Raw genomic sequence first — 109211 nt, 5'->3', positions numbered from 1 at the left:
CGGCGACCTGGCTGCCCTCGACGAGGTCTCCGCTCCTGAGCGCGACCTGTTCGGTGCCGGCCGCGCCGACGGTCACCGGAATACGCCGCAGTGAGCCGCTTGCGGTGCGCGCCCACACCCCGCTGCGGGCCGCGGCATCCGGCTGCGTGCCGGAGGGCTGGAAGCGCAACGCGGCAAGCGGCACTTTCAGCACGTCGTCCTGCCGCTCGATCACGATCTTCACCAGGGCGGTCATGCCGGGCAGCAACGCGCCGTCGAGATTGGAGGTCGCCAGGACGACGGTGTAGGTCACGACGTGCTGCTGGTTCTGCGGTGCCTTGCGGACCTGCCGCACCACCGCCTCGAAGCGGCGGTCCGGGTAGGCATCCACCGTGAAATGGGCGCGCTGGTCGGGGGCGATGCGCCCGATATCGGCTTCGTCGACCTGCGCGTGGATTTCCATATCCTCGAGCCGGTGCGCAACCACGAACGTGGTGCGCGATTCCAGTCCGACCGCGAGCGTCTGGCCCTCGTTGACGAACCTGCCGACGACGACGCCATCGATCGGCGAGCGGATCACGGTGCGGTCGAGATCGGCCTGGGCCGCAGCGAGAACGGCCGCCTTCTCCGGCACGGCCATTCGCGCCTGCTGCAATTCCGCCTCGATCCGGCGGATATCGGCCTGCGCGCCGTCGACTGAGTAGGCGTTCAGGGACATGAGGACTTCGGCCTCGCGCTCTTGGGCAAGCCTCGCGGTGAACTCCGTCTGGGCGTCATCCACCGCCGTGATCGCCACGACGTTTTGTGACTGTAGAGCCAGTTTGCGCTGCAAGGTCTTCTGCGCCGACGCCTTGACCGCCTGCGCGCTGTCGAGCTTGGCCACGAGGACGTCTCTGCTGCCCTTGGCGTTCTGCAGATCGATCCTGGCGCGGTCGAGCTTGGCCCGCTCGATGTCGACAAAGGAGTTCGCCACCGCCACCGCCGCCCTGGCTTCGTCGACCTTGGCCGCAAAGCTGCGCGGATCGATCAGGGCGAGCGGCTGATCCTTGGTGACAGTGTCGTTGAAATCGACATAGACCCGGGCGAGCTGCCCGGACAGCTGGGAACCTACCTCGATCGTCTTGACCGGCTGCAGGGCGCCGGTGACGGTGATGGTTTGCTCGATGCTGCCGCGCTGGATTGAGGCATAGCGGAACACGGGCGCATCCGATCCGAAGCTCCGTGCTTCCGACCCGGCCGGTTTGAGCAGCCGCTGGGTCGATTCATAGGCGCGGGCCGCCTTCTGCGCGGCGGCCCCGGCCGCGTCGCCGATCACGGCCGGTCCCGCGGCGTAGACCACGGCGAGGCCACATGCAGTTCCGAGCAAGGCAATAACTGGCACAAATCGCATATCAAAAACCCGCCCCTTGAAATGGCATCGTTGGCGGCACGGACAAAGATCGCGCTATGGTTGTAAATCTACCAAAACGCAGTCGATCGTCAGTGTGTCGCCGCTGCAGGGGCGACGGTCGGGTGCGCTTGATGATCCAGAAGTAAAGTCCGCGGGTGCTATCTTTCGTGACTTGCCGGACATGCATACGAAGCGTATCGATATGATGCGCGCGGTATCGAACTCGACAAGCTGACTGAACGTCCCGTCTGCTCTGGCCGAAGCGGCCAGCGTCTGGCGTTCAAGTCGGCACGTGGGTGGCGACGCCATGACGCAGTCGGCGATACCGAAGTTCCGACGCCTGGTCGTCGCATTCCCGATATCGCGGCTCGCTGTGATGCCGCAGTTCGCGAGGGCGAGTCCCCGCAATCACGAAACCCGATATGTGAACACCTTCACTCGTCTTGAACGGGTGTTGGGCCTAAGACGTCGAAGCGGCGGACCGGAGCGACTCGCTCGATCCCCGCGAATTCATCCAAGCACCTTGATCTCGCTTGCAAGAAGAATGGATGGCTCGTTGCTTGATCATCGAGCCCCAAGCCGGGGAGCCCGTCGCCATGAGTTCAGGTCAAGCCACAGTTTATATCATTGACGACGAAATCCAGATTCGAACCGCGATAGGAAGTCTCTGCGAGGAGACCGGGCATCAGGTAAAATTGTTTGCATCGACGAGCGAGTTCGTCGCGGACAGTATTTCCGGCGGGCCTTCATGCCTCGTGCTCGACGTCCGCTTTCCCGGCACGGCGCCGACCGGCCTCGAGCTTCAGCGCCGGCTCGCCGAGACGGGCGTGCTCATCCCGATCGTCTTCATCAGCGGCCATTCCGATGTCCGCGTCTCGGTCGAGGCCATGAAGCGCGGCGCAGTCGAGTTTCTTCCAAAACCCTTTCGCGAGCAGGAGATCCTCGACGCGATCAGGCACGGCATTGAGCGCGACCGCAGGCGGCTCGAGCGCGAAGATAGCGTGCGCGAAGCTCGCCAGCGCGTCGAAACGCTGACGGCGAGGGAGCGCGAGATCATGCTGTTGATGGCCGAAGGTCTCGTCGCCAAGCAGATCGCGGCGAGGCTCGGGGTGAGCGAAGTGACGGCCAAGGTCCATCGCACCAGGATGATGCGAAAGCTGGAGCTTCGCTCGCCGATCGAGGTGGTGCGGTTGGTCGACAGCATGGGACGCGAAGAAGAGACGACACGAACCGGCGCAGGACAACCGCACAGCTAGTGCCGCGGGCACCAAGACACCACGCAACGTCTAGTCCGTACCGATTAGCATGAACTGCAGTCTGTCGCACGCAGCACGATCGGTTCAAAGTCTGTCCTGCGATGTCGGCCTCCTCCAAGACGGCATCCGAACCCAGTCAGACATCTTAGCCAGAAAGGATATTCCATGCGCAAATTGTTTCTTGCTTCCGTTGCCGTGCTCGCCCTGTCCTCCGCCGCGCAGGCCGCCAACACCTCGACCACCGTGCAAGTGGGCGTCGTGAACGGTTCCAGCGTCTCGCAGCAGGGCCTCACCAACGACAGCTCGTCGACCAGCCAGCTCGGCATCATCAACAGCGCGACCACGATGCAGGGCACCAGCGCGGCCTCGCTCAACAACGGCAGCACGGTCAACCAGATCGGCGTGCAGAACACGGCGGCCACGGGCCAGGTGGCGTTCGGCAACAACGGCAGCGCGATCACCCAGAACTCGTTCGGGCCCGCTCCGCTTCAGAACAACGCCGCTGCCGTCGGACAGCTCAGCGTGTTCGGCGTCAACGGCAGCACCGTCTCGCAGACGGCGCACTAAGCCAGCCCCGTTTGGCCGGACGCGTCAATTGCGGCGCGTCCGCGCCATCCTTGAAAGCACCGCCTCGGGCCGGACGATCCGGTGAGAGGTTGTCCGCCGATTTTCGCGGAGGAAATGTCATGCATCAAAAATATCTCATTGCCACGATCGTCACGTTCTGCTTGCTGACCGGCGTCGATGCCCAAGCCGGCAACTCGGCCAGCGTGCTGCAATTCGGCGCCACCAACAACTCCTTCATCTCGCAGAGTGGCGGCACCAACAACAGCGCCACCACGATGCAATTCGGCGCCACCAATACTGCGACCACGTTGCAGACGGGCTCGCTCCTCACCGTCAACACCTCGGTGATCGGGCAGGGCGGCACCACCGCGACGGCGTCCAACACCGCGTTACTCGGCCAGGCCGGTGGCTCCAATTCGAGCCTGATCGGTCAGATCGGTGCGAACAACGCGGCGGCCGTCGGACAGCTCGGAATCCTGAACGGCTCGACGATTTTGCAGCAGACTCCGTGATCGCAAATCCATTTTCAGTCGCGAGGCATGTCATGAGACATTTTTCCGGCGCCGCCTGTGGCGCATTCCTCACCTTGTGTTGCATGGGCGCCGGATCGGCCGGTGCGCAGACCGCCGACATCAAGACCATCGTGTCGCTCGGCGGCCCGCCGGTCGTGCTGAACCAGAGCAGCCAGCTCAACATGGCCGGCGTGTTCATGATCGGCGGCAGCACCAGCGCGACCGTCACTCAAAACGGCACGAACAACGCGACCGGAATCCTGCAATTCGGCGGGACGACGTCGGCATCGATCGGGCAGGCGGGCGTGAACAATGTCGCGTTTGTCGGCCAGGCCGGCCAGTCCACCAGCAGTTTCCTGTCCCAGTTCGGTGCGTTCAACTCGGCGACTATCGTCCAGAATAGCCATTGAGCCGGGCGCGACCTCTCCGTCGTCAGAAATGTAATGGGGCAAGGCGATGAAACGCGGTAGACTGCTCCTGGCATTGGCGGCATTGCTCGCCGCCGTCAGCGTCGCGTCCGAGGCCTCCGCCGGATCCGTCCAGCGCGGCGTGACGAACCGGAATGTGAGCATCGAAACGGTCGTGCAGTTCGGCAACAATGTTCAGCCGGTCACGATCGAGGAGAATAGCCGCATCAATATCGCGCGCGTCATCCAGATTGGTGGCACGGGAACGGTCGATGCGACGATCATCCAGAACGGCACGCGAAATTATGTCGATGTGATCCAGGTGGGTGGCATAACCAACGTGGCGATCGGTCAGTCGGGCGTGAGCAACATTGCCGATATCACTCAGGTCGGCAATTCCACCAACGCCCTCCTGCTCCAGATCGGAGACATGAACACGGGAACGGTGCGGCAATTCGGGCGCTTCAACTGGCTGTCGATATTTCAGTTCAGCCGGTGATCGTGAAGGTGAGGTGCAACATGAGGTTCATCGTACTTGCAGCAGGGACGATCATCATGATGGCAACGACAACCGGGCCGGCGGGAGCCGGCGAGTCAGGTGACGGCCACACCACAATAGTTCAGGACGAGAATGGCACGTCCGCCATCACGCAGAGCGGCGATCCGGCACAGGCCGAGGTCAAGATCGAGAAGGAGCCCGGGCGCACCACGGTCTATCGCCGCAGCGGTGGCAACACCGCCATCGTGTCGCAGGGCACCGGAAATCCGCAGGACATGCTGGACTGGCTGCGCAAGCAGCAGGGCCGCTGACGCACGAAGGCCCGTGCGCCGGCCCGAGCGCGTTCCATGGACCGAGTGCCTGGAATAGCCCGAATCCCGGGCGTCTTGCCGCAGCTTGTTCCCCGTTAATCCCGTGCCTTAACCAATAATTAATTATAGGTTTGCGGGTGGGCGACAGCCCGGCCTAGCGTGTCGTGGGGAGCCGCTATCCGCGAAGCCAAACGAGTTGGTGCGTATCATGATGTCCAGATCATTTGGGGCGTTGCTCGCCTCGCTCAGCGCAGCCGCGCTGCTCCTTGCCCCCGGCGACAGTTTTGCTCGACCCGGCGGCGCCGTCGCACATGCCGCCACGCCTTCCGGTCCGGCGGCGCGTCCGCCGATTGCGCCGGGCGCCAGGTTCCGTGGCCGCAACACGCCCTGGGTTTACTGGCCTGGCGGCGGCGGGTTCTACTATGACAATGCAGGCTACGGTCAGCCTTTCGCCGAGACCGCACAACCCGTCTCCAGCGACGTGCGCTACACCTATACGTATGACGTTCCCTGGGATTGGACGCATCGCTTCCCGCCGAACGTGGTGCCGTCGGACCGGCCCTATGTACCGAGCTGTCCGACGGAGCAGGTGACCGTGCCCGGCCGCGGCGGCGGCGAGCACACCGTCAACATCATGCGCTGCTACTGAGCAGCGCGTTCGGCTCAGCTAGCCCAGCTCAAAACTGGTCACGCCGAAGACGCGGTCGATCCGCATCGGCGCGATCGGCCCTGTGTACATCCGCGCCGTCTCGAACACCGGCTTCAGCCCAAGTGATTCTGCGAGTGCAATCGCCTCGCGATTGATGGCGGGGACGTCGAGGGAGATTTCGCCGCCGTTTGTGCTCGCCAGCAGGACCTGCACGATCGCGTCCGCCGCGGCGCGGTCGTCGGCGACGAGCGGGCCGATCTTGCGGCCGGTCCGGCACGGCCGGATCACGCCCCATGCGACGAGCTTGCCGTCGCGCAGCAGCGCGCGGCCGACATGTCCTGATGTGCCAACCCAGGCACGCAGGAAGGCGCTGCGCGGAGCCGGGAACACCATCGCATCGTCGGCTTCAACGCGCGCGAACGGGATCGTGTCGAGCGCAACCACATCGGCGGGCGGTTTCGATGGTGCGGCGACGATGCCGCCATAGCGGACATTGGCGTAAGCGAGCTGGAAGCCGGACTTTTTGTAATTGTCCTGCTGCGCCACGACACCATCGAGGCCGATCACGCGAGCGCCCGCATGCGCGATCGCCGCGTTCCAGATGCGCAGGCCGTGGCCTCTGTCGCGAAAATCCGATCTCACGATGTAGAAGCCGAGAAATGCGAAGCGATCGTCGTAGTTGACGCAGGAGACGGTCGCGACCGGCTCGCCGTCGATCTCGCCGACGAAGAAGCCCGTCGCGTCGGGGATCGCGAAACAGTTCGCATCGGCGAGGCCCGGATTCCAGCCCTCGGCCGCGGCCCAATCGACGGCGATGGCGATCTCCTCGGGACGCAAATTGCGGATCTGCAAATCGCTCATCTTTCAAGTCGCTTTCGACGGTGGACCTTCCGGCCGGTCCGGCGGTAGAAGGCCCATGACAGGCCGGGCGCGCGGCTCGCCCCACGATATCACAGAGGATGATCGGTCATGGCAGCAGAGATGGCAGCAGAGAAGGTCGCACTCGTGACCGCCGGCGGCAGCGGCATGGGGGCAGGGGCTGCGCGCCGGCTCGCAGCCGACGGCTTTCGCGTCGCCATCCTGTCCTCCTCCGGCAAGGGCGAGGCGCTGGCAACCGAGCTCGGCGGATTGGGGGTCACCGGTTCCAACAAGTCGAACGACGATCTGAAGCGGCTTGTCGACGGGGCGATGTCCCAATGGGGACGCATCGACGTGCTCGTCAACAGCGCGGGCCATGGGCCCCGGGCGCCGATCACGGAGATCACCGACGAGCAATGGCACACCGGCCTCGACACCTATCTGCTCAACGTGATTCGTCCGACCCGGCTGGTGACGCCTTTGATGCAGGCGCAGAAGGGCGGCGTCATCATCAACATCTCGACCGCCTGGGCATTCGAGCCGAGCGCGATGTTTCCGACCTCTGCGGTGTTCCGCGCCGGCCTTGCCGCCTTCACCAAGATCTTCACCGATACCCATGCCGCCGACAACATCCGCATGAACAATGTGCTGCCGGGCTGGATCGACAGCCTGCCGCAGACAGATGCACGCCGCGACAGCGTGCCGATGCAGCGCTACGGCAAGGTGGAGGAGATCGCCGCGACGATCTCGTTCCTGGCGTCCGACGGCGCGGCCTACATCACCGGCCAGAACATCCGCGTCGACGGTGGATTGACCCGTTCGGTTTGAGGAGCGGGGATTCGAATCGCATTTCGCGCGCTTGTCGTGATGCGACACGGGCGTGCGTCGCGCGCCACGGGGGAGGGATGATGCGTGGCCTCTCGGTCACACCAGTCACGCGTTCGCGTGCCGCACGTGCCGCCCAACGTCACAGTCCCTATGAACTTCGCCGCAGCCCAAGACGGCGAGGGACCGGCAGCCTATGCCCGATCTGCGCCGGACGCCTTCCGCCCGCGCGCATTCGAAACGCGAGATCAATCGCGTGAGGCAAGGAGACTGGAATGAAGAAGTTTTTGCTGGCGGTTGCCGCGGTTGTCTTGGGCTCCGCATCCGTGCAGGCGGCCGACCTCGCGGCGCGCTACACCAAGGCGCCGATGATGGCGACGGCCTACAACTGGACCGGCTTCTATGTCGGCGGCAACGTCGGTGGTGCGTGGGGCAGCTCCGATCCGAGCACATCGACCGTGTTCGATCCCGCCGCCTATTTCGCGAGCTCCAGTGTCTCCGCGATTGCGGCAGTCGGCGCCCAGCGGGTCAACAGCTCCAGCGTCACCGGCGGCTTCACCGCCGGCTACAACTGGCAGGTCAACAACGCCGTGCTCGGCCTCGAAGGCGACATCAACTATTTCGGCTTCAAGGGCCGTGCGACGGGCTCGGCGCTCTATCCCTGCTGCGCGCCGGATACCTTCACCGTCAGTTCATCAGTCTCAGCCGATTGGCTCGCGACCATTCGCGGCCGCATCGGCTTCCTCGCGGCTCCGACCTGGCTGCTCTACGCCACCGGCGGTGCTGCGATCGCCGAGGTGAAGGGCAATTTCAACTTCACCGACACGTTCGCCGCGGCGACGGAGTCGGCCGCGATCCGCGATACGCGGGTGGGCTGGACCGCAGGCGTCGGCACCGAATATGCCGTCGGCGGCGGCTGGTCACTCAAGGCCGAATATCTCTACGTCGATCTCGGACGCAGCAGCGTGACCAGCACCAATCTGTTGGGCGGCGCATTTCCGACCAACGTCTTCACCCATTCGGTCGATCTCAAATCGAACATCGCCCGCGTCGGCGTGAACTACAAGTTCGGCGGACCCGTCGTCGCCAGGTACTGAGCTTCATCCCGTTCCTGATCTGGCGTGGAAAGCCCCGGTTCAGCCGGGGCTTTCTGTTTTCGTAAGGCGGGTTCAGTGCGATGCCACCAGGTGCGCCAACGCCGGCAGGATCTTGTACCGCGCGATCTCGTGGGGATATTCGCCCCGATTGGCCAGCAACACGATGCCGATCCGCTGCGCCGGCACGAGGCCGATATAGCCGGAGGCGTTGTTGAGCCCGCCCGGCTTGTCGACGACGGTGACGCCTGGAAGGCGCACCGTCTCCCAGGCCATTCCCTGTCCGAACTTCTCGTCGACGCGGAAAATCTCGTGCTGCGTCATCCGCAATGCCTCGCGCAAATGCGGGTCGACCGGCCGCCCATCGACGCAGGCCGCAACGAAGGTCGCGAGATCCCGCGGCGAGGAAAACATCTGGCCGGTGCCGGGGAATTCAAAATAGCTCTGCTGGTTGCCGATGGGGCCGATCGCCATGCCCTGATCCGAATAGCCCTGCACCGCGCGCTGCATCCAGGCCTCGCCCATGACGGCACGGCTGTCTTCGCCGCGTTCGGGTACGGAGGTCGCATTCATGCCGATCGGCTTGAGGATGCGTTGCTCGAACAGGGTCGAGATCGGAGCGCCGTAACGGCGCTCGAGCACGAGCTGAAGCAGCACGTAGCCGGCGTGGCTGTAGACGCGCTGCTTGCCCGGCACTTCGCCGGCCTGCGGTCGCCAGCTGTTGAACATGTCGATGAGCTGCGCGCGCGAAAACGTGTCGCTAGGCCACGGCGGATGGTCGGTCGGCAGCAGCATTCCTGAGGTGTGCGAGACGAGTTCGCCGACGGTGACGCGGCGGATATAGTCGCCGGTGAGTTCGGGGAGGTGTTCCACCAGACGATCGTCGAGCCGCAGCTCGCCGCGGAGGGTGCCGAGCGCGACCAGCGTCGCCTCGAACGGCTTGCGCAGGGAGCCGAGGTTGAACAGCGTGTCCGGCGTGACCGGCCTTCGCGTGGCGTCGTCGGCAAAGCCGTAGTTGAAGAACTCGACATGGCTGCCGGCATAGAGCGCAACGGCGAGACCGCCCGGCTGGTCCGGCGTGACGGTCGGCGAGAGCTCGTTCGCGACGATGTCGCGCATTTGCGCGATCATGTCGGAATCCGCGGCGGCGCCGCGCGGCCAGGCAAGCGCGAGTGGAACGAGCGCCGCTCGGGCGAGCGTCCGTCGGGTGAGATACGATGAGGTGACAACAGACGGCACGGCTCTGATGAATTATGCTTGTGCGCCCCCAGTTATCTTTTAGCGGGGAGGGCCCGATGCCCCAATTCACAATTGCGCGTTGTGGGTTCCGCTCGTCGGTTCGCGACTTCGTAGCCCGGATGGAGCGAAGCGCAATCCGGGACCCCCGTAGCTTGTGGCAAAGAACCCCGGATTACGCTGCGCTCCATCCGGGCTACGGCGTTCCGAAGTTTAACTTAGCCAATCGGCTAACAATTCTTGACGCCCGTCATCCGACGTATATAGTTAGCTTCATGGCTAACCAATTATCCCGGCTCGATCAGCTTTTCGCGGCCCTTGCCGATCCCACCCGGCGGGCGATCGTGATGCGGCTGTGCGCCGGCGAGGCGTCGGTCGGTGAGCTTGCCGATCCCTTCGAGATGGCGCTGCCGAGCTTCATGAAACACATCCACGTCCTGGAGACGAGCGGGCTCGTCCTGTCGGAGAAATCCGGCCGCGTGCGCACCTGCCGCCTCAGTCCTGACGCACTCCTCACTGCGGAGGACTGGTTCCAGCACCAGCGTGCGATCTGGGAGGCGCGGCTCGATCGCTTCGAAACCTATGTGATGAAACTGAAGAAAGAGAGGGCGGCTGCCAAGCGGCCGTCCAGGACAAGTAACAAGACGACCGGCAAGACAACTAAACGGAAAGGTTCCTGACGATGACGAATTCAGCCAATCCCGCCCTGTCGCAATGGTCGCTCGAGCGCGAGATCGTGATGTCGCGCGTAATCGACGCGCCGCGCGATCTGGTGTTCGAAGCGTGGTCCGACCCGAAGCACCTGCCGCAATGGTTCGGCCCGAAAGGTTTCAAGCTCGAGACCTTCGAGATCGACGTGCGCGTCGGCGGCGTCTGGCGCTTCAACATGATCGGCCCGGACGGCACGGTCTACCCGAACCGCATGCGCTTCCGCCGCATCGAGCGGCCGTCGCTGATGGAGATGGATCACGGCACCGACCAGGACGAGGATTCCGGAATGTTCCGTTTCACCGTCACCTTTGCCGAGCAGAGCAACGGCAAGACGGTTCTGATGATGCGGCAGCTGGCGTCGAGCACAACGCAGCGCGACGGCATGATCAGCTTCGGCGCTGTCGAATACGGCTACCAGACGCTCGACAAGCTCGCGGCGTATGTGAGTGGGATGAAGAGATAGGGCGAGCAGCCACTTCCTCCCTCATGCCGAGGAGGCCGCAGAGCGGCCGCCTCGAAGCACGGGGACCACCGGTGAGGCCTTCATCTTTCAGGGCGCGCGTTCGACGCCCCTCGGGATGAGGGGCGCTTCAGTCCTTCGCCTCGTCCGTGACGATGTCGCCGAGCTTTTGCCAGCGCTGGCCGTCGAACTGCACCATCTGGAACTGCTTGTTGACGCGGTAGTCGGTCGGCGTCGTTGTCACCGAGATGCCCGGCAGCGTCAGGTCGAGGGTGATGTTGTTCAGGCTGGCGGCCTGGCGCATCACGTTCTCGCGCGTAAGATCGTCGCCGCATTGCTTCAGCACCTGCACCAGCAGCTGCGCGGTGATATAGCCGTAGACGTTCAGGTTCGAATCCTTGTCACCCTCCGGGTAGTACTTGGCCATGAAGGCGAGATATCGCTTCATGCCGGGATCCTCCTTCCATTCGGGATCAGCTGAATCCTTGACATAACCGACGCTGACGACGCCCTTGGCGTTGTCGAGTCCGGAGGGTTTCAGCACGGCGCTGACCGAGGAGGCGTTGATGTCGATGATGTGCAGCGGCTTCCAGCCGATCTCGGCCACCTTCTTGATCGCCTGCGCGGCCTGTTTCGGCGTCGTGGCGCTGAACAGCACGTCGGCACCCGCATCCTTCAACCGCAGGATCTGCGAGTCGATAGTCGGCTCGGTGATCTCGTAGGACGTCTCGGCGACGATCATCTTCGCCTTGTCGCCGAGACCTGCCTTGAAGCCGGCAAGGTAATCCTTGCCGAGATCGTCGTTCTGATAGAGCACGCCGATTCTGGCGTTCGGATAATTCTTCAGAAGATATTGCGCGTAGATCCGGCCCTCGACGAGGTAGGAGGGGTTGAAGCCCATGGTCCAGGGGAAGTTCTTCGGATCGGTGAAACGCGCCGCGCCGGTTGCCGCGAAGAGCTGCGGGACCTTCTTGGCGTTGAGATATTTTTGCACGGCGACATTCGGCGCCGTGCCGATGATCTGGAAGGTCAGCAGCACCTCGTCGCTCTCGACCAGCTTGCGGGTCTGCTCAACCGTCTTCGGAGGCGAATAGGCGTCGTCATACTGGATCAGATTGACCTTGCGGCCGTTGACGCCGCCCTGATCGTTGATCATCGTCATGTAGGCGGCCTGGGTCTTGCCGATGACGGCATAGGCCGAGGCCGGCCCGCTGAGCGGGACGGTCTGACCGACCTTGATCTCGGTGTCGGAAGCGCCGGGATCGTATTTCTTCTGCGCCTGTGCAGCCGGGATTGACAGCGTGAGAACGATCGCGGCTGCCCCGACACGTCTGAGAAACATGCTTTTCATTTCCATTCCCTGTTCGTGACCATCACTCGCCCTTGAGGCCGGCCTCGCGAATGAGCCTGGTCCATTTCTGCGTCTCGTTGTCGATGAACTGGCCGAACTCGGCCGCGGTGCCGGCGCGCACTTCGAGGCCCTGGGCGGTCAGCTTGTCCTTGATCGTCGGCTCGGCCAGCGCGCGCAACACTTCGGCCTGCAGCTTGTCGACGATGGCGCGCGGCGTCGTCGAAGGCGCCATGAAGCCGTACCAGCCGGCGGCTGCCACGTTGGGAAAACCCTGCTCACGCAGGGTCGGCGCCTGCGGATAGAGCGCGCTGCGTTCGGCGGAAGCGACGCCGAGAACAATGAACTTGCCGCTCTGGATGTAGGGCAGTGCGGTCGGCAGTGCCGTCAGCGTGGCATCGACGCGGCCGGCGAGCAGCTCGGTGTAGGACGCCGCATCGCCACGGAAGGGAATGTTGAGCCCTTTGACGCCGGCATCCCTGAACAGGAGTTCGCCGGCAAGATGCGGCTGCGAGCCGGCGCCGGGCGAGGCGAAGGTCAGGCCATCCGGCTTCGATTTGCCGTAGGCGATCAATTCGGGGAGCGTCTTGAACGGCGCGTCCGCGCTGATGATCAGGAACAGCGGCGCGATCACCGCCATCGCGACCGGCTGCAGATCCTTGCGCTCATAGGTCAGCTTGCCGAACAGCGCCTCGGCGGTGGCGTAGGGGGCCGCGACATAGAGCAGGGTGTAGCCGTCGCCCGGCGCATGCGCGACCGTATCGTTGGCGATGCGGGTGCCGGCGCCCGGCTTGTTCTCGACGATGAACTGCTGGTGCAGGTTGCGGCCGAACTCTTCGGCCAGCAGCCGCAGCGAGATGTCGTTGGAGCCGCCGGGCCCGTAAGGCGAAATCAGCCGCACCATGCGCGACGGCCAGGCGTCCTCAGCGCGTGCGGAGAATGGAAATCCGGATAGCGAAAGGGCGAGGGTGCCCAAAAATGTTCGCCGTGTGACGGTCATGATGGCCTCCCGGTGGCGGAGCGCCGATTGTCTTGTTCATCGCCTGGCGCTCTTCTTGTTTTGCTTTTGTGTTTCGGTCGCCGGCGCCGCGCCAACCATGGCGCGGATGCTGTCGGCAAGGGCGGCAATGCGCGGGCCGATCTCGCCCTCGAGCTGGCCGGGCTGGAGCCGGAATGCGGGAATGCCGCAATTGATCGAAAAGGCCTGCTTCGCCTCATGCGTATGAAACAGCGGCGCGGCGACGGCATGGATCGAGGCGATGTACTCGCCGAAGCACGTGCAGAAGCCGCGGCTGGCGCATTGTGCGAGGCCGGCGCGGTAGGTCTCGCGGAAGGCCGACCACAGCTCGGTGTCTTCGCTTGCAATGCGCTCTTCGAGCAGCGCGGCATCGGCCTGCGGCAAGGTCGCCGCCGCGGCACGGCCCATCGCCGTCATCACCACGGAAATGGGCATGCCGATGTCGGGGACGTGCGGGCCGACGTCGCCGGAGCGCGCGGTCTCGACATAGATCATGGAGGTCGCATCGAGCAGGCCGATCGAAACCGTGCCGCGCACGCTTTGCGCCAGCTCCTGCATCATGGGACGCGCGACCTGGCGGAACTGCATGTCGGCGAGCAGCGGATGCGCCATGCGAAGTGCGCGCGCGCCGACGCGATATTTGGCGCGTTCGGAATCGTAGCGGAGGTAGCCGAGCTCGGCCAGCGTATGCGTCAGCCGCGCCACCGTCGGGCGCGGAATCCCGGTCAGCGTCGACAGCTCCATGTTGCCGAGCTGCGTTGCCCCCGCCTTGAACGCTTCCAGCACCACGAGCCCTTTTGCCAGCGTCGTCGCGAACGCGGCGTCATCGACGCTGTCCGCCAGCACGGCGGCGGCGGACGAGGAGGAGCGGATCGGTTTGGACGCGGTTCTGGCCATGCAGGATTAATGAACCCGGTCTCGCCCGTTGTCCAATAGATTCATAAATTGTGCTTTTGTGTCCACTATACGGACGAGCGGCAGCTGTGCCGACAGGGACAAAATCTGCGCGAAGAGTTCCGCCACACACAGATTTTCGTCGTGATTCCGTGGCTTGTTGTGACAGGATTATTACGACTGAATGTCATATCGATTACATCGGAGCGATTCATGTTGCAGTGGCAGGCGCGGACAAATCCCCTCGCGTGGTGGTGGGGGTCCCTGACACTGGTCAGTGCTGCCAACATTCTCGTCTGGTTCATGCTGTACCGCGAGTTCTACCCGACGCCTTCAGGCAGCATCAGTGGCGGCTCTGATATCGGGCTGATGTTCGTGCTCTGCGCCGGCTATGTTTTCGGCTGCGCCTTCCGCTCGTTCCTGCCCCGCGCCGACGTGCAGCGCATCTGCCTGTTCGACACCTGGCTCTCCAGCGTCTTCGTCGGCCGCACGGTCGCGACCGCGGCCGAACTGTGCTTCGCCGCGCAATGGGCGGTCATCCTGCATCAACTCGGGACCATGACAGGCGCCGAGACGGTTGTGAACATCGCGTGGGTGATCGTGCCCATCATCATCATCGCGGAGTGCTTCTCCTGGTATGCGGTGGTGACGACCAACTTCCTCTTCAACGCGATCGAGAACTCGCTGTGGGCGGTGACATTCTTCCTCGCGGGCATCGCGCTGTGCCGGCTGATGCCGGAATTCCAGGGACCGGTGCGTTGGGCGCTGATTGCCGGCATCGTCGGCATCGCCTGCTTCCTGGCCTTCCTCGTCACCGTCGACGTGCCGATGTATCTCAGCCGCTGGCGGGCAGGGCATGAAGAGGGCAACCGATTGCTCGGCTTCCTCGAAGGCCTGCATGACGTCTCGACGCGCTGGGTCGTGACCCATGACATCGCGCACTGGAAGGGCGAGCTGACCTGGATGTTCCTGTATTTCACCGCCGCCGTGTGGTCGAGCCTCGCGCTCTGTGCGCTCTACGCGATGGACGGCTATCTCACGCGCTATCTCGCGTGAGCGATCAGGCCTCGCCGAGATCGACCTCCGTCAAGATGCCTTGGCGCAGCGCCAGCCGGACCAGCTCGATGTCGGAGCCGACGCCGAGCTTGTCCTTGATCATGGAATGCAGGTTCGCCACCGTCTTCGGGCTGACATGGAGCGTCTCGGCGATCTCCTCTGTCGTGTTCTCGGCGAGCAGCAGCCGCAGCACCTCGAACTCGCGCGGCGTGAGGACGTCGGCGGCAGAGCTTTCCCCGGCGAGCCGGCTCAGCGCGAGCTCATGGTCGATGTCGGGGCTGATCGCGATCTTGCCGGCGAGCACGTCCATCACGGCGCGCACCAGCGTCTCCGGCGGACTGGTCTTGGTGACGTAGCCCCTGGCGCCGGCGCGGATCGCCTGCACGGCAAAGCCGGCATTCTCGTGCATGGTGAAGACGAGGATCCTGGCGCCCTTGTCCCATTGCCTGATGCGCCTGACCGCCTCGATGCCGCCGATGCCGGGCATGCTCAGATCCATGATGACGAGGTCGGGCGCCTCCGATTTGTAGAGACGGTAGGCCTCCGCGCCATCGGCGGCTTCGGCGATGACGCGAAGTCCCGGCTGCTTCTGCAGCACGGAGCGATAACCCTCGCGGACGACGGAATGGTCGTCGACCAGCAGGATGGTCGCGTCGGCCGTGCTCATGCGGCATGCTCCAGCGGCGGCCGATCAGCGGCTGCGAGCGGAATGACCACGCGCAGTGCGGAGCCGCCATTCGGCTTGGCCTCGAAGCTCAACTGGCCGCGCAAGGCCGCGACGCGCTCGCGCATGCCAAGCAGGCCCATTCCGGATTTCGCGACGGAATCGGTCGCGCGTCCGTCATCGTCGATCGCAAGCGCGACCTCGCTGGCCCCCATCGTCAGTTCCAGGCTGACCCGCGTGGCGACGGCATGCTTGGCAGCGTTGGTTAGCGCCTCCTGCACGATCCGGTAGATGCTGGCACTGATCGTGGCCGGCAGGCTCTCGAATGCGCCGTCGAACCGGATCGAGAAGCGCGTCTCGCCGCGGCTGCGCCCGTTCCAGCCCGCGACGAGGCCTTCGAGGCTGGCGACGAGCCCGAGCTCCTCGACATCCGGCGGCCGCAGCCGGAACAGTGTGCCGCGCAACGTCTCCATCATGCCGGTTGCGGTCCGCGCGATGCCGTCGCATTCGCCAAGCAGGGAAGGGCAGTCCTGTGCGGCGGTCTGGCGCGCGGAGGAGGCGAGCGCGCGGATGGCGGCGAGCGACTGGCCGAACTCGTCATGCAGCTCGCGCGCGAGATGGCGGCGCTCCTCGTCCTGGAGCGCGATCAGCTTTCGCGTCAGCTCGCTGCGTTCGGCAAGCGCGGTCTCGAGGCTTTCGGCGAGATGGTTGAAGCCGTCGCGGATCGCGGAGAGCTCGGCAAGGTCGAACGGCGGCAGCCGCGTGGTGAGGTCGTTGGCGGCAATCCGCTCGAGGCCGGTGCGGATCATGCGGGTGGGGCGTAGCGCGCGTGCCAGCGCAGCGTAGACCAGCGCGCAGAGCAGCGGCAGCGCGATCGCCAGCGCGAGCATCAAGCGGCCGGCCTCGTGCCAGGCCTCCGCCGTCTGCACGGCGGGTTCGACCGAGACCACGGTATCGCCAAGCTTCGCTCCGCGCACGATCACAGGCCGCGCCGCTTCGCGTCCGGGGTCGAACAGGCTGCGATAGAAGGCCGTGAAGACTTGCGGCGGCGGGTTCGCCGGGGCGGGCGCGCCGCTGCAGAAGCGCTGGAGGATGTCGCCGCTGATGCTGCGGAACGCCAGGCACAGGCCGGGCGTCATCACATAAGCCGAAACGGGGTCCAGGTTGGGAAAGTCCGAGCGCGGGCTGGCGACCCATTGGATCTTGCCCTGTTGCAGCTCCAGCGTCTTGGCCACGATGGCGGCGATATCGTCGAGGCGCGCATGCGCCGCGCGGTCGGCCGTAATCAGGAAATAAGCGGAGATGGCGGCGAAGCAGGCGGCCGATATCACGGCCACGCGCAACGTCAGACGGACTTTGAGATCGAACCTCGGGCGGTTCCACATCGGCGGGCACCTGGTGCGAACGGGTTTGTCGCGGCCCCATTAGACGGCAGAACGTATCCGGCGCAAAGCCGCCAGGCACTAGTGCGGTGCACCGTCGTGAAAATTTCCCGGCCGTCGCCGGGACCGGCGCCGCTGCATGGCCTGATTCCGCCGTCCAGATTGCGGGTCGCTCCGTCATGCGAGGCCCGCTCATGCACCTGCGCCGGTTGATCCTCTCTGCTTGTCTCCTCCTCGTCCTCCCGGCGTCTTATGCGCCGTCCAGCGCCGAGACGGCCATCGGCGTCGCCATGGACGACTTCAGTTATACCGATACGTCGGCTGAGCCGGCCAACCAGACCGCCGCTCACGAGCGACGGCTGTCGACCTTCATGTCCGCGCTCCGGCAGGACATCGGCGGGGACCGGCGCTACCGGCTCGTGCCGTCGGCCCAGGACGGCGCGGCGTTCAAGGTGATCGGCGGCATCCAGAAGACGAGCACGCTGGTACAATGGGCCAAGGTCGCCGTGATCGACGTCGGCGCCAGGAAGGTCGTGATGGACAAGCTCTACACCTTCCGCGGCGACAATGATGAATCCTGGGAGCGCGCCGAGATCTTCGTGTCCCGCGAGATCATGGCCGCACTCGGCACGCCCGCGCCGATCGCTCTGGCGGTGTTCGAATTCGAGCTCGACGACAACACCGCCGCGCCGGCCGCCGGTCTCGCGGCCGCGGATGCATCCTATCTGGCCGAAGTGACCGGCAGCGTCCGCGACGCCCTCGGCCGATCCGGCCGCTACCGCCTCGTCGATGTCGGCAGCGCAAACGAACAGGCGGTGAAGGCGCGCGCTTTGCGCGACTGCGGCGGCTGCGAGGCGGCGATTGCGCAAGCGCTCGGTGCGGATCAGTCGCTCGTCGGCGTGGTGCGGCGGGTCAGCCGCACCGAATACACGCTCGGCTTTCAGGTGCGCGATGCCAGGACCGGCGCGGTGCTGGCACGCGGCGACAGCGGCCTGCGCCTGGGCGCCGACTATTCGTGGAAACGGGGCGCGGTGCGGCTGGTCAGTGATCGCATGATCGAGAACCAGCTGCAGCAATAGGCCCCAGGCGCGGCCTCAGAACGTCAGCTGCACCTTCATCGACTGCGAGCGGTCGCTGGCGAGCTCGAACGCTGCGACCGCATTCTCGAACGGCATGGTCGCCGTGATCAGCGGCTTCACGTCGATCAGCCCTTCGCCCATCAGCCGCACCGCCAGCTCGAATTCGGGATCGAAGCGGAAGGTGCCGCGCAGTTGCAATTCCTTGGCGACGATGGAGTTGATCGGCAGCGTCATCTCGCCGCCGAGGCCGAGCTGCACCAGCGTGGCACCGGGCCTGAGCACGTCGAGTGCGGTGCGGAGCGCGGCCTGGTTGCCGGAGGCCTCGAACAGCGTGTCGAACACACCCTTGCCGGTGCGCCACGGATCGAGCGCCGTGGCGTCGGCCGCGACATTGATGGCGTGAGTGGCGCCGAGCTTCCTGGCAACTGCAAGCGGCGCCTCCGCGACATCGGTGACCACGATCTCGGCCGCGCCGCCGAAGCGCGAGACCAGGATCATCAGCGCGCCGATCGGGCCGCAGCCGGTGATAAGCACGCGCTTGCCGAGCAGGGGCCCGGCCTGCTTGCCGGCATGCAGGCACACCGCGAGCGGCTCGGCGACCGCGGCTTCCGCCAGCGACAGCTTGTCGGCGATCGGCACGGCCTGCGCCGCATCGATCGTGACGAACTCGCGAAAACCGCCCTGCACATGGGGAAAGCGCATCGCGCTGCCGAGGAAGCGCATGTCGAGGCACTGGTTGCGCATGCCTTCCTGGCAATGCAGGCACTGGCCGCACGGCTTGCTCGGATTGACCGCGACGCGGGTGCCCGGCTTCACGTTCGCGACGCCGTCACCGACGGCTGCGACCACGCCGGCGATCTCGTGCCCCAGCGCCATTGGTTGCTGGATGCGCACGACGCCGAAGCCGCCGTGATGATAGTAGTGCAGATCGGACCCGCAGATGCCGCCGTTCGCGATCTTGACGCGGACTTCACCCGGACCGGGCGCGGCATCCGGATAGCTATCGATCCGTAGATCTTTCGGTGCGTGAATGACGACGGCGCGCATGGTTGGCTCCCTCAGCGTTTCGCGGCTCACATCGCAGCGATCATGCCGCCATCGACATAGATGATCTGGCCATTGACATAGGTGGAGGCATCCGACGCCAGGAAGATCGCGGCGCCCACCAGCTCGTCCGGTCGGCCCCAGCGCTTGGAGGGAACGCGGCCCATCAGCCAGTTGTTGAAGTCGGTGTTGTTGACCAGCGCCTCGTTCATGTCGGTCAGCATATAGCCGGGGCCGATCGCGTTGGCCTGGATGCCATGCTGGGCCCATTCCACCGCCATCGAGCGGGTCAGGTTCTTGATGCCGCCCTTGGCGGCGGTGTAGGGCGCAATCGTGGGACGCGCGAGCTCGCTGCCGAGCGAGCCGATATTGATGATCTTGCCGTGCTTGCGCGGGATCATGCGCTTGGCCGCCTCGCGACCGATCACGAAGGCGCTGGTGAGGTTGGTCTCGATCACCTTGCGCCACTCGTCGGTGGTGAACTCCACCAGCGGCTTGCGGTGCTGGATGCCGGCATTGTTGACGAGGATGTCGACCGCGATGCCCCTCTTGTCGAAGTCGTTGAAGGCGGCGACGATCGCAGGCTCGTCGGTGACGTTGAAAGCCGCGCCTTCGGCCTGGTGGCCGGCGGCGCGAAACTCGGCGACGGCCTGCTCGACGCGCTTGGGATCGACGCCGTTGATGATCAGCTTGGCGCCGGCCTTGGCCATGCCCTCGGCAATGGCGCGGCCGAGGCCGCGGGAGGAGCCGGTCACGAGCGCGGTGCGGCCGGAAAGGTCGAACAGGGCGGTGCTCATCTCAAAAATATCCTCAGACGTTGGAACGGCGCACGGTCAGATCGGAGCGGTCGAATACGGCGGGCAGAAGGTCGACGCCGAGGCCGGGGCCTTCCATCGGATAGACAAAACCGTCCTTGATCGTGGGCATGGTGGTGACGAGCTCATTGTACCAGCCCTTGTAGAACGCGCGCACCGATTCCTGGATCAGCGTGTTGGGCTGGCTGAACGACATGTGGATGGCGGCGATGAAGCCGATCGGGCCGATGCAGTCGTGTGGTGCGAAGGGCCGGTGATAGGTCTCGGCCATCGCCGCGATCTTGCGGCCCTCGGTGAGGCCGCCGGTCCAGCACAGATCAGCCATCACCACATGCATGGCGTCGCGGTCGAGCATGTCCTTGTAGGGGAAGCGCGAGCCCAGCGTCTCGCTGGCGCAGACCCAGACGTCGGTGCAGCGGGCATATTCGGCCAGAGCCTGCGGCGAGTTCATCCGGATCGGGTCTTCGTACCAGGTCGGCTTGTAGGGCTCGAGCGCGCGCGCGATCTGTTTTGCGGTCGGCAGGTTCCAGAGCGAATGAAGCTCGACCATGATCTCCATCTTGTCGCCGACCGCTTTGCGGATCTTCTCGAACGGCTCGATTGCCTGCTTCATCTGCGCGGCGGAGATGTAGAGACCCTTGTTCTCCTGTGCCGCCGGATCGAACGGCCAGATCTTCATGGCGGAGATGCCGCTCTCCAGCAGGTTTTCGGCGAGCGCACCGGCGTGGTTCATGAAGCCGTCGAGGTCTTCGTAGGGGCCCTTGGAACCACCGAGATTCCAATTCGCGACCGGGCTGATATTGGTGGAGCGGACATATTGGGTGCCGGCGCAGGTGTTGTAGATGCGCTGCTTGTCGCGGCAGAGCCCGCCGAGCATCTGGTGGACCGGCTGATTGCAGACCTTGCCGAACAGATCCCATAGCGCGATGTCGATTGCCGAAGCCGCGCGATATTCGACGCCGGTGGACGATTGCGCCATCGGCAGGTTCAGCATGTCGCGATGGATCGCCTCGATGTGGAGCGGATTGCGGCCGAGCAGGCGGCCGGCGAAGGTGTCGTGGATCTGGGCCTCGACTGCGCCGGCGCCGTAGAAGGTTTCACCGAGTCCGATCATGCCCGTGTCGGTGTGGACGCGCACCCAGATGACGTTGGAGAATTCTTCGGTGCGCAGCGTCTCGATCGACGTGATCTTCACGGCAATACTCCTCCCATCACAGGCGCCTCGCGCCCGTCGTCTCATTTCGCACTGCAACATGTTGCAGATCGCGCGGAAGTCTTACCTCTGCTTGTAATATATCACAACATGTTTTAAGGCTGCGACAAATAGGGCGCCATTCAGCAACGAGAGCGCGGGCCGACGGGAGAGAACGACATGGCAAAGCGCAAGCGCGCGCTCGAGGTGGTGAGAAACGAGGACGATGGCGAGGGCAAGCCCTCCCGACGCAACCGTCTCAACTTCTTCGAGCTCGCCTACCAGAAGATCGAAGAGCTGCTCGTCCATTGCGAGCTCAAGCCCGGACAATTCATGACGATGCTTGAATTGCAGCACATCACCGGCTTCGGCCGCACGCCGGTTCATCACGCCGTCAATCGTCTCTCCGCCGATACCCTCATCATCATCCGTCCGCGCCACGGCCTGCACATTGCGCCGATCGATCTCGCGCGTGAGCGCATGCTGCTGGCCTTGCGCCGCGACATGGAGCGCTTCGTCGTCCGGCTCGCGGCCGATCGCGCCAGCCTCTCGCATCGCAATCAGGCGCTGCACATCGAGCGCCTGTTGCGCGAACGCCGCGCCACCCTGACCCTCGACGAATTCAACAGCATCGACCGCCGCATCGACGCGCTGGTGCTGGAAGCAGCCGGCGAGCCCTTCCTGGTGCACACGCTGCGGCCGTTGCACACGCTGTACCGCCGCATCGGCTACATCCACCACCGCTTCATGCCGGGACAGGCCGAGCTGTCAGGCACGATCGATCGCCACCTCGCCATTCTCATTGCGGTCGCCGGCCGTCATGTCGAGGACGCCGTGAAGGCGAGCGATGCACTGATCGACTACATGGATGAGATGTTCACGGGCATGGAGGCGGGGATCGACCCGCGCCTGCTCGATTGCAGCATCGAGCCGCTGCTTGGCGCTTAAAAAGTACCTGGCGCGCAAAGAGTTTTGAAGAGAGGACCAGACATGTCGACGATGGCGATGCCACAACCAACCGCGAGCGAAGCTGCGGTCCGCTACCTCATCACGAACTACAGTCCCAAGGGTAACAAGGTCGGCTGGCTGATGATGGCCTCGATCCTGGTGGAGGCCTGGGACCTCTATTCGATCGCTTTCGTGCTGATCTTCATCAAGGAGCAGTTTAATCCCGATCCGCTGATGCTGGGCCTTGCCGCGGCGGGCACGCAGGGCGGCGCCCTCGTCGGTGCGCTGCTCGGTGGCTGGCTGTCCGACAAGATCGGCCGCCGCGTGATGTTCCTGGTCACGATGGTGATGTTCATCGTGCTGGCGCTGGCGCAGGCCTTCGTGCCCAACGTGACCTGGCTGATCGTGATCCGCTTCCTGCTCGGCATTCCGCTCGGTTCGGACATCTCGACCGGCTACACCTACATCATGGAATCCATGGCCAAGGGTGAGCGTGAGGTCATGGGCAACCGCTGGCAGTTCATGTTCGCCGTCGGTGAAGTGCTCACGATCGGCGTCATCGTGATCTTCCTGCTGCTCGACATCAATCACGAGACGCTGTGGCGCGTGACGCTTGGCCTCGGCGCGCTGCCGGCGCTGATCATCCTGATCATGCGTCACGACGTGCCGGAGACGGCGGTGTGGCTGGTTCAGAAGGGACGTTACCGCGAGGCCAAGAAGGTCGCGCGCGAGATGTTCAACGACGATCTCGCCATGTTGCCGGACCAGGACGTGGTCGTGCCGAAAGTCTCTACCAGCGCCTTCATCGCCGATCTCAGGAAGGATCCGATCCGTTGGCGCGCCACGATCTACGGTTGGATCGCCTGCTTCGTGCAAGCCAGCGAGTTCTCGACCTTCGCGTTCTACCTGCCGGTGCTGTTCGTCATGGTCGGTGTGTCCAGCATTCTCGGCATCAATCTGGTGACGATGGCGCTGTTCTCCTTCGCCGCCGTGTCGGGCTGGGTCGGTCCGCTGCTGACGCCGAAGATCGGCCACCGCGGCATCTCGATCGCGGGCTTCTCGATCGTGTTCGTCTCGCTGCTGGTCGCGGCTTTCGCGCTCTACACCGACAACAAGATCCTGCTGCCGTTCGCGGCGGCCGCGATGCTGTGGGGCCATTATTGGGACGCCTCGAACTGCATGACGATCCCGACCATGGTCGCCAAGCCGAAATATCGCGGCACCGCCAGCGGCTTCGCCTACATGTTCGTGAAGCTGCCGTCGTTCCTGGCGATCTTCCTGTTCCCGACGGTGTTCGCTGCGATCGGGCAGGCGAATGCCACGCTGATGGTCGCGATCTTCCCGCTGATCGGGCTGCTCGCCGCGATCTTCATCCTGCCGGAAGTCTACGGCTACGAGAACGACTGACGATGCGTGACCCGGTCGCGGCCCGCGATGGCCGCGATCGGGCTTTTCCCGTGGACGCGCCCGCGCGAACGGCTACGGGCTCAGGAAGATGGAATCGATCCCGGCGCCATGGCTGAGCAGGCCGATCGCCTGAAGCTGTGCGCTGTGCAGGTCGACCTCCACGATCGCGAACAGGGTCAGCAGCACCACGACCGAAAAGACCAATAGCGGGTGGGATGTTTCGCCCCGGCCCTGGTCCGCTGTGGTGAAGCCTTGAAACGTACGGCGCAGGGAGAAGCTCTGCGGCAATGCCTTCGACTGGATCTGCATGATGAACCTTCCTTGCCGCGCGGTATCAGGCCGCGCGACAAGGTGCAGTCTAGGCAGGGCGTCAGCGGCGACATTGATGCGCCGCAAACTGCGCGCGATTACCGGATCGCCGCCGCAAGCGCCGCGATCAGGGCGGGCGGCGTCACCAGCAGTCCGAGCTTCAGGAACGGCCAGGCGCCGACTTCGATCTTCTCCCGCCGCAGCGCCACCAGCCACAGGATGGTCGCGAGCGAACCGGTCACCGACAGATTGGGCCCGAGATCGACGCCGATCAGGATGGCGCTCACGACCGGCGCGGGCAGATGATCGCTGGCGGCGACCGAGCCTGCAACGAGGCCGACGGGAAGATTGTTGGCGATGTTGTCGGCGATCGCGGTGGCGATGCCGACGCTCCAGGCCGCCTTCGTCACGGATTGTCCGACAGCTTCATGCAGCAGCGCGCTGAGCTGCCCGATCACGCCGGTCTTGATCAGCGCTTCCACCATCACGAACAGCCCGCCGACCAGCGGCAGCACGCTCCAGGAGACGCCGCGCAATACGGGTAGCGGCGATTGCCGGCTGAGCAGCAGCACGATTGCGGCTGTCGCCACGCCGCAGATGAAAGTTGGCAGACCCAATTGCTTGTCCAGCGCGGAGGCCGTGACCAGCACGACGCCGATCGCCACGATGCCGATGGCCGTCAGCTTGCCGCCGCGGCCGAGCTTTGGATGCGGCACGCTGCGCGCGATCGTCTCTTCCTTCAGGGTGCGGTGCTGGGTCAGGCGCAGCACGACATAGGTCAGCAGGATCGAGGCCGCCGAGGGCAGGGCGAACAGGCGCAGCCATTCGGTGAGCTCAGGCATGTGCGCCCCGAACACGACGAGATTGGCCGGGTTGGAGATCGGCAGCACGAAGCTTGCGGCGTTGGCGATGAAGGCGCAGACGAACAGATAAGGCAGCGGCTTGGCGCCGGCCGCGCGCGTCGCGGCATAGACGGCGGGCGTCAGCACGATCGCGGTGGCGTCGTTCGAGAGCAGGACGGTGACGAGCGTGCCCACGATGTAGATCAGCAGGAACAGCCGCTGCGGCGAGCCGCCGGCATATTCCACGGCGAGCGCTGCGAGATAGTCGAACAGGCCTTCGAGCCGCGCCATCTCGGCGATCAGCATCATGCCGATCAGGAAAAGATAGACATCGACGCCTTTCTCGATGCCCATGAGCGCATCCCGCCACGGCAGCAAGCCGAGCAGCACCAGCGCGCCGGCGCCGATGACGGCCCAGATCGCCTCCGGGAGGCGAAAGGGCCGTATGATGACGCCTGCGGTCGCGGCGACGATGATGCTCCAGGCCAGGATGGCGTCAGACGGCACGGGCGATCCTTGAGATGTGTCGGTTCATTCGGCAGCGATAGCGGAAGCCGCCGCCGCTGTCTTCCCCCGGGGGCGCGGACCGCCATCTGCGATTTGCCGCGTCTCGGGCAGCGCGACAAAACAGACGGCGGCGCCGATTGCAGCCACCGCACCGAGCGCGATGAAGGCCGCACTGTAACCCGCGCCAACGACGACAAAGCCGGCGAGCGTCGTCGACAGCGCCGCCCCGATGCTCTGGGCGGTGATGACGGCGCCTTGCGCGACGTTGAAGCGGCCGGTGTTGCGCATGAGGTCGGCGATGATGACGGGGAAGATCGCGCCAAAAATGCCGGCGCCGACGCCGTCGAGAAGCTGCACGCCGACCAGCCAGAACGGATTGTCCGAAAGCGTATAGAGCGCCCCCCGAAGCGGCAGGATCAGGAGCGCGGCGAGGAAGAAGCGCTTGTGGCCCCAGTGGTCGGCCTTCGCGCCGACCAGCATCGCGAACGGCACCATCACCAATTGCGCCGCGACGATGCAGGCGGACATCAGGCTGGTGCCCATGTTCTTGTCTTGCAAGGCGAGCTTTTGGCCGACCAGCGGCAGCATCGCGGCGTTAGAGAGATGAAAGAGCAGGACGCAGATCGCAAACACCAGCAGAGGACGGCAGGTCAGGAGTACGCTGAGAGAGGAGGCACGTTCGGGCTGCTCGTCCGCATCGGCGTCGTCGAGCCCGCGGGCAAGATCGTCATCGATGGCGCGGGCGGGGATCGCAAGGATGCTGACGAGGCTCGCGATCGCCATGGCGCCGAGAAGGTAGAACACGACGGTCGGGCCGAACCAATAGGCGGAGAGACCCGCGAGCCCGGCTGCGACCGCGTTGCCCGCGTGATTGAATGTCTCGTTGCGGCCGATCCGCCGGGTGAAGGCGTCATGGCCGAAGATGCCGAGCGAGACCGCGGCGATCGCCGGCGGAAACACAACGGCGGCGGCCTGCGCGACGCCTTGCGAGATTGCAACTGCCAGGAAGCCTGGAAACAGCGGCAGCGACAGCGAGGCGAACGTCACCATGATGGCGGCGATCACCATCACCAGCCGCTTGGACCGCGTCGCATCGACCAGCGCTCCGGCCGGCGTCTGCGCCACGATGCCGGCGATGGTCGCGATCGACATGACGAGGCCGATGCGCGCCTCGTCCCATTGCTGCTCGGTGAGGAGATAGACGGCAAGATAGGGGCCGAGCCCGTCGCGGACGTCGGCGAGGAAAAAATTCGCCGCATCCAGCGCGCGGCCGGCACGCCTTGCCTGATCGGGGCCTTGATCGCGGTTCTGGCTCGACATCGGTCCCTCAATCGAGGCTCAAATTGGCCCCGGCAGCAACCATTGTGATGCCGACCTGGTTCCGGTGATCGGACGACTCCTCAAAACTTGACCGCCAGCAGCACCGCGCCGGCGCCGATCATGGTGATGCCGAGCCAGCCTTGGGCCGTGGGCCGCTCGCCGAGAAAGGCGAATGCGAACAGGGCCACGAGCACGACGCTGAGCTTGTCGATCGGCGCCACCAGCGTGGCGGGGCCGAGCTTCAGCGCGCGAAAATAACATAGCCATGACGCACCGGTCGCAAGCCCCGACAGCACCAGGAACAGCCAGGTCTTGGACGAAACCTCTGACGGCACGGCGAATTGCCCTGTGAAGACCAGCAGCACCGAGAAGGCAAGCAGTACCACGACGGTGCGGATGAACGTCGCCAGATCCGGATTGATGTTCTCGACACCGATCTTGGCGAAGATCGCAGTCAGCGCCGCAAAGCAGGCCGAGAGCAGCGCCCAAATCTGCCAGGCGGAGAGGAGGGCGGGTTTCATGAGTGTCTTACTTTCGTTGGGCCGTTGTGCGGATCGCAGCTTGCCAAGTCCTCAGCCGTCGTCGGCACGACAAGAAGCTCACCGCGTCACCGACGGCTTTGCCGTGATCGCCTTGCGCAAGATGCGCGACAGCAATTCCACCGAATACGGCTTCTGGATCAGCTCGAAACCGCGATCGGCGTTCTCGGCGAGAACGTTGCTGTAACCAGAGGTGAGCACGACGGGCAGGCCCGGATAGCGTTCGCGGATGATGCCGGCGAGCTCAACGCCGTTCATGCCGGGCATGATGACGTCGGAGAAGACGAGGTCGACGGCGAACTCGTTCTCGCCGAGGATGGCGAGCGCCGCAATGGCGTTGGCGACGCGGCGGACGACATAGCCGAGGTCTTCGAGCAGCTCCGTGGAGAAGCGGCCGACCTCGTCGTCGTCTTCCACCACGAGCACGCGATAGCCGCGCCCGGTGGCCGCGGCCTCATAGGTCAGCGCCGCGGCTTCCTGATCCGTCGCGGGGCTTTGCGCCCGCGGCAGATAGATGGTGAAGATCGCGCCTTCACCAAGCGTGCTCGTCACGGCGATGTCGCCCTCCGACTGCTTTGCGAATCCGAAGGCCTGGCTCAGGCCGAGGCCGGTGCCCTTGCCGACCTCCTTGGTGGTGAAGAACGGCTCGAAGATGGCCTCGATGTTTTCCGGCGCAATGCCGCTGCCGGTGTCGGCGACTGAGATCGCGACATAGTCGCCGCCGCGCGCCGGTTGCGCGCGCAGGTCAGGGATGCCCTGTACTTTCCGGACCGCAATGGTGAGGCGGCCTTCGCCGTCCATGGCGTCGCGGGCGTTGATGGCGAGGTTGATCAGCGCGGTCTCGAATTGCGCGATATCGGCGACCGTGAAGCAGTCGCCATCGTGAACCTCCACCGCGATTTCGATGCGGCCACCGACCAGCGGCCGGACCAGTTGGGCCACGCCTTCAACCTGGCTGCCGACGTTGAAGATCTGCGGTTTCAGCGGCTGCCGGCGCGCAAACGCCAGCAGCTGGGCGGTCAGCTTGGAGGCACGCTCGACGGTGTCGGAGATGGCGTCGACATAGCGGCGGCGGCGCTCCTCCGGCAGCTCGCGGCGGCGCAGGAAATCGGTGGCCGAGCGGATGATGGTGAGCAGATTGTTGAAATCGTGCGCGACGCCGCCGGTGAGCTGGCCGATCGCCTCCATCTTCTGCGATTGCCGCAACGCTTCCTCGCCGCGGCGGCGCTCGGTGATGTCCACCGCCTCGGGCACCGCGCCGGTGATGTTGCCGTGGCGGTCGAGCACCGGGCGCATGCCGAACTCGAAATCGCGCTCGCCGATGGGAAGGCGCAGGCGCATCTCCAGCCGCACGGCTTCGCCTTTGAGCACGGTGTCGAAGGCCTCGCGCACCCGCGCGCTCATGCCCTCCGTCGTGCTGAACCAGGGCGTCTGCCACAACGGCTTTCCAATCACGTCCGCGGGGCTCGCCTTGATGGCGTCGAGCACGGTCGTGTTGGCGTAAAGCAGCTCGCCCCTGAGATTGACGAGGCCCTGATACTGGTTGCTGGTCTCCAGGATCGCGCGCAGCCGCGCCTCGTTGGATTCGAGCTCGGCGGTGCGCTCGACGATGCGTTCTTCCAGCGTCTCGTTGAGCTGCCGGAGCTCGATCTCGGCCTGCTTGGCCACCGTGATGTCATGGGCAACGCCGATGAAGCCGATATGCCTGCCGGTGGGGTCCCAGCGCGGCTGCGATTCCGAACGCAGCCAGCGCCATTCGCCGGCGGCGTTCTGGTAGCGGGCTTCCAGCACGAACGGTTTGAGCGATGCTTCACCCTGAACGGATTGCTGCAGCACATGCGGCAGGTCGTCCGGATGCAGCACCTTGCGCCAGTCGAAGGTAATGGCCTGGTCATAGGGCAGACCGACGAAATCGACATAGGCCTGGTTGGCGAAGGACCGTGTGCGGTCGAGTTTGGTAACCCAGATCGGCACCGGCGCGCTGTCGGCGATCAGGCGGAAGCGCTCCTCGCTCTCGCGCAGGGTCTCGCGCACCAGCATCTGGTCGGTGACGTCGATATGGGCGCCGACGAGGCGGAGGGCGCGGCCGCCACCGTCGCGCTCGATCTTGGCGACGACGCGGATCCAGCGGATCTCGCGGTCGCTGGGGCGGATGATGCGGTATTCGGCGGTGTAGTCCTCGCTGCTGCCGGACAGCGCATCGATGAAGTGCTTCACCGTGACATCGCGGTCGTCGGGATGAATGCGATTGATCCAGTCCTCGTGCGACTCGTTGGCGGCTTCCGGCGGCAGGCCGTGGAGCATCAGATATTCCGGCGAACGGCGGTTCTTGAAGCCTTCGCGGAAGTCGACTTCGAGACCGCCGACCTTGCCGATGCGCTGGATGCGCGCGAGCTCGGCTTCGCGCTCCTGGAGCGCGCGATAGGCGTTGTCGCGCTCGCGCGCGACGTCTTCCAGGTGCTGGCGCAGCCTTTCGGCGGCGATGGTCTCGGGCGAAGGATCGTTCAAGGCGTTGGCCGGTGTGATGCGAGAGCGCACGTGGCGGACGGATATTCACACAGACCAAGCGCGATGGCCATTGCCCAAAGGGTATATGGAAAGAAAGACGTCGCCGAATGCAGTGTGGTGGTATCAACGAACGTCGGGTCTGGCTATTTGTTCCGGACCTTGGAACGATGAGGCCTCCGCGCGCGTATTTGCGGGGGGCCGCAACTTTCATTACAAAAACGCCCTTTCCGAAGAGGCTAAATCTTGAAGCTTTTTGTCTGCCAGGCCTGCGGCAACGTCCTCTATTTCGAGAACCGCGCCTGTGAACGCTGCGGCCATCGGGTCGCCTTCCTGCCCGAAAGGGAGACGATGTCCGCGATCGAGCCCGACGGCGAGGGCTGGGCCACGCTCGCCGACAAGGGCAGCGGACGCATGCTATGCCGCAATGCCGACCATGATTCCTGCAACTGGCTGACGGATGCAGGTGATACCACCGGCTATTGCCGCGCCTGCCGCCATAACGGCGTCGTGCCGGACCTGTCGGACCCGGCGCAACTCGCCGGCTGGCGCGAGCTGGAGATGGCGAAGCACCGGCTGTTCTATTCCCTGATCCGCTGGAAGTTGCCGCTCCAGACCCGGAAGGACAATCCCGAACATGGCTTGATCTTCAATTTCCTCGCCGACGATCCGCAGAGCGGGCAGAAGGTCCTGACCGGCCACGACAACGGACTGATCACGATCGCGCTGACCGAGGCCGACGACATTGAGCGCGAGCGGCGCAGGCTGGAGATGGGCGAGCCCTACCGGACGCTGCTCGGGCATTTCCGCCACGAGGTCGGGCACTATTTCTGGGACGTGCTAGTGCGCGACGGCGGCAAGCTGGACGAATGCCGCGCCGTGTTCGGCGACGATTCCGCCGACTACGGCCAGGCTTTGCAGCGCCACTATGCCGAAGGCGCCCCGCCGGACTGGCAGCAGAACTTCGTCTCGGCCTATGCGACCACGCATCCCTGGGAGGATTTCGCCGAAACCTGGGCGCACTATCTTCACATCGTCGACACCCTGGAGATGGCTAGCGAGTTCGGCATGGAGGTGCGCCCGAAGGTCGACCGCGACGGGGAGTTGACGACGCGCATCCGCTTCAACTCCTACGAGGCGAGGGACGTCGAGGCGATCGTCAACGCATGGCTGCCCTTCACCTTCGCGATGAACAGCGTCAACCGCGCCATGGGGATGCGCGACCTCTATCCGTTCATCCTCTCGCCGGTCGTGGTCGACAAGCTCGGCTTCATTCACGGCCTGGTCCGGAACGTGGGCAAGGCCGGAAAGCCGTAGGCCGTCCGGGGGGCCTGCCAGGCCCGTTTCGGTCTTGCGCTGGTACGCCAGAGAGCCCGGATTTAGACCGTTGCCTCCGGCCGATTTTGATGTACCACGGGAGCCACACGGCCCCTCCCATAGGCTCCAACGGCCAGGGAAGGGTCCCGCCCAAGGTCGAGACTCAAGAAAAGCATGTTCAAACGCATTCTGATCGCCAATCGCGGCGAAATCGCCTGCCGGGTCATCAAGACCGCTCGCCGCATGGGAGTTGAAACGGTCGCGGTTTATTCCGAGGCCGACCGCGACGCCCTCCATGTCGAGATGGCCGACGAGGCCGTGCTGATCGGCCCGCCGGCTGCGGCCGAGAGTTATCTGGTGATCGAGAAGATCGTGGAGGCCTGCCGCAAGACGGGCGCCGAGGCCGTGCATCCCGGCTACGGCTTCCTGTCCGAGCGCGAGGCGTTTCCGCGCGCCCTGGAGGCGGCAGGCATCGTCTTCATCGGCCCCAACCCGGGTGCGATCGCGGCGATGGGCGACAAGATCGAATCCAAGAAGGCTGCCGCGAAGGCGAAAGTCTCGACCGTGCCCGGCTATCTCGGCGTCATCGAGGACGCCACGCACGCGGTCAAGATCGCCGACGAGATCGGTTATCCCGTGATGATCAAGGCCTCCGCCGGCGGCGGCGGCAAGGGCATGCGCATCGCGCATTCGACCTCCGAGGTCGCAGAGGGATTCAACCTCGCCAAGGCCGAGGCCAAGGCCTCGTTCGGCGACGACCGCGTCTTCATCGAGAAATTCATCGTCGACCCCCGCCACATCGAGATCCAGCTGCTGGGCGACAAGCACGGCAACGTGATCTATCTCGGCGAGCGCGAATGCTCGATCCAGCGCCGCAACCAGAAGGTCATCGAGGAAGCGCCGTCGCCGCTGCTCGACGAAGCCACCCGCCGCAAGATGGGCGAGCAGGCGGTCGCACTCGCCAAGGCCGTGAATTACGACTCTGCCGGCACCGTCGAATTCGTCGCTGGGCAGGACAAGAGCTTCTACTTCCTGGAGATGAATACGCGCCTCCAGGTCGAGCATCCCGTGACCGAGCTCGTCACCGGCGTCGACCTCGTCGAGCAGATGCTTCGCGTTGCGGCGGGCGAGAAGCTCGCGATCACGCAGAAAGACGTCACGCTGACGGGCTGGGCAGTGGAGTCGCGTCTCTATGCCGAAGACCCGTTCCGCAACTTCCTGCCCTCGATCGGTCGCCTGGTGAAATACCGTCCGCCGGCGGAAGCGAGCCAGGACGGCATCACCGTGCGCAACGACACCGGCGTGCAGGAGGGTGGCGAGATCTCGATCCATTACGATCCGATGATCGCCAAGCTCGTCACCCACGCGCCCTCGCGCGCGGCCGCGATCGAGGCGCAGGCCACCGCGCTGGACTCGTTCTATGTGGACGGTATCCGTCACAACATCCCGTTCCTGTCGGCGCTGATGCATCATCCGCGCTGGCGCGAAGGCCGGCTCTCCACCGGGTTCATCGCCGAGGAATTCCCCAAGGGCTTTGCCGTGCGCGTGCCGGAAGGCGAGGTCGCACGGCGGCTTGCCGCGGTCGGCGCCGCCATCGATCACGTGCTGGGCGAGCGCAAGCGGCAGATTTCGGGTCAGATGGGCGGCCGCATCGTGCAACGCGAGCGTCGCCGTGCGGTCTGGCTCGACCGCCAGGAGATCCTGCTGGAGATCGCGCGCGAGGGCGAGGCCATCGCGGTGCGTTTCATCGATGCCGCCGGCAAGGTTGGCAATCCGCATCTGTTGCAGTCGCCGTGGAAGCCGGGCGATCCGGTCTGGCAGGGCACCATCGACGGGCACATCGTCGCGGTGCAGGTGCGCCCGGTCGCGAACGGCATCCGCCTCGCGCATCAGGGCGTCGAGGTGCCGGTCTATGTCTGGACCGAAGCGGAAGCTGCCTCGGCGCGGCTCATGCCGGTGACCACGGCTGCCGACACCGGCAAGAAGCTGCTCTGTCCGATGCCCGGCCTCGTGGTCTCGATCGCGGTGACCGAAGGGCAGGAGGTCAAGGCCGGCGAGACGCTCGCGGTGGTCGAAGCGATGAAGATGCAGAACGTGCTGCGCGCCGAGCAGGACGGCACGGTGAAGAAGATCCACGCCAGCGCCGGTTCGACGCTCGCGGTGGATGCGCTGATTTTGGAATTTGCGTAACGTCATTGCGAGGAGCCACCGGGTCCGCGCGAAGCGCGGCCCGATGACAGGCTCCGCGACGAAGCAATCCAGTCTGCCTCTGCGGATGCATTTCTGGATTGCTTCGCTTCGTTCGCAATGACGGAGTAAGCTGCGGCCTCCGTGACCTAACCGAGACATCACCATGGCCTTTCGTTCCCGTCGCGAAAAACTACGATCGATCCTGTCGGGCGGGACTTGCGTCCATCCCGGCTCGGTCTACGACGCCATCTCGATCCGCATCGCGGAGGATCTCGGTTTCCCGCTCGGCATGTTCGGCGGCTCGGTGGCATCGCTCGCGGTGCTCGGCGACCCCGACATCACGCTGATCACGCTCACCGAGCTTGCCGAGCAGATGCGGCGGATGTCGCGTGCGGCAGCACTTCCGGTGTTGGTCGATGCCGATCACGGCTATGGCAACGCGCTCAACGTGCGCCGCACGGTGCAGGAGCTGGAGACGGCGGGCGCCGCCGGCCTTACCATCGAGGACACGCTGCTGCCGGCTGGCTTCGGCGAAGCGAAGACGCAGCTGATCTCGCTGGAGGAGGGCGTCGGCAAGATGAAGGCGGCACTCGACGGCCGCGGCGATCCTTCGCTCGTCATCATGGGCCGCACCGGTGCGGCCTCGATCACCTCGATCGAGGATGCGATCCGTCGCGCCAGGGCCTATGAAGCTGCCGGCGTCGATGCGCTGTTCTTCACCGGCATCAAGTCGCGCGCCGAGCTCGAGGCGATCGCATCCGCCACGCGCCTGCCGATCGTGCTCGGCGGCGCGCCGGAGGAACTGAACGTGCTCGATCATCTCGCTGGCCAGCGCGTGCGCATCGCGCTTCAGGGCCACGCGCCGATCGCGGCCGCAACGCAGGCTGTCTACGAGACGCAGAAGGCGCTGCGCGAGGGCACTGCGCCGAAGAATCTCAAAGGCCTCCCGTCATCGGACTTGACCAGCCGCGTCACGCGCGAGGCCGACGTCAAGGCTCGGAGCGCCGATGTCCTCGGACTGAAACAATGAGCCGGGCGATCCTCCAGGTCATGATCCGCGGCCGCGTGCAGGGCGTAGGCTACCGAGCCTGGCTCGAGCATCAGGCGACGACATGCGGTCTCGAGGGCTGGGTCCGCAACCGCCGTGACGGCAGCGTCGAAGCGCTGTTCGCAGGGCCGCCGAAGCACGTCGCCGACATGGTTGCGCTGTGCCGCCACGGCCCGCCGTCCTCGCGCGTCGACAGCGTCACCAGCGAGACGGCCGACGTCGATGAGCTCAACTTGCGCAGGGCAGGCGAGGCGTTTTCGGTGTTGCCGACGGTGTAGCTGAAGAATCACCGCGGCAGCTTGGCTATCGCTTCGCTCAATTCGTGGATCTCGTAGGGCTTGCGCAGGATCGGGAAGTCGCCGCGCACGCCTGCGGCGACTTCGCTGTAGCCGGTGGCGAGCAGGATCGGCAGGCCGGGACGGATCTGGCGGAGGTGATGGGCGAGGCTGAGCCCGTCCATCTTGCCGGGCATGACGATATCCGAGAACACGAAGTCCACGCCGTTCTTCTCGATCTCGCTCAAGGCGGCTTCGGCGTCCGCGACCCGGCGCACGTGATAGCCGAGCTGCTCCAGAAGACCGATGCTGACGGCCGCGACGTCCGGATTGTCCTCGACCAGCAGCACCGTGCCGCTGCCTTGGAACGCCGGTTCTGCCGCCGCCTCGCGCGAGGGCGCGTCCTCTCCGCGCGGCAGGAGGATGGTGAAGGTCGTGCCCGTGCCGAGCGCACTCGCAACCCGCACCGTGCCGCCGGCCTGATGGGCGAAGCCGTGCACCTGGGAGAGACCGAGGCCGGTGCCTTTTCCGATCGGCTTGGTCGTGAAGAACGGCTCGAAAATCTTGTCGAGAACGTCGGAGGGAATGCCGAGGCCGGTATCGGTGACGTCGATCGCGATGAATTCGCCTGCGAGGGGAGCCTCGTCGAGCACGAGATTGCGCGCTGAGATCGTCACCGTACCTCCGTCGGGCATCGCGTCGCGGGCATTGATGACGAGGTTGAGCAGCGCGGTCTCGAGCTCGGAGACGTCGGTCCTGATCGGCCAGACGTCGCCGCCGACGTCGAAAGCCAGGCGCACGGAGCTCCCGACGCCGGCATCGAGCACCTCTCGGATCGCCGCGATGCGGTCGGCGAAGTCGATCGCCTGCGGATTGACGCTCTGCCGCCGTGCGAAGGTGAGGAGCTGGTTGGTCAGCGCCGCGCCGCGCCTGGTGGCGGTCTCGATGGCCGAGATCGCGCGCTGAAGCTTGGCGTCATCGTCGGCCCCTCGCTTCAGCATGTGGAGGCTACCGCTGATGATCATCAGGAGGTTGTTGAAGTCGTGGGCGACCCCGCCGGTGAGTTGGCCGAGCGCATCGAATTTCTGGGATTCGGCGAGCTGCTTCTGCATCGCCTCGAGCTTGATTTGGGTATTGCGGCGCTCGGTGATGTCGCGCGTGATCTTGGCGAAGCCGACCAGTTCGCCGCCCTCGTAGATCGGATCGATCACGACGCTGGCCCAGAAGAAGGTCCCGTCCTTGCGGACGCGCCAGCCTTCCTCCTCGTAGCGGCCCTTCTCCCGCGCGATCCCGAGCGCACGGGCGGGCTTGCCGTTGGCGCGGTCGGTCTCGGTGTAGAAACGGGAAAAATGCTGGCCGAGGATCTCGCCGGGCGAGTAGCCCTTGATGCGCTCGCCGCCGATGTTCCAGCTAGTGATGATCCCGGTGGGATCCAGCATGTAAAGGGCGTAGTCCGCGACCCCTTCAACCAACAGGCGGAAACTCCGTTCGCTTTCGAACAAGTCTCTCTGCTGCCTAGACTTCTCGACCATTCCCGGACCCTGCTCAACGGGGGCAAACGCCGCAGGTGGCTGATTGTTCCCCAAGCTTGGAACCTTTTTAGGCATTATTGCGAGCCCGTATGCAGGATGCAAGCCTGCGGATGCTCGCAGCGCAGTCGAGACGGTCCTGTAAAGCCAGCCGCCGTCAGACCGCCGCCGCGCTCCGGAACGTCGCCGCTACCGCACGCAATGCCGCGAGCTTGGCGGGATCGCTGACCTTCGAATGTAACATCACCTTCGAGCTGCCGAGCTTCGGCAGCTTGTGCGTCGGCCCGATGTCGACCAGCCCCGGGGGCGCGATCCGCCGCGCCAGCGGCGCGATTGCAAGTCCGGCGAGCGCGGCTGCCACCACGGCGGTAACGCCGCCGCCGACGAAGCGCTCGCGCCATTTGAGGCCCGCCTTGTCGAGCGCGCGCACGGCGATGGCACGGACGCCGCAGGGCGGGGCGAGAGTCGCGAGCGGCAACTGTTCGCCTTTCGGCAAGGCAAAGCGTCTTGACGCGAACCAGCCGAACTCGTCCTCGGCCAGCCTCTCGCCGCCGCGCCGGCTGCCTTCCTGGCGGACGATCACCGCATCCAGTTGGCCCGAATCATAGGCCTCCTGCATCTCGCGCGAGAAGCCGATGGTGACGGCGAGCGTGAGGTTCGACGACATCGCATGCAGCCGTTCGAGCAGCGGTACCAGCTCCGGGCCGGCGGCATGGTCGGAAATGCCGAGCGAGAGCGACTGCGCGACTGAGGCCTCGCCCGACAGCGCGCGGTCATGTGCCGCGATCAGCGCGCGGGCGCGCTCGAGGAACGTCGCGCCATCCGCCGTGAGCCGGACCGCGCGCGGCGAGCGCTCGATGAGGCGCTTGCCGAGCAGCGTTTCCAGCCGTTGCAGCTTCAGACTGACCGCCGCCTGCGTCGTGCCGAGCGCTTCGGCGGTGCGGGTGAAGCTCTGGAGGTCGGCGACCAGCAGGAAGGCTTGGACGGTGGCAATGTCGAGCGTTGCTGTCATTATGATATCTTATCACTGGTATCAACAGAGATAAGATACCAAAATACCGAGGGTCGGTCTAGCTTCTCATCGACGCCGCGCAACACCTGCGCCACATCCGAGGAGAACGACCATGCCGCTGATCACCGTGTCTTACACCACCTCCCGACAGTCGCCCTCGCTGAAGGCCGACATTGCGAGCGCCGTGTCCGAGCTCACCGCAAAGATCCTGCACAAGGATCCCGAGGTCACCGCCATCATCGTGAAGTCGGTGGAGGCGGACGACTGGTTCGCCGGCGGCAAGTCGCTCGCAGAGCAGAAGCTCGCGAGCTACTGGATCGATATCCACGTCAGCGAAGGCACCAACACCAAGGACGAGAAGGCGGCCTATCTTGCGGCGATGTTCCAGCGCATGGCCGGGATCCTCGGCCCGCTGCATCACGAGACCTATCTGCACGTCGACGAGGTCAAGGGCGACGCCTATGGCTTTGGCGGCCTGACCCAGGAGCGGCGCTACATCGCCGGCAAGCTCGAGGTTTCGCCGGAAAAGGCGTGAGGAGGGAGGCCGCGGGTGAACAACCGCACCCGCGGCCTGAACCGGTTGCCAGGGATCGTCAGCTCGCTATGCGAAACTGCACTTCCGAATTGTTCAGAAAACAAGTCTTGTCGAACAGCTTCAGGTCGAGCGGGTTCGGCAGCCTGACATCGTCCAGGTCAGGGCAGGGCTTGAGCGAGGGATCATAGGAGCGGTCGATCTGCGAGATGAAGACGACGACCAATCCCTTGTCGCGCGCGAATGATTTCAACGTGCGCACCTGAACGGTGAGGTCGGGATTTTCCCGCCGCTGATCGAGCAGTTGCAGATAGTCGATCACCACGACCGTGCCGCGCGGTGCTGCGGCCATTTGCTTGACGACGTAGTCGGCACTGATGGCGTCGGAGCAATCGACCTCGAACAGTTTTGCGAATTGCGCCGGGTCTACGCCGATCGCCCGTAAGCGATCCAGAACGTCTTTCTCGGTGTATTCGAGCGAGAAGAACGCGGCGCGATGGCCCGACCGCATGGCCTCCACGGCAAGCTCGAGGCTCATCAGGGTCTTGCCCTGGCCGGGACGCGCCCCGACCAGCACCAGGTCACCCGGTTGGAATTGCGGGAAAAGCCTGTTGGCCGGCGTCGCTGCGGCAGCTTTCGCAGCGAGCATGCTCCATGCGGAAAAACCTTCCATCGTGGCGATGCGGTCGAGCGCATCGTGCAGCGGAATGCCTTCCTCGCGGGACAGGCGCTTCGCTCTTCGCTTCAGATGATAGATGGGTGCAGACAGTCTCATCGTGAGAACCTCCCATTGCGAGCTGAAACGCAACCCCTCCTTATGCCTGGCGCTCGAACAGTCGGTCCGAAGATCAATTCGCCCGGCATGACGTCTACTTTCCCGGCGGAGGGGGGAGGCGTGGGCGACACCGGGATCAAGCGTAGCCGATTCCGCGTCGGCGGAAAATGAGAGAGGCGGGCGCTCTACAGAAAGCGTTAGACGGCTTCCGGCACCAGCGCCCGGGTCGGCCCGAACAGTTGCTCGAAGGCCTGCCGGAGCGCGACGTCGACATCGGTCATCGTCACGAGCTGGCCGAGGTCGACCAGCGAGGTGACGCCGTAGCGGGGATCGGCGACGCCGCAGGGCACGATGCCGGCGAAATGCGACAGCTCCGGCTCCACATTGATGGCGATGCCGTGGAACGAGACCCAGCGCTTCAGCCGGACGCCGATCGCCGCGATCTTGTCCTCGTGCTCGGGTCCCTTGTCGGGCCGCTTGACCCAGACGCCGACCCGGTCCTCGCGCCGTTCGCCACGGATGTTAAAGGCGGCGAGCGTCCGCAGAATCAGCTCCTCCAGGCTCGCGACATAGGCCCGGACATCCGGCCGGCGGCGTTTGAGGTCGAGCATGACATAGGCCACGCGCTGGCCGGGGCCGTGATAGGTGAGCTGGCCGCCGCGCCCGGTGGCAAAGGTCGGGAATCGGGCATCGAGCAGGTCGGATTCCTTGCCGGAGGTGCCGGAGGTGTAGAGCGGGGGGTGCTCCAGCAGCCAGACCAGCTCCGGGGCTTCACCGGCCGCGATCGCTGCGACGCGCGTCTCCATTTCGGCCACGGCCTCCGGATAGGGCACGGGCGCGTCCGAAATCCGCCACTCCACGGGCTCGCCGGAGGAGGCGGAAAACGATGTCAAATCGAGCTCTTGGCGGGGGTTTTGGGGTGAATTAACCATTGGCTAACCATAACCGGGTGATGATCGCAGGCGCAAATACCAAGTCCCAAGTCTAAGTCCCAAGTCCTAGTCCCAAGTTGCGGTGGTGCTGAAGTGCCTACTCTCGACAAAGTCACCGTGGATCTCATGGTCGTCCTCGGGACGACCACCATGCCGATCCATCAAGTATTACGTCTTTCCCGCGGCGCCATCATCGAGCTGGACGCAACTGAGGCCGACGAGGTCAAGGTTCTGGCCAACAATCTGCCGGTCGCCTCCGGCGTCGTGCTGGTCGACCGCAACCGGATCGCGGTCGAGGTCAAGCAGATGCTTCCACGTATCCCGGGCACGCGGTAGCGGCCCGGGCACGCAGTAGCGGCCTGGGCAGGCGGAAAAGGCCGATCCCGGCGCAAGGAGCCGGAACTTTCCTGCCAAGCTTGTGGAATTCAGGGCCTTTGGAGGCTTGTACCCCTCTGACGGATTTGTTAGATCGGCGCCGTTGATCCGGTTGGCCTTCAAGCCTCAAGCCGGCATCCCCAAAAGCGCTCGTGGCGGAATTGGTAGACGCGCTGCCTTGAGGTGGCAGTGAGTAAAATCGTGGGGGTTCGAGTCCCTCCGAGCGCACCAAAGCGAACAGACACGCGAAGAGTTTTTCGCGATCTTCAGTGCCCGCGTTGTCGCGCGCTGCGAACCCCGCAATGGGGCCTCCCCAAGTCTTCGATGTTCGATCTCGCGGCCGAGTTCACTCCGTCGGCGCGATCGTCGTCCGCGACCCGCAATCACCGCGGCAAGGTCAGCAGGAGCCATGCGCCCGCGGCCACGCAGGCGATGCCGGCAGCGCGCGCGATCCAGCGTCCCACCGGCGTGACTTTCTCCAACAGTACAAGCAACGACAAAAGCGCGATCCAGAGCACGTTCATCACACCGCCGACGAACAGCAGCGCCATCAAAACCCAGCAGCAGCCGACACAATAGCCTCCATGCCGAAAGCCCAGCAGCATGCAGCCTCGCAGGTCGCTGCGAAAGCCGCCGTGGCGCATCAGGAATAGAAACGGCGACTGGCATTGGGCGAGACAGACGTCTTTCAGCCGTGTCCATTGATGGACGCCCGCCGCGAGCAGGACGATGCCGCCGAGCAGGTTGCTCGCGATCGCCATCCGGGAATCCAGCAGGGCGGCCCGCTCGATCGCCCATTGGAGCAAGGTGGCCGCCAGCGCAAAGCCGCACCAGGCGAAAAGATAACCGGCGGCAAACCAGCCGGTCGCGGCGAATGGCTTGCCTTGCGCTTTGCCCTGTCGACCCACGCGGGCGTACATCAGGATCATGGGCGCGGCCGAGGGAGCCATCATTCCGACCATCATCACCGCCCACATCAGGAACACATAGGCGAACTCGAACGTTCGCCACGGCTCGTCGGCTGGCAGCATGATTCCGATCCCGGCCGGGATCATGCGGAATTCAGCCATGTCCATGCCGCCCATGTCCATGTCTTTGGCGAGCCAGAGCACATAGCTCCATGCCAGCGTGACAATGAGGACGATCGCGCCGCCGACGATCCAGCGATCGCGCCGCAGCACGGCTTCCAGGGGGCTATCCGTCATTTGCGATCGATGTTGTGCGATCGATGTTGCCGGCCGCTGATGCAGGCGGCTTATCGGGAGTTCACGTCACGCCCGGTTCGACCAGCGGATCGGCGCATAGAGGCCGTTCCTGCCGGAATTGTCCCAGCGCATGCCATGATCGCTGAAGGTATTGCCGGCGGCGCCGACGGCCATCACCATGGCGTCGGGGCTGACCGGATGGCCGATGTTCGTCCACATCTCGCCGCTTGGATGCATGGTCGGTAGCGGATCGACCGACATGTGCAGGATGCCGGGGATTTCCGCGGACCGCGTCTTGCCGTCGATCCGGAACGTGATCGGCACCTTGCGCACCCCCAGGTTCTTGCTGATCAGTGGTGCGAACGCAGCCATGGGACCGCCGGCGCCACCGGTGAAGATTGCAGCCAGGGCTTCGGTCTGGTCATCGTTGGCGCGCTGATCGATATAGGCGGCCACTGACCAGTCTCCGTCTGCCATGACCTTAGGTGCGTGGAGGATGACGAGCACATTCAGCTCATCGAGCGCGATATCGCCATAGCGGCCGGTCTCGATGTGGAAGATCAGCGGTACGTTGCAGAAGCCCTCGGTCGGTCGCGCGGTCAACGGGGGCGCCGCTGACACCAGGCAGGGACAGACGATGCTGCAACTGCAATTCTCGAAATAGTCACCGGAAAGGTGCCATGGGACATCCGCCATTGCTGTCCCCGCTTGGCCGAACCCGATAGATGCTTTCGAATGAGCTACGTAGAGTTGAAAAATTACGCTTGGTTGGGAAGCGGCGCAAGCCCATTCCACCGACGCGGGGCTTCTCTCGATTGGCCTGCGTCGGCAAGCACTTCCTCCGGCGCGGATTGACCGGGGAACGATGGCCGTCGGAATCGCATTGCAGTCGGTGAGCTCGCTGCGGAAATGCCGGCTCCGGCGCGCGGCCATGTTCCTGATGGTGGAGAACGATGAGAGACAGCGCGTCGGAAGTTACCGACATCGGCGACGCCGTTCACTTGTGCATCGACATGCAGAACATCTTCGCTCCCGGCGGTCTCTGGGCGACGCCCTGGATGGCGCGAGTTTTGCCGACGATCGCCTCGATCGTTTCGCGCCATCAGGCCAGAACGATCTTCACGCGATTCATCACGCCGGAAGATCCGGAAGATCGTCCCGGACAGTGGCAGAGCTATTTTCGTCGCTGGCGCGAAGCGACCCGCAAACATCTGCCGCCATCTGGTCTTGAACTCGTGCCGGCTCTGAGCCGCTTCGTTCCGCCGGCTTTCGTCATCGACAAGCCGGCCTATTCCGCGTTCAGCAATCCCGGCCTCGCGAGCCTGCTGATCGACAAGAACGTCGGCACGGTCGTCATCACGGGCGCAGAGACTGACGTTTGCGTGCTCTCGACGGTGCTGAGCGCCGTCGATCTCGGTTTCAGGGTCGTCATCGTCGAGGATGCGCTGTGCAGCTCGTCCGACGTCGGCCACGATGCGCTCATGACGATGTACCGCACCCGCTTTCACGGCCAGGTCGATCTGATGACCGCCGAGGAGTTGGCGGAGTTCTGGCGGGAGTAGGGGGCGATCCGCTCAATTCAAATTGTCGCCGAGCATGTTGGCGCGAGCAGCAGGCCGCGCTCCGCTTGCGCCTTGCCTTCCTCATGGAGATCGTGATCCCCGACGATCTCGCCGACGGCCTGCTTCGTCTTGCCGGCGATCCGCTGACCGAGGGCCTTGGTCTTGCTCATGGTCCGCCTCCTGGCTCACGCCGCCACCCCGGCGCTTGAAGGGGGTGCGCGCCGGGGCCGCGGTTTCGTCTATTCAGCCTCCGGCAGGGGGGACGTCGGAAGCGTTCATGAGACTCTCTGACGCGCGGATTGGTTCCTCGACCGTCATCGTGGCCCGAGCGCGATGATCACGCCTTCATTGCCGCTGAGCAGGATGGAGGCGCCCGGCAACGGCTCGGAGGGCAGGTCGAGATGCGTCGACATCAGCAAGCGGCCGCGACCTTGGCAATGAAATTTCCGCGGCTCGGCGGCGATGTTGAGCGCGACCAGAATGTCGCGACCGCCATCCGTCCGCCTGTAGGCAAGCACGTCGTTCTGCGAGCGCAGCGGCTCGTAACCGCCGTGGCGCAGGCACGCGTGCTCGCGCCGCAGCGTCATCAGCGCGCGAAACAGCGCCAGGATCGAACACTCGTCGCGCTGCTGCGCCGCCACGTTGGCCGCGCCGTCGGGCGGCTCGAGCGGCAGCCATGGATGGCCGGTGGTAAAGCCGCCATTGCTGCTGTCATCCCATCGCATCGGCGCGCGTTCGGGATCGCGACAAAGGCCATACCCCGGCACGAGCTTCTCGAAGGGATCGCGGACGCGGTCGGGCGGAATGGGAACGCGCTTGCGGCCGATCTCGTCGCCCATGAAGAAGAACGGCGTTCCCCGCAGCGTCATCAGCAGCATCGCCAGCACGCGCATTTGCGGCTCGCCGATCTTGCTCGCCATCCGCTGCTTGTCGTGACCACCGATCACCCAGACCGGCCATGCATGATCCGGGATGGCGTTGAAATACGCGTCGATCGCCGCTTGCAGCGACAGCGCGTCCCAGGGAGCGTCGAGCAGTGCGAAATTGAGCGGCAGATGCAGGCGCGGCCGGTCGTTGCTGTAGAAGTGCCCGATGCGGTCGGTCTTGCCCTGGACTTCGCCGCACAACATCCGTCCGGGATAGAAGTCGATCACCTCGCGGATGATTTCGATGCAATCCATCGTCTCCCGCCGATCGTCGGTAAAGACGGGCGTCTGGCGCTGCGGCGGCGGCTTGCCTTTCGCTTGCGGGTTATGCGGATTGTCGCGCAGGAGTTCGTCCTTGATCAGGACGGCGCTGGCATCGACACGAAAGCCGTCGACGCCGCGATCGAGCCAGAAGCGCATGACATCGGCGATCGCGGCGCGCAGCTGCGGGTTGCGCCAATTCAGATCGGGCTGCTCGACCAGGAAGGAATGGTAGTAATATTGCCGCCGCGCCTCGCACCATTCCCAGCCGCTGCCGCCGAAGCGGCTCAGCCAGTTGTTGGGCGGGCCGCCATTCTCGGCCGCGTCGGCCCAGATGTACCAATCGGCCTTCGCGCTGTTCCGCGAGCTGCTGCTCTCGACGAACCATGCGTGATCGTTGGCGGTATGGTTGGGCACGAGATCGAGGATCAGGCGGATCTCGGCGGCGTGCAGAGCCTTGAGCAGGCGGTCGAACGCCTCGAGGCTGCCGAACGCAGGGTCGATGGAGCAGTAGTCGGAGATGTCGTAGCCAAGGTCGCGGAAGGGACTCTTGTAGATCGGCGTCAGCCACACCGCGTCGACGCCGAGCCATTTCAGATAGTCGATGCGCGATGTGAGGCCGGCAAGGTCGCCCTTGCCGTCGCCGTCGAGTCCTGGAACGAGATCAGTGCGATTTCGTAGATGACGGCGGATTCCCACCACGCACCTTCGTTACGGGACGCCTCACTCATTGCCTTGCATCACCTCGTCGTGCGTCCTCAGGTCCGTCCCGCCGTGGCGTGCGCTGCGATCTGTTTTGCCGCGGTTCGGGCGCTCTCGATGCCCTTGGGAAAGCCGCTGCGGTTCGGATACAGCTTGCGCCGTGCGTCGCGCGGCGGCCGCCGCGGCTTTGTGTCTTGCGCGGCGCGGTAGTCGAGCATCGCGATGCCGCCGACCATCAGCAGCGCCAGCGCGATATTACCCTTCTTGGGATTGTCCGCGGTCAAGCCCGAGAGCAGCGCGGCGGCATCGAGGCCGTCGCCGCCGACGCGGGCCCACAGGCCGGCGTTCTTCTCGACCGAGAGCGACATGATCCCGGCAAGGATCTCGCGCACCCCGAAGGCGCGGACCAGCGTCTCATGGCCTTCCATCCCCAGCGTTTCCGTGACGCGCCGCGGCGCGAAGAATTCCACGACGCCGAGACCGACGCTGAACCAGCCGAGCGCGCGGGCGAGCCGGTCCTCGGGCCGCTTCAGGCTCGGGCCGCCCGCGAGGATCTTGGGGTCACCCTTGGTGCGAACGATGTTGGAGAAATGAAACATGGGCCTTGCTCCTCAGGGCTTCAGCACGACCTTGACGCAGGAGTCGCGCTTGTCGCGAAACACCTGGTACATCTCGGGGCCTTGGCTGAGCGGGACGGTGTGGGTGATGACGAAGGACGGATCGATCTCGCCTTCCTCGATGCGGCGGAGCAGGTCGTCGGTCCAGCGGTTGACGTGGGTCTGGCCGGTGCGCATCGTCAGGCCCTTGTTCATGAAGGCGCCCATCGGAAGCATGTCGGAGAATCCGCTGTACACGCCCGGCACCGAAATGATGCCGCCAGGCCGGCAGACATAGATCATCTCGCGCAGCACGTGCGGCCGGTCGCTCTCCACCATCACCATCTGCTTGGCGCGGTCGAGCAGCGTGTCGGGCAGGGAGGCCATCACATGCGACTCCATCCCGACGCAATCGATGCATTTTTCAGGGCCCCTGCCGTCGGTTAGCTCCTCGAGTCGCTCCAGGACGCTTTCGCTTTCGAAGTTGATGGTGGTGGCGCCGCCGGCTTCGGCCATGCTGAGCCGCTCGGGCAGGCAGTCGATCGCGATCACCTGGTTGGCGCCGAGCAGGATGGCGCTGCGGATCGCCATCTGTCCCACGGGACCGCAGCCCCAGATCGCGACCGTATCGGTCGGCTCGATGTCGCATTGCACGGCCGCCTGCCAGCCGGTCGGGAAGATGTCGCTGAGAAACAGCAGCTGCTCGTCGGGAATGCCGGCGGGCACCTTGATGTGGGTGGCGTCGGCAAACGGCACGCGCAGGTATTCGGCCTGGCCGCCGGGATAGCCGCCGGTCAAATGGGTGTAGCCGAACAGGCCGGCCGTCGTGTGCCCGAACGCCTTTTCAGCGAGATGACTCTTGCGATTTGTGGTCTCGCAGACCGAGAAATTGCCGCGCTTGCACTGGTCGCATTCACCGCAAATGATCGTGAAGGGCACGACGATGCGGTCGCCCTTCTTCAGCTTGCCGTCGACGCCGGAGCCGACCTCGACCACTTCGCCCATGGTCTCGTGGCCCATGATGTCCCCGGGCAGCATGCCTGGAATGTAGTTATGAAAGAGGTGCAGGTCGGAGCCGCAGATGGCACAGCTCGTGACCTTGATGATGGCATCCCGCGGATCCTGAATCTCAGGATCGGTGACGGTGTCGCAGCGAATGTCTTCCTTGCCGTGCCAAACCAGCGCCTTCATCTCTATTCTCCCGCGAGCGGTACGAGGCATCCAAGTCGGACATCCAAGTCGAACAGCGAACGATGGTTGCTATCGCACGGTGCAAAAATCTTTGCGTCGCACCCGAACGAGATGCTGGCCAAGCAGCATCGCAAGATGGCGGAGCCGGGCACGGCGAAGTCGTAGAACGATACCGTCGCAATCTAAGCTGAGGGCCCCGCCGCCCCCGCATCGACAAAGGAGGAATCCGATTCACATAGCCTAATGCGCGTGGCTGCCCAGTCCGGCAGATTGGTTCGGCTGGAGAAGGGGGCTGTGATGCCGATGGATCGCGTCGAACAGGCCTTTATCGCAACGGCAATCACGGGTTTTCTGGTGATGATGGCGGCGATCGTCTGGATGATGGTGGGCTAAGGGCGGGGAAGGCTGCTGATTTGCGGATCGCGTTGCCCTATGCTGCGGTGCTGCTGTGCCTGGCGGTGACCGCTTGGCTCGCTTTCGCGCATCTGTTCTGATCGCCGTTAGGCTCAACCATGTGGATCGGCGATCAGCGCGGCCAGCCTCTGGGCCATCGCCGGCAGATCGATCGGCTTCTCCAGGATCAGCACGTCGTGGAATTCCGGACTGATCGTGACCCTGTCGTATCCGGTCGTAAAGATGAAGGGGACGTTCCTTGCCTTCAGTTCGCGCGCGACCGGGAAGATCATCTCGCTGCGGATATTCACGTCGAGCACGGCGGCATCCAGGATGCTGCCGTCGCGTAGGATCCTGAGTGCGTCGCCGAGATCGCCCACCGGTCCAGCGACATCTGCGCCGAGCGCGCGACATGCCCTGCCAATGTCGTCCGCGAGAAAATATTCGTCCTCGACAACGAAGATCCGGCGCCCGCTGAGCGGCGACAGCGGAGCTGATGACGTAGGCGATATCGCCATGGCGCCTCGTGCCTTCCTTTGCGGTCGGTAGGAACATAGAGCGGTGACCCGCCTTGGTACAAACGAATACAACCGACAGTGGGTTCCATGAGCAACCGCGACATCATCGTCATAGGTGGCTCGGCCGGCGCGACCGCACCGCTGAAGCAGATCCTGGGCCGGCTGCCGCCCGATCTGCCCGCGGCGGTGTTCATCGTGCTGCACATCCCGGCGCAAGGCATCGGCATTCTCTCGACAGTCGCCAGCAGCGCCGGGCCGCTTCCGGTCCGACAGGCCGAAAACGGCATGAAGATCGAGCCCGGCCAGGTTTATCTGGCCGCACCTGATCACCATCTGCTGCTGTCCGGGGATCACGTGTTCCTCGGGCGCGGTCCGCGCGAGAACATGGTCCGGCCGGCCATCGACGCCTTGTTCCGCTCGGCCGCCATCAATTACGGCCCGCGCGTGATCGGTGTACTTCTCAGTGGCCTTTTGTCCGACGGTTCGGCGGGTCTCAACGCCATCAAGCGTTGCGGCGGGATCTCGGTGGTTCAGGACCCCTCGGACGCCATCGCCGATGAAATGCCACGGAGCGCCCTGGAGGCGAGCATCATCGATCTTTGCGTCCCCGGCGCCGGAATGGGTGACGTTCTGTCCGATCTCGCCAGGGAGGTTGCGGGTGCCGCGCTGCCGATCCCGCCCGAGATCCGGCTCGAGGTCGAGATCGCGGCGGGCGAACGGATCGGCAGTGACAAGCTCCTCTCGGTGGCTGATCCAGTTGCACTGACCTGTCCGGCCTGCGGGGGCGTGCTGTCCGAGGTGAAGGAATCGCACCCGATGCGTTTCCGTTGCCAGGTCGGTCACGCCTTCGGCGCGGACATCCTCGCAAAAGAGCAGGAGGGGCAAGTGGATGAAGCCCTGCGGGTCGCACTGCGCATCATCGAGGAGCGAGCTGAGCTGGTGCAGCGCATGGCCGCCGACGGACGGCGCAACGGCCGCCCTGCAGTTGCAGAGATGTATCAGGCGCGGGCTGCAGAATATCGCGAATATGCCGACATGATCCGGCGCGTCGTGCTAAAGTCGCTCGATCCCCCGGTTCGCAAGCGGGAGGCTTGAGGGTGTCGCCATGACCATTTCCCTCGCCGAATGGACCGAGCAGCTCGATACCGAGCGCCGCCATCTGATCAAGGCTGATCAGGATATCGAGGAAGGTTCGCAGCGCATCCGCGATCAGGAGGATCGGGTCCGTGATCTCAGTGCCGGTGGCCACGACGCGGACCAGGCGGAACGGCTGGTCGAGGCGCTGAAGCAGACCCTGACGGAGTGGCTGCGCCATCGCGTCCTGATCCAGCAGCGGATTGCCTATCTTCGGCAGCAAGTCGGTCCGGAGTGATCCGGGGGACGTTGGCACGCCGCCTAAGTGGCAAGCTCAATGCTCGCCGTGGAACGTAGCGTGACGTTTCCGCCTTGCACCTGTTGGGATAATATCAATTCTGCTATTTGCGGCGAGCGGGCGTCCTCTGGTTCCCGTCGCTGAATGAGGCTATCGAGACCATGCATGACATCGGTGACCAGCCGGTCGAAAGAGAGCGCCAGACCAGGTCTCCGCTGATCATCGGGGTGGGCGCTGCGCCGACAGCTCTGGATAGCGTCGAGCGGTTCTTTTCCAAGCTGACCGTGGGCGCCGACCAGGCCGTCGTGCTGGCGCTGCAACATCACGAGGCGCTCGACGAACCGCGGCTACGCCGGATCGTGCAACACTCCAACGGCGGCAAGATCGCCGACATCAGCGACGGCCAGACCATCGAGGGCGGCAGGATCTATCTGTGCCCGGCGGCGATGATCACGACGATCCACGGCGGTCGCTTCGGCGTCCGCGCGGCCGAGCAGGCGCCCGGCGAGCGAGCCACGATCGACAGCTTCCTGGTGTCGCTGGCGGAAGAACGCGCCGAGCAATCGATCGGCGTGATCCTGTCCGGCGTCGGCGGCGATGGCACGCTGGGTACCGCGACACTGAAGGATCACGGTGGTCTCGCCATCGCCGAAAAAGGCGCGCGTGACGGGTCTGATCATCTGAAAGATTCCGATACGCCGGCGGCGATCGCCGACTACGTGCTCTCTCCGGAAGAGATTGCCGAGCACGTCCAGGTCTATGCCCGCCATCTGCGGCGGCTGGAAGAGAAGCAGGGGTTCGACGAGGAACTGGCGGCTGCAGCGACCTCGCTGTCGCGCATCGCCGATATCCTGCGCAGCAGGACCGGCAATGATTTTCACGGCTACAAGCAGAACACTTTCCTCCGCCGCGTGCAGCGGCGGATGCAGGTGGCCCAGATCGCCCAGATTTCCGCCTATGTCGATTTCCTGCGCAACGACGAGCACGAGGCGCAGCACCTCTTCAACGACCTCTTGATCGGCGTCACCGAATTCTTCCGCGACAAACGCGAATTCGAAGTGCTGGAGAGCCAGATCGTTCCGAAGCTCTTCGAAGGCAAGGACGCGGGCCAGCAGGTTCGCGTCTGGGTGCTCGGATGCGCCACCGGAGAGGAGGCCTATTCGATCGGGATCCTCCTGCGCGAGCACATGGCCAAGATGGACTCGCCACCGCAGGTTCAGATCTTCGCGACCGACATCGACGGACGGGCGCTGGCGGCCGCGCGTGTCGGCCGCTATCGCACCAAGATCGAGGCGGACATGACCAGCGAGCGCCTGGCGCGCTGGTTCGTGCGCGAGGGGGATACCTATTACGTGGTCAAGGAGCTGCGGGAGATGTGCATCTTCTCGCAGCACAACGTCATCAAGGACGCACCGTTCTCGAAGCTCGATCTCGTCTCCTGCCGCAACCTGCTGATCTATCTCAATGCCGAATTGCAGAACCGGGTGATCCCGCTATTCCACTTCGCGCTTCTGCCGGATCGATTCCTGTTCCTCGGCAATTCCGAGAACGTCACGAGGCATCCAATACTATTCTTGCCGATCGACCGCCGCGCCCGCATCTTCAAGAAGCTCGAGACAGGAACACGGTTGCCGCCGGAATTTCCGATCACGACCGCCGCCGGGAGGGCCGCCGAGGTGCCGCCGTTGCGCTCATTTCGCCCCGACATCGGCCTGGAACGCCGCGCGCAGCGGATCGCGGAGCGCTACGCGCCCGCCTATGTCATTACCGACAGCAACTTTCAGGTCTTGCACTTTTCAGGGCGCACCGGCCGCTATATCGAGCCGACGGCAGGCGCTGCCACGCTCGATCTGGTCCAACTCGTCCACCGCGATCTCCGGCTGGACCTGCGCGCGGTGCTCAGCCGCGCGGCGGAGACCAACGAGCCGGCCCATGCCGAGCAGGTGCAGCTCGGCGCCAACGGCCAGCATATACCCGTCGACATCACGGTGGAACCGATCCAGGAGGGTGGCAGCGGCAACCGCAATTTCGTCGTCCTGTTCAAGGACGGTCCGGTGCGCGCCATCGAGGCCGGCGAGGGCAAGCCCAACGCGCTGGGGCAGACTGAGCATGTCGAGCGTATCGAAGGCGAGCTGCGGGCGACGCGGGAGCGGCTTCAAGCAACCATCGAAGAGCTCGAAAGCACCAACGAGGAGCTGAAGTCGTCGAACGAGGAATACCAGTCGCTCAACGAAGAGCTTCAGTCCGCGAACGAAGAGCTTGAAACCTCACGCGAGGAACTTCAGTCGGTCAACGAGGAATTGACCACCGTGAACGGCGAGCTGGCTCACCGCGTCCAGGAATTGACGCGCGCCACCAGCGACCTCGAGAATTTCCTGGAGAGCACGCAGATCGCGACCGTTTTCCTCGACAACGATTTGCGCGTGATGAACTTCACGCCGGCGATCACGCAGGTTCTGCATCTGGTCGAAACCGACAGAGGTCGCCCGATCGCGCATATCAAGGCGCGCATCCCGATCGAGGAGCTCTATGACGACATTCGCGGCGTGCTGCGGACGCTTGCCAGCGCCGAGCGCGAGCTGAGGGCGCCGGACAGCGGCACACGCTACATCGTGCGCATCCTGCCCTATCGCAGCATCGACAATTTCATCGCCGGGGTCGTCATCACGTTCGTCGACATCACCGCCATTACCCGCGCCGAGGAGCGGCAGCGCCTGCTGCTGGCCGAACTCCAGCATCGGGTCCGCAACACGCTCGGCGTGGTGCGCTCGATCGCCCGTCGCACGGCCGATACGAGCTCGACGGTCGAGGAGTTTGCCTCCCATCTCGACGGCCGGCTCAACGCCTTCGCCCGTACCCAGGCGCTGGTGACCCGCGATCCCGAGGGCGGCGTCGATCTCGAATACCTCGCCGTCGAGGAGCTGCTGGCCTATAATGCCAGGGAGGGCGAGCAGGTACGTGTCAGCGGCCCCCCGGTGCGTTTTCAGTCGAAGGCGGCGGAAACCTTTGCCCTTGCCATTCACGAGCTCGCAACCAACGCGCTGAAATACGGCGCCCTGAGCCGGCCGACAGGTCGCATTGAGATTTCCTGGCGCCTCGAGCAGGGCACCGACCCGGCGGAACTGGTGTTCGAGTGGCGGGAGCGCGGCGGGCCGCCGGTTGCGCCGCCGCCGCACAAGGGATTTGGGACCGAGCTTCTGGAGCGCACACTCGCGTTTGAGTTCAAGGGGCAGACCACGATGGCATTCAATCCGAGGGGACTGGAATGCACGATCACCATTCCCCTCAGCAGGCGGGCGTTTCATACACCGGCGGTGGCCAACTGATGCCCTTGTCGACGCTAGATCGCAGCATGGTTGACCCGGTCATTCGCCGGTTGAACGTGCTGAGGCCGTTGTCGATGGAGGCCCGCAGCTCGCTCGAATACGCAATGCTCGAGGGAATCCAGCGCGCAGGGACGGGCGAGGATCTGATCTCGGAGGGCGATCCGGTCGACAGCGTGCGCCTCGTGCTGTCGGGCTGGCTCTGCCGCTACAAGACGCTCGAGGATGGCCGGCGCCAGATCGTCAATTTTCTCTTTCCCGGCGAAAGCTGCGACGCGCACGCGTTCCTGCTGTCGGTGATGGATCATTCCATCGCGGCGATGACGCCGGTCGTCTACACCGAAATCAAGCGCGCGCGGTTCGAGGGGCTGGTGGCGAGCGACCGCGCGCTGGCGGAAGCGTTCTGGTGTGAGACCCTCGTCAACAACGCGATCCAGCGCGAATGGGCCATCAATCTCGGCCGACGGGTGGCTTTTGAACGCGTGGCCCATTTGTTCTGCGAGATCATCGAGCGGCTGCGTCCCGTCGGCATGGTCGAGGGCAATTCCTGCGTGATGCCGGTGACGCAAATGGATCTTGCTGACGCCACCGGCCTGTCGGTGGTCCACCTCAATCGCACGGTTCAGGAGTTGCGTGCCTCCGGCCTGATCGTGCTGCGCGATCGCACGCTGACCATCACCGATCTCGATGCGCTCAAGGACGCGGCGCTGTTCTCGCCGAGCTATCTGCAACTCTATCGGCGGGGCTAAGCGCGTTCTTGCCTGGGAACGGTCGTGGGTTCTCGGCCAAGGAACGTATTCGTTCGACAGGTGTTCCCAGAGACTTGATCCAGGTTAGCATTCGCGGATTTTTGGCGGATAGCTGGTTTTGAATCATTGACGTAACTTACGTAAATGCGCTTTCGCCCCGAAGCTTCTATCGTCGCTCCATGAACGACGTCCTGTTTGCCCGCGCGACGCGCGCGATCGAAGCAAGCCGCGCCCTGCGGGCGCAGCGCAGAGCGGTCGCGGATCAGCTTGATGACGCCACGCGCGAGGTGCGCCGAGGGGTGATGGAAAGCGCGATGTTGCGCTCGGAGATCAAGGCCCTCCGCGATAACCGGGAAGAGCCGGACCTCCGACACGGCGCGCCGCCGGAATAGAAGCCGACGACACCAAACGTGCAGCACGCGCCGGAATGGTGCCCACTCAACGCCGCTTCGCTGCTTTGGATCGCCTGTTGTAAGGCGAGCGGTTGACGAGCTTGAGCGAAATGCCTTCGCAAAATCACGCACCGTTAACTTATTGAAATGCCGGAACCTGCGGTTGCGGCTGAAGCTGGCAACACTGCCGGGCTGGGCCGCCCCAACCGGCATGAACTGTGGCCCCGGCGCCGACCTCCCGCCGGGGCCAATTCCTCCCAACCAAAGGGCTTTATGAAAGTACGATGACCGCGAAACGCAACCGCAGGAAACAGACCCAATCGCTCCAGGAGCGGTTGGCGGCATTCGCCCAAACCGCTCGCGAGCGCGCGCGCAGCCTGCCGCCCGGCAAGGAGCGCGACATGCTGCTTCAGCGCGCCAAGCAGAACGAGGTGACCTCGAACCTGACGGACTGGCTGAGCGAACCCGTGTACCAGAGACGGGGAGGGTGACGATGCGGAGCATCAAGCACTACCGCGCGTTCCAGATCGATCCGGACGGGCATGTGTTTGGATGTATCAACCTGGTCTGCGACAATGATGAGCAGGCCAAGCGCGAGGCCGCCTCGCTCGTGCTCGTGCACCGCATCGAGCTGTGGCGGCTGGACCGGCGCATCGCGCAGTTCGATGTGCCGCCGGAAGTTGTCCGCCAGTAGAACGACGAGAGGAGAGCGACGAGGAACCGCGCGCTGCGCCCCGGGTTGGTCGGACTGTACCGACCTCGCGAGGAGCCAGCATGACGGAAGCCGACGTTCGCGAGGGGATGCCGCCCGTCAAGCTCTCGCGCGAGGTCGATGGCTATGTCGGCTACATGGAGCCATACGCCACCTCGCACCGCGCGCTCGATGACGACAAGGCATTCCAGACAGAAGTGCAGAACGTCGCGCGTGCACTGGGCAGTGCGGTCCGGTTGGCGCGGAGCGGACAGCTTCGGGAGCCCGGTGCGGGCCTGTCCGATCCAAATCCAAAATGACGGAGAATGATCAGCCGTATGATTGCCTGATCGTCGGCGGCGGCCCCGCCGGGCTGATGGCTGCGATCTACCTCGCGCGATTTCGGCGCCGCGTCTGTGTCGTGGACGCGGGCGCCAGCCGGGCGGCGCTGATCCCGCGCAGTCACAATATGGCGGGCTTCGTCCACGGTCTGTCCGGTACCGACCTGCTCGCGCGCATGTCCGCGCAACTGGGCGAACTCGCGGTCACGCGCGTTGATGCCGAAGTCACCGCCTTGCGGCGACACGAGCGAGGTTTTCAGGCGATTTGGAACGGCGGTGCGCATGCGGCCGCCACCGTCATTCTTGCCTGCGGCATCGTCGATATCCATCCGCCGTTCGACGAATGGCGCACAGCGCTCGCGGACGGGCTGTTGCGCTACTGCCCCGTCTGCGACGCCTTCGAGGCGATCGGCCGTCGCATCGGCATCGTCGGTCCGCTTCACCGTGCCGCCGGCAAGGCGCTCTTCATGCGCGGCTACTCGCGCGACGTGACACTGCTCGCAACGGGCGAGGATGACGGCAAGGCCGCGGCAGCGGAGCTGACTGAAGCGGGTGTCGAGATCGTGGTCGCGCCAGGCCTGCGCCTGAGGCGGAGCGACGACAGCGTCGAAGCCGTCTTCGCCGACGGCCGGACGGCGCAATTCGAGATGATCTACCCGGTGATGGGGGCGCAGGTGCGCTCGCATCTCGCGATGAATCTGGGGGCCGAACACACCGGGGAGGGTTACCTGAAAGTCGACGACCATCAGCGCAGCTCGGTCGACGGGCTCTACGGGATCGGCGACGTCGTCACCGACCTGCACCAGATCTCGGTCGCCTTCGGCCACGCCGCGGTCGCCGCCTGCACTATCCACCACAGCCTGCCGCGGCGGCTGGCATGAGCATCTCGGGATGGGGTGCGTCACCACGATCGGAAGTGAACGGAAAGGACAAGCCCATGCTGGAAGAGAAACTCACGGAAGCCATCGTCGAGGAGCTGAAGCGGCAGGCGGCTAACCGGCCGCAATTGCTGAAGGTCGAACGGGCGGACGATGCGAAAGCCTCGGAGGAGCTGATCGTCAACGGAAAGATCGACTTGGCCGCGCTGGTCATGGTGATCGCCGGATCGGTCGCCGGCGGACCTTAGGTCCGGCCGGTCAACGGCGCTCTCAGCCATACTCTTCGCCGATGCCGTACTCCCGGTAGATCTCCAGCGGATCGAGGTCTGGAAACAGCCGGCATTTGGCCTGGGCGAGATGCAAGCTCACCGCCGCCGGCTCCTTGCCGTTCGAGAGCATCTTGCGGATGTCGTCCATATGCGCGCTCGGCTGGTGCTTGGTGTCGAGCTGCTCCAGCGCGACCAGCGCAGTCGCCAGCGCCTCGGTCAGAACCCAGTCGTCGTGGCCGGTGATTCCCTTCTTCGGCATCGGCAGACCCCACATGTGGTGGCCCAGTCTATCGGGACTTACGCCAAATCTCCAAGGAGCCGTTGCAGCCTGCGAGCACGCGGACTGGACCGCGGGCCGTGCTCCGGCTTGCATTATGGCCGGGCGTGGCTAAAAGGCGGCATTGCAGGGGCAATAGTATCTTTGTTGAAACAAAATCGGCGTAGACGGGCCTGCATGGCAGTCAGGCCGGCTGTTCCGGTCTGGGCCCCTGATCCCCGCATTCGCAACGCGATCCGGTTGCGCCACCCTTCAAGGCTTGAGCCCGTATGGTCTTTTTAAGCTTCGTCTATCGGTTCGTGACCAACTTCGCATTCATGGCGATGGTCTATTTCAGCCTGAACTTCATGGAGAAGTACCAGAACCGGGCGATCATCGCGATCCTGGTGCTGGTCTATAGCGGCATGCGCGCAGCCTCGACGCTGCGGGCGTTCTACTTCTACCAGAAGATCGAGCGGCTGGAGGCTGAGACCAAGCGGCTACAAGGCCCGATCAATGACGGCGCCGGCGGAACGAACACGCGCAAGCAGGTCGTGGTTGACGTCGCCCGGCTGCGGCGCGACGGCGAGGTCAAGTCCTATATGGACCTGTTCTTCCTGGCGTTGATCGTATTGCTCTGCGTCGCCAACATCATGCGGCAGTAGGGTCTACTGCGCGCGCTTCTTCAGGCTCGCCACGCGGGTCGGGCGCGGCGCAGTGCTCTTGGGCGCGGCGCTCTTGGGGGCAGTGCTCTTGGCTGTAGTGCCCTCGGCCTCTGCTGCATGCTTCGGTGTGCCATGAGCAGCGTGCGCGGTGTGGGGAGCGCGTGACTTGCCGGCTTTGCCCTTGGCCGCACGAGGCGTCTCGGCCGCCATCGCCAGCCGCGTCGCGGCGCGCCGCGACAAGGTCGTCGACAGCAGCACCTCGACCGAGCCCTCGGGGATCGCAAAGAGATCGCGGCCGGGCACGGGCAGGGTAGCTGCGACATTGGCGAGCGCCATGGTCTTGCGCGGCAGCAGCGGTTGATGCGCGGTCTGCGCGTTGAGGTCGGCCAGCGAGGGCGCCGGAAGCGTCTTGGTCTGCGCGAACACGAAGTTCGGTACGGCCGGCCATCGCGCGATCGGTGTGGTCTCGGTCGGCGGATGCAGCAGCCATTCCACCGGCGTTGTCGGCGTCGCCGGCTGCTCGGCGGTCGCGGGCACCACGTGCACGATGCGATAGCCGCGCGCCTTGAGGTCGCGGATGATTTTCGGCAGCGCCGCCACCGTGCGGGCCTGGATGTCGTGCAGCAGCAGGATGCCCTTGCCCTTGGCCTCAAGCCGCTGGATCGCGAGCTGATAGACGCGATCGGACGACACATGGCGCCAGTCGTCGGCGGGGAAATCGGCGCTCCAGACCTGGATGCCGCGCGAGATCAGAAGGTTCTCGACGCCGTCGGCGCGCATCAGGCCGGGAATGCGGAAGAACGGCGCGAGCTTCGACGGATCGGTCATTGCGGCCGATGTCCACTCGATGCCGCCGTTGATCTGCGCCTCGGCCTTGTCGAGCGGCATCCGGTCCATTGTGAGCGGATGGTTCATGCTGTGGGTGCCGACGGTATGACCCGCCGCGACCAGCTTGCGCACGCCTTCCGGGTTCGCCTTGGCCTGTTCGCCGATGATGAAGAAGGTCGCCTTGATGCACTCGTCGGCGAGGATCTGCAGCACCTGGTTGGAATATTTCGGCAAGGGACCGTCGTCGAAGGTCAGGACGACTTCATGGTCCTTCAGCGGCAGCGTCTCGCGGTACTGCATGGTGCCGATGCGGGGATGCTCGTGCGGATCGACCACGAGAGTGCGGGACGTCCCGAGCGCGTCCGGATGGCCGGGGCACTCGGCCGCAATGGCCGCCTGCGAGCCGATGGTCAGGACACCCAGGAATCCGCCAAGCAATCCGCCAAGGCAAAGGACGATCCACGATCGCGTCCGGGCAACAACGCTACTTCCGATCATGAACCCCGTCTGCCCTCTTACGCGATTGCCGCCATAGTAGGTCGGAGACATCAGCAAACGGTTCAGGCGCAAGAACCTTTGCCGTTGCAAGTCCCCTCAATACTTGCATGGCGTAGCATGAACAGACTGTTAATAGGGCCCAAATCACCCCATTTTGCGCCGGCGTGACATTCCGGCATCAACGGGCGTCGGCGCTCTTCTGTGACGTGCCCGCCGGCACGACGTGCACCACCCGATAGCCGTTCTCCCTCAGATACCGCAGGAAGGCCGGCATGATCGCGGCCGTGCGCGCCTTGGGATCGTGGAACAGGATGATACCCTTTCCGGCGGCGGCGAGACGCTCGGTGACCAGCTTCAATTCCTGCTCCGGCGTCATCTCGTTCCAGTCGCTGGCCCACAGGTCAGCCCCGAACACGACGATGCCGCGGGACTGCAGCAGGTCGAGTTCGGCTTGCGTGGCTTCGAAATAGGGAAACCGGAAAAAGGGCGTCGAGGGTGTCGTCGTCGAGGTGCCGTGCAGCGCCATCTCGTCGGCGGCGATGCCGCGGTCGATCTCGCTCTTGGCCTTGTCGAACGGGATCCGTGCCATGAAGGGATGCGAGAAGGTGTGGTGGCCGATGCTGTGGCCCTCGCGGGCGATGCGCTTGACCATGTCGGGGTGTTCGGAGGCGTGCAGGCCGATCAGGAAGAAGGTCGCGCGCACGCATTCCTGCGCCAGCGCCGCCAATACCTTCGACGTCGTCGGCGGATGCGGTCCGTCGTCGAAGGTCAGCACGACCTCGTGATCGGCGAGGGCCAACGTCTGCGGAAAGCTCTTCAGGCCCACGCGCGGCGTGGTCTTGGCCTCGACGCTCAGAATGCGGGAGGTGCCGAGCGCGTCCTTGCGCGGGCACTCGGCGGCTTCAGTCGAGGCGATGCCGGTGAGGGCGGCGAGGGCTGCGCCTGCCGACATCGAGGTCCACCTCAGTCGAAGCATCTTTGTCATTGCGCTCAGAGTTGCCTTGTGGGTATTGCCTGAACCGTCAGCTCAGACCACCTGATCCAACCTGTCAAACGGCGAGGCGCGCCATGGATGAACATATGGACGGGGCCGCGTCTGCCACGGATTCGGTACTCGACCACGTGCCGATGCGCAATGAAGGCGGCGAAATTCGTCAGGAATTCGTCGCGGAAATTGCCCATGCGATCGAGGTCGGCAACAGCGCCGCGCTGCGCGCCTGCGTTGCCGAGCTGCACGAGGCCGATCTCGGCGATCTGATCGGGGCTCTCGAGCCCGACGATCGGGTCCGCCTGGTTGAACTGACGGGGCGCGATTTCGACTTCTCCGCGCTGAACGAGCTCGACGAGGGCGTGCGCGAGGAGATCCTCGAGGAACTGCCGCCGGAGACCGTCGCGGAGGGTGTCCGCGAGCTCGAATCCGACGATGCGGTCGAGCTGCTGGAAACCCTCGACGAGGCCGATCAGGAGGAGATTCTCGAGAAGCTGCCGCTCAAGGAGCGCGTCGCGCTCGAGCGCAGCCTGCTTTATCCGGAAAATTCCGCCGGCCGCCGGATGCAGACCGAGTTCATCGCGGTGCCCCAGGATTTCACCGTGGGACAGGCGATCGACTACATGCGCGAGACGCCGGATCTGCCCGACCGCTTCTACGAGATCTACGTCGTCGACAAGGAGCAGCACTGGCAGGGCGCGGTCTCGCTCGACGTGCTGCTGCGTGCCCGCCGCCCGGTGGCGCTTGCCGAGCTGACCGACGAGGATCGCCGCCGCGTCTCCGTCCTGGAGGACCAGGAGGAGGTGGCGCGGATGTTCGGCAAGTACAATCTCGTCGCAGCCCCGGTTCTTGACACCCAGGACCGCCTCGTCGGCGTCATCACCGTCGACGACGTCGTCGACGTCATCGAGGAGGAAGCGGACGAGGACCTCAAGGCGCTCGGCGGCGTCAACAGCGACGAAGAGCTATCCGACACCGTGTTCACCATCGCCCGCGCGCGGTTCAACTGGCTGCTGGTCAATCTCGCCACCGCCTTTCTGGCGTCCTCCGTGCTTGGCCTGTTCGAGGGCCAGCTCGAGAAGATGGTGGCGCTCGCCGTGCTGGCGCCGATCGTCGCAAGCCAGGGCGGCAATGCCGCGACCCAGACCATGACGGTCGCGGTGCGCGCGCTGGCGACGCGCGAGCTCGGCTCCTCCAATGCCTGGCGCGTGGTGATGCGCGAGGGGCTGGTCGGCCTCGTCAACGGTCTCGCCTTTGCCGTGATCACGGGCGTCGCCGCGGTGGCCTGGTTCAGGATCCCGGGCCTCGGCATCGTCATCGGGCTCGCCATCATCGTGAACCTCTTCGCCGGCGCGCTCGGCGGCATCCTGATCCCGATGGCGCTCGAACGTGTCAGGGCCGATCCGGCCGTGGCTTCCGGCACGTTCGTGACGACGGTCACCGACGTCGTCGGCTTCTTCTCCTTCCTCGGCATCGCGACGCTGTGGTTCGGGTTGAGGTAGGGGCGCTTGAAATTCGTAGCCCGGATGGAGCGAAGCGTAATCCGGGACAGCAGCGTCAGCTCGAGAGGCGCCCCGGATTGCGCTGCGCTCCATCCGGGCTACTGGCCATCATCTTTAATCCGAACTTAAGCGACCTGCCGCATCATCGTCCCCGCTTGGGGGAATGAGCATGCGGTTGCGGCTGAAGGCAGACGGACGGATCGTCGAGTTGCGAGACGGGCAGGAGTGTCCGGTCCAGCCCGCGATCCAGAATCCGCCAAGCGACACCAGTTCGCTCGCCGTGCGCGATTTGCGCCGCCGCGCCTGCCTGACCCAGATGGAGTTCGCCGCGAAGCTCGGCGTTCCCGTCGAGACCATCCGCAACTGGGAGCAGGGCAAGCGCGCCCCCCGCGGACCCGCCCGCGCGCTGCTCGCCGTGATCGCGCATGCGCCCGACACCGTGTTCCAGGCGCTCGCCAAAGCCTGAGCCCAAGGCGTTACGTTAAGGCGCGACGCCAAGGCCTGCCGCGAACCTCCCGTTAGCATTGCGCGCAAGATCCGGCTCGGCGGCCGGTGTCGCCCGTTGGCAGTGTCGCCAGCCGGGTTCATAATGACGTCTGGATGATGATTTGGAGCGACCGCGACAGAGAGGATTCCTCATGCTGTTCGTCGAGACCAATGGCGCAACAATACCAGCGATCGGGCTGGGGACCTGGGAGCTGAGCGGGCGCCTGTGCGCCCGTGTGGTCGAGCAGGCGCTGCGGCTCGGCTATCGCCACATCGATACCGCACAGATCTACGAGAATGAGCGCGAGGTCGGCGACGGCTTGCGCGCCTCCGGCGTGCGCCGTGACGACATCTTCCTGACCACAAAAGTCTGGACCAATCATTTCGCGCCCCACGATCTCGAACGCTCGGTCAAGGAGAGTCTGGTGCGCATGCGGCTTCCCTCTGTCGATCTCCTGCTGCTGCACTGGCCCAATTCGCACGTGCCGCTGGAGGAGACGTTGGGCGCGCTGTCGCATGCCAAGCGCATGGGCCTGACCCGCCACATCGGTGTCTCCAATTTCACCGTCGGGCTGATCGAGCAGGCGGTGGCGTTGTCGCCGGAGCCGCTGGCCTGCAACCAGGTCGAATACCACCCTTATCTCGACCAGGCGAAGGTGAGGGCGGCGTGCGATCAGCACGGGCTCGCGCTGGTCGCCTACAGCCCGATCGCCAGGGGGCGGATCAAGAGCGACCAGACGCTCGCCGAGATCGGGCGTCTGCATCGCAAGACGCCGGCGCAGGTCTGCCTGCGCTGGCTGGTGCAACAGAATGTCGCTGCGATCCCGCGCACCTCGCGCGTCGAACGCCTGTCGGAAAACATCGAGATATTCGATTTCGAGCTTTCGGACGACGAGATGGCCCAAATCGCCGCGCTGGCCAGCCCCAAGGGCCGCCTGACCGATTTCGGCTTCGCGCCAAAATGGGATTGAGAGGGGCTTGCCGTATGCTAGGACCAGCTTGGCAACCTGAAGTCAGGCGATGGAACTGCGGAAGATCATACGGACGGACATTGCAGCGTCGGCGATCGCCCATCTGACGCTGGTCGCGCTGATCATCGTGATCAGCGAAGTCCATCCGTTTCACGCCAGCCCGCCCGAATCGGTTTCCGTCAGCATCGTGACGCCGGAGCAGGTGAAGCAGGAGGAGGCCAAGGCCGAGGAGAAGGCCGAGGAAAAGCTCAAGGCGAAGCCGCCGGAGCCGACCCCTGACCTGAAACTGCCGAAGCTGGATTTCACCGACAAGGACAGGGCGGCGGCCGCGCCCAAGCCCGAGGCGAAGCAGCAGGCGGCGGCGCCGTCCTCGAAGCAGCAGGCCACGCCCGAACAGCCGCAGCAGAAACAGCCGCCGCCACAGCCTTCACAGACGCCGCAGCAGCAGCGCGAGGCAAATGCGCAGACGCAACCGCAGCCTCAACAGCCACAGCCTCAGCCATCGCAGTCGCCGCCGCCTCAGGCTACGCCGCAGCCCCCGACACCGCAGCCCCCGGCGCCGCAGTTACTGCCGCAAGCGATGCAGCAGCCAGAGGCCGCGCCGCCGCCGGCCTATCAGGCGCCGGAGCCCGACGTCACCGTCAAGTACGGCGTCATGCTGGGCCTGCCGCCGGAATTGCCGACGGAGCTGCCGAAAGACGCCTCCAAGGACGATGGCGGCGATGCCAAGGATTCAATGGCGGCCAAGCTGCCGGCCGAAATCATCGCCGAACTGCGTCGCCATTTGCGAAGCTGCGCCAAACTGCCGGCTGGGGTCGCGCCGACCGACAACGTCAACATCAAGCTGCGCACCGTGCTCGCCACCGACGGCACGCTGGCGCGCGAACCGATCCTGATCGAAGCCCCGCCGTCCGCGAAGGGCGTCGCGCTCGTGAAGTCCGCCATGAGCGCGCTTCAGGCCTGCCAGCCCTACAAGATGCTGCCGGCCGACAAATACGGGGAATGGAAGGTGATGGACCTGCCGTTCTCGCCGCGAGATTTCGGCGGATAACAGGTCGTCATGTAGCCCCGATGGAGCGTAGCGCAATCCGGGAGCGCTCGCGCGGCATTCGGCACCGTCCCGGATTACGCTTGCGCTCCATCCGGGCTACGGGACCTCGCCTGTGCCGGCCCCCCGTCAATCCGCTGCCGGAAAAATATTCACTTTACCGAAATTCGGAAATGGAATGGCGTATGTGTCGCGGATCCCGGCTCATCCTTGAGGGGCGATCTTGTGGTCGTCATGTTCGCCAGCCGGGCTTGCGGTGGACGCGGCAGCGTTCGGGTGCGAGAGGTGTGGGCGGGGGGGATTGCTCTCCCTTCACCATGCAAATCGCAAACCAGCAGCCCCGCGGACACCGTCACGCCTGCCTCCGTCGGTATCGCTGACAGCGAACTGGTAGTCGGCATTGGCGTAGACGCTGACGTTGGCGTTCATTTTCACACTCAACCCACCACCCAGTTGCAGGCGCGTGGCCTGCTCAAGCAAGGGCACCAGATCGACACCGGAAAACGTCGTCGTCGCCCGCGCTGCCCAATCGCGCCAGAGGTTGGCGCGTACATAAGGTTGCCACACCTGACCGCTGTCGCTGACGATGGTCCATCGGCCGCGCAGCCCGATCCGCCCGCTGGTGCCCGAGGTCGTGCCCAGCGCGACCGCACCCAGGCCGTCATTGGCCTCATCGAATGACACATGCTGCCAGGCAATGTGCGCCTGCGGCTCCAGCACGAAGCCCGGTCCGAACATCGGCAGCCGAATAGGATAGCCCGTCTCCAACGAGGAGAGAAAGCCGAAGCCGGTGGCCGAAAGGCTGGCGAATTGCGTGGAGGCCGCGCCTTCATAGCGCGTCGCCTGCGCCACGGCGTCGAGATACCAGTCATTCGGGCCGTAATGCGTCCAGTAAGCGCCGCCCGACCATGCATTGAGATTGAGACCGCCGGTGTGACGTAGCACGTAGCCGGTCGCTGCTTCGTTAGTGACGAGACCGCTCACATCGACATTGGCGTTGGCATATCCGACATAAATGCCTCCGGCATCGCGATGGCCCGGTATCCATTCGCCTCGCCAGAGATCGATTCCGCTCTGAAAACCCAGCACCTGTCCAGAGGTGCGCGGATCGGCGAACGCTTTGTAGTGGTTGTCGATGTGCTGGCCCATGACCCGGCCCCAGACTGAAGGGCCCCAACCGGCGTTCGGGCAATCGGTCGACGCCTTCACCGGGACCCTGCGCGGCATCCCGTCCCACGTGTTGCCGAGGGCTGGGCACGGCGTCTCGGTGTTCGCGGTCGGCAAAGTATCGCCGGTGCGTTCGTGCAAAGTGCCAAGCGTCATCATCCCCAATTGCCGAGCAATCGGCTGGACCACGCCGTAGGTCGCGATCTCTGGCCCAATGATCGGATAGAGACCCGGCGGCAGCGGCCCCGTCACCGGCGGCTCGGGCGGCAGGATTGGCGGTGGCTCGATCGGCGGCTCGATCGGTGGCCCCACGGTGAAGGTCGATCGCAGGAACCAGTCGTTAGGACTGCTGCCGGGGTCGAGTCCACCACGGAAAAGAAAATAGTCAAAGGCGCCACCGCGCACCTCGCCGGCAAGCGCGAAGGCACCTTGCGCCGTCGTGCCGCCGTTAATTGTCTGCACCACTGTAATGCCGTTTGCGACCGTCTCGGCACCGGGGCCGCCGACATTGGTGATGCGCAAAAAGGAATTGCCGGTCGCGGTCCCGCCATTGATGACGAGCCTGTCCGACGGCGAGCCGTCAGCGCCAAGAAATGTATTCATCGCGATTGTTCCCCCAATCCCGATGTAGCCATTCGTCGTCAAGACCGTGCCCGGGGCAGTGCTCGTACCCATTTTCACCAGACCGCCGTTGGTGAGGCTGGGTAAGGTCTGGTTGAAGCCGTTGAGATCGAGCGTTCCGGCTGAGGCCACCGCTACTGCCGAATTTGGGCTGAACGTATCCACCGCGCCGGCTCTTAACGTGCCGGCGTTAACGTTCGTCGCGCCGAAATAGCTGTTAGCAGCGGTGAGTCTCGTGGTACCGGCAAGCACATTGACGGTGCCGGTGCCGCTGATCGTCGGTGCAAACACATAGTCGGTGGACGTGTGATTGAAGTTGATTGTGCCGGCGCCGGCGCCAAATGCCACGCTCGGCGTGTTGAGCGTGCCGGGCGCAGGCGCCGGGGCGCCGGCGCCCGCTCCGATGTTGAGCGTTCCAGTCGCACCTGCATTTGCCGCGATCACAACAGTTGGCGCAGTAGCGACGCCGCCCTCTGCAAGCGTGAGCGTGCCAGTGCCCGAGTTGCCGACGTTCACGCCCGAACTGTTACTCCAGATCGAGCCCGCGCCTGCCACCCTTACCGTACCCAGCGAGCCTGCACTGCTACCAACGTTGGCAGTGAACGCAGTGTTATTGATGACCGTTCCACCGCTTGTGATCGTGAGCGTGCCCGTGCCAAAACTGCCGATATTGAACCCGCCGCCTGCAGTGATGTTCAAACTCGAGCCCGCGCCGGTAACCGTTACTGTCCCCGACGAGTTGGTAGACAATCCGACGGAGACGCCGCCGAAACTGTTCACGGTACCGCCGCTTTCGACTGTGAGCGCGCCCGTGCCCATCCCGCCGACCACGAGGTTGCCAATGTTCGTCCATGTGGAGCCGGCGTCGGAAACGGTTACCGTACCCTGCGAACCTGGCAAATTACCAATAAAGCCACCTATGTCGGTCAATGTTCCCCCATTTCGGATGATGAGGATTCCTGTCCCGTTTTGACCGACTGAAAGATTTAGTGCTGTTGCTCCCGCGCCCCTGATCTCCGTCGAATTCGGGGTCACCGTGTCAATATTTGCGCTGGTCGCCGCGTTCGGAACACCGGCGCTCCAATTGAGAGGGTTAAACCAGCCATTGGAAAATGCCGCGGTCCAGTTTGTCTGGGCGTGTGTCGAAACCGGTGATGCAAGAAGCAAGACCGTTGCCAGCAACCCGGAGAAGAGATGTTTGCACGGTGCGTGTGCTGGCGACGTATCGCGGGGCGGTCTGATGGAGAGAAACCGATACCCATCCAAAGCAACCTCCAATCGCCGCAGCGGCCATGATGGAGTAGGACGGACCATAAGCGTGATCGGATGGCCGCAATTGTGACGGCAGGAGATACAACTCTAATTTGTCGCTTGCTGATGCACTTTGGCAACGTAATAGGGAGCAATACTGACCGATCACTTTCTCGACTCCTCGCATCCCTGAGCATCTCGAGAGCCAGATCCGACAGCGGCTGCTGGATCACCCGCCGCTTCTTGACCCGCTTGAGAGGCACGTCCAAGCGCGATGTTTGCCGTCGAGGTCGAACAGCTCATTCCGGTGCGCACCGAGCAGTTCGCGTGAGCGCAGCATGGTGACCAGCTCGAACTTGAGGGCGCTGCTGTGCGGTTTTTCTGCGTGTGCTTTTCGCGCAGCGGACCGCGGGTGCCAGCCGGCACCCGGCCTTCCCTGTGCCCTCTTGGATTTGAGGGTGGAGTGAGGAAGCAAAGCTTGGGCGAAATGCGCCGCGAGGATGCGAAGCTGCTTCTGCGATTCAAATGCAAGCTGGAAGAGCGAATCTGCTGCCCCTTGCTCCGTCATTGCGAGCGCAGCGAAGCAATCCAGCCTGCCGCTGCGGAGGGATTCTGGATTGCTTCGCTGCGCTCGCAATGACGATGTTGAGGCGCAGCGTCCCTCGACGATGCGTTGCAGCGCGTCCGGGACACCAACGCGTCAACGACCGCGCCGCATCTCCTCGCCATCCACCACCTCCGGCGCCATGGCCTCCCACGCGCTTGAGGCGAATTGCCGCCGCCAGGTCACGATCACCACGGCTGCCGTGGTCACGAACAACACCCAGGGGCTGACGAACCAGCCGAGATAGCCGAGTGCGAAGAAGAAGGCGCGCTGGCCGCGGTTGAAGTGGCGGCCGGCGGATTCGAACAGGCGCGAGGTGCGGATCACATGAGCCTCGGCCTCCGGCGTGTCACGCTGCGAGGCCGCCGGCATGCCGCCGAACAGGATCGCGACATAGTTGAACAGGCGGTACGACCAGGCGAATTTGAAGAAGGCGTAGACGCAGATCAGGACGAGGCCGACGCATTTCAGCTCCCACATGGCAGGCGAGGTGCTGAGATCGATCGGCAGCTTGCTCAAGATCGTGATCGCGTCGTTGGTCGCGTGCAGCAGCGCCAGCGCGCCGCCGAGCGCGATCAGGCTGGTGGAGGCGAAGAAGGCAGTGCCGTTCTGCAGCGAGGCCATGATCTGCATATCGACCATGCGCGCGTCGCGGTCGAGCAGCCGGCGCACCCACACTTCGCGGTAGCGGTTCATGCGCGCCGACAGGCTGTCGCGGCCATAGGCCGAATGCTCCAGCGTCAGCGCGTAGACCAGCCATTCGATGATGAAGAAGCCGACGGCGGTGATGTCGACCCAATGCCTGCTCATGTGTGTCTCCTGATCGCAACGCTTGCCACGCATGGCGAGGTGCAGCAACGATTGATTGGCGGCAGGCGATGGCGTTAAAAGCGGCTCGCTTCAAGGCGTATCGAGAAGGACTGATGACATGGCTGCGCTGAAACTCGCAATCGGTAACAAGAATTACTCGTCATGGTCGATGCGGCCCTGGCTCGCGCTCCGCGCCAACGACATCCCGTTCGTGGAGACCCTCATCCCGCTCTACACCGACAATCCCGCGGACAAGGAGCAGATCATCTCGTTCAGCCGCGCCGGCAAGGTGCCGGTGCTGGTCGACGGCGACATCACGGTGTGGGATTCGCTCAGCATCATCGAATACATCGCCGAGCGCTACCCGGAAGTGAAGCTGTGGCCGGACGACGCCGCCGCCCGCGCCCATGCCCGTTCGGTATGCGCCGAGATGCATTCCGGCTTCATGGCTCTTCGCAACGAATGCGGCATGAACCTGCACCGCCCGGTGCGTGCCGTGACGCTGTCGGCGGATGCCGAGGCCAATATCGCGCGCGTGCAGGAGATCTGGCGCGAATGCCGGACCCGGTATGGCGCCAATGGACCGTTCCTGTTCGGGCGCTTCGGCGCGGCGGATGCTATGTATGCCCCGGTCGTGCACCGCTTCCGCACCTACGCGATCGAGGTCACGCCGGAAACCATGGCCTACATGGACACGATGCTGGCGCTGCCGGCGTTCCAGGAATGGACCCGGGACGGGCTCGCCGAAACGCTTGTCATCGAAAAGTTCGAGAACGTGTAGTCGCGAATGTGATTGAGCACGGCTTGACGGCACGGCGCATGGCGGCGCTCAATCGCGGCGGAGCTACCGCTTAGGAGAGGCGACATCATGGGAATCCTGGATTCGCTGGAAAACAACCCGGCGCTGCGGAGCGCGCTCGGCCAGCTCGGTGCAGCCGTGTTGCCGGCCGTGCTGAGCGAGGTGCTCGGCTGCAACAATCAGGGCGGCCTCGGCGCGATCGTCGCAAAACTCCAGCAGGCGGGGTTCGGTGACCAGGTCAAATCCTGGCTCGGCAACGGCCAGAACCTGCCGATCTCGGCCGACCAGCTCCGCAGCGTGCTCGGCAGCGATACCGTCCGCCAATTGGCTGCGCGCTACAACATCCCGGTCGAACAGCTGGGTCAGATTCTGGCCCAGGAACTGCCCAAGGCGGTGGACCACGCCAGCCCCAACGGCCATTTGCCGAATACCGCCTGAGGAGCCGGTTCCAGCGGTATCATCGGCTGGCGGCATCACTCTGAAATAACTGCAAAATTCGCACGTTTGCCATGTCGCATACTGCTGGCCAAAAACGCCCCCCGCGTGCTATACAACACCCGGGTTTCCGGCCGGCCGACGCAGTGGGACCATGGGCGTGGCAGGCGTTGTTTGAGTGATGGAGAGGGTGTTGAAGCACAAATTCCCTATTGGAGCGCGCGTATTGTTCACCGCCAGCAACGTCGCACGCCCCGCTGCCAGCGGCTCGTATGAGGTCATCCGCCTCCTGCCGACCGATGGCGACGACTGTCAGTACCGGATCAAGAGCTCCACCGAAGCCTTCGAACGCGTTGCCAAGGAAAGCCAGCTCGCGCTGTCCTGAAGGCCGACGCTATCCGCGCATTGGCGCGTCCCCGGGGAATTGTATCCTGCCGCCGTCAAAAGGCCCGCTTCACCTTCAAAAGGTGGGCCGGGGGCAGTTGCCGACTCTCGGTGCTCGCTTTGACCATTCGCTCTCTGCTCGCGTGAGGGGACGTCGCGCATGAACTGGGCATGGGCCTCGTCGCTCGACCAAATCTGGCGCTCGCCGGCCTTTCCGATGTGGATGATGCTGGCGGCTGCCGGCTTCTTCGGACTGATCCTCCTGGTCACGCTGCTGCGCGCCGAGCGGTCGGTCGCTAACGGCGCGCTGACCGTCGTTACACTGCTCGCCACTGCCGTCGCGCTGGCTGCCGTCGTGCGTGTCGATGGACCGGCGGGGCAGACCACGCCGACCGAGGCGCGCGCCCAGGCCGCGATGACCGCGAGCCTGCCGGCGCTGTCCTGTCTCGACGATCTCGCCGGCGATGCCGTGGCCATTGGCTGCGAGAAGGCGCTGTTCGGCGCGCCTGACGCGGTGGCTGCGGCCGTCTCCGCCACCGCGGCCAGGATCGACCGGCTGACGGCGCTTGGCGATGCCGCGACCGCCGAGAAGAGCCTGACGCTCGACATCAGGGTGCTGCGCAAGTCGCTGGAGCGTGATCGCTACGGCCTGGTCGCGCAGGTGCTGGTCGCGCGCGACGGCTGCACCCAGTTCGACTGCGCGGCCTTCCGCTCGCTGACCGATCAGCAGCAGGTCGCCGCCAACATGGATTCCCATCTCTACGACACGCTGGTCGCGCGCTACGCGCCGACCTGGAATGCGCCGGCAACGGCGCAATCGTTGCCGGCCACTGCCGCGCTTGCCGGACTGCCGCCGTCGATGCCGACGGGCAAGCCAACCAGTGCTGAGTTCCCGAGTGCCTCGTCGACGCCGCCGGTCAGCATCATGAATCCGGAGCCGCCGACGCGCCAGGCGGCGCCCGCCGCGAACGTAGCGGCTCCGCGCGCCCCGGCAGCAGCCTCGGCACAGGCCGCAGTCCCCGCCGCGAAGAAGCCGCCTGCGCCCAAGGCTGCGCGGGCGCCGGCGGCAGCACCGGTTCCGCTCACGCCGCCGGCCGCGGCTCCCCCGGCTGCGGATAACGAGTAGATCGGCATTCCAAATGGGCGGCTGCCCGGTTAATGCTGGGGCATGCCACTACATCTGATCAAGCTCGCCGTCGGCTGCGAATCCGTCAAGGAATTGAAGGAGTGGACCGCCGAACGGATGCAGACCGCCAAGAAGAAGGGTCTGCCGCAACATCACATCCACATCACCCGCATGGTGCCCAAGCGCGACGCCGAGATCCTGTCGGGCGGGTCGCTCTATTGGGTGATCAAGGGCGAGGTCGCCGCACGCGAAAAGATCATCGGCATCGAGCCGTTCCGCGACAAGGACGGCATCGGACGCTGCCGGATCGTGATGCAGCCGAAGGTGATCCCGGTGTCGCCGCGGCCGATGCGCCCGTTCCAGGGCTGGCGCTACCTTGCCGACGATGCGGTGCCGCCCGATCTCGGCAAGTCCGCGGCCGGCTCGATCGCGGCGATGCCAGAGCCGATGCGGCGCGAGCTGCGCGATCTCGGGCTGCTCTAAACCGCGATATTGTCGATCAGCCGGGTCGTGCCGAGCTTGGCCGCGACCAGGATGCGCAACGGTCCGTCCTTGCGCGAGCTGACCTGTGCCAGGGTCGCTGCATGGCGCACCTCGAAATAGTCGAGCTCAAAGCCGGCCGCCGTGATCATCGCGGCACCGCGCGCCATTGCGGCTGCGATCGCTTCGCCGGCGCGGATGCGCCCGGCGCTCTCCTTCATGGCGCGGTAAAGCGTTGTTGCGGTCTGCCGCTGCTGTGGCGACAAATAGACGTTGCGCGAGGACATCGCGAGCCCGTCGCGCTCGCGCACGGTGCGGGAACCGATCACCTTGACGCCGAGGTCGAGGTCGCGGGCCATCTGCGCCACCACCCGCAACTGCTGAAAATCCTTCTCGCCGAAGATCGCGACATCCGGCCGGCACTGCGTGAACAGCTTGCCGACGACGGTGGCGACGCCGCCGAAGAAATGCGGGCGGAAGCGGTCCTCGAGGCCGGCCAGCGCCGGTCCCTCCGGTACGATGCGGGTGGCAAAGCCCTCCGGATACATGGCCTCGGCGCCGGGATGCCAGACGATATCGACGTCCTCGGCGGCGAGCCTGGCGAGATCGGCCTTCCAGGTTCGCGGATAGGCGCCAAAATCCTCGGTCGGAGCGAACTGGGTCGGGTTGACGAAGATCGACACCACGACGCGGCTCGCGCGCCGCCTGGCGAGGCGCACCAGCGACACATGGCCGTCATGGAGCGCTCCCATGGTCGGGACCAGCGCGATCGTGGCCTTTCGCTTGCGAAGATTGTCGACGGCGCGTCGCAGGGTGGGGACTGTGCGGGCGATCAAGGGGCTGCGTGACATCAGAACTCGACGGGATTTGGACTCGGCGGGCGCGTCCCGGCGCCGGGGCAGGCTAACCTTAACAAGCGGCGACCGTGGACGCCATGCATCCGGATGCGGCACAGCATCCCGCGCAGAGGCGCGCAAGCGGTCGCGACATTGTGGGCTGGATCACAGACGTGAAGCGGCGCGGCGATTCATGATGAGGCACGGCGCGTCGCGATTTGTATTGCCTGTCACGCATTTCACTTGACCGCAGACGCGGCCAACTCGAAGATATTCGTTAGGGGTGTTGAGGATCGCGATGCTTGTGCAAGCTAGCCAAGGCCAGTCCGGCTCGGCGCATGTGGTCGTGCTCGGTAACGAGAAGGGCGGCTCCGGCAAGTCGACCACCGCCCTGCACATCGCAGTCGCGCTTTTGAAGGCCGGCCAGCGCGTCGCCACCATCGACCTCGACTGCCGTCAGCAGAGCTTTACGCACTACATCAACAACCGTTCCGCCTGGGCGCGCCGCACCAAGCTCGACCTCGAACTGCCGCTGCATCGCTGCATCAAACTCGGCGAGACCATGCAGGTCGCCGAGAACGAGAATTCGGAGTTCCTCCAGTTCATGGAGGCCGTCTCGGCGGTCGAGAGCAGCTTCGACTTCATCGTGATCGATACGCCCGGCACCGACAGCTACCTGATGCGGCTTGCGCACTCGATGGCCGACACGCTGGTGACCCCGATCAACGACAGCTTCCTCGATTTCGATGTGCTCGGCACCGTCGATCCCGCCAATTACGCGGTGACGGGCGAGAGCCACTACGCCGAGATGGTGCGGGATGTCAGGCGCAAGCGCCGCCAGCTCGACGGCGCGACCACCGACTGGATCGTCGTGCGCAACCGACTGTCGATGCTCGGCTCCCGCAACAAGCAGCTTGTTGCCGAGGGATTGAAGGATTTGTCGCTGCGGCTCGGCTTCCGCTACGTCGACGGCTTCGCCGAACGCGTCGTCTATCGCGAGTTCTTCCCGCGCGGCCTGACCGCGCTGGACGAGATCGACGAGGCCACGCTTGGCATGCGGCCCAATCTCGGCCATCTCACCGCGCGGGAGGAGGTGACGAGCCTGCTTCGCCAGCTCAAGCTTCCGCTCGACGAGCGCGGACGCCGCCGCGCGGCCAACCGCGCCGAGTGGTTCAACCAGGTCGACAAGCCGCTTGAGGTCCACGACATCCTCGGCGCCTGAGCCGGCGGTATATCGCTACTTCCAGTCGATCAAAGCGGCCGGTCTCCCGTGGGAACCGAGCCCGCGCTCAACCGTTTTCACCCTGCGTTTACTGCAAAATTGAACCCGATCGAGACAGGTTGCGTCGGAAGGTGACGTGCACCCTGACGTAGCGGTGTGAGAGGGAGATGCCCAAGAAAGGTGTGCGGCGCACAATGAAAGGGCTGCCGGTTCACAATATTTGGCCTTCCTGTCACGCGGCTGTGACATATATTAGGGAATAGGCGACCAGGGGCCGAAGAGCTCCGGAAGAACACGATTTTCAACAGGGATTCAGGCCGCAAGAGCCTGAGGCTGAGGACGAAAATGAAGCGTGGAATTGCCGTTCTGGTTTCGGTCAGTGCCCTCTGCGGCGTCGCCTATTTCACGGCGAGCAAGTGGGCAATCAGGCACGAGACCATCACCTTCTACGACGCATCGCGCGACAACCGTGCGGTGCCCGTCGATATCGCGATCCGTCGTGACAAGGAAATGCAGGCCAATGCCGGCATGATCACGATGCCGGTCGCCGTGATCAACCACGGCAACACCGTCAAGAACACCGAGTACGGCTTCCTCGCCAACATTTTCGCCGCGCGCGGCTACCTCGTCGTCAGCCCGCAACATGATTTGCCGACCGATCCTCCGATGGTGACCAAGCCCGGTGAGATCTATGTCGGCCGGCTGCCGCAGATCCTGCGCGGCGTCGCCAACATCCATCTCGCCATGCAGGAGATGAAGAAGGTTCAGCCCAACGCCGACTACGACAAGGTGACGATGGTCGGCCACTCCATGGGCGGCGACATCACGATGTATTTCGCCAAGCAGTATCCGGATGAGGTCAAGAAGGTCGTCACGCTCGACAATCTTCGCGTGCCCTTCGTCACCGCCGGCAAGTTCAAGATCCTGTCGTTCCGCTCCACCGATCCGCAGTTCAAGGCCGATGCGGGTGTGATCCCGACCGACGAGGAATGCGAGAAGGCCGGCATCCAGGTCGTGAAGACCGAATTCCAGCACAACGACATGCGCGACACTGGTCCAGACGCGGCCAAGAACTCGATCCAGGGCATGCTCGACAAGTTCCTGAGTGCGGCCGACAGCGAAGTGGCGCCGGTCGACACGCAATCGTCCCCGCCCAAGATTCTCGAGCCCGGGCCGGTCGCTTTGATGGCGCCTGCCAAGAGCTGACGCCTTCCTCGTCGTCGATACCGATTTTCAAAGCCTCCGCCGGCTTCCGCCTGCGGGGGCTTTGCACATTGACCGGGCTGCACGCGCTGACCACATTAGCCCTCCACGCAAGGGTCAAGGGATGTCGGGCGAACCCATCAAACCGCGCGGCCGCGATGCCGTCTCGACGCAACCAGGCGGCGCTGTGCCGCAGGCGGGGACCTCGACCTCGGAGGACATCGCCGCCTTCGTCGCAAACGCGCGCGCGCTGTCACCGCATGCTCCCGGTGCGAAAGGACGGCTGATCTTCGCGCTGGATGCGACGATGAGCCGGCAGCCGACCTGGGACATGGCCTGCGCGCTTCAGGCAGACATGTTCCGTGAGACCGCCGCGCTCGGCAGTCTCGACATCCGGCTCGTCTACTATCGCGGCTTCAACGAGTGCCGCACCACGGGATGGATCTCCGACAGCGCCAGGCTTGCGGCGCTGATGAGCAAGATCGATTGCCGTGGCGGCGACACCCAGATCGGCAAGGTGTTGAGCGAGGCGCGGCGCGAGGCGGTCGCATCCGGCGTGCGCGCCGTTGTCTTCGTCGGCGACGCCATGGAGGAGAACGTCGACGAGCTCTGCGCCAAGGCCGGCGAGCTCGGCATGCTCAAGGTGCCTGTGTTCGTATTTCAGGAAGGCCATGACGCGGTGGCCGAGCAGGCCTTTCGCGAGATCGCGCGCCTGACCGGCGGCGCCTGGTGCCGGTTCGATCCGGGCGCGGCGGCGCAATTGCGCGAGCTGTTGCGCGCAGCCGCAGCCTACGCGGCCGGCGGACGCGAGGCGCTGTTGCAATTGGCGAAGACCGCCAGTGGCGCGGCCAGACTGATCGGCCAGATGAAGTAGCGCTCGGCAGGGGGGCGCAAGGACACGATGCTTTTTGGCGATAGGCCGACTATATTCCGGCCATGACCCTGATTGCCGGCGCTATTGCAATTATCACCCTTTATCTGCTGCTCCAGATGTTCCGTTCGGCCAATCCGGCCGTGCTGGCACGCGCGATCAGGTTCGGCGGCGGCGTGGTCGCGCTGGCTGTCGCAGCGTTCACGGGCTTGAAGGGCGAACTGGTGGTGGCGATTCCGCTCGGGATATTCGGCGCCGGGCTCCTGGGCTGGACACCGATGGCAAACGCCGGCTTCGGCAATATCGGCGGGCTGTTCGGCGCCGGCGCGACGCGCCCGGCTGGTCAGGCCTCGCGCGTGCGCTCGCAATTCCTGGACATGCGGCTCGATCACGATTCCGGCCAGCTCGGAGGCCGGATCGTCGCCGGGCCTCATGCCGGGCGCGACCTCGATGAGTTCGATCTCGCGGCTCTGCTGGCAATGGTCCCGGCGTTCGACGCCGAGAGCGTGGCCCTACTTGAAAGCTATCTGGACCGCCGGTTTCCCGCTTGGCGTCAGAACGCGCAGGGCGACGCGGCAGGGGGGCAGCGCCGCACGGTGGCGACCGGCAAAATGACGACGGAGGAGGCCTATCAGATCCTTGGCCTGCAGCCGGGGGCGGGGCGTGACGACATCAGCCGGGCTCACAAGTCCCTGATGAAGAAACTGCATCCCGACCAGGGGGGCTCGACGTATCTCGCTGCCCGTGTAAACGAGGCCAAGGATACTCTGCTTCGCACGCATAACGGCTAACTCCGGCACCACGCTACAAACGCTCGTCCCGTGTGAGCCCCGCTTGCTCTGTTTGCCGTCGCCCCGATGCCCGCCGTTGTCGGCGTGGTCGATCCCTTGCGTAAAGTTTTAACCGTAAATCCTTGACGAGAGGTTGTCGTGGAACAGCCTCGTCGGTCACCGCGTCCCGAAAATGAAAATGCCCGCGCAAGGCGCGGGCATTTTGATTGGAACGGTGCGAAGATCAGTTGCGGACGGTCATGCAGGAGATGTCGGCGCGCTTCAGGGTGCGGCAGACGGCTTCGGCCTGGTCGCGGTCGAGCCCAGCGAAGCGAGCGCGGTAGAGCTTGCGATTGTCTTTCGCGACGACCGGCTCGGTGAACGGGTCGGCCTTGCTGAGCAGGCCGCGGGCCGAGCTGCGCGCGGCGTCGATGCGCTGCTGGGCTTCGTTCTCGCTCTCGAGCGCGCCGACCTGGACGATCCAGCCGCTGTGGCTGACGACCGGCTTCGTGGTGGCGCTCATCTGGACCGGCTGCAGCGTCGGGTCGGCTGACGCAAGCTTCGTAGCAGCCGGGGCGGGTGCGGCGGCGGTGGCGGCCGGCAATACGCCGAGGACGCCGTTGCCGGTGCCGAAGCCCGCCGGCTGCCGCGGCAGCTCGGTACGGGCGATCTCGGCCCTCGCCGCTTCCGGTTGGCTGGCGACTTCGGGCTTGTTGATGAGGTCTGCCCGGGCGACGACCGCGCCGGAGGTTTCGGCGACGTCGGAGCGCGACCCAATCGTGCTCGTGACCTGCGGCGCGATCTGAGCGGGGGCGGCGGAGGCGACCTTCACGGCGCCGGCCTTGACCTGGACGGTCTTGACCCGGACCGGCTTCATCGGCTCGGACGAGCCGGGGATGATCGAGAGCGGCTGGCTCGAGATCACGCCATTGGTGAGCGGCGCAGGCTCGATCCTGGATTCAGTCGGCCGAACGTCAGGCTTGTTGGCTTCAGATCTGGGCTGAGCCGGCGGCACCGCGGCAGTGGCAGCCGCAAGCGTCGACAGGCGCGCGGCGAGACGCGACGGGGCTGCTTCGGGAGCAGGGGCAGCAGCAGCCTGAACCTGCGGAGCCGAGCGGGCCGGAGTGTCCGACGCATCGGCGACTTCGGCAGCGGCGTCGGAGCCATTGCGCTCGGTGACCGCCACGACGGTGTGGCTGGTCGCGGCCTTGTCGAGGTTCTCCGCAAGCAGGTTGCGCATGATGGCGTCGCGCGAGCCGCCGCTGCGGCCGCCCAGCACCACGCCGATCAGGTGGCGGTTGCCGCGGCGCATCGAGGTCACGAGATTGAAGCCGGAGGCGCGGGTGTAGCCGGTCTTGATGCCGTCCACGCCCTCGACATTACCGAGCAGATGATTGTGGTTCCGGATCGACTGTCCGCGCCAGTTGAACGTCGAGGTCGCGAAATAGCGATAGTAGCGCGGGAAGCGCTCCTGGATGGCGCGGCCGAGCGTGGCCTGGTCGCGCGCGGTCGTGACCTGCTCGTCGTTGGGAAGACCGTTGGCGTTGCGGTAAACCGTCCTGGACATGCCGAGCGAACGCGCCTTGCGCGTCATCATCTGGGCGAAGTCGTCCTCGTCGCCGCCAATCGCTTCCGCGATCACAACGGCTGCGTCGTTGGCGGAGCGAGTGACGAGACCCTTGATCGCGTCCTCGACGCGAATGGTCTGGCCGGCACGCAGGTTCAGCTTGGTCGGATCCTGATCGGCGGCGTGCTGCGACACCGGCATCTCGGTGTCGAGCTTCATCTTCCCGGACTCGAGGCGCTCGAACAGCAGATAGAGCGTCATGATCTTGGTCAGCGAGGCGGGATGGCGGATGCCGTCCGGGCTGTTCGACTGAAGCACCGCGCCCGAATTGCCGTCGACGATGATCGACGCGAATTTCGGGCTGGAACTCTCGGACACATCGCGCTGCACGCGCTGGTGCGCGTAGTGTCGACGGTGACGCCGCGCCTCGGCAGCATCTGTGGTGAAGATGACTGCACTGGTGACCGCAAGAAGCCCAAAAACGCCGACCCGCGCCAAGCGCGAGGAAGACAAGTTTTTACGAAGCATGAAACCCCGTCCCCGTTTCTGACTTGATCACCGGCTCGTGAGGCGAAATTGTGCCCAACGGACCCGGGATCATTACCTGCTCAGGCTGTCCCTCCGCAGGTGTTCGCCGCGGGGGACGTCGGGCCTGAGCCGCTGTTCTGGCTAAGGTGATGTTCTCCAACGGCTTTTGGCCGCTTGTGGAAGTTGAACACGTCCAAGGAATCAAGGTAGGGGGCTGCGGTTTCCAAAAGCTTAAGGAACCATTGCGGGAAACCCCGGGAATTTCTGCGAATTTTGTATGCAATTTGTGCGACGCACAAAATTCTTGACTTTTTTGTGCGTTGCACTAATTGTGGGCAGGGTCAGGGAGCCGGGGCTTCCCGACGAGAGCTAGGGAAAAGGATTCCGAATGTTCAAGGTTGAAGACTTTCAAGGCTACGGGAAAGAGCACTTCGAGCAGTACGTCGCCTCCGCGACCTCGATGCAGCACGGCCTCCAGGCGATCGCCAGCGCCTATGGCGACTACACCAAGAAGTCGTTCGAGGACACCAAGTCCTTCGTCGAGAAGCTTTCCGGCGTGAAGTCGCTGGACAAGGCCGTCGAAGCGCAGACCGAATTCGCCCGTTCCGCCTACGAGTCCTTCGTCGCGGAATCGCAAAAGATCGCCGGCCTCTACAGCGACCTCGCCAAGCAGGCGTTCAAGCCGGTCGAGACCATCGTCTCGAAGTTCACTCCGGCCGCCAGCTAACGTTTCCTGACGTCCCGGAATCAAAAGCCCGGCTGAAGCAGCCGGGCTTTTTTGTTGTCGCGGCGTGTCTGCCTCAGCGCGCCACGCGCAGCTTGGACAGCGACGTGCCGATGTCCTTGAACACCGAGACGGTCTGATCTGCCTTCGTCACCAGATAGAACTTGTCGGTGCCGCTCGCGCAATATTGCAACACGCTGGAAGTGGGGTCGCTGCCAGTGTTCACCTGCACCGTATAGATCGTGATGTTCGCCGCCTTGGCGTTGTCGCACAGCTTCTTCTGCCGCGCGTCGATCTGTGAGGCGTTGCTGTACCAGCGGTTCTGCGTGTTGAGACCGTCGGAGAGCAGCACGATCGCGTCCTTGTAGGTGTAGTTGGTGTCCTTGGCCGGCGCGTTCATGGGATCGCCGGTCGACAGTGTCATCCAGCCCCAGGCGAGGCCGATGCCCTGGTTGGTGTTGCCGGTGGGCTTCATGGCGTCGATCCGGCTCTTGAGTGAGCTCCAGTCGTAGCTCAGCGGCATGATTGGCTGCAGATAGGACGAACTGCCGGTGTTGCAGTAGGAGTACTGTTCGGCCGGAAACTGCGTCCCCGCATTGCCGCTCATGGGCGTCGTGTTCTTGGTGTCGTAGTCCTGGTCGCGGTCGACCACGCACCCAGTCCAGGCGTTGTGGTTGGCCGGTGTCCAACTCGTGCATTGTCCCCCGCTGTTGCGCGAGTTGCACGTGCCGTTGGCCGCGTCCCAATCGCTGAAATCGACCCAGTACTTGCTGTAGTTGCTGTCGCCGACGTTGACGTCCTTGGCAAACGGGACGATCGAGATGTAGACGTCGCCATTAGTCTTGGCGAGTGGGCTGAGCTGGTCGACCAGGCTCTTCGCGGCGGTCTGCATCGCCGCCATCTTGCCGTCCTGCGCCATCGACCCCGTGTTGTCGAGCACCAAGGCCACGCGCATGCGCACCAGACCCCAGGCGCTGGTGGAATTGGCGCCGACGTCGAGCGTCGGGAAGCCTGCGATCTTCATGAAGGTGGTGGTGTAGGTGCCGGTGCCGGTGACCTGGATAGTGGAGCCCAGGCTGGTGCTTGCGGTGTAAGTAGCCGCGATGCTGACCGACGGCAGGGCGCTCGTGGCGGTGAACAGGGCGTTGAAATAAGCCTGCGCCTTGCTGCCGATCTGCGACGTCGTGATGGTGCCGGACGACAGATCCTTGGAGACCATCAGCGAGGTGGAATCGAGGGCCGCCTGCATCGCGGAACGGGCCTGGACCGCGCGGCTGTAATCGATCGCAGCTCCGACGAAGCTCAAAACCGGGAGCAGCACGATGGCGAAGATCACGGCGATATTGCCTTGTTCGGCCGCTGCAAACCGGGCGAGGTGTCGACCAACACGGCCGACGATGGGCAGGCGAGACATGACGGTCCCCGGCAATCTGTGACTTTGCCCGTTTTGGCGCCACGCCATTGAACGCAGGGTAAATTGGTCCGTAGAAAAGCGGAGATAGCCCACGCGAAACCGCCGCAGCCGCGTTACCGGCCGGGTTCCTGGTCAACATCTTCTAAACGGGCGGGGCGGAAGCTTTTGTCAAATCAGTCCGGATTGATTAACCTTGGCGAGGATCGCCCGGACCGGGAATCGGGACCGCCGTGGCCGCATCGGCCGAGCTGTCGCACGCTTGCGGCGAGCCGGGGGCAGGCCCATATTCGGTGAAGCCGACTGGCTTGGACCGGACCGGCTGGAAGTGGCGATCCAACAAGGCGGTGCGCCTGTGCGAACTCCGAAGGCCGGGGCTGCGCGGCGAACCGCCATACGCTTCCGTGGGGAATTTGAACGCCTGAGCCATGCCGCAACTGTCTTCCAGACCAGATCCGTCCGCGGCCGCTGCCGCCCACGCTCCCCTGATGAGCAACGACGAGAACCGTTCCGGCGGTCCCTCCGCGCCAAACACGTCCGTCATCACCAAGGTCAAACCGAAGACCAAACGGCCGAACCTGTATCGTGTGCTGATCCTGAACGACGATTACACGCCGATGGAATTCGTCGTTCATGTGCTGGAGAAATTCTTCCAGAAGGACGCCGAGGCTGCAACCAAGATCATGCTGCACGTTCATCATCACGGGATCGGGGAGTGCGGCGTGTTCACCTACGAGATCGCCGAGACCAAGGTGACGCAGGTGATGGATTTCGCTCGCAAGCACCAGCATCCGCTGCAATGCGTGATGGAAAAGAAGTAAGCCACGTTACGGCGCGTTCGAAGCCGGTTCTGGTGCACGTCGCAGTGTAATTGCCGCGTGATGTCTGCGGGCGATGTTCGTTGCAGACGGCAAAACTACGGAATTTCGGTCCGGTGCCGATCGCGCCCAAATCGGAACGGGTTTTGCATCGACAAATACCGCAGCTGTGCTGCCGCCTGAGTCGCGGAACCGGTCTTTCGCCGCGATCTTATATAACTATATGTGACAAAGGTTGTTGTTGCCTGACCGGGCGATGACGATCATGATGGTGGGGGCCATAGAGGACGCGAATGCCGACTTTTTCCCAAAGCCTTGAACAATCCCTGCATCGTGCACTGGCGATCGCAAACGAGCGTCATCACCAATACGCGACGCTCGAGCATCTTTTGCTCTCCCTGATCGACGACTCCGATGCAGCCGCCGTCATGCGCGCCTGTAGCGTCGACCTCGACAAGCTCCGTACGAGCCTCGTCAATTACCTTGAGACCGAATTCGAGAACCTGGTGACGGATGGCGCCGACGACGCCAAGCCGACCGCAGGCTTCCAGCGCGTGATCCAGCGCGCGGTGATCCACGTGCAGTCGTCCGGTCGCGAAGAGGTGACCGGCGCCAACGTGCTGATCGCGATCTTTGCCGAGCGCGAGAGCCATGCCGCGTATTTCCTGCAGGAGCAGGACATGACGCGCTACGACGCCGTCAACTATATCAGCCACGGTATCGCCAAGCGGCCGGGAGTCTCCGAGGCGCGGCCCGTGCGCGGTGTCGACGAGGAGACCGAGACCAAGGGCAGCGAGGACGCCAAGAAGAAGGGCGAGGCGCTCGAGACCTATTGCGTCAACCTCAACAAGAAGGCGCGCGACGGCAAGATCGATCCGGTGATCGGACGCAATTCCGAGATCAACCGCGCGATCCAGGTGCTGTGTCGCCGGCAGAAGAACAATCCGCTGTTCGTGGGCGAGGCCGGCGTCGGCAAGACCGCGATCGCGGAAGGCCTGGCCAAGCGCATCGTCGACAGCGAGGTGCCGGAGGTGCTGGCGGCTGCGACCGTGTTCTCGCTCGACATGGGCACGCTGCTCGCCGGTACGCGCTATCGCGGCGATTTCGAGGAACGCCTGAAGCAGGTGCTGAAGGAGCTCGAGGCGCATCCCAACGCCATCCTGTTCATCGACGAGATCCACACCGTGATCGGTGCGGGCGCGACGTCGGGCGGGGCGATGGATGCCTCGAACCTGCTCAAGCCCGCGCTTGCTTCCGGCACCATCCGCTGCATGGGCTCGACCACCTACAAGGAATACCGCCAGCACTTCGAGAAGGACCGCGCGCTGGTGCGGCGCTTCCAGAAGATCGACGTCAACGAGCCGACGGTCGAGGACGCGATCGCGATCCTCAAGGGCCTCAAGCCGTACTTCGAGGACTACCACCGGCTGAAATACACCAATGAGGCGATCGAGGCTGCGGTGCAGCTCTCTTCGCGCTACATCCACGACCGCAAGCTGCCGGACAAGGCGATCGACGTGATCGACGAATCCGGCGCGGCGCAGATGCTGGTCGCCGAGAACAAGCGCAAGAAGACCATCGGCATCAAGGAGATCGAGACCACGATCGCCTCGATGGCGCGGATCCCACCGAAGAGCGTGTCGAAGGACGATGCCGAGGTGCTCAAGCATCTCGAGCAGACCCTGAAGCGTACCGTGTTCGGTCAGGACAAGGCGATCGAGTCGCTCGCCGCTTCGATCAAGCTGGCGCGAGCCGGTCTGCGCGAGCCGGAGAAGCCGATCGGCTGCTATCTGTTCTCGGGTCCGACCGGCGTCGGCAAGACGGAGGTCGCGAAGCAGCTCGCGGCGTCGCTCGGCGTCGAGCTGTTGCGCTTCGACATGTCCGAATACATGGAGCGGCACACCGTGTCGCGCCTGATCGGCGCGCCTCCCGGCTATGTCGGCTTCGATCAGGGCGGCCTGCTCACCGACGGTGTCGACCAGCATCCGCATTGCGTGGTGCTGCTCGACGAGATCGAGAAGGCGCATCCCGATCTGTACAACGTGCTGCTCCAGATCATGGATCACGGCCGGCTCACCGACCACAACGGCAAGCAGGTCAACTTCCGCAACGTCATCCTGATCATGACCACGAATGCGGGGGCGTCCGATCTCGCCAAGCAGGCGTTCGGCTTCACGCGCTCGAAGCGGGAAGGCGACGACCACGAGGCGATCAACCGGCAGTTCGCGCCGGAATTCCGCAACCGTCTCGATGCGGTCGTGTCGTTCGGCCATCTCAGCGTCGAGGTGATCGGCACGGTGGTCGAGAAGTTCGTGCTTCAGCTCGAAGCGCAACTCGGCGATCGCGACGTCACCATCGAGCTGTCCGATCCCGCCAAGACCTGGCTGGTGAAGCATGGTTACGACGAGCAGATGGGCGCACGTCCCATGGCTCGCGTGATCCAGGAGCACATCAAGAAGCCGCTGGCCGACGAGGTGCTGTTCGGCAAGCTCAAGGGTGGCGGCCATGTTCGCGTCGTTCTGGTCAAGGACGAGGCGGACGAGACCAAGGACAAGATCGGCTTCGAGTTCGTCGAGGGTCCGGTTACGCCGAAGCAGGAGAAGCTCCCGGGTGCCCGCAAGCGCCCGCCGGGCAAGTCCAAGCCCGGTGGTCCCGGCGGCTCGAAGGGGCCGACCAAGAGCCCGCTGGTCAAGGCTTGATCTGCACGCGATGAATTGAAAAGGCCGGCTGAGAAGCCGGCCTTTTTCTTGGCAGTCAAATATAGGCAAGAAGATCCGATATGACCAACACGCCTTCTGCAAACTCGTTGTCAGCTTCCTCGATCCCCGCCGACGATCCCAGCCGCGCCCTGACGGTCGCCGATCCCGAAGGCGCTGACGTGCCGCATATCTCCGTGGCCGGCGGCACCTACACGGTCCTGGTGTCGGGCGCGCAGACTGCAGGACGTTATTGCCTGGTCGACATGCTGGTGCCCGCCGGCGGCGGGCCCCCGCCGCACCGCCATGACTTCGAGGAAATGTTCACGCTGCTCGAAGGCGAACTTGAATTCACCTTTCGCGGTAAGTCCCACACCGTAAGTGCGGGGTCGACCGTCAACGTTCCGGCCAACGCGCCGCACGCGTTCAAGAACGTGTCCGGCAAGACGGCCCGTATGCTCTGCATGTGCACGCCGGCGGGGCAGGACGAATTCTTCCTGGCGGTTGGCTTTCCCGTCGAAGGCCGCACATCGCCACCGCCGAAGCCGACCCCGGAAGAGATGGCCGAGAAAGGCAAGCTGATCGCGGCACTGCTGCCGAAATATCGCACCGAGATGGTGAAGATGTGAGGCGCGGCGGACGCCGCCGAAATCGGCCTTCCTAAATGGTCACGCGCTATTCGCCGCGCAGGCGCTGGTCGTCCTGCACCCGAACATGCTCGGCGCCGCGGGCTCCTGCGGGCGACAGTCGCAACATGCTCAGCGCCGCGCCGCAGAGCGCGAAGCCGACGCCGGTCAGCAACGCGATCCTGGTTCCCTCGATCGGATAGCGGCCGAGGAACAGCGCGACCAGCGCCGCGCCGGTGGTCTGCCCAAGCAGCCGCGCCGTCCCCAGCATTCCGCTGGCGCCGCCGGCACGCTCGCGCGGGGCGGCCGCGATCATGGTGCGGTTGTTGGGTGTCTGGAACAGGCCGAAGCCGGCGCCGGCCAGCGCCATCCGCCAGATCACGTCGAGCGGCGTCGGGGCCGCCGGCAGCAAGGCGAGCGCAGCGAGGCCGCAGGCGAACAGCGTGAGCCCGATGCCGCCGAGCAGGCCGGCCGGATAATGCTCGACCAGGCGGCCGGCGAGGGGGGCTGCGAACGCCACCGCGATCGGCCACGGCGTGATCAAGAGGCCCATATGCACCGCCGAATAGCCGAAGCGGCTCTGGAGATAGAAGGGGATCGCAACGAAGGCCAGCATCTGCCCGCAGAACGAGGCGATCGAGGTCGCAATCGACAGGGCGAACACCGGAATGCGCAACAGGTCGATTGGCAGCAGCGGCGAGGCCATGTGGGTCTCGCGGTAGATCAGCAGTGCGCCGGCGACGAGAGCGACGGCGAACTGCACGAGGCAGGTGAGCGCTGCCTCGCCGTGACCGACGCTGTCGATCGCGGCGATGCCGACGCCGAAGGTGATCGCGGACAGCCCCGCGCTTTGCCAGTCGAAAGAATGGCTCGCGGGCCTGGTGTGCGGCAGGCTGCGCAGGCCCAGAACCAGTGTCACCACGCCGAGCGGGACGTTGATGGCGAACAGCCAGGGCCAGCTGCCGAACGCGAGGATGCCGGCGGCGAGCGTCGGGCCGACCGCGGCCGAGAAGGCGACGACGAGGGCGTTGAGCCCGATGCCGCGGCCGAGCTGGCTGCGTGGGTAAGTGAAACGCACCAGCGCTGCGTTGACGCTCATGATGCCGGCCGCGCCGAACCCCTGCACGATGCGTGCAATCGTGAGGAGCGGCAGCGTGTGGGCCAGCGCGCAGAATGCGGAGGCAAGCGTGAACAGCACCAGCCCGACCAGATAGACGCGGCGATAGCCGACGATCTCGCCGAGCGAAGCCAGCGGCAGCAGCGAGATCGTGATCGCGAGCTGGTAGCCGTTGACGATCCAGATCGAGAACGCCGGGCTCGCGTCGAGATCAGCCGCGATCGTCGGCAGCGCGACGTTGGCGATGGCGCTGTCGACCACTGCCATGATGATGCCGAGCGCAATGGTGAGGACCGCCTGGTTGCGCTGCGGTTGCGGCAGGCCGTCGGCGTGCTCCATGGGGGCTGGCGACATGATGGCGGCGAGCTTGATTCGAGCCGTGGTTCGTCTCCGGATTAGGAAATTGCGAGATGCATCGCAACCCGGCAGGATACGGGCGGTTCCTGCGCCGGGCGCGGGTCTCACGGCATCGCGGGCATGGGTCGGGACGGCCTTCGCTGGCTCACCAGCGCGAGGTCGACTTACCGAACACATAAAGGGCGACGAGCCCAACCGTCACCGCGGTCGAGACGATCCGGATGGTGCGGTCCCAATCGATTCCGCTGCGCTCAGCGCGGTTGAGACTGAGAGCGGTGAACAGGGCCTTCATGGCAAATCGGCGCATCGGGCTGCCTCGCGGGTGCGCACGATGCCACCTCCCGCGCAGTCCGGCTTGATGCAGCTCAAGCCGGTCCGCGCCGGCGCGCCGGCCGCTACACCGGCGGCGGATTGCGGTCGGTAAAGGCCGTGCGCTGGTGCCAGTAAGGATAGGGCAGCGTCACCGTGCTCGCCGCGTCGAGCTTTGCGATCTGGTCCTTGGTCAATGACCAGCCGACCGCGCCGAGATTTTCGCGCAGCTGCGTCTCGTTGCGCGCGCCGATGATCAGCGTCGAGACGGTCGGACGCTGCAGCAGCCAGTTCAGCGCGATCTGCGAGACGCTCTTGCCCGTTTCCTTGGCGACTTCGTCGATCGCATCGACGACGCGATAGACGTGCTCGTCCGGCACGGGCGGGCCGAACTCGGCCGTCTTGGGCAGGCGGCTCAACTCAGGCTTTGGCTGGCCGCGGCGGATCTTTCCGGTGAGACGTCCCCATCCGAGCGGCGACCAGACCACTGCCCCTAACCCCTGGTCGAGGCCGAGCGGCATCAGCTCCCATTCGTAGTCGCGCCCGATCAGTGAATAGTAGGTCTGGTTGGCGACGTAGCGCGGGAAGCCGTGCTTGTCGGCAACGCCAAGCGATTTCATCAGGTGCCAGCCCGAAAAGTTCGACACGCCGACGTAGCGGATCTTGCCGGCGCGCACGAGCACGTCGAGGGTCGCCAGCACCTCTTCAGGCGGGGTGAAGGCGTCGAAGCCGTGGAGCTGGAACAGATCGATGTAATCGGTACCGAGCCGGCTCAGCGAAGCATCAACGGCCGCGAGCAGATGCTGCCGTGACGATCCGATGTCGTTGGGGCCGTCGCCTAAGCGGAACGTCGCCTTGGTCGAGACCAGCACCTTGTCGCGGCGGCCCTTGATGGCTTCGCCGAGAACGCGCTCGGATTCGCCGAGCGAATAGACGTTCGCGGTGTCGAACATCGACACGCCGGCATCGAGGCAGATATCCAGAAGGCGTCGCGCTTCGGTCGCGTCAGTCGTGCCCCACGCAGCGAGGCGGCCCACGCCGCCGAACGTGCCGGTCCCAAGACTCAAGGCGGGCACCATGAGGCCCGAGCGGCCCAAGCGTCGGTATTCCATCGATATGCTCCTCGGCTGGCCGCTGATTGATCCCCGCGACCTCTGTGCGGATGGTAGTGCAAGCACGTGCCATGTCCTACGCCGCGCTCACATACCGGCCTTGCTTGAGAGAGGCCTAGTCGTGCAGACGCATGTCGTCGAATGCTGCGTCAGTTACGCGCGGGCTGGCCGTCGTCGCCGGAAGCCGAGCCGCGCCCCTTGTTGCAGGAGAGGCCACACAGGCGGCTTCTCCATCGCGCGCCTGCCGCGGCAGGAGCGTCAGGCTCCAGCCCACCGCGACCAGCACCGCGAGCCGGATCGCGATCACGCCCAGCAAGGCCTCCGATCCGCTTATCGTGGCGTTGGTTCTCATGGTGCCGAGCCTGATCCCGGCGGCAGCACCTGACAATCTGGAATTCACGAGCATTACCTTCGCCTGAAGCGAAGGCTCGAGCCAATGGCTGCCCGGGGCGTCAATGCCGCAACTGGCTCTGCCGGAAGTCGCGCGGCGACATCCCGAAATGCTCGCGGAAGACGCGGCCGAAATGCGAGAGGTCGTTGAAGCCCCAGGCGAAGGCGATCTCCCCGATGTGGCGGTGAGCGAGCACGGCGGAGACGAGGTCGCGCCTGCATTGAGCGAGGCGCTCACCGAGGACGTAGCGCTGAAACGAGGTGTCCTCGTCGGCCAGGAGATCGTTGACGTAGCGGGACGAGATGCCGAGCGCCGCTGCGGTCTCGGACAGCGAGAGGTCGGGATCGGCAAGATGAGCCCGGATATGCGCCTTCAGCCGGTAGAGCAGGGCGGAGCGATGGGTCGAGGACGGCAGCGGCGTCTTGCCTAGCCGCTCGCCCAGCGCCATTGCCAGGACATCGACGGCCTGTTCCGACAGAGCGGCGGCGTGGTGTGGATCGATCTGATCCGCGCTCTGGCAGAGCCGGTAGATGAAATCGTAGGCGATCCTCTGCAGCGGCGAGTCCGGTCCGAAAGCGCTGGCGGTAAGGGCTTCGGTCGCGCCGAGCCGGCGCTGCAGCATCTCGCGCGGCACCTTGAAGATGGTCTGCGTGAAGGTGCCGTCGAATTTCAGCTCGTAGGGACGGGTAGTGTCATAGAGCGCAAACTCTCCCGGATGCACCACGGCCTCGCGGCCGTCCTGCACCACGCCGCCGGTGCCGCGATTGCCGAGCGCGATCAGGATGAAATCCTGATCCGAGCGCGCGATGCGCGAGGGCGTGCGCAACACGTGCTGACGGTCGGAGCAGACCTCGGAGCATTCCGCCTTGCCCAGTGGCGCCCGGGTGACCGAGCCGCGAAAGGCGCTGCCAAGATCGGACTTGCAGTCGAGCCCGACGAAGACGTCGCAGACAATATCTTGCCAGAGCGCAAGGCGGCGATGGCCTGGGCTGTCGTCCGTGGTGAACTGGATGGGCATCTGCAGAGCCTCCCTTTCACATCCCGTAAAATCGCGTGTCGGCGCAGGTCCCGCCTGACCGGAGGCAAATCCCGTACCGGGCCGGCGATCCCCGTCCGGTCGAGTTTTTGTTCCGCCGCGGTCGAGCGCCCGCTGCCCGGCTTGGTCAAATAGACTGCATCGGACCTGGCTTCCGATCAACCGGCAAGGGAGGCGGGAATGGGCATCGAACATCCGAAATACAAGGTCGCGGTGGTGCAGGCGGCGCCGGCCTGGCTCGATCTCGACGCCTCGATCGACAAGTCGATCGCCCTGATCAGGGACGCCGCCGAGAAGGGTGCCAAGCTGATCGCTTTTCCGGAAGCCTTCATCCCCGGCTACCCCTGGCACATCTGGATGGATTCGCCGGCCTGGGCGATCGGCCGCGGCTTCGTGCAGCGCTATTTCGACAATTCGCTGTCCTATGACAGTCCGCAGGCCGAGCGGCTGCGCGATGCCGTGCGCAAGGCCAAGCTCACTGCCGTGCTCGGCCTGTCCGAGCGCGACGGCGGCAGTCTTTATCTGGCGCAATGGCTGATCGGGCCGGACGGCGAGACCATCGCAAAGCGCCGCAAGCTGCGGCCGACCCATGCCGAGCGAACGGTCTATGGCGAGGGCGACGGCAGCGATCTCGCCGTACATGCGCGGCCCGACATCGGCCGCATCGGCGCCCTGTGCTGCTGGGAGCATCTCCAGCCGCTGTCGAAATACGCCATGTATGCCCAGAACGAGCAGGTCCATGTCGCGGCCTGGCCGAGCTTTTCGCTCTACGATCCGTTCGCGCCGGCGCTCGGCGCCGAGGTCAACAACGCCGCCTCGCGCGTCTACGCTGTGGAGGGCTCCTGCTTCGTGCTGGCGCCTTGCGCAACGGTCTCGCAGGCGATGATCGACGAGCTCTGTGATCGGCCGGACAAGCACGCGTTGTTGCATGTCGGCGGTGGCTTCGCCGCCATTTACGGTCCCGATGGCAGCCAGATCGGCGACAAGCTCGCGCCGGACCAGGAGGGCCTCTTGATCGCCGAGATCGATCTTGGCGCCATCGGCGTCGCCAAGAACGCCGCTGATCCAGCCGGGCACTATTCGCGCCCCGACGTGACGCGGCTCCTGCTCAACAAGAAGCGATACCAGCGCGTCGAGCAGTTTGCACTGCCGGTCGACACCGTCGAGCCCACGGACATTGCCGCGGCGGCGAGCTGATCGCCGGAATCAAGGGGAGGCACGATCATGGAATCCGCGATTCCTCTGCATCTCGAGACCCCGCGCACGCGCCACAAGCGCGTGCCGGACGATTACCAGCCGCCATACCCGTCCTTCGTGGCGCGCTATAAGTCTGCGGTGAACCGCGTCGGGATGGCCTATTTCGGCCTGCAATATCGCGGTACGGTGCCGGCGGCTGCGACGGACGCTCTCGCCAACATCGCGGCGCGGTTTGCTGCGGAAGGCGGGCCCTCGCATTGGGACCGCGCCCGCTATGTCGATCAGGCCGGCTACGAGAACGTCGTCTCCGTGGCCTATTGGGACGACATTGCGCGGTTCGACAAATGGTTTGCACCGGCGCGCGAGGCCTGGACCGGAACGCAGCCCGAGGGCATAGGCACGTTCGTCGAGGTGCTGCGTCCCACGGTGGCGCGGCACGAGACGCTGTTTTCCTCGCTCGACCGGCCCGAGGGCGTCGCCGCAATCGCCGGCGGCATGAGCGGCGAGGTGCAGGAGCACGCCTATTGGGGTGGCATGCGCGACCGCATCCCGCTGTCGCAGACCGATCCGATGTCGCCGGGCGGCAATCCCGAATTGATCCGCGACGGCGCGCGGCTGCGCGTGCGGGCGCACGACAATCTCTGCCTGATCCGATCAGGCCAGGACTGGAGCGATACCGAGGCGTCGGAGCGAAAGCTCTATCTCGACGACGTCGAACCGGTATTGCGCGAGGGCATGGATTTCCTGCGCGATGACGGCCTCGGCATCGGCTGCTACGCCAACCGTTACATGCGCGTACTCGCAGCCGACGGGGACGCGAGTGAAAAATCCTACGGTCAAAGCTGGTGGAAGAGCCTGGCTGCGCTGGAGCGGTGGGCGGAATCGCATCCGACTCACGTCAAGATATTCGGCGCCGCGATGAAGTATCTGTCGACGCTCGGCCCCTCGGCAAAACTGCGACTCTATCACGAGGTCACCGTGGCAACTGCCGACGAGCAGCTCTTCGAATATCTGAACTGTCACGCCAAGACCGGCATGCTGGCGGCGGTGGAGACCGCCGACGCTTGATCGACTAAATGACGCAGTGGCCGAGCAGCTCGGGATGCGCGGCGCAGATGTGATGCGCACCGGCGTCCCGCAGCTCGGCCTCGCTGCCGTAGCCATAGAGCACGCCGATCGCGGTCATGCCGTTGGTGCGGGCGCCGACCACATCATGGCTGCGGTCGCCGATCATGATCGCGCTGGCGGGATCGACCCTGGCTTCGTCGAGCGCGTAGCGCAGCAGGTCGCGTTTGTCGACGCGCGTGCCGTCGAGCTCGGAGCCGAACACGCGCTCGAAGTACGGTTTTAGGCCAAAATGCTCGACGATGCGGGTGGCGTAGACCGCGGGCTTGCTGGTCGCCACGAACATGCGCGGTGTGGTCGCGGCAAGCGTTGTCAGGGTGTCCATGATGCCGGCATAGGCTTCGTTCTCGAACAGACCGACATCGCTGAAGCGCTCGCGATAGAGCAACAGCGCCCGGTCGGCGAGTTCCGCGCTGCCCGTGAGCTTTTCCAGGCTGGCATGCAGCGGCGGGCCGATGCACCAGGTCAGCTCGTCCTCGCTCGGCACCGCGACGTTCAGGCGCTCCAGGGCGTATTGGATCGAGCGCGTGATCCCGGGCTTCGGGTTGGTCAGCGTGCCGTCGAGATCGAAATAGAGTGTCACCATATTGCCGCGCCTGTGTTGATACCGCCGCCTATTGCCAGACCTAAACGAGGCCGCGGACCAAGGCAACGCGCAAGGATTGCCACGCCAAAATCCGGCCTTCCTGATATGGCATATCCCTTAAAGCTCGCTATTCGCGGGAGGGAAGCGTACGGTCGCGCCATCACCGCCCTTCCATTGGCATCGACCGGTGACTGAGGGTCACCAGCGCTCCCGCCGACTGAGCAGGAGCCTGCATGCCTCGATTTCGTCTGGTCGACTGGATCCGCCGGAGAGCGCTTCTCGTCGCATTGATGCTTGGCGCATTGTTACTTGGCACACTGTCGCAAGGCGCTGTCGCGGCAGGACCGGACTGCCGCGCGATCGAAAGCACGAGCGGACGTCTCTCCTGCTACGATGCTGCGTTTCCTCCGAAGGAAAAAAAGCCCGCTGCTGCGGAAGGCGATGGGTTCCGTGCTGCCTACAAGGACCCGTTCGTGGCGGAAGAGGCCAGAACGGCAGCGAAGCTGAAGAACATCTGCCGCGGCTGTTGAGGGTTGCTCGTTCGCCGCGTTCTCGTTGATCGGCGAGTCCGAACGAGAGATCGAGACGAATTTTTTCAGGAGAGGCCGGATGAGCGAGCGACTTGAAACTCTGAAGAAGGCCCGTGATCGCATGATCGAGGACAGGGACGCGCATGCGAAAGTGCTGGCCGCTCCCTTTGTGCGCGACACGGCCGAGCGCGCGCGCAACAAGTTCATCGAGATCCAGGCGCTGATCGATGCCCTCGACCGCGCCATCCGGGGCGAAATCCCGGTTCCGGTCAAAAACTAGGGCGGTAGGCAGCGACACCAGCGGAGCGTTGATCGTTGATGCCGCTACCGCTCCCTCATTGCTGTCTCGCCCATTCGACGATGGCCGTCGCCTCCGCGCCTGCCCGGGTTTCCCAGGCAGCGATCGCGTCCTTTGCTGCCTTCCGCAGCTCCGCGACAAGCAACGCAGGCGCCGGCTCGGCGATATGGACGCCATTGTCCCGCATGCGGGCGTAATTCTCGATGGTGCGGTGGGTCAATAGCGCGAGCTGGCTTTGCTCGGTCTCGGCTGCCGCGGCCAGCACCTCGCGCTGCATCGGCTCGGACAGTTCGGCAAAGGCGTCGCCGCGGACGAAGGCGATCGAGATTGGCATCGCGTAGTTGATGGCCGTGAAATGCGGCAGGAAGTCCCACAATTTGCGCCCTGCGCCGCCGTCGCCGGAGGTGAGGAAGGCATTCAGCCGGTGTTCCCTCAGTCCGGCGAGCGCCGCGTCCATCGGCAGGAATTGCGCGTTCGCGCCGGCCGCGCGCATGACCTCGGTGGAATTGGCATCGTAGGCTCGCAAGTTCAGTTTCGGCAGGTCGTCGGCACCTTCGAGCGACCGTTCCGACCAGAGGCCCGTGGCCGGCCAAATCGTCACATACAGCAGCTTGAGACCGCGCGCCGCGAGCGCCTTCTCATAGAGCGGGCGCGCCCGCAGATTGGTGGCGCGGGCGAGATCCACCGAATGCATTAGGAAGGGCAGGGTGGACAATCCGAGCACAGGGTCGAGGCCCGAAAGAGCGCCCGCGAAGGCATCGCCGCCCGCGATCCGGCCGTCCAGCGCCGCGCGCGGCATCTCGCCCGAGTTGATCTTGAGCTGGTTGTTGAAGGCATTCGTCACGGTCACGAAACCGTGGGTACGGTCGGAGACGCGGCTGGCGAAAGTCGCGAGTCCAATCCCGGAGATATTATTCTCGGGGTATTCCGTGGTCATCCGCCAAGCGACCTGAGATGTGACCTGAGATGTGACCTGGGATGTGACTTGAGACGCGTCCTGAGACGTCACCTGCGCGGCGGCTGGCGCGACGCTCAGGATGAGCGCGGCGGGGACAAGGATCGCGCGGATCCGTTTGGCGGGGTAACGCATTGGGAGAAGCAGGTCAGGCAGCATATATTGGCAACTCGTCGAACCATGGCACGATGCCACAACATGGCAGATCACACTGTCGCATGCCGCGCCGAGGCGCGCCACCGCCATGCCTGCACAGGATGGGTGCAGATGGCGATGTGCGTCATCCCCGCGCTGCTTGTCTCGGCGATACAGGCCGCGGCGGGGGACAGTTCGCCCGCTAAGAACGATGTCGCCGTCCCCAGCGTCGAAGAGCTCGCGACGCCGCCGGCGAAGCCCGCGGATGCGCGCGAGAGCGACACGCGGGAATCGATCTGCCTGATCGTCGAGGCCGCAGCGCGCGATGCCAATCTGCCGCTGGAGTTCTTCGCCCGCGTGATCTGGCAGGAGAGCCGCTTCCAGGCCGATGCGGTGGGGCCCATGACGCGCAGCGGCGAACACGCGCAGGGGATCGCGCAGTTCATGCCGGGCACCGCGAGCGAGCGCGGGCTGCTCAATCCCTTCAATCCGGTGCAGGCGCTGCCGAAGTCGGCGGAATTTCTCAACGAGCTGCGCAACCAGTTCGGCAATCTCGGCCTGGCGGCGGCCGCCTACAATGCCGGGCCGCGGCGGGTGCAGGAATGGCTCGCCGGCACCGGCGGCATGCCGGAGCAGACCCGCAATTACGTTCTTGCCATCACTGGCACGAGCGTCGATGCCTGGGCCAAGGCTGGCAGCACCGGCAAGGGTCCGCCGAGCGCGCCGCCGACAAGCTGCCGCGATCTGATGGCGCTTTTGAAGCGCGCGCCAAATGCCTTCGTCGCCGAGCTCGAGCAGCATGTGGAGCTTGCGGCTGCAAAGAGCTGGGGCGTGCAGCTCGCCGCTGGCTTCGACCGCAACCGGGCGCTGGCGATGTATTCCCGCGCGGTCACGCGGCTCAGCGCCGTGATCGGCGAACGTGATCCGAGCCTGCTCAGCTCGGTGATGCGCAGCCGCGGCACGCGCGCCTTCTACCAGGTGCGCATCGGTGCCGATACGCGGAGCGAGGCGGATGATCTTTGCGGTCGCATCCGCAAGGCTGGCGGGGCATGCTTCGTGCTGAAGAATCGCGGCGTGAGCGGGTAGGGGCCGCGCCCGAAATGACAGCCACGCGTGCATGCCAGCCCCGCCGCGCTCTTTCTTGACGCCAGCCGCCGTATTGCCCGTTATGCGGGCACGATTCCTCAGCCGGCCAAGACTCCCGTGGCGCTTCCTCCGCTCGATTCACCTCAATGGCAAAGTCCCTGGCGCGCCTTTGCGTGGGGGCTGCGCTCGATCACGCAGACGATCCTCACCCTCGTGCTGTTCGCGACCTATCTCGGCATTGGCGCGCTTGCCCACGACACACATTTCAGCCTGCTCTGGGCGCTCTGCTCGACGCTGTTCGTCTGGGCGGGGCCGGCGCAGATCATCCTCATCACCACGCTTGGCTCTGGCGCGACGGTCATCCAGTCGGCGATCGCAGTCACGGTCAGCGCGGTCCGCCTGTTTCCGATGGTGGTCTCGGTGCTGCCGCTGATGCGCACGCCGACGACGAAGCGGCGCGAGCTGTTTTTCGCGGCGCACCTCACCGCGGTGACACTATGGGTCGAATGCCATCGCTTCCTGCCGCAGGTGCCACGTGAACGCCGGATCGCTTTTGTCAACGGACTTGGCTTCGGTCTTGTCTCGGTGTGTCTCACCGCCAACACGATCGGCTATTTCCTTGCCGCGAATCTGACCCAGACGCTTGGCGCGGCGATCCTCTTGCTGACGCCGCTGTCGTTCCTGTTCTCGACCGCGCGCAACAGCCGCGAGGTCGCCGATGTCGTCGCACTCGTGCTGGGCATCTTGCTGTATCCGCTGGCCGCGAAAATGAACTCCGGCCTCGACATCCTCGTCAGCGGCCTCGCAGCCGGCACGATCGCCTATGGCGTGCATTGGTGGCGGGAGGTGCGCGCATGAGCTTTGCGCAGCTCATTGGCGACTGGCACGCGCTGGCGGTGCTGTTCGTCGCCGGCGTTGTTCCCAACCAGATATGGCGCATGCTGGGCCTGTGGTTCGGCGGCGGCATCGACGAGGGCTCCGAGCTTCTGGTCTGGGTACGGGCGGTCGCCACCGCGATCCTGGCCGGCGTCATCGCCCAGATCGTGGTCGAGCCGCCCGGGGCGCTTGCGAGCGTGCCGGATGCCCTGCGCTACGGTGCGGTCGGCGCCGGTCTTGTCGTCTTCCTGCTGACCCGCCGCTCGATCTTCGCCGGCGTGGTCGCGGGCGAAGTCTTCATGCTGGCCGGCAAGTGGTGGTTGGGCTAAAATCGCCGGCGAACAGCAGGGAATTGGAAATATGGTTCGCGAAAACCAGCTCCGCGAGGGTGAAGTCTCCATCGAGCTGCCGCCGACGCAGGATGCCGGCCTCGTCTTCATCGGCCGCATCCGCACGCCCTGGAGCTCGCGGATGGAGACCCCCCGCCAGGGCCGGACAGACGGCCCGATCTGCCGCCTCGAGATCTTCGAGCCGTTCGTGCCGGCGATCAAGGGCGTGGACTTCTACAGCAATCTCGAAGTGCTCTACTGGCTCGACAAGTCGCGCCGCGACATCATCCTGCAAAGCCCGAAAAACAACGAGAAGACCCGCGGCACGTTTTCGCTGCGCTCGCCGGTGCGGCCCAACCCGATCGGCACGTCGATCGTGAAGCTGGTCGGCATTGAGGGCAACGCGATTCTGGTGCGCGGGCTCGATTGCCTCGACAACACGCCGCTGATCGACATCAAACCGGATCGTTGCGAGTTCACGCCGCTGGCCGCGCCGCAGCCGGGAGATTTCCAGACGGAGTGAAGTCTCTCCTCCGTCATTGCGAGGAGCTCTTGCGACGAAGCAATCCAGACTGTAGCCGCGGAGGCAGTCTGGATTGCTTCGCTGCGCTCGCAATGACGAGCGGGGAAAGCTACCCCGCCTTCAGCGCTGCGATCAGCTTGGTCGCGTTCTCTTCCAGCACCTTGACGTCTTCCTTGCGGCTGGCGGGCGGAAGCATCGCCACGCCGTCGTGGCGCGGCATCACATGCATGTGGAGATGAAACACCACCTGTCCGCCGGCCGCCTCGTTGAACTGCTGCACGGTGATGCCGTCGGCCTTGAACGCCGTCATCGCTGCGGCAGCGATCTTGTGCGCGCCACGGGCGACGTGCGCGTAGTCGTCCGGCTTGATGTCGAGGATGTTGCGGGCAGGGGCTTTTGGAATCACCAGCGTGTGGCCCGGTACCCGCGGCATGATGTCGAGGAAGGCGAGCAGGTGCTCATCCTCGTAAACCTTGTGGCAGGAGAATTCGCCGCGCAGGATTTTTGCGAAGATGTTGTTGGGGTCGTAGGCGGTCATGGCGGCGGCTCCCTAGAATTTTGCGCTTACTGTCACCAGCCGCAGCGTACCGTCAAGGCGCCTCGTCGGCGCCTTTGCGGAACGGGCCGAGCTCGGCCAGCTCCCGTCCGGCTTCCGCGACATAGGCGCGCTCGCGCTTGAGGTAATCGTCGATGGCGCGGCGCAAGCCGGGATCGGCAATGAAGTGAGCGGAGTGGGTGGTCCGCGGCAGGTAGCCGCGTGCGATCTTGTGCTCGCCCTGCGCGCCGGCCTCGACATTCCCGAGGCCGCGTTTGATGGCGAAGTCGATCGCCTGATAATAGCAGACCTCGAAATGCAGGAAGGGATGATGCTCGACCGCGCCCCAGTTGCGGCCGAACAGCGTGTCCGAGCCGATGAAGTTGATCGCGCCTGCGATCCAGCGATCGTTGCGGCGTGCCATGACCAGCAGCACATCCTGGCTCATGGTCTCGCCGATCAGCGAGAAGAATTCCCGCGTCAGATAAGGCCGGCCCCATTTGCGCGAGCCCGTCTCCATGTAGAATTGAAAGAAGGCGTCCCAGGCATCTTCGGTGATGTCCTTGCCCGTGAGGCAGTGGATGGTGATCCCGGCAGCCAGCGCATCGCGACGCTCGCGCTTGATCGATTTGCGGTGGCGTGAGTTCAGCGTCGCCAGGAAATCGTCGAAACTCGCAAACCCCTCGTTGTGCCAGTGGAACTGCTGGTCGGTGCGCTGGAGGAAGCCATGCTCGGCGAGCAGCTTCCACTCCGCCTCGCGGGCGAAAGTGACGTGCACCGAGGAAGCCTTGCTGACGCCGCACAGCGCCACCAGCCCGCTCGCCAGTGCCTCCATGACGCGCTCGCGGTCAACGCCGTCGCGGACCAGCAGCCGCGGTCCCGTGGCCGGCGTGAAGGGAACCGAAACCTGCAACTTCGGATAATAGCGCCCGCCGGCGCGCTCATAGGCATCCGCCCAGCCGCGGTCGAAGACATATTCGCCTTGCGAGTGCGATTTCAGATAGCAGGGCACGATTCCGGCGACACGGCCGTCGACCTTGGCCACGAGATGCCGCGGCCCCCAGCCGGTGCGGATCGTTGCCGAACCCGATTTCTCAACGGCCGATAAAAATGCGTGGGAGACGAAGGGGTTATAGGCAAGCTTTGAGAGGCCGAGGGAATCGCCTGGAAGTCCGGATGAGGTTCCCTTGCCATGCCCGTTACAAGACTTGCCGGGATTGGCGCAGGCGTCCCAGTCGTCCGGCGATACTTCGCCAATGGAAGGTACGGCCTCAAGGGTGATTTCGGATGGTGCCATCATGCCCAAGATCGTGCATTGCAGCAGCGACTTCAAGAGGCTGGAACATCAAGCCCTACGGCACGAAGCCCTCGAAGATCATCTGATCCGCATATTGCGCGACCCGCGTCCGCTGCTCGGTCGTGCGCACGGTCCAGCCGAGCAGGGCGCAGCCGAACACATTGCGGGCGATCCATGGGGCGGGGGCGGGCAGGTCGTCGACCCTAAAGGCGACGAAATGCGGCTGGGTCCGGAAACCGTGGCGAAGGTACAGCATGCTGTCACGCTGCTCCTGGGTCAGGTAAGCCCAGTAATCGTCCTCATAGCTCCGCTGCGCGACGATGCCGCAGGGGCGGGAGGGCAGCAGCTCGCGCAGCGCCAGCACCTGGTCCGGGTCGAAGGACATGCCGACGGCGGGGCCGTCATAGGATGCCAGCACCGCCGCCATCCGCTTCACCAGCTTGCGGTCGCCGTCAAAATGGCTCTTGACCTCGATCACCAGCGGCACGCGGCCGGCGACCAGGCCGCAGAGGTCGCTGAGCGACATCATCCGCTCGGCCGTGTCCTTGAACGTGAGCGCCTTCAGCTCGGCGGCGGTCTTGTCGACCAGCGGGCCGGTGGCTTCGGTGAGGCGGCCGAGCGCATGGTCGTGATGCACCATGGCCTCGCCGTCGGCGGAGAGCTGGATGTCGACCTCGATCGAGAAATTGCCCGCAATCGCAGCCTGCACCGCGCCCGGCATGTTCTCGACGATGCCGCGGGCAATGTCGTGCAGGCCGCGATGGGCGACCGGGCGGGCTGTCAGCCAATCAGGAGCGCGCATTCGCCTCAGGCGACCTCGAACACGCCTTCGACCTCGACCGCCGCGTCCGCGGGCAGCGAGGCGACGCCGACGGTGGTGCGGGCGTGACGGCCCTTGTCACCGAAGGCGGCGACCATCAGGTCGGAGGCGCCGTTGAGGACCTTCGGCCCGTCCAGGAAGTCCGGCGCCGAGTTGATGAAGCCGCCGAGGCGCACAACGCGCACGACCTTGTCGAGATCGCCGAGCGCCGCCTTGACCTGGGCCAGCAGGTTGACGGCGCAGCCGCGGGCGGCCGCGGCGCCGTCTTCGATGGTCACGCCGGCGCCGAGCTTGCCCTTGGCGATCAGCTTGCCGGCCGGATCGAAGCAAACCTGGCCCGAGACGAACAGCAGGTTACCGGTGCGCACGAACGGCACGTAATTGGCGACGGGGGTAGGGGCCTCATGCAGCTTGATGCCCTGTTCCGCCAGCTTTTGCTCGACCGTGCCCGCCATGTCCGACCCTCGTTGTCCAAAAATCCATCCGCCCGGGCGCTTCGTTGCAGGCCGGGCGCGCCCTGTTTCGCCCATCGTGCCGCCACATGCAAGCAGCCCCAAGGGACTGCATGCGGGTGCATTTTGTTGAGGCAGGGCAGGAGGTTCAACGCGGGGGCCGCAACTTTACGTGAAACGGCCTCAGTTGCGACGCAATGGAACGGTCATTAAAATGTCGAATCTGCGCTTTCCTCAGGGACCAGACATGCTGCACCTTTTCCGGACTTCGCTCGGTGTGACGGTGCTTGCGGCGGCCGCTCTCGGCCCCGGAGGCGGGGCGCTGGCCGCGAACGGTCCGTTCCTCGCACATCAGGCGCTCTATGATTTGAGCCTGGTGAAATCGCGCTCCAATTCGATCAACAGCGCGCGCGGCCGCATCCTCTACAATTTCACCGGAAGTTCGTGCGAGGGCTACACCTCCGAATTCCGCCAGGTCTCCGAGCTCGACAGTGGCGAGGGCAAGGTCACGCTCAGCGACCTCCGCTCCAATTCCTGGGAGGACGCCGGCGGTAAAAGCTACCGCTTCAAGATCGAGACGCGGATGAACGAGGCGGATGCCGGCCGGGTCGACGGCTCGGCGGAGCGCGACGGCGACCACATCAACGTCAAGCTGAAGCTGCCGGCGCCGAAGAGTTTCACGCTCGATGGCAAGATCGTGTTTCCGACCGAACAGATCCAGCGCATCATTGCCGCCGCAAAGGACGGCAAGTCGCTGCTCGAGCTCTCCGTCTATGATGGCTCCGACGATGGCCAGAAGGTCTACAACACGCTGACCGTGATCGGCCAGCCGATCCCCGCCGAGCGCGAAGGCTCGCCCGATCCGTCGACGTCCGACGAGCACATGAAGTCGCTCAAGCGCTGGCCCGTCACCGTCAGCTATTTCGATCGCGAGGCGCAGCAGAAGGAAGGCGAGCAGACGCCGGTCTATGCGATGGCGTTCGAGCTCTACGAGAACGGTGTCTCGCGCCAGCTCGTGCTCGATTACAACGACTTTGTGATTTCCGGCGCGATGGGCAAGTTCGACGTAAAGGACAGCAAGCCCTGCAATTGAGGGGGTTCTTTCCTTCGTCATTGCGAGCGAAGCGAAGCAATCCAGAACTTCTCCGTGGAAAAATTCTGGATTGCTTCGTCGCACCAGTGCAAAATTGCTTCGCAATTTTGTCACGGCTCCTCGCAATGACGGGGCTAGCTCTCCGCTGCCTCTCCAGCTACGCTCCCTCCCAACCACAAACATCCGGGAGGCTCATCATGCCCAAGCTCGATCATCTGCGGCCCAGCGGCCTGCATCACAATCCCGCCTATTCGCATGTCGTCACCGCCACCGGGGCGCGGACGATCTACATCTCCGGCCAGGTGTCGGTGGACGAGGAGGGGCGGATCGTCGGCGAGGGCGATCTCGCCGCGCAGACCACGCAGGTGATGCAGAATCTCGGGCACGCGCTGAAAGCAGCCGGCGCGAGCTACGCCAACATCGTGAAGATCACGACCTTCGTCGTGAACTACAAGCCGGAGCTGCGCCCGATCATCGGCAAGGCCCGCTCGGCCTTCTTCGAAGGCATAGAGCCGCCGGCCTCTACGCTCGTCGGCGTCTCTGCGCTCGCCGCGCCGGAATGGATGATCGAGATCGAGGCGGTGGCGGTCGCGGATTGAGATCTTTCCCGTAGCCCGGATGGAGCGCAGCGCAATCCGGGAAGCTGTGTCCGAAGATGCACTGTCCCGGATTGCGCTGCGCTCCATCCGGGCTACTGGTGCTTCGCTCCAGACATCTCTTGCAAAATCGCCATCGCCTCATCGGCCCGATCGACTGGCACAAACAGATGATCGTGGTGGAACGCCGAAACGGCGTTCACGCTGATGCCGGCCGCGGCGAGACGTGCCGTGATCGCTGCCAAAAAGCCCACCGCATCGAGTGCGGAATGAACCGTCAGGGTGATCAGGCACGATGCGAATGCGTAGCGTAGTCCCGCCGCTTCGGCCTCTTCGCGAGGGATCACCAGCGTCGTTCCTTCCTGCTCGCGGAACGTCAGCAAAAGGCTGAGCGCTGCGGGAATCGGCTGCTCTGTCGGGATCGTGCAGAACACGAAAATGCCCGGCCGCATCTCCGGCTTCATGTTTCTCAGCAGCGCGTCGAGATCGCGTCCACCTGTCATCACTCCTGCGCCTTTTCCGGCCCCTCATACGCGATGCCGCGGATCACCGCGGCGCTGCCGAACTTCTTGCGCAAGCTGTCCACCGCGCGCTCGGCGTAGGCGGCACGGCGGTCGAGCATGTCGGTGTCGTCGGCGACTGAACCCTCGCGCAGCGCGCTGACGCCGGCGCCCATCAGGCGGAAGGCGGTGCCGTCGATCTCTTTCGCCAGCATTTCGCGGCAGATCGAGAAGATCTTCGCGGCAAGCTGCGTCGGGGCCGCGATCGACTGCGAGCGCGTGCGTTGGCGGAAATCGGCGGTCTTCAGCTTCAGCGTGACGGTTGAGCCGGCGAGCTCGCTGCTCTTGAGGCGAGACGAGGTCTTCTCGCACAACCGCCACAGGATCTTCTCCAGCGTCGCGAAGTCGCGGATGTCGCTCTCGAACGTCGTCTCGCTCGAAATCGTCTTGGCGCCCCGATCAGGCTCGACGCGGCGGTCGTCGATACCGCGCGCGAGCCGCCACAGCCTGCGGCCGTCGCTCGGAAACTGCCGCATCATCTCGATCTCGTCGGCCTTCTGCAGGTCGGCGATGATGCGGAAGCCGCGTTGCGTCAGACGCTCCTGGGTCGCGGGTCCGACGCCGAAGATGAAGCCGACCGGCTTGTCCGCCAGCATCGAACGCGCTTCCTCCTGGTCGAGCGCGGCAAACCCGCGCGGCTTGTCGAGGTCGGAGGCGATCTTGGCCAGGAACTTGTTGCAGGAGAGGCCGACGGAGACGCTGATGCCGATGTCGCGCTCGACGTTACGTGCGAACCGCGCCAGCACCTTGGCCGGGATCATGCCGTGCACCCGCTCGGTGCCGGAGAGATCGAGGAAGGCCTCGTCGATCGAGAGCGGCTCGACCAGAGGCGACAGCGCCTGCATGGCCTGGCGCACCTCGCGCCCCACGCGGACATATTTCGCCATGTCCGGCGGGATCACGGCGGCATGCGGGCAGGCTTCCAGCGCCTTGTACATCGGCATGGCCGAGCGCACGCCGTAGGTGCGCGCGATGTAGCAGGCGGCCGACACCACGCCGCGCTTGCCCCCGCCGATGATGACGGGCTTGTCGGCGATGTCAGGATTGTCGCGCTTCTCGACGGTCGCGTAGAAGGCGTCGCAGTCGATATGGGCGATGGTCAGGCTTGCGAGCGCGCGGTGGCGGGCGAGGCGGGGGGAACCGCAGGCGGAACAGCGCCGCACGCCCATGTCCAGATCGGCCGAACAATCCCGGCAGAAGCAGCGGGGCCCGGCCGTCTCCAGGGAGGTCACGGCACGTCGCGCTCCCAATGGGGGTCGCCGAGCGCGTCGCCCAGAACCTGCCGCGCTGCGGCAACATTGGTCGGATGCAGTTCCGCGGACGAGGCAAAGGCCTTCACGGTGGCGTCATCGCGCATCACGAAATCGAGCACGCTGAGCAGGAAATTGGGGTCCGAGGCCGCATTGCGCAGCATCTCCGGGCCGACCCCTGTCTCGGCCAGGAACAGGCCCAGCCGCTCCGGCTCGCCCGCGACGAAAGACAGCGCCTGAAGCGCAACGATTTCAGCGACTTCGCGGGGGTTGTGAACAGGCTTTTTCACGTGGCCGGTTTGCCTTTCCGTTAACTTTCGGTGTCTACTTTGAGCGCACCATGCCCGAGTCTCGTTCCCAAGTCTCTTGCCCAAGTCTTGCGACCCCCGACAAGCAACTGGAAACCACATCGCAGAAAGTCGGCCCTCGGGTTTAACGAAACTCAAGCGAATTCGAGGCTAGTTTGAATCCAGTTTTCGAAGCGCCGGCGACCGGCGCCTGAGGCGTCACATGCATCGGTCTGCGGACCAATCAGGAGGGCGGGATGGCTAAGACCGTCCTGATCGTGGAAGACAACGAGCTCAACATGAAGCTCTTCCGCGACCTGTTGGAGGCGCACGGCTACCAGACCACCGGCACCAGCAACGGCTACGAGGCGCTCGACCTCGTTCGCAAGATGCGGCCCGACCTCGTGCTGATGGATATCCAATTGCCGCAGGTCTCGGGCCTGGAGGTGACGCGCTGGATCAAGGACGATCCGGAGCTGCGCAATATTCCCGTCGTCGCCGTCACGGCGTTCGCGATGAAGGGCGACGAAGAGCGCATCCGCGAGGGCGGCTGCGAAGCCTATTTGTCCAAGCCGATCTCGGTCGGCAAATTCATTGAGACGGTCCGACGTTTCATCGGATAGGAAGTGAGTTCACAGTGTCCGCGCGTATTCTCGTCGTCGATGACGTCCCTGCCAACGTCAAGCTGCTCGAAGCCCGCCTGTCCGCCGAATATTTCGACGTGATGACCGCCGCGAACGGCACCGAGGCGCTGGCGATCTGCGCCCGCGCCGAATGCGACATCATCCTGCTCGACGTCATGATGCCTGACATCGACGGTTTCGAGGTCTGCCGCCGCCTCAAGACCGATCCGGCCACGCATCACATTCCCGTCGTGATGGTCACCGCGCTCGACAGCCCGGCCGACCGCAACCGCGGGCTGGAAGCCGGCGCCGACGATTTCCTGACAAAACCCGTCTCCGATGTCGTGCTGATCGCGCGCGTGCGCTCGCTGACCCGGCTGAAGATGATGACGGACGAACTGCGCATGCGCGCCATCACCTCGCTCGAGATCGGCATGCAGGCGCCCGAGCGCAGTGCAATCTCCGACACCGGCAAGGGCGGCCGCATCCTGCTGGTCGACGACCGCGAGTCTTCCTATGAGCGGCTGGCGACGATCCTCGCCGCCGAGCACACCATCGACGTCGAGCCGAACCCGACGGAAGCGCTGTTCCACGCCGCCGAGGGCAACTACGATCTGCTGATCGTCTCGCTCGACCTCAACAATTTCGACGGCCTTCGGCTGTGCAGTCAGGCGCGCTCCCTGGAGCGCACGCGGCATGTGCCGATCCTGGCGATCGCCGACCCCGAGAACTCGACGCGGCTGCTGCGTGGGCTCGAGATCGGCGTCAACGACTACCTGCTGCGTCCCATCGACAAGATCGAGTTGCTGGCGCGGGCCCGCACCCAGATCCGCCGCCGCCGCTACACCGACCATTTGCGCGACAACGTGCAGAATTCGATCGAGATGGCGATCACGGATGCGCTCACCGGGCTGCACAATCGCCGCTACATGGAGAGCCATCTCGCGACGCTCGCCGAGCAGGCCGCGACCCGCGGCAAGCCGCTGGCGCTGATGATCCTGGACATCGACTACTTCAAATCGATCAACGACAATTACGGCCACGACGCCGGCGACGACGTGCTGCGCGAATTCGCGGTGCGGGTGCGCAAGTCGATCCGCGGCATTGACCTTGCCTGTCGCTACGGTGGCGAGGAATTCGTCATCGTGATGCCGGAGACCGATCTCCACGTCGCCGGCATGGTCGCCGAGCGGCTGCGCCGCTCGATCGCCGGCGAGCCCTTTGCGATCCACAAGGGCACCAAGCGCATCGAGGTCACGATCTCGATCGGCCTGACCACGCTGGAGCAGAAGGGCGAGGCGGTTGGCGACGTGCTCAAGCGCGCCGACACTGCGCTGTATCGCGCCAAGCACGACGGCCGCAATCGCGTGGTGTCGCACGCGGCGTGAGGCCGCTCGCACCGGCCGGCGCAAAAAAAAACGCGAAAACAACCCCATGCACAGTAGCCGACGCTAGTCGGATCAATGGCTTACGCGGGTGGCAAAACGGCTGATGCAGACAGCAACGCCCGTTTGACTCGTCGGGCAAAACAGGAGCATGTTGCTAGCATCCCGAACGCTCCACGAACTCTGTTGTCATCGCGCAGGCGGTGAATTCGGCACGCCACGACGGACAAGCGGGCGTCCACCTTCAAGTCAGGGAGGATAGGGCTCCGACCATTCTGCCTTGGCCAGGGCCGCACCCGTGCTGGACTTTGCGATGATCTCGTAAGTGTACAGGCCGGAATTGCAGGGGCCCCAGGTTCGCAAGCTCTCCGGCTTCACGATGTTATCTGAGGGAAATGGGATCTCCTGGCCGCCCATCTCGTAGTTCTTCTCTCTGCGAAACCTGACGACGATCGTGCGCGTGCCGGGCGGAACACTTTTCATCTTGATTTCGGGATTTGGAAAGACGGTGGTGCAGGGCCGGGGAGGTGCAAACGCGAATTGGATCTTCATGTCGTCAGCCGCGGCCGAACTACAGATGATCAGAAGTGAAAATGGCAGCAACGACGAAAATCTAATCATGGGCGCGCCCCAAAGAAACCAGTGTATCGGCAGGGCCGCCTGATGCCAAGTTTACCCCATGTCTCGCCCTCGCAGCCCTCGGCCTTCCACTCCCTTCAGGACGTCACAGAAAAGGCCCGCCGTAGCGGGCCCTGTGGAGATGGAGAAAGTCCGGGTTACTTCTGATCGACGTTGCTGGTCCCCGACCCCGGCGTGCCGATCGGCAAGCCGTTCGCCGCATGACCGACGCCAACGCCCGGCGCACTGACGGCTCCTGGAGTTTGATCCTGTGGAAGCGTCTTGATCCCCGTTCTTGCTTGCTCCGCGGGGCTGATCTGAGCCTTGTTGTCGCTGTTGGCACCGTTGGTTGCCGTGATGCCGGACCTGTCGGTCTCGTTTGGCGTGCCCGCCTGTGTCGACCCTGACGCGGTGTTGCCCGCGCCCGAGCTGCTTGGTGCGGCCGGTGTGCTCGCGGTGTTGCCGTTCGGCGTCGGGGCCTGAACGTTCGGGTTGGTTGGAGAGTTGTTGGTGTGAGCGCCGGTGGAAGTTCCGTTTGTGCCCATGCCGGATGGCGCCGAGGGGCCTCCGTTGGCGGCGCCAGACGTGCCAGTGCCTGCGCCCGAGCTCGCGGATGATCCGGACGCGCCGCCGCTCGCGGCCGCGCCACCTGCGCCTCCGCCGGCACCACCACCACCACCTCCACCGCCGCCTTGTGCGAAGACGGGAGCGGCAACAGCGAAGGACAGCGCGGCTGTAAGAAGAAGCGATTTTCGGTTCATGACCATCTCCGGTGTAAAGAAGGTCAACGACGCCGAAATGACGATGGTTCCTTTCAGTTCGGTCATGCAGGTGACCGCTCCCGGAGTTCCGAGAGCGGCTGTTTCGTGTGGCTTGTCAGGCAGCCTTTTCCTTGAGTTCGAAGTCCATGGTCCAGGTCGATTTTCCCGGCTGCGTGCGGAATATCCATATCGTCACGCTCGAGCCGGGCGGGATGACGATGCTGTCCCCTTCGTGCATCGTGAACTGCCGGATGTTGCTTTCGGTCGCCCAAATCGAATGAGAATAAACGTCCTTGTCGCTGGTCTTTGTACAGGCCAGAACTCCTCCGTTCATAACGGCGCGGGTGGCGGTCTGGCTGACGGACGAGTCCATGTGGATGGTAGGCATCGTGGCAATCTCCAAGGGAATGAAAAAAACGCCAGATGCTCCCTTAGGTTGTGGCTGGATGTCAAGCTTCACGTGACGCCCTGTCCGCTCCCTTCAAGCGATCGAAGGTGAAGCACGGCAAACGGACGTTGGAATGCGTGCTCGCCGATCCGGACTTCTTGCAGCGAGTGGTCTGATCTTTCAGTTGCTTCAGGGATTCCGGGCCGCCCGCTTGCCTGACTTCACCGCAGCCTCATCTCCCACCTCCACCCCGGCATTCCGCAACAACACCTTCGCCGCTTCCTTCGCGGCACGCGCCATTGCGGGGTCGTCGCGGACGAGGTCCTGGGCGATCGAGCCGTCGACCAGCAGCACGAGCTGCGTCGCGAGCGCCTCTGCGTTCGCAACGCCGAGTTCGTTGAGGCGGTCGCGAAACCAGACGCGGCGGCTTTCCTTGAAGGCGATTGCGATCTTCTTCACGGCGCGGTCCGCCGGGCCAAGCTCGGCGACCGCATTCACGAACGGGCAGCCGCGAAAGTCTTTTGCGGCGAAGCGGCGCTCCAGCGAATCGAATGTTGCGAGGATCTGCTCGGCCGGCGGCTTGTCCGAGGGGCGGGGCTGGACGAAGCGGCGCTCCAGATAGGCCGCGATCAGCGCGTCCTTGGAAGGGAAGTGATTGTAGAGCGTGCGCTTGGAGATGCCGATCTGGGCCGCGATGGTGTCGACGCCGATGGCGCGAATGCCCTGCAGATAAAACAGCTTGTCGGCGGTCTCGAGGATCCGCTCTTTCATCGTCTGTGAGGCGGGCGGGGGAGCCATGCGGCGGTGGATGTCCTGTTGGCTTGACAGTGCACGCTATCCATAGCCTAAGTACACAGGTCTGTGTAACCAAAATCAACCGATATTGCAGACGACGGCGCTCGCGCCGCGCCGATGAGGGAGAAGAAAATGCCCCTGTTGCAGGTCCTGCGCCCGACATTGCCCATCCTGATCGGCGCCTCGATCATGCTGACGCTGAGCATGGGGCTGCGGCAGAGTCTCGGCATCTTCATGCAGCCGCTGACCCACGACATCCATCTGTCGATCTCCGACTTCACGCTGGCGCTGGCCGTGCAAAACCTCGCCTGGGGCTTTCTTCAGCCGCTCGCAGGCGCGATGACCACGCGCTACGGCTTCCGTCCGATCATGATCGCAGGCTCGTTCATGTACATCGCGGGCCTGGTGCTGATGGCAACCGCGAACGGTCTCCTCGCCATCATGATCGGCGCCGGCGTGCTGATCGGCACCTCGCTCGCCTGCACCGCGGCGGCGATCGCGATGTCGGTGGCAGCGCGCGCAGTACCCGCGACGGTGCGTTCCACCGTGCTTGGCATCGTCTCCGGCGCGGGCTCGCTCGGCGCGTTGTTATCGGCGCCGCTCGGGCAGATGCTCAACGAGGGCTTTGGCTGGCGCGTCGGGCTCGCCGGCTTCGTGGTGATGTCGGTGCTGATGATCCCGGCGGCCTGGTATGCCGGGCGCGTTGACGCGGTCCCGCTGCCGAAGCCCGCGGCTGACGAGATCGTCGATGCCACGGCGATGATTGCGGCGAAGACCGCCTTCGGCAATGCGTCCTTCGTGGTGATGACCTGCGCCTATCTCGTCTGCGGCATGCAGCTCGTGTTCCTCACCACACACCTGCCGTCCTATCTCGCGATCTGCGGCCTCGATCCGATGCTGAGCGCGCAGACGCTCGGCATGATCGGCGGCTTCAACGTGCTCGGCTCGCTGTTCTTCGGCTGGGCCGGCCAGCGCTGGAACAAGCTTGCGCTTCTGGGCGGCATCTACGTTCTCCGCTCGCTGGCGCTGGCCTGGTACTTCATGCTGCCGGCGACGCCTGCCTCGACCTTGCTGTTCGGCGCGATCATGGGCTTCCTGTGGATGGGTGTGGGACCGCTGGTCGCGGGCGCGGTCGCCGAGATGTTCGGTCTGCGCTGGCAGGCGATGATCCAGGGCCTCGCCTTCATGAGCCACCAGATCGGCAGCTTCCTCGGTGCGTACGGAGGAGGGCTGCTCTATGACGCGCTCGGCTCCTACACCATGGCCTGGCGCATCGGTGTCGCGCTGGGATTGGCCGGGGGCATCATCCAGGTCGCATTCGCGCTGATCCGGCCGTCGCAGCCGCCGGCGCCGGTGTTGCGGACGGCGTAGCGGGGTACCGACCTCATAAGCGCTGGCTTTTTTCGGAGCCTATCGTCGCGGGCATCACGACGAACTCGTCGGCCTTGTTGTTCGAACGCGGAGTGACCAAAGTCACAGAGCGGTATTGCGTTCGGGAATGTTCCGGATACTACTTTATCCCGGTGCTTTCGCGGGGCTACGATGGGCGCATTCAGACTTGTCACATGTCTGATCCTTTTGCTGGGATTGGGCGGAGTTGCGCATGCCGAACGTCGCGTCGCGCTGGTCATTGGCAATTCCGCCTATAAGAGCGCGCCGCTTCTCTCCAATCCCGTGAACGATGCGACGCTGGTCGGCGGCATGTTCAAGAAGGCGGGTTTCGACAGCGTCGACGTCAAGCTTGATGTGAGTGCTGCCGACATGCGCAGGTCTTTGCGCGAGTTCGCCAACCGAACGCGCGATGCCGATGTCGCCGTCATCTACTATGCCGGGCACGGTATCGAGCTGGACGGAAACAACTATCTGATCCCGACCGATGCGACGCTCGAAACGGACGGCGATGTGCTCGACGAGACGGTAGCGCTTGATCGTGCGCTGTTTGCCGTCGAGTCTGCGAAGCAGCTTCGGCTTGTCATACTGGACGCCTGCCGCGACAATCCGTTTGCCAGGACGATGAAGCGCACCGTGGCATCGCGCGCCGTCGGTCGTGGTTTGGCCAAGATCGAGCCGACGAGCCCCAACACCATGATCGCGTTTGCCGCAAAGGCAGGCTCGACGGCCTCGGATGGTGACGCCAAAAACAGTCCGTTTGCCGCCGCGCTGGTCGAACGGCTGCCGACGCCGGGGCTCGATCTGCGCAAGGCCTTCGGATTCGTCCGCGACGACGTTCTCAAGAGCACCGGCTACAAGCAGGAGCCTTACGTCTACGGCTCGCTGGGTGGCAACGATGTCCCATTGGTCCCCGCCAAGCCGGTCACGGTTGGACCGCAGCCGAACCCGCAGGACGCGATCCGCCGGGACTACGAGCTGGCGATGCAGATCGGCACGCGAGAGGTCTGGACGGCTTTCCTGGCTCAATATCCCGATGGGTTTTATGCCAGCCTTGCCAACGGACAATTGAGCAGGGTTGCGGCCGAGGAAGCGCGCGCCGCCGCGGCCGACAAGGCACGCCAGGCCGAGGACGAGAAGGCCCGGCTTGCCACGGAGCGCGCCAAAAAGGCCGAGCAGGACAAGGCGGCGGCTGCAGCCAGGGCGGCCGAGGATGCCAAACTGGCGGCAGA

General features: G+C 64.7%; 115 protein-coding genes, 1 tRNA gene and 2 pseudogenes (2 of these 118 cut by a window edge). 65 read left to right on the top strand and 53 right to left on the bottom strand.

Going from position 1 to position 109211, the window contains the following annotated elements:
• Nucleotides 1-1369, bottom strand: partial view of an efflux RND transporter periplasmic adaptor subunit gene (locus C7G41_RS20610; RefSeq protein ID WP_106944261.1) — the 5' portion only. Its footprint begins 59 nt before the window's first position; 1369 of the gene's 1428 nt are visible here — the first part of the coding sequence; it begins with the start codon at nt 1367-1369; its stop codon lies beyond the left edge, outside the window.
• A 596-nt stretch (nt 1370-1965) separates the two neighbouring features.
• Here C7G41_RS20610 and C7G41_RS20605 point away from each other — a divergent pair.
• The 7 genes from C7G41_RS20605 (at nt 1966) to C7G41_RS20575 (ending at nt 5570) form a co-directional block, all read left to right on the top strand.
• Nucleotides 1966-2625, top strand: a complete 660-nt coding sequence (locus C7G41_RS20605; protein ID WP_106944372.1) for a response regulator transcription factor — start codon at nt 1966-1968, stop codon at nt 2623-2625.
• Between the two features lie 165 nt (nt 2626-2790).
• Complete coding sequence (locus C7G41_RS20600) at nt 2791-3192, top strand: curlin subunit CsgB (RefSeq protein WP_106944260.1); 402 nt, start codon at nt 2791-2793, stop codon at nt 3190-3192.
• Nucleotides 3193-3311: 119 nt separating this feature from the next.
• Nucleotides 3312-3704, top strand: coding sequence for a curlin (locus C7G41_RS20595; protein ID WP_106944259.1), 393 nt, complete (start codon nt 3312-3314; stop codon nt 3702-3704).
• A gap of 32 nt (nt 3705-3736) precedes the next feature.
• Entirely contained in the window at nt 3737-4114 is a 378-nt protein-coding gene (locus C7G41_RS20590; protein WP_106944258.1) for a curlin, read from the top strand.
• Nucleotides 4115-4187: 73 nt separating this feature from the next.
• Complete coding sequence (locus tag C7G41_RS20585) at nt 4188-4610, top strand: curlin (RefSeq protein ID WP_306768043.1); 423 nt, start codon at nt 4188-4190, stop codon at nt 4608-4610.
• A gap of 20 nt (nt 4611-4630) precedes the next feature.
• On the top strand, nt 4631-4921 hold the full coding sequence (locus tag C7G41_RS20580; protein WP_106944256.1) for a hypothetical protein: 291 nt from the start codon (nt 4631-4633) through the stop codon (nt 4919-4921).
• Nucleotides 4922-5129: 208 nt separating this feature from the next.
• On the top strand, nt 5130-5570 hold the full coding sequence (locus C7G41_RS20575; RefSeq protein ID WP_199198496.1) for a hypothetical protein: 441 nt from the start codon (nt 5130-5132) through the stop codon (nt 5568-5570).
• Between the two features lie 18 nt (nt 5571-5588).
• Here the strand turns inward: C7G41_RS20575 and C7G41_RS20570 are convergent, their stop codons facing one another.
• Nucleotides 5589-6431, bottom strand: coding sequence for a GNAT family N-acetyltransferase (locus C7G41_RS20570; RefSeq protein ID WP_106944255.1), 843 nt, complete (start codon nt 6429-6431; stop codon nt 5589-5591).
• 120 nt (nt 6432-6551) lie between these two features.
• Between C7G41_RS20570 and C7G41_RS20565 the strand changes: the two genes are divergently transcribed.
• Nucleotides 6552-7256 (top strand): SDR family oxidoreductase, encoded by a 705-nt coding sequence (locus tag C7G41_RS20565; protein WP_106944254.1) that lies wholly within the window; start codon nt 6552-6554, stop codon nt 7254-7256.
• A gap of 272 nt (nt 7257-7528) precedes the next feature.
• The gene (locus C7G41_RS20560; RefSeq protein WP_106944253.1) at nt 7529-8350 is read left to right on the top strand and encodes an outer membrane protein; all 822 of its coding nucleotides are present in this window, start codon (nt 7529-7531) and stop codon (nt 8348-8350) included.
• Nucleotides 8351-8422: 72 nt separating this feature from the next.
• Here C7G41_RS20560 and C7G41_RS20555 read toward each other — a convergent pair whose 3' ends face one another.
• The gene (locus tag C7G41_RS20555; RefSeq protein WP_199198495.1) at nt 8423-9478 is read right to left on the bottom strand and encodes a serine hydrolase; all 1056 of its coding nucleotides are present in this window, start codon (nt 9476-9478) and stop codon (nt 8423-8425) included.
• Between the two features lie 380 nt (nt 9479-9858).
• Between C7G41_RS20555 and C7G41_RS20550 the strand changes: the two genes are divergently transcribed.
• Both C7G41_RS20550 and C7G41_RS20545 read left to right on the top strand, forming a co-directional pair.
• Entirely contained in the window at nt 9859-10263 is a 405-nt protein-coding gene (locus C7G41_RS20550; RefSeq protein ID WP_106944370.1) for a helix-turn-helix transcriptional regulator, read from the top strand.
• A gap of 2 nt (nt 10264-10265) precedes the next feature.
• Nucleotides 10266-10757: an SRPBCC family protein gene (locus C7G41_RS20545; protein WP_106944251.1), complete on the top strand. Its 492-nt coding sequence runs from the start codon at nt 10266-10268 to the stop codon at nt 10755-10757.
• A 127-nt stretch (nt 10758-10884) separates the two neighbouring features.
• Here C7G41_RS20545 and C7G41_RS20540 read toward each other — a convergent pair whose 3' ends face one another.
• Genes C7G41_RS20540 through C7G41_RS20530 form a run of 3 tightly spaced genes read right to left on the bottom strand, consistent with a single transcriptional unit; the run spans nt 10885 to nt 14017 of the window.
• Nucleotides 10885-12096: an ABC transporter substrate-binding protein gene (locus tag C7G41_RS20540; protein WP_373681136.1), complete on the bottom strand. Its 1212-nt coding sequence runs from the start codon at nt 12094-12096 to the stop codon at nt 10885-10887.
• A 31-nt stretch (nt 12097-12127) separates the two neighbouring features.
• Entirely contained in the window at nt 12128-13102 is a 975-nt protein-coding gene (locus C7G41_RS20535; RefSeq protein WP_106944249.1) for a tripartite tricarboxylate transporter substrate binding protein, read from the bottom strand.
• A gap of 36 nt (nt 13103-13138) precedes the next feature.
• Complete coding sequence (locus C7G41_RS20530; protein ID WP_106944248.1) at nt 13139-14017, bottom strand: IclR family transcriptional regulator; 879 nt, start codon at nt 14015-14017, stop codon at nt 13139-13141.
• Nucleotides 14018-14227: 210 nt separating this feature from the next.
• Between C7G41_RS20530 and C7G41_RS20525 the strand changes: the two genes are divergently transcribed.
• The gene (locus C7G41_RS20525; RefSeq protein ID WP_199198494.1) at nt 14228-15070 is read left to right on the top strand and encodes a hypothetical protein; all 843 of its coding nucleotides are present in this window, start codon (nt 14228-14230) and stop codon (nt 15068-15070) included.
• A gap of 4 nt (nt 15071-15074) precedes the next feature.
• Here C7G41_RS20525 and C7G41_RS20520 read toward each other — a convergent pair whose 3' ends face one another.
• Together C7G41_RS20520 and C7G41_RS20515 are read right to left on the bottom strand one after the other, a co-directional pair.
• Nucleotides 15075-15737 carry a response regulator transcription factor gene (locus C7G41_RS20520; RefSeq protein WP_106944247.1) on the bottom strand — a complete coding sequence of 221 codons (663 nt, stop codon included), beginning with the start codon at nt 15735-15737 and terminating at the stop codon, nt 15075-15077.
• Entirely contained in the window at nt 15734-17119 is a 1386-nt protein-coding gene (locus C7G41_RS20515; RefSeq protein WP_106944246.1) for a HAMP domain-containing sensor histidine kinase, read from the bottom strand. The genes C7G41_RS20520 and C7G41_RS20515 overlap by 4 nt, the downstream gene beginning before the upstream one ends.
• Nucleotides 17120-17310: 191 nt before the next feature.
• Here C7G41_RS20515 and C7G41_RS20510 point away from each other — a divergent pair, with 191 nt between their 5' ends.
• On the top strand, nt 17311-18195 hold the full coding sequence (locus C7G41_RS20510; RefSeq protein WP_106944245.1) for a DUF3280 domain-containing protein: 885 nt from the start codon (nt 17311-17313) through the stop codon (nt 18193-18195).
• A gap of 15 nt (nt 18196-18210) precedes the next feature.
• Here the strand turns inward: C7G41_RS20510 and C7G41_RS20505 are convergent, their stop codons facing one another.
• Genes C7G41_RS20505 through C7G41_RS20495 form a run of 3 tightly spaced genes read right to left on the bottom strand, consistent with a single transcriptional unit; the run spans nt 18211 to nt 21249 of the window.
• Nucleotides 18211-19242 carry an L-idonate 5-dehydrogenase gene (locus C7G41_RS20505; RefSeq protein ID WP_106944244.1) on the bottom strand — a complete coding sequence of 344 codons (1032 nt, stop codon included), beginning with the start codon at nt 19240-19242 and terminating at the stop codon, nt 18211-18213.
• A 26-nt stretch (nt 19243-19268) separates the two neighbouring features.
• Nucleotides 19269-20036, bottom strand: coding sequence for an SDR family oxidoreductase (locus C7G41_RS20500; protein WP_106944243.1), 768 nt, complete (start codon nt 20034-20036; stop codon nt 19269-19271).
• A gap of 13 nt (nt 20037-20049) precedes the next feature.
• Entirely contained in the window at nt 20050-21249 is a 1200-nt protein-coding gene (locus tag C7G41_RS20495) for a mandelate racemase/muconate lactonizing enzyme family protein (RefSeq protein WP_199198493.1), read from the bottom strand.
• A 177-nt stretch (nt 21250-21426) separates the two neighbouring features.
• Between C7G41_RS20495 and C7G41_RS20490 the strand changes: the two genes are divergently transcribed.
• Both C7G41_RS20490 and C7G41_RS20485 read left to right on the top strand, forming a co-directional pair.
• Entirely contained in the window at nt 21427-22194 is a 768-nt protein-coding gene (locus C7G41_RS20490; RefSeq protein WP_106944241.1) for a GntR family transcriptional regulator, read from the top strand.
• Nucleotides 22195-22236: 42 nt separating this feature from the next.
• Complete coding sequence (locus tag C7G41_RS20485) at nt 22237-23601, top strand: MFS transporter (protein ID WP_106944240.1); 1365 nt, start codon at nt 22237-22239, stop codon at nt 23599-23601.
• A gap of 72 nt (nt 23602-23673) precedes the next feature.
• On the opposite strand, the gene C7G41_RS20480 is transcribed toward C7G41_RS20485, so the two are convergent.
• The 5 genes from C7G41_RS20480 to C7G41_RS20460 form a co-directional block, all read right to left on the bottom strand.
• Nucleotides 23674-23910 carry a hypothetical protein gene (locus C7G41_RS20480; protein WP_106944239.1) on the bottom strand — a complete coding sequence of 79 codons (237 nt, stop codon included), beginning with the start codon at nt 23908-23910 and terminating at the stop codon, nt 23674-23676.
• A gap of 98 nt (nt 23911-24008) precedes the next feature.
• On the bottom strand, nt 24009-25259 hold the full coding sequence (locus tag C7G41_RS20475) for an arsenic transporter (protein ID WP_106944238.1): 1251 nt from the start codon (nt 25257-25259) through the stop codon (nt 24009-24011).
• A 24-nt stretch (nt 25260-25283) separates the two neighbouring features.
• Nucleotides 25284-26579, bottom strand: coding sequence for an MFS transporter (locus tag C7G41_RS20470; RefSeq protein ID WP_106944237.1), 1296 nt, complete (start codon nt 26577-26579; stop codon nt 25284-25286).
• Between the two features lie 80 nt (nt 26580-26659).
• Complete coding sequence (locus C7G41_RS20465) at nt 26660-27100, bottom strand: EamA family transporter (RefSeq protein WP_106944236.1); 441 nt, start codon at nt 27098-27100, stop codon at nt 26660-26662.
• A 78-nt stretch (nt 27101-27178) separates the two neighbouring features.
• Nucleotides 27179-29656 (bottom strand): PAS domain S-box protein, encoded by a 2478-nt coding sequence (locus tag C7G41_RS20460; RefSeq protein ID WP_106944235.1) that lies wholly within the window; start codon nt 29654-29656, stop codon nt 27179-27181.
• A gap of 213 nt (nt 29657-29869) precedes the next feature.
• On the opposite strand from C7G41_RS20460, the gene C7G41_RS20455 reads away from it, so the two are divergent.
• The 4 genes from C7G41_RS20455 to C7G41_RS20440 all read left to right on the top strand — a co-directional run bounded on the left by C7G41_RS20455 (nt 29870) and on the right by C7G41_RS20440 (nt 34456).
• Nucleotides 29870-30940 (top strand): putative zinc-binding metallopeptidase, encoded by a 1071-nt coding sequence (locus tag C7G41_RS20455; RefSeq protein ID WP_106944234.1) that lies wholly within the window; start codon nt 29870-29872, stop codon nt 30938-30940.
• Nucleotides 30941-31114: 174 nt separating this feature from the next.
• The gene (locus tag C7G41_RS20450) at nt 31115-33130 is read left to right on the top strand and encodes an acetyl/propionyl/methylcrotonyl-CoA carboxylase subunit alpha (protein ID WP_106944233.1); all 2016 of its coding nucleotides are present in this window, start codon (nt 31115-31117) and stop codon (nt 33128-33130) included.
• 163 nt (nt 33131-33293) lie between these two features.
• Nucleotides 33294-34160, top strand: coding sequence for an oxaloacetate decarboxylase (locus C7G41_RS20445; RefSeq protein WP_106944232.1), 867 nt, complete (start codon nt 33294-33296; stop codon nt 34158-34160).
• Entirely contained in the window at nt 34157-34456 is a 300-nt protein-coding gene (locus C7G41_RS20440) for an acylphosphatase (protein ID WP_027518495.1), read from the top strand. The genes C7G41_RS20445 and C7G41_RS20440 overlap by 4 nt, the downstream gene beginning before the upstream one ends.
• A gap of 8 nt (nt 34457-34464) precedes the next feature.
• Here the strand turns inward: C7G41_RS20440 and C7G41_RS20435 are convergent, their stop codons facing one another.
• Together C7G41_RS20435 and C7G41_RS20430 are read right to left on the bottom strand one after the other, a co-directional pair.
• Nucleotides 34465-35985, bottom strand: a complete 1521-nt coding sequence (locus C7G41_RS20435; protein WP_106944231.1) for a PAS domain-containing sensor histidine kinase — start codon at nt 35983-35985, stop codon at nt 34465-34467.
• Nucleotides 35986-36139: 154 nt separating this feature from the next.
• Nucleotides 36140-36994 (bottom strand): LysR substrate-binding domain-containing protein, encoded by an 855-nt coding sequence (locus C7G41_RS20430; protein ID WP_106944230.1) that lies wholly within the window; start codon nt 36992-36994, stop codon nt 36140-36142.
• A gap of 112 nt (nt 36995-37106) precedes the next feature.
• Here C7G41_RS20430 and C7G41_RS20425 point away from each other — a divergent pair, with 112 nt between their 5' ends.
• Entirely contained in the window at nt 37107-37529 is a 423-nt protein-coding gene (locus C7G41_RS20425) for a 4-oxalocrotonate tautomerase family protein (RefSeq protein ID WP_106944229.1), read from the top strand.
• Between the two features lie 58 nt (nt 37530-37587).
• Here the strand turns inward: C7G41_RS20425 and C7G41_RS20420 are convergent, their stop codons facing one another.
• Entirely contained in the window at nt 37588-38301 is a 714-nt protein-coding gene (locus tag C7G41_RS20420; RefSeq protein WP_106944228.1) for a DNA helicase, read from the bottom strand.
• 197 nt (nt 38302-38498) lie between these two features.
• Nucleotides 38499-39233, bottom strand: a complete 735-nt coding sequence (lipB, locus tag C7G41_RS20415) for a lipoyl(octanoyl) transferase LipB (RefSeq protein ID WP_106944227.1) — start codon at nt 39231-39233, stop codon at nt 38499-38501.
• Nucleotides 39234-39326: 93 nt separating this feature from the next.
• On the opposite strand from lipB, the gene C7G41_RS20410 reads away from it, so the two are divergent.
• Both C7G41_RS20410 and C7G41_RS20405 read left to right on the top strand, forming a co-directional pair.
• Nucleotides 39327-39569, top strand: a complete 243-nt coding sequence (locus C7G41_RS20410) for a FliM/FliN family flagellar motor switch protein (RefSeq protein WP_007603171.1) — start codon at nt 39327-39329, stop codon at nt 39567-39569.
• Between the two features lie 185 nt (nt 39570-39754).
• Nucleotides 39755-39839 (top strand) — tRNA-Leu (locus tag C7G41_RS20405).
• 152 nt (nt 39840-39991) lie between these two features.
• Here the strand turns inward: C7G41_RS20405 and C7G41_RS20400 are convergent.
• Both C7G41_RS20400 and C7G41_RS20395 read right to left on the bottom strand, forming a co-directional pair.
• Entirely contained in the window at nt 39992-40813 is an 822-nt protein-coding gene (locus C7G41_RS20400) for a DUF2182 domain-containing protein (protein ID WP_106944226.1), read from the bottom strand.
• 66 nt (nt 40814-40879) lie between these two features.
• Nucleotides 40880-41509, bottom strand: a complete 630-nt coding sequence (locus C7G41_RS20395) for a DUF1326 domain-containing protein (RefSeq protein ID WP_106944225.1) — start codon at nt 41507-41509, stop codon at nt 40880-40882.
• 257 nt (nt 41510-41766) lie between these two features.
• On the opposite strand from C7G41_RS20395, the gene C7G41_RS20390 reads away from it, so the two are divergent.
• On the top strand, nt 41767-42375 hold the full coding sequence (locus tag C7G41_RS20390; RefSeq protein ID WP_106944224.1) for a cysteine hydrolase family protein: 609 nt from the start codon (nt 41767-41769) through the stop codon (nt 42373-42375).
• Nucleotides 42376-42392: 17 nt separating this feature from the next.
• On the opposite strand, the gene C7G41_RS20385 is transcribed toward C7G41_RS20390, so the two are convergent.
• From C7G41_RS20385 to C7G41_RS20365, 5 genes and pseudogenes are all read right to left on the bottom strand, one after another.
• Nucleotides 42393-42545, bottom strand: coding sequence for a CsbD family protein (locus C7G41_RS20385; protein ID WP_106944223.1), 153 nt, complete (start codon nt 42543-42545; stop codon nt 42393-42395).
• A gap of 144 nt (nt 42546-42689) precedes the next feature.
• Nucleotides 42690-44293 (bottom strand): annotated as a pseudogene (locus tag C7G41_RS20380) (alpha-amylase family glycosyl hydrolase).
• Nucleotides 44294-44320: 27 nt separating this feature from the next.
• Nucleotides 44321-44863: a hypothetical protein gene (locus tag C7G41_RS20375; protein WP_106944222.1), complete on the bottom strand. Its 543-nt coding sequence runs from the start codon at nt 44861-44863 to the stop codon at nt 44321-44323.
• A gap of 12 nt (nt 44864-44875) precedes the next feature.
• Complete coding sequence (locus C7G41_RS20370; RefSeq protein ID WP_106944221.1) at nt 44876-46051, bottom strand: zinc-dependent alcohol dehydrogenase; 1176 nt, start codon at nt 46049-46051, stop codon at nt 44876-44878.
• A gap of 506 nt (nt 46052-46557) precedes the next feature.
• On the bottom strand, nt 46558-46962 hold the full coding sequence (locus C7G41_RS20365; protein WP_106944220.1) for a response regulator: 405 nt from the start codon (nt 46960-46962) through the stop codon (nt 46558-46560).
• Nucleotides 46963-47049: 87 nt separating this feature from the next.
• Between C7G41_RS20365 and C7G41_RS20360 the strand changes: the two genes are divergently transcribed.
• The 10 genes and pseudogenes from C7G41_RS20360 to C7G41_RS20315 all read left to right on the top strand — a co-directional run bounded on the left by C7G41_RS20360 (nt 47050) and on the right by C7G41_RS20315 (nt 54956).
• Complete coding sequence (locus tag C7G41_RS20360) at nt 47050-48057, top strand: chemotaxis protein CheB (protein ID WP_106944219.1); 1008 nt, start codon at nt 47050-47052, stop codon at nt 48055-48057.
• Between the two features lie 10 nt (nt 48058-48067).
• Entirely contained in the window at nt 48068-48334 is a 267-nt protein-coding gene (locus tag C7G41_RS20355) for a hypothetical protein (RefSeq protein ID WP_106944218.1), read from the top strand.
• Nucleotides 48335-48495: 161 nt separating this feature from the next.
• Nucleotides 48496-51660 (top strand): CheR family methyltransferase, encoded by a 3165-nt coding sequence (locus C7G41_RS20350; protein WP_106944368.1) that lies wholly within the window; start codon nt 48496-48498, stop codon nt 51658-51660.
• Nucleotides 51660-52406 (top strand): Crp/Fnr family transcriptional regulator, encoded by a 747-nt coding sequence (locus C7G41_RS20345; protein WP_106944217.1) that lies wholly within the window; start codon nt 51660-51662, stop codon nt 52404-52406. The genes C7G41_RS20350 and C7G41_RS20345 overlap by 1 nt, the downstream gene beginning before the upstream one ends.
• Nucleotides 52407-52585: 179 nt before the next feature.
• A complete protein-coding gene (locus C7G41_RS20340) occupies nt 52586-52798 on the top strand; it encodes a hypothetical protein (protein ID WP_106944216.1) in 213 nt (70 codons plus the stop codon).
• Nucleotides 52799-53082: 284 nt separating this feature from the next.
• The gene (locus C7G41_RS20335) at nt 53083-53289 is read left to right on the top strand and encodes a hypothetical protein (RefSeq protein WP_106944215.1); all 207 of its coding nucleotides are present in this window, start codon (nt 53083-53085) and stop codon (nt 53287-53289) included.
• A gap of 2 nt (nt 53290-53291) precedes the next feature.
• A complete protein-coding gene (locus tag C7G41_RS20330; protein ID WP_106944214.1) occupies nt 53292-53492 on the top strand; it encodes a hypothetical protein in 201 nt (66 codons plus the stop codon).
• A gap of 131 nt (nt 53493-53623) precedes the next feature.
• Nucleotides 53624-53809, top strand: a pseudogene (locus tag C7G41_RS20325) (NADPH-dependent FMN reductase); the annotation flags it as partial.
• Nucleotides 53806-54711, top strand: coding sequence for an NAD(P)/FAD-dependent oxidoreductase (locus C7G41_RS20320; RefSeq protein ID WP_106944213.1), 906 nt, complete (start codon nt 53806-53808; stop codon nt 54709-54711). The pseudogene C7G41_RS20325 and the gene C7G41_RS20320, both read left to right, overlap by 4 nt.
• A 56-nt stretch (nt 54712-54767) precedes the next feature.
• Entirely contained in the window at nt 54768-54956 is a 189-nt protein-coding gene (locus C7G41_RS20315; protein WP_027567374.1) for a hypothetical protein, read from the top strand.
• A gap of 22 nt (nt 54957-54978) precedes the next feature.
• Here C7G41_RS20315 and C7G41_RS37865 read toward each other — a convergent pair whose 3' ends face one another.
• Nucleotides 54979-55236 (bottom strand): hypothetical protein, encoded by a 258-nt coding sequence (locus C7G41_RS37865; protein WP_007603214.1) that lies wholly within the window; start codon nt 55234-55236, stop codon nt 54979-54981.
• Nucleotides 55237-55523: 287 nt separating this feature from the next.
• On the opposite strand from C7G41_RS37865, the gene C7G41_RS20305 reads away from it, so the two are divergent.
• Nucleotides 55524-55898, top strand: a complete 375-nt coding sequence (locus tag C7G41_RS20305) for a hypothetical protein (protein ID WP_106944212.1) — start codon at nt 55524-55526, stop codon at nt 55896-55898.
• Between the two features lie 3 nt (nt 55899-55901).
• On the opposite strand, the gene C7G41_RS20300 is transcribed toward C7G41_RS20305, so the two are convergent.
• Together C7G41_RS20300 and C7G41_RS20295 are read right to left on the bottom strand one after the other, a co-directional pair.
• Nucleotides 55902-57224, bottom strand: a complete 1323-nt coding sequence (locus C7G41_RS20300; RefSeq protein ID WP_106944211.1) for a polysaccharide deacetylase family protein — start codon at nt 57222-57224, stop codon at nt 55902-55904.
• Between the two features lie 178 nt (nt 57225-57402).
• The gene (locus C7G41_RS20295) at nt 57403-58176 is read right to left on the bottom strand and encodes a polysaccharide deacetylase family protein (protein ID WP_199198492.1); all 774 of its coding nucleotides are present in this window, start codon (nt 58174-58176) and stop codon (nt 57403-57405) included.
• Nucleotides 58177-58292: 116 nt separating this feature from the next.
• On the opposite strand from C7G41_RS20295, the gene mgtE reads away from it, so the two are divergent.
• From mgtE to C7G41_RS20275, 4 genes are all read left to right on the top strand, one after another.
• Complete coding sequence (mgtE, locus tag C7G41_RS20290) at nt 58293-59714, top strand: magnesium transporter (protein WP_106944209.1); 1422 nt, start codon at nt 58293-58295, stop codon at nt 59712-59714.
• A gap of 163 nt (nt 59715-59877) precedes the next feature.
• Complete coding sequence (locus C7G41_RS20285; RefSeq protein ID WP_106944208.1) at nt 59878-60180, top strand: DNA-binding transcriptional regulator; 303 nt, start codon at nt 59878-59880, stop codon at nt 60178-60180.
• A 172-nt stretch (nt 60181-60352) separates the two neighbouring features.
• The gene (locus C7G41_RS20280) at nt 60353-61171 is read left to right on the top strand and encodes an aldo/keto reductase (protein ID WP_106944207.1); all 819 of its coding nucleotides are present in this window, start codon (nt 60353-60355) and stop codon (nt 61169-61171) included.
• A 49-nt stretch (nt 61172-61220) separates the two neighbouring features.
• Nucleotides 61221-62222 (top strand): hypothetical protein, encoded by a 1002-nt coding sequence (locus C7G41_RS20275; RefSeq protein WP_106944206.1) that lies wholly within the window; start codon nt 61221-61223, stop codon nt 62220-62222.
• Nucleotides 62223-62531: 309 nt separating this feature from the next.
• On the opposite strand, the gene C7G41_RS20270 is transcribed toward C7G41_RS20275, so the two are convergent.
• On the bottom strand, nt 62532-65174 hold the full coding sequence (locus C7G41_RS20270) for an autotransporter outer membrane beta-barrel domain-containing protein (RefSeq protein ID WP_245446591.1): 2643 nt from the start codon (nt 65172-65174) through the stop codon (nt 62532-62534).
• A 784-nt stretch (nt 65175-65958) separates the two neighbouring features.
• Nucleotides 65959-66672: a DUF599 domain-containing protein gene (locus C7G41_RS20260; protein ID WP_027567364.1), complete on the bottom strand. Its 714-nt coding sequence runs from the start codon at nt 66670-66672 to the stop codon at nt 65959-65961.
• A 118-nt stretch (nt 66673-66790) separates the two neighbouring features.
• Here C7G41_RS20260 and C7G41_RS20255 point away from each other — a divergent pair, with 118 nt between their 5' ends.
• From C7G41_RS20255 to C7G41_RS20235, 5 genes are all read left to right on the top strand, one after another.
• Nucleotides 66791-67453, top strand: a complete 663-nt coding sequence (locus tag C7G41_RS20255; RefSeq protein WP_106944205.1) for a glutathione S-transferase family protein — start codon at nt 66791-66793, stop codon at nt 67451-67453.
• An 87-nt stretch (nt 67454-67540) separates the two neighbouring features.
• Nucleotides 67541-67909, top strand: coding sequence for a YidB family protein (locus C7G41_RS20250; RefSeq protein ID WP_106944204.1), 369 nt, complete (start codon nt 67541-67543; stop codon nt 67907-67909).
• Nucleotides 67910-68087: 178 nt separating this feature from the next.
• Entirely contained in the window at nt 68088-68291 is a 204-nt protein-coding gene (locus C7G41_RS20245; protein WP_007611353.1) for a hypothetical protein, read from the top strand.
• A 159-nt stretch (nt 68292-68450) separates the two neighbouring features.
• On the top strand, nt 68451-69416 hold the full coding sequence (locus C7G41_RS20240; RefSeq protein ID WP_106944203.1) for a hypothetical protein: 966 nt from the start codon (nt 68451-68453) through the stop codon (nt 69414-69416).
• A 42-nt stretch (nt 69417-69458) separates the two neighbouring features.
• Entirely contained in the window at nt 69459-69899 is a 441-nt protein-coding gene (locus tag C7G41_RS20235; RefSeq protein WP_106944202.1) for a DUF1489 family protein, read from the top strand.
• On the opposite strand, the gene panC is transcribed toward C7G41_RS20235, so the two are convergent.
• Nucleotides 69896-70747 (bottom strand): pantoate--beta-alanine ligase, encoded by an 852-nt coding sequence (gene panC, locus C7G41_RS20230; RefSeq protein WP_106944201.1) that lies wholly within the window; start codon nt 70745-70747, stop codon nt 69896-69898. The genes C7G41_RS20235 and panC overlap by 4 nt on opposite strands.
• 283 nt (nt 70748-71030) lie before the next feature.
• On the opposite strand from panC, the gene C7G41_RS20225 reads away from it, so the two are divergent.
• The 4 genes from C7G41_RS20225 (at nt 71031) to C7G41_RS20210 (ending at nt 74819) form a co-directional block, all read left to right on the top strand.
• A complete protein-coding gene (locus C7G41_RS20225; protein ID WP_007603231.1) occupies nt 71031-71954 on the top strand; it encodes a division plane positioning ATPase MipZ in 924 nt (307 codons plus the stop codon).
• Between the two features lie 345 nt (nt 71955-72299).
• Entirely contained in the window at nt 72300-73160 is an 861-nt protein-coding gene (locus C7G41_RS20220; protein ID WP_106944200.1) for an alpha/beta fold hydrolase, read from the top strand.
• A 121-nt stretch (nt 73161-73281) separates the two neighbouring features.
• Nucleotides 73282-74031: a hypothetical protein gene (locus tag C7G41_RS20215; RefSeq protein ID WP_106944199.1), complete on the top strand. Its 750-nt coding sequence runs from the start codon at nt 73282-73284 to the stop codon at nt 74029-74031.
• A 62-nt stretch (nt 74032-74093) separates the two neighbouring features.
• Complete coding sequence (locus C7G41_RS20210) at nt 74094-74819, top strand: DnaJ domain-containing protein (protein ID WP_106944198.1); 726 nt, start codon at nt 74094-74096, stop codon at nt 74817-74819.
• A 223-nt stretch (nt 74820-75042) separates the two neighbouring features.
• Here C7G41_RS20210 and C7G41_RS20205 read toward each other — a convergent pair whose 3' ends face one another.
• Nucleotides 75043-76893 carry a D-alanyl-D-alanine carboxypeptidase gene (locus C7G41_RS20205; protein ID WP_106944197.1) on the bottom strand — a complete coding sequence of 617 codons (1851 nt, stop codon included), beginning with the start codon at nt 76891-76893 and terminating at the stop codon, nt 75043-75045.
• A gap of 388 nt (nt 76894-77281) precedes the next feature.
• On the opposite strand from C7G41_RS20205, the gene C7G41_RS20200 reads away from it, so the two are divergent.
• Nucleotides 77282-77620 carry a phasin family protein gene (locus C7G41_RS20200; RefSeq protein ID WP_007603238.1) on the top strand — a complete coding sequence of 113 codons (339 nt, stop codon included), beginning with the start codon at nt 77282-77284 and terminating at the stop codon, nt 77618-77620.
• 73 nt (nt 77621-77693) lie between these two features.
• Here C7G41_RS20200 and C7G41_RS20195 read toward each other — a convergent pair whose 3' ends face one another.
• Nucleotides 77694-79031: a TadE/TadG family type IV pilus assembly protein gene (locus C7G41_RS20195; protein WP_106944196.1), complete on the bottom strand. Its 1338-nt coding sequence runs from the start codon at nt 79029-79031 to the stop codon at nt 77694-77696.
• Between the two features lie 485 nt (nt 79032-79516).
• Between C7G41_RS20195 and clpS the strand changes: the two genes are divergently transcribed.
• The 3 genes from clpS to C7G41_RS20180 all read left to right on the top strand — a co-directional run bounded on the left by clpS (nt 79517) and on the right by C7G41_RS20180 (nt 83171).
• Nucleotides 79517-79849, top strand: coding sequence for an ATP-dependent Clp protease adapter ClpS (clpS, locus tag C7G41_RS20190; protein ID WP_018455182.1), 333 nt, complete (start codon nt 79517-79519; stop codon nt 79847-79849).
• Nucleotides 79850-80139: 290 nt separating this feature from the next.
• Nucleotides 80140-82545, top strand: coding sequence for an ATP-dependent Clp protease ATP-binding subunit ClpA (gene clpA / locus C7G41_RS20185; protein WP_018455181.1), 2406 nt, complete (start codon nt 80140-80142; stop codon nt 82543-82545).
• 80 nt (nt 82546-82625) lie between these two features.
• On the top strand, nt 82626-83171 hold the full coding sequence (locus C7G41_RS20180) for a cupin domain-containing protein (RefSeq protein WP_106944194.1): 546 nt from the start codon (nt 82626-82628) through the stop codon (nt 83169-83171).
• Between the two features lie 46 nt (nt 83172-83217).
• Here C7G41_RS20180 and C7G41_RS20175 read toward each other — a convergent pair whose 3' ends face one another.
• The 5 genes from C7G41_RS20175 to C7G41_RS20160 all read right to left on the bottom strand — a co-directional run bounded on the left by C7G41_RS20175 (nt 83218) and on the right by C7G41_RS20160 (nt 87472).
• Nucleotides 83218-84639 (bottom strand): MFS transporter, encoded by a 1422-nt coding sequence (locus tag C7G41_RS20175; RefSeq protein ID WP_106944193.1) that lies wholly within the window; start codon nt 84637-84639, stop codon nt 83218-83220.
• 148 nt (nt 84640-84787) lie between these two features.
• On the bottom strand, nt 84788-84949 hold the full coding sequence (locus C7G41_RS37860) for a hypothetical protein (protein ID WP_199198491.1): 162 nt from the start codon (nt 84947-84949) through the stop codon (nt 84788-84790).
• An 88-nt stretch (nt 84950-85037) separates the two neighbouring features.
• The gene (locus tag C7G41_RS20170) at nt 85038-86063 is read right to left on the bottom strand and encodes an aldo/keto reductase (RefSeq protein ID WP_106944192.1); all 1026 of its coding nucleotides are present in this window, start codon (nt 86061-86063) and stop codon (nt 85038-85040) included.
• A gap of 115 nt (nt 86064-86178) precedes the next feature.
• Entirely contained in the window at nt 86179-86469 is a 291-nt protein-coding gene (locus C7G41_RS20165; RefSeq protein WP_245446589.1) for a hypothetical protein, read from the bottom strand.
• 46 nt (nt 86470-86515) lie between these two features.
• Complete coding sequence (locus C7G41_RS20160) at nt 86516-87472, bottom strand: helix-turn-helix domain-containing protein (RefSeq protein ID WP_106944191.1); 957 nt, start codon at nt 87470-87472, stop codon at nt 86516-86518.
• A 198-nt stretch (nt 87473-87670) separates the two neighbouring features.
• Here C7G41_RS20160 and C7G41_RS20155 point away from each other — a divergent pair, with 198 nt between their 5' ends.
• Both C7G41_RS20155 and C7G41_RS20150 read left to right on the top strand, forming a co-directional pair.
• Nucleotides 87671-88687, top strand: coding sequence for a carbon-nitrogen hydrolase family protein (locus C7G41_RS20155; RefSeq protein WP_106944190.1), 1017 nt, complete (start codon nt 87671-87673; stop codon nt 88685-88687).
• Between the two features lie 27 nt (nt 88688-88714).
• Complete coding sequence (locus C7G41_RS20150; protein ID WP_106944189.1) at nt 88715-89755, top strand: phenylacetaldoxime dehydratase family protein; 1041 nt, start codon at nt 88715-88717, stop codon at nt 89753-89755.
• Between the two features lie 4 nt (nt 89756-89759).
• Here the strand turns inward: C7G41_RS20150 and C7G41_RS20145 are convergent, their stop codons facing one another.
• The gene (locus C7G41_RS20145; protein WP_106944188.1) at nt 89760-90398 is read right to left on the bottom strand and encodes an HAD family hydrolase; all 639 of its coding nucleotides are present in this window, start codon (nt 90396-90398) and stop codon (nt 89760-89762) included.
• Between the two features lie 233 nt (nt 90399-90631).
• Here C7G41_RS20145 and C7G41_RS20140 point away from each other — a divergent pair, with 233 nt between their 5' ends.
• On the top strand, nt 90632-90928 hold the full coding sequence (locus tag C7G41_RS20140) for a hypothetical protein (protein WP_106944187.1): 297 nt from the start codon (nt 90632-90634) through the stop codon (nt 90926-90928).
• A 79-nt stretch (nt 90929-91007) separates the two neighbouring features.
• Nucleotides 91008-91208 carry a hypothetical protein gene (locus C7G41_RS20135; RefSeq protein WP_106944186.1) on the top strand — a complete coding sequence of 67 codons (201 nt, stop codon included), beginning with the start codon at nt 91008-91010 and terminating at the stop codon, nt 91206-91208.
• Nucleotides 91209-91263: 55 nt separating this feature from the next.
• Here the strand turns inward: C7G41_RS20135 and C7G41_RS20130 are convergent, their stop codons facing one another.
• Entirely contained in the window at nt 91264-92340 is a 1077-nt protein-coding gene (locus C7G41_RS20130; protein ID WP_199198490.1) for a TRAP transporter substrate-binding protein, read from the bottom strand.
• Between the two features lie 108 nt (nt 92341-92448).
• On the opposite strand from C7G41_RS20130, the gene C7G41_RS20125 reads away from it, so the two are divergent.
• From C7G41_RS20125 to tsaA, 4 genes are all read left to right on the top strand, one after another.
• The gene (locus C7G41_RS20125; RefSeq protein WP_199198511.1) at nt 92449-93402 is read left to right on the top strand and encodes a lytic transglycosylase domain-containing protein; all 954 of its coding nucleotides are present in this window, start codon (nt 92449-92451) and stop codon (nt 93400-93402) included.
• 117 nt (nt 93403-93519) lie between these two features.
• On the top strand, nt 93520-94260 hold the full coding sequence (locus tag C7G41_RS20120) for an AzlC family ABC transporter permease (protein ID WP_106944364.1): 741 nt from the start codon (nt 93520-93522) through the stop codon (nt 94258-94260).
• A complete protein-coding gene (locus C7G41_RS20115; protein ID WP_007603256.1) occupies nt 94257-94607 on the top strand; it encodes an AzlD domain-containing protein in 351 nt (116 codons plus the stop codon). The genes C7G41_RS20120 and C7G41_RS20115 overlap by 4 nt, the downstream gene beginning before the upstream one ends.
• Before the next feature lie 31 nt (nt 94608-94638).
• Nucleotides 94639-95130: a tRNA (N6-threonylcarbamoyladenosine(37)-N6)-methyltransferase TrmO gene (gene tsaA / locus C7G41_RS20110; protein ID WP_106944184.1), complete on the top strand. Its 492-nt coding sequence runs from the start codon at nt 94639-94641 to the stop codon at nt 95128-95130.
• 109 nt (nt 95131-95239) lie between these two features.
• On the opposite strand, the gene C7G41_RS20105 is transcribed toward tsaA, so the two are convergent.
• From C7G41_RS20105 to C7G41_RS20090, 4 genes are read right to left on the bottom strand one after another with little or no spacing between them, the layout of a single operon-like run.
• A complete protein-coding gene (locus C7G41_RS20105; RefSeq protein ID WP_106944183.1) occupies nt 95240-95668 on the bottom strand; it encodes an HIT domain-containing protein in 429 nt (142 codons plus the stop codon).
• Nucleotides 95669-95720: 52 nt separating this feature from the next.
• Nucleotides 95721-96962: a GNAT family N-acetyltransferase gene (locus tag C7G41_RS20100; RefSeq protein ID WP_106944363.1), complete on the bottom strand. Its 1242-nt coding sequence runs from the start codon at nt 96960-96962 to the stop codon at nt 95721-95723.
• Nucleotides 96963-97017: 55 nt separating this feature from the next.
• Nucleotides 97018-97764, bottom strand: a complete 747-nt coding sequence (locus C7G41_RS20095; protein WP_106944182.1) for a glycerophosphodiester phosphodiesterase — start codon at nt 97762-97764, stop codon at nt 97018-97020.
• 5 nt (nt 97765-97769) lie between these two features.
• A complete protein-coding gene (locus C7G41_RS20090) occupies nt 97770-98237 on the bottom strand; it encodes a RidA family protein (RefSeq protein WP_007611287.1) in 468 nt (155 codons plus the stop codon).
• A gap of 244 nt (nt 98238-98481) precedes the next feature.
• Between C7G41_RS20090 and C7G41_RS20085 the strand changes: the two genes are divergently transcribed.
• Both C7G41_RS20085 and C7G41_RS20080 read left to right on the top strand, forming a co-directional pair.
• On the top strand, nt 98482-99327 hold the full coding sequence (locus C7G41_RS20085; protein WP_158268021.1) for a cell envelope integrity EipB family protein: 846 nt from the start codon (nt 98482-98484) through the stop codon (nt 99325-99327).
• A 197-nt stretch (nt 99328-99524) separates the two neighbouring features.
• Nucleotides 99525-99926, top strand: coding sequence for a RidA family protein (locus tag C7G41_RS20080; RefSeq protein ID WP_106944180.1), 402 nt, complete (start codon nt 99525-99527; stop codon nt 99924-99926).
• 92 nt (nt 99927-100018) lie between these two features.
• Here C7G41_RS20080 and C7G41_RS20075 read toward each other — a convergent pair whose 3' ends face one another.
• From C7G41_RS20075 to C7G41_RS20065, 3 genes are read right to left on the bottom strand one after another with little or no spacing between them, the layout of a single operon-like run.
• Nucleotides 100019-100426: an ACT domain-containing protein gene (locus tag C7G41_RS20075; RefSeq protein WP_106944179.1), complete on the bottom strand. Its 408-nt coding sequence runs from the start codon at nt 100424-100426 to the stop codon at nt 100019-100021.
• Nucleotides 100426-101715 carry a DNA polymerase IV gene (locus C7G41_RS20070; RefSeq protein ID WP_106944178.1) on the bottom strand — a complete coding sequence of 430 codons (1290 nt, stop codon included), beginning with the start codon at nt 101713-101715 and terminating at the stop codon, nt 100426-100428. Before C7G41_RS20070 ends, C7G41_RS20075 begins: the two co-directional genes overlap by 1 nt.
• Nucleotides 101712-102023 carry a DUF3572 domain-containing protein gene (locus tag C7G41_RS20065; protein ID WP_106944177.1) on the bottom strand — a complete coding sequence of 104 codons (312 nt, stop codon included), beginning with the start codon at nt 102021-102023 and terminating at the stop codon, nt 101712-101714. The genes C7G41_RS20070 and C7G41_RS20065 overlap by 4 nt, the downstream gene beginning before the upstream one ends.
• Nucleotides 102024-102277: 254 nt before the next feature.
• On the opposite strand from C7G41_RS20065, the gene C7G41_RS20060 reads away from it, so the two are divergent.
• A complete protein-coding gene (locus C7G41_RS20060; RefSeq protein ID WP_007611272.1) occupies nt 102278-102643 on the top strand; it encodes a response regulator in 366 nt (121 codons plus the stop codon).
• A gap of 14 nt (nt 102644-102657) precedes the next feature.
• Entirely contained in the window at nt 102658-104031 is a 1374-nt protein-coding gene (locus C7G41_RS20055) for a PleD family two-component system response regulator (protein WP_106944176.1), read from the top strand.
• 246 nt (nt 104032-104277) lie between these two features.
• On the opposite strand, the gene C7G41_RS38315 is transcribed toward C7G41_RS20055, so the two are convergent.
• From C7G41_RS38315 to C7G41_RS20035, 4 genes are all read right to left on the bottom strand, one after another.
• On the bottom strand, nt 104278-104511 hold the full coding sequence (locus C7G41_RS38315) for a hypothetical protein (protein ID WP_245287767.1): 234 nt from the start codon (nt 104509-104511) through the stop codon (nt 104278-104280).
• 293 nt (nt 104512-104804) lie between these two features.
• Nucleotides 104805-105473: a hypothetical protein gene (locus C7G41_RS20045; protein ID WP_245446588.1), complete on the bottom strand. Its 669-nt coding sequence runs from the start codon at nt 105471-105473 to the stop codon at nt 104805-104807.
• Nucleotides 105474-105522: 49 nt separating this feature from the next.
• Nucleotides 105523-105867, bottom strand: a complete 345-nt coding sequence (locus tag C7G41_RS20040) for a hypothetical protein (RefSeq protein WP_146159781.1) — start codon at nt 105865-105867, stop codon at nt 105523-105525.
• A 117-nt stretch (nt 105868-105984) separates the two neighbouring features.
• Complete coding sequence (locus C7G41_RS20035) at nt 105985-106593, bottom strand: TetR/AcrR family transcriptional regulator (protein ID WP_106944174.1); 609 nt, start codon at nt 106591-106593, stop codon at nt 105985-105987.
• A 129-nt stretch (nt 106594-106722) separates the two neighbouring features.
• Here C7G41_RS20035 and C7G41_RS20030 point away from each other — a divergent pair, with 129 nt between their 5' ends.
• A complete protein-coding gene (locus C7G41_RS20030; protein ID WP_106944173.1) occupies nt 106723-107961 on the top strand; it encodes an MFS transporter in 1239 nt (412 codons plus the stop codon).
• Between the two features lie 171 nt (nt 107962-108132).
• Nucleotides 108133-109211, top strand: the 5' portion of a protein-coding gene (locus C7G41_RS20025) for a caspase family protein (protein ID WP_106944172.1). Its footprint extends 772 nt past the window's final position; only the first 1079 of its 1851 coding nucleotides appear in the window; the start codon lies at nt 108133-108135; its stop codon lies off the right edge, out of view.

The sequence above is a fragment of the Bradyrhizobium sp. MOS002 genome (assembly GCF_003020115.1).
Lineage (GTDB): Bacteria > Pseudomonadota > Alphaproteobacteria > Rhizobiales > Xanthobacteraceae > Bradyrhizobium.
The sequence above is the reverse complement of the archived record's forward strand: the minus strand, read 5'-3'. Positions and strand labels throughout refer to the sequence as shown.

What these genes read in the sequence shown, in the direction of transcription:
- C7G41_RS20605 (WP_106944372.1), top strand. Translation starts at nt 1,966, where the DNA reads ATGAGTTCAGGTCAAGCCACAGTTTATATCATTGACGACGAAATCCAG.
- C7G41_RS20600 (WP_106944260.1), top strand. Translation starts at nt 2,791, where the DNA reads ATGCGCAAATTGTTTCTTGCTTCCGTTGCCGTGCTCGCCCTGTCCTCC.
- C7G41_RS20595 (WP_106944259.1), top strand. Translation starts at nt 3,312, where the DNA reads ATGCATCAAAAATATCTCATTGCCACGATCGTCACGTTCTGCTTGCTG.
- C7G41_RS20590 (WP_106944258.1), top strand. Translation starts at nt 3,737, where the DNA reads ATGAGACATTTTTCCGGCGCCGCCTGTGGCGCATTCCTCACCTTGTGT.
- C7G41_RS20580 (WP_106944256.1), top strand. Translation starts at nt 4,631, where the DNA reads ATGAGGTTCATCGTACTTGCAGCAGGGACGATCATCATGATGGCAACG.
- C7G41_RS20575 (WP_199198496.1), top strand. Translation starts at nt 5,130, where the DNA reads ATGATGTCCAGATCATTTGGGGCGTTGCTCGCCTCGCTCAGCGCAGCC.
- C7G41_RS20570 (WP_106944255.1), bottom strand. Translation starts at nt 6,431, where the DNA reads ATGAGCGATTTGCAGATCCGCAATTTGCGTCCCGAGGAGATCGCCATC.
- C7G41_RS20565 (WP_106944254.1), top strand. Translation starts at nt 6,552, where the DNA reads ATGGCAGCAGAGAAGGTCGCACTCGTGACCGCCGGCGGCAGCGGCATG.
- C7G41_RS20560 (WP_106944253.1), top strand. Translation starts at nt 7,529, where the DNA reads ATGAAGAAGTTTTTGCTGGCGGTTGCCGCGGTTGTCTTGGGCTCCGCA.
- C7G41_RS20555 (WP_199198495.1), bottom strand. Translation starts at nt 9,478, where the DNA reads ATGATCGCGCAAATGCGCGACATCGTCGCGAACGAGCTCTCGCCGACC.
- C7G41_RS20550 (WP_106944370.1), top strand. Translation starts at nt 9,859, where the DNA reads ATGGCTAACCAATTATCCCGGCTCGATCAGCTTTTCGCGGCCCTTGCC.
- C7G41_RS20545 (WP_106944251.1), top strand. Translation starts at nt 10,266, where the DNA reads ATGACGAATTCAGCCAATCCCGCCCTGTCGCAATGGTCGCTCGAGCGC.
- C7G41_RS20540 (WP_373681136.1), bottom strand. Translation starts at nt 12,096, where the DNA reads ATGTTTCTCAGACGTGTCGGGGCAGCCGCGATCGTTCTCACGCTGTCA.
- C7G41_RS20535 (WP_106944249.1), bottom strand. Translation starts at nt 13,102, where the DNA reads ATGACCGTCACACGGCGAACATTTTTGGGCACCCTCGCCCTTTCGCTA.
- C7G41_RS20530 (WP_106944248.1), bottom strand. Translation starts at nt 14,017, where the DNA reads ATGGCCAGAACCGCGTCCAAACCGATCCGCTCCTCCTCGTCCGCCGCC.
- C7G41_RS20525 (WP_199198494.1), top strand. Translation starts at nt 14,228, where the DNA reads ATGTTGCAGTGGCAGGCGCGGACAAATCCCCTCGCGTGGTGGTGGGGG.
- C7G41_RS20520 (WP_106944247.1), bottom strand. Translation starts at nt 15,737, where the DNA reads ATGAGCACGGCCGACGCGACCATCCTGCTGGTCGACGACCATTCCGTC.
- C7G41_RS20515 (WP_106944246.1), bottom strand. Translation starts at nt 17,119, where the DNA reads ATGTGGAACCGCCCGAGGTTCGATCTCAAAGTCCGTCTGACGTTGCGC.
- C7G41_RS20510 (WP_106944245.1), top strand. Translation starts at nt 17,311, where the DNA reads ATGCACCTGCGCCGGTTGATCCTCTCTGCTTGTCTCCTCCTCGTCCTC.
- C7G41_RS20505 (WP_106944244.1), bottom strand. Translation starts at nt 19,242, where the DNA reads ATGCGCGCCGTCGTCATTCACGCACCGAAAGATCTACGGATCGATAGC.
- C7G41_RS20500 (WP_106944243.1), bottom strand. Translation starts at nt 20,036, where the DNA reads ATGAGCACCGCCCTGTTCGACCTTTCCGGCCGCACCGCGCTCGTGACC.
- C7G41_RS20490 (WP_106944241.1), top strand. Translation starts at nt 21,427, where the DNA reads ATGGCAAAGCGCAAGCGCGCGCTCGAGGTGGTGAGAAACGAGGACGAT.
- C7G41_RS20485 (WP_106944240.1), top strand. Translation starts at nt 22,237, where the DNA reads ATGTCGACGATGGCGATGCCACAACCAACCGCGAGCGAAGCTGCGGTC.
- C7G41_RS20480 (WP_106944239.1), bottom strand. Translation starts at nt 23,910, where the DNA reads ATGCAGATCCAGTCGAAGGCATTGCCGCAGAGCTTCTCCCTGCGCCGT.
- C7G41_RS20470 (WP_106944237.1), bottom strand. Translation starts at nt 26,579, where the DNA reads ATGTCGAGCCAGAACCGCGATCAAGGCCCCGATCAGGCAAGGCGTGCC.
- C7G41_RS20465 (WP_106944236.1), bottom strand. Translation starts at nt 27,100, where the DNA reads ATGAAACCCGCCCTCCTCTCCGCCTGGCAGATTTGGGCGCTGCTCTCG.
- C7G41_RS20450 (WP_106944233.1), top strand. Translation starts at nt 31,115, where the DNA reads ATGTTCAAACGCATTCTGATCGCCAATCGCGGCGAAATCGCCTGCCGG.
- C7G41_RS20445 (WP_106944232.1), top strand. Translation starts at nt 33,294, where the DNA reads ATGGCCTTTCGTTCCCGTCGCGAAAAACTACGATCGATCCTGTCGGGC.
- C7G41_RS20440 (WP_027518495.1), top strand. Translation starts at nt 34,157, where the DNA reads ATGAGCCGGGCGATCCTCCAGGTCATGATCCGCGGCCGCGTGCAGGGC.
- C7G41_RS20435 (WP_106944231.1), bottom strand. Translation starts at nt 35,985, where the DNA reads ATGGTCGAGAAGTCTAGGCAGCAGAGAGACTTGTTCGAAAGCGAACGG.
- C7G41_RS20430 (WP_106944230.1), bottom strand. Translation starts at nt 36,994, where the DNA reads ATGACAGCAACGCTCGACATTGCCACCGTCCAAGCCTTCCTGCTGGTC.
- C7G41_RS20425 (WP_106944229.1), top strand. Translation starts at nt 37,107, where the DNA reads ATGCCGCTGATCACCGTGTCTTACACCACCTCCCGACAGTCGCCCTCG.
- C7G41_RS20420 (WP_106944228.1), bottom strand. Translation starts at nt 38,301, where the DNA reads ATGAGACTGTCTGCACCCATCTATCATCTGAAGCGAAGAGCGAAGCGC.
- lipB (WP_106944227.1), bottom strand. Translation starts at nt 39,233, where the DNA reads ATGGTTAATTCACCCCAAAACCCCCGCCAAGAGCTCGATTTGACATCG.
- C7G41_RS20400 (WP_106944226.1), bottom strand. Translation starts at nt 40,813, where the DNA reads ATGACGGATAGCCCCCTGGAAGCCGTGCTGCGGCGCGATCGCTGGATC.
- C7G41_RS20395 (WP_106944225.1), bottom strand. Translation starts at nt 41,509, where the DNA reads ATGGCGGATGTCCCATGGCACCTTTCCGGTGACTATTTCGAGAATTGC.
- C7G41_RS20390 (WP_106944224.1), top strand. Translation starts at nt 41,767, where the DNA reads ATGAGAGACAGCGCGTCGGAAGTTACCGACATCGGCGACGCCGTTCAC.
- C7G41_RS20385 (WP_106944223.1), bottom strand. Translation starts at nt 42,545, where the DNA reads ATGAGCAAGACCAAGGCCCTCGGTCAGCGGATCGCCGGCAAGACGAAG.
- C7G41_RS20375 (WP_106944222.1), bottom strand. Translation starts at nt 44,863, where the DNA reads ATGTTTCATTTCTCCAACATCGTTCGCACCAAGGGTGACCCCAAGATC.
- C7G41_RS20370 (WP_106944221.1), bottom strand. Translation starts at nt 46,051, where the DNA reads ATGAAGGCGCTGGTTTGGCACGGCAAGGAAGACATTCGCTGCGACACC.
- C7G41_RS20365 (WP_106944220.1), bottom strand. Translation starts at nt 46,962, where the DNA reads ATGGCGATATCGCCTACGTCATCAGCTCCGCTGTCGCCGCTCAGCGGG.
- C7G41_RS20360 (WP_106944219.1), top strand. Translation starts at nt 47,050, where the DNA reads ATGAGCAACCGCGACATCATCGTCATAGGTGGCTCGGCCGGCGCGACC.
- C7G41_RS20355 (WP_106944218.1), top strand. Translation starts at nt 48,068, where the DNA reads ATGACCATTTCCCTCGCCGAATGGACCGAGCAGCTCGATACCGAGCGC.
- C7G41_RS20350 (WP_106944368.1), top strand. Translation starts at nt 48,496, where the DNA reads ATGCATGACATCGGTGACCAGCCGGTCGAAAGAGAGCGCCAGACCAGG.
- C7G41_RS20345 (WP_106944217.1), top strand. Translation starts at nt 51,660, where the DNA reads ATGCCCTTGTCGACGCTAGATCGCAGCATGGTTGACCCGGTCATTCGC.
- C7G41_RS20340 (WP_106944216.1), top strand. Translation starts at nt 52,586, where the DNA reads ATGAACGACGTCCTGTTTGCCCGCGCGACGCGCGCGATCGAAGCAAGC.
- C7G41_RS20335 (WP_106944215.1), top strand. Translation starts at nt 53,083, where the DNA reads ATGACCGCGAAACGCAACCGCAGGAAACAGACCCAATCGCTCCAGGAG.
- C7G41_RS20330 (WP_106944214.1), top strand. Translation starts at nt 53,292, where the DNA reads ATGCGGAGCATCAAGCACTACCGCGCGTTCCAGATCGATCCGGACGGG.
- C7G41_RS20320 (WP_106944213.1), top strand. Translation starts at nt 53,806, where the DNA reads ATGACGGAGAATGATCAGCCGTATGATTGCCTGATCGTCGGCGGCGGC.
- C7G41_RS20315 (WP_027567374.1), top strand. Translation starts at nt 54,768, where the DNA reads ATGCTGGAAGAGAAACTCACGGAAGCCATCGTCGAGGAGCTGAAGCGG.
- C7G41_RS37865 (WP_007603214.1), bottom strand. Translation starts at nt 55,236, where the DNA reads ATGCCGAAGAAGGGAATCACCGGCCACGACGACTGGGTTCTGACCGAG.
- C7G41_RS20305 (WP_106944212.1), top strand. Translation starts at nt 55,524, where the DNA reads ATGGTCTTTTTAAGCTTCGTCTATCGGTTCGTGACCAACTTCGCATTC.
- C7G41_RS20300 (WP_106944211.1), bottom strand. Translation starts at nt 57,224, where the DNA reads ATGATCGGAAGTAGCGTTGTTGCCCGGACGCGATCGTGGATCGTCCTT.
- C7G41_RS20295 (WP_199198492.1), bottom strand. Translation starts at nt 58,176, where the DNA reads ATGTCGGCAGGCGCAGCCCTCGCCGCCCTCACCGGCATCGCCTCGACT.
- mgtE (WP_106944209.1), top strand. Translation starts at nt 58,293, where the DNA reads ATGGATGAACATATGGACGGGGCCGCGTCTGCCACGGATTCGGTACTC.
- C7G41_RS20285 (WP_106944208.1), top strand. Translation starts at nt 59,878, where the DNA reads ATGAGCATGCGGTTGCGGCTGAAGGCAGACGGACGGATCGTCGAGTTG.
- C7G41_RS20280 (WP_106944207.1), top strand. Translation starts at nt 60,353, where the DNA reads ATGCTGTTCGTCGAGACCAATGGCGCAACAATACCAGCGATCGGGCTG.
- C7G41_RS20275 (WP_106944206.1), top strand. Translation starts at nt 61,221, where the DNA reads ATGGAACTGCGGAAGATCATACGGACGGACATTGCAGCGTCGGCGATC.
- C7G41_RS20260 (WP_027567364.1), bottom strand. Translation starts at nt 66,672, where the DNA reads ATGAGCAGGCATTGGGTCGACATCACCGCCGTCGGCTTCTTCATCATC.
- C7G41_RS20255 (WP_106944205.1), top strand. Translation starts at nt 66,791, where the DNA reads ATGGCTGCGCTGAAACTCGCAATCGGTAACAAGAATTACTCGTCATGG.
- C7G41_RS20250 (WP_106944204.1), top strand. Translation starts at nt 67,541, where the DNA reads ATGGGAATCCTGGATTCGCTGGAAAACAACCCGGCGCTGCGGAGCGCG.
- C7G41_RS20245 (WP_007611353.1), top strand. Translation starts at nt 68,088, where the DNA reads ATGGAGAGGGTGTTGAAGCACAAATTCCCTATTGGAGCGCGCGTATTG.
- C7G41_RS20240 (WP_106944203.1), top strand. Translation starts at nt 68,451, where the DNA reads ATGAACTGGGCATGGGCCTCGTCGCTCGACCAAATCTGGCGCTCGCCG.
- C7G41_RS20235 (WP_106944202.1), top strand. Translation starts at nt 69,459, where the DNA reads ATGCCACTACATCTGATCAAGCTCGCCGTCGGCTGCGAATCCGTCAAG.
- panC (WP_106944201.1), bottom strand. Translation starts at nt 70,747, where the DNA reads ATGTCACGCAGCCCCTTGATCGCCCGCACAGTCCCCACCCTGCGACGC.
- C7G41_RS20225 (WP_007603231.1), top strand. Translation starts at nt 71,031, where the DNA reads ATGCTTGTGCAAGCTAGCCAAGGCCAGTCCGGCTCGGCGCATGTGGTC.
- C7G41_RS20220 (WP_106944200.1), top strand. Translation starts at nt 72,300, where the DNA reads ATGAAGCGTGGAATTGCCGTTCTGGTTTCGGTCAGTGCCCTCTGCGGC.
- C7G41_RS20215 (WP_106944199.1), top strand. Translation starts at nt 73,282, where the DNA reads ATGTCGGGCGAACCCATCAAACCGCGCGGCCGCGATGCCGTCTCGACG.
- C7G41_RS20210 (WP_106944198.1), top strand. Translation starts at nt 74,094, where the DNA reads ATGACCCTGATTGCCGGCGCTATTGCAATTATCACCCTTTATCTGCTG.
- C7G41_RS20205 (WP_106944197.1), bottom strand. Translation starts at nt 76,893, where the DNA reads ATGCTTCGTAAAAACTTGTCTTCCTCGCGCTTGGCGCGGGTCGGCGTT.
- C7G41_RS20200 (WP_007603238.1), top strand. Translation starts at nt 77,282, where the DNA reads ATGTTCAAGGTTGAAGACTTTCAAGGCTACGGGAAAGAGCACTTCGAG.
- C7G41_RS20195 (WP_106944196.1), bottom strand. Translation starts at nt 79,031, where the DNA reads ATGTCTCGCCTGCCCATCGTCGGCCGTGTTGGTCGACACCTCGCCCGG.
- clpS (WP_018455182.1), top strand. Translation starts at nt 79,517, where the DNA reads ATGAGCAACGACGAGAACCGTTCCGGCGGTCCCTCCGCGCCAAACACG.
- clpA (WP_018455181.1), top strand. Translation starts at nt 80,140, where the DNA reads ATGCCGACTTTTTCCCAAAGCCTTGAACAATCCCTGCATCGTGCACTG.
- C7G41_RS20180 (WP_106944194.1), top strand. Translation starts at nt 82,626, where the DNA reads ATGACCAACACGCCTTCTGCAAACTCGTTGTCAGCTTCCTCGATCCCC.
- C7G41_RS20175 (WP_106944193.1), bottom strand. Translation starts at nt 84,639, where the DNA reads ATGTCGCCAGCCCCCATGGAGCACGCCGACGGCCTGCCGCAACCGCAG.
- C7G41_RS37860 (WP_199198491.1), bottom strand. Translation starts at nt 84,949, where the DNA reads ATGCGCCGATTTGCCATGAAGGCCCTGTTCACCGCTCTCAGTCTCAAC.
- C7G41_RS20170 (WP_106944192.1), bottom strand. Translation starts at nt 86,063, where the DNA reads ATGGAATACCGACGCTTGGGCCGCTCGGGCCTCATGGTGCCCGCCTTG.
- C7G41_RS20165 (WP_245446589.1), bottom strand. Translation starts at nt 86,469, where the DNA reads ATGCTCGTGAATTCCAGATTGTCAGGTGCTGCCGCCGGGATCAGGCTC.
- C7G41_RS20160 (WP_106944191.1), bottom strand. Translation starts at nt 87,472, where the DNA reads ATGCCCATCCAGTTCACCACGGACGACAGCCCAGGCCATCGCCGCCTT.
- C7G41_RS20155 (WP_106944190.1), top strand. Translation starts at nt 87,671, where the DNA reads ATGGGCATCGAACATCCGAAATACAAGGTCGCGGTGGTGCAGGCGGCG.
- C7G41_RS20150 (WP_106944189.1), top strand. Translation starts at nt 88,715, where the DNA reads ATGGAATCCGCGATTCCTCTGCATCTCGAGACCCCGCGCACGCGCCAC.
- C7G41_RS20145 (WP_106944188.1), bottom strand. Translation starts at nt 90,398, where the DNA reads ATGGTGACACTCTATTTCGATCTCGACGGCACGCTGACCAACCCGAAG.
- C7G41_RS20140 (WP_106944187.1), top strand. Translation starts at nt 90,632, where the DNA reads ATGCCTCGATTTCGTCTGGTCGACTGGATCCGCCGGAGAGCGCTTCTC.
- C7G41_RS20135 (WP_106944186.1), top strand. Translation starts at nt 91,008, where the DNA reads ATGAGCGAGCGACTTGAAACTCTGAAGAAGGCCCGTGATCGCATGATC.
- C7G41_RS20130 (WP_199198490.1), bottom strand. Translation starts at nt 92,340, where the DNA reads ATGCTGCCTGACCTGCTTCTCCCAATGCGTTACCCCGCCAAACGGATC.
- C7G41_RS20125 (WP_199198511.1), top strand. Translation starts at nt 92,449, where the DNA reads ATGGCGATGTGCGTCATCCCCGCGCTGCTTGTCTCGGCGATACAGGCC.
- C7G41_RS20115 (WP_007603256.1), top strand. Translation starts at nt 94,257, where the DNA reads ATGAGCTTTGCGCAGCTCATTGGCGACTGGCACGCGCTGGCGGTGCTG.
- tsaA (WP_106944184.1), top strand. Translation starts at nt 94,639, where the DNA reads ATGGTTCGCGAAAACCAGCTCCGCGAGGGTGAAGTCTCCATCGAGCTG.
- C7G41_RS20105 (WP_106944183.1), bottom strand. Translation starts at nt 95,668, where the DNA reads ATGACCGCCTACGACCCCAACAACATCTTCGCAAAAATCCTGCGCGGC.
- C7G41_RS20100 (WP_106944363.1), bottom strand. Translation starts at nt 96,962, where the DNA reads ATGGCACCATCCGAAATCACCCTTGAGGCCGTACCTTCCATTGGCGAA.
- C7G41_RS20095 (WP_106944182.1), bottom strand. Translation starts at nt 97,764, where the DNA reads ATGCGCGCTCCTGATTGGCTGACAGCCCGCCCGGTCGCCCATCGCGGC.
- C7G41_RS20090 (WP_007611287.1), bottom strand. Translation starts at nt 98,237, where the DNA reads ATGGCGGGCACGGTCGAGCAAAAGCTGGCGGAACAGGGCATCAAGCTG.
- C7G41_RS20085 (WP_158268021.1), top strand. Translation starts at nt 98,482, where the DNA reads ATGCTGCACCTTTTCCGGACTTCGCTCGGTGTGACGGTGCTTGCGGCG.
- C7G41_RS20080 (WP_106944180.1), top strand. Translation starts at nt 99,525, where the DNA reads ATGCCCAAGCTCGATCATCTGCGGCCCAGCGGCCTGCATCACAATCCC.
- C7G41_RS20075 (WP_106944179.1), bottom strand. Translation starts at nt 100,426, where the DNA reads ATGACAGGTGGACGCGATCTCGACGCGCTGCTGAGAAACATGAAGCCG.
- C7G41_RS20060 (WP_007611272.1), top strand. Translation starts at nt 102,278, where the DNA reads ATGGCTAAGACCGTCCTGATCGTGGAAGACAACGAGCTCAACATGAAG.
- C7G41_RS38315 (WP_245287767.1), bottom strand. Translation starts at nt 104,511, where the DNA reads ATGAAAAGTGTTCCGCCCGGCACGCGCACGATCGTCGTCAGGTTTCGC.
- C7G41_RS20045 (WP_245446588.1), bottom strand. Translation starts at nt 105,473, where the DNA reads ATGACCGAACTGAAAGGAACCATCGTCATTTCGGCGTCGTTGACCTTC.
- C7G41_RS20035 (WP_106944174.1), bottom strand. Translation starts at nt 106,593, where the DNA reads ATGGCTCCCCCGCCCGCCTCACAGACGATGAAAGAGCGGATCCTCGAG.
- C7G41_RS20030 (WP_106944173.1), top strand. Translation starts at nt 106,723, where the DNA reads ATGCCCCTGTTGCAGGTCCTGCGCCCGACATTGCCCATCCTGATCGGC.